Origin of the sequence: Staphylococcus sp. GDY8P54P (assembly GCF_017892645.1) — a bacterium.
Taxonomy (GTDB): domain Bacteria; phylum Bacillota; class Bacilli; order Staphylococcales; family Staphylococcaceae; genus Staphylococcus; species Staphylococcus ureilyticus.
This window is the reverse complement of the sequence record NZ_JAESLN010000029.1, coordinates 57,672-155,943: the sequence shown is the minus strand read 5'-3', so window position 1 is coordinate 155,943 and position 98,272 is coordinate 57,672. Positions and strand designations below refer to the sequence as shown.

101 protein-coding genes (1 of these 101 running past the window's edge) are annotated in these 98,272 nt (G+C 32.8%); 72 read left to right on the top strand and 29 right to left on the bottom strand.

Translation table 11 applies throughout. The annotated features are described in order from the left end of the window. The first annotated feature begins 248 nt into the window (after positions 1–248). The 6 genes from KA883_RS10415 to KA883_RS10390 all read left to right on the top strand — a co-directional run bounded on the left by KA883_RS10415 (position 249) and on the right by KA883_RS10390 (position 7,090). A complete protein-coding gene (locus KA883_RS10415; RefSeq protein ID WP_046207217.1) occupies positions 249–944 on the top strand; it encodes a CoA transferase subunit A in 696 nt (231 codons plus the stop codon). 1 nt (position 945) lies between these two features. Further along, a complete protein-coding gene (locus KA883_RS10410) occupies positions 946–1,596 on the top strand; it encodes a 3-oxoacid CoA-transferase subunit B (RefSeq protein ID WP_210139976.1) in 651 nt (216 codons plus the stop codon). A 147-nt stretch (positions 1,597–1,743) separates the two neighbouring features. Continuing rightward, positions 1,744–2,154: a hypothetical protein gene (locus KA883_RS10405; RefSeq protein WP_046207219.1), complete on the top strand. Its 411-nt coding sequence runs from the start codon at positions 1,744–1,746 to the stop codon at positions 2,152–2,154. Positions 2,155–2,163: 9 nt separating this feature from the next. Further along, positions 2,164–3,129 (top strand): ornithine cyclodeaminase family protein, encoded by a 966-nt coding sequence (locus KA883_RS10400; RefSeq protein ID WP_046207220.1) that lies wholly within the window; start codon positions 2,164–2,166, stop codon positions 3,127–3,129. A gap of 491 nt (positions 3,130–3,620) precedes the next feature. Further along, positions 3,621–4,562, top strand: a complete 942-nt coding sequence (locus KA883_RS10395; RefSeq protein WP_046207221.1) for an NAD-dependent epimerase/dehydratase family protein — start codon at positions 3,621–3,623, stop codon at positions 4,560–4,562. 11 nt (positions 4,563–4,573) lie between these two features. After that, entirely contained in the window at positions 4,574–7,090 is a 2,517-nt protein-coding gene (locus KA883_RS10390) for a glycosyltransferase (RefSeq protein WP_210139975.1), read from the top strand. Positions 7,091–7,246: 156 nt separating this feature from the next. On the opposite strand, the gene KA883_RS10385 is transcribed toward KA883_RS10390, so the two are convergent. After that, the gene (locus KA883_RS10385; RefSeq protein WP_046207223.1) at positions 7,247–8,314 is read right to left on the bottom strand and encodes an acyltransferase family protein; all 1,068 of its coding nucleotides are present in this window, start codon (positions 8,312–8,314) and stop codon (positions 7,247–7,249) included. A gap of 229 nt (positions 8,315–8,543) precedes the next feature. Here KA883_RS10385 and KA883_RS10380 point away from each other — a divergent pair, with 229 nt between their 5' ends. Further along, the gene (locus KA883_RS10380; RefSeq protein ID WP_046207224.1) at positions 8,544–9,386 is read left to right on the top strand and encodes a sialate O-acetylesterase; all 843 of its coding nucleotides are present in this window, start codon (positions 8,544–8,546) and stop codon (positions 9,384–9,386) included. Positions 9,387–9,514: 128 nt separating this feature from the next. Here the strand turns inward: KA883_RS10380 and KA883_RS10375 are convergent, their stop codons facing one another. Beyond that, positions 9,515–9,820, bottom strand: a complete 306-nt coding sequence (locus KA883_RS10375; RefSeq protein ID WP_040029905.1) for a monooxygenase — start codon at positions 9,818–9,820, stop codon at positions 9,515–9,517. A 270-nt stretch (positions 9,821–10,090) separates the two neighbouring features. On the opposite strand from KA883_RS10375, the gene isaB (KA883_RS10370) reads away from it, so the two are divergent. The 3 genes from isaB (KA883_RS10370) to cidR all read left to right on the top strand — a co-directional run bounded on the left by isaB (KA883_RS10370) (position 10,091) and on the right by cidR (position 12,821). Beyond that, the gene (gene isaB / locus KA883_RS10370; RefSeq protein ID WP_046207225.1) at positions 10,091–10,678 is read left to right on the top strand and encodes an immunodominant staphylococcal antigen IsaB family protein; all 588 of its coding nucleotides are present in this window, start codon (positions 10,091–10,093) and stop codon (positions 10,676–10,678) included. Positions 10,679–11,054: 376 nt separating this feature from the next. Continuing rightward, positions 11,055–11,903 carry a class A beta-lactamase gene (gene bla / locus KA883_RS10365; protein ID WP_052722088.1) on the top strand — a complete coding sequence of 283 codons (849 nt, stop codon included), beginning with the start codon at positions 11,055–11,057 and terminating at the stop codon, positions 11,901–11,903. 42 nt (positions 11,904–11,945) lie between these two features. After that, positions 11,946–12,821, top strand: a complete 876-nt coding sequence (gene cidR, locus KA883_RS10360; RefSeq protein ID WP_046207226.1) for a cidABC operon transcriptional activator CidR — start codon at positions 11,946–11,948, stop codon at positions 12,819–12,821. Between the two features lie 443 nt (positions 12,822–13,264). Here the strand turns inward: cidR and KA883_RS10355 are convergent, their stop codons facing one another. Then, positions 13,265–14,209: a LacI family DNA-binding transcriptional regulator gene (locus KA883_RS10355; RefSeq protein WP_064209878.1), complete on the bottom strand. Its 945-nt coding sequence runs from the start codon at positions 14,207–14,209 to the stop codon at positions 13,265–13,267. A 145-nt stretch (positions 14,210–14,354) separates the two neighbouring features. On the opposite strand from KA883_RS10355, the gene eda reads away from it, so the two are divergent. From eda to KA883_RS10305, 10 genes are all read left to right on the top strand, one after another. Next, positions 14,355–14,972 (top strand): bifunctional 4-hydroxy-2-oxoglutarate aldolase/2-dehydro-3-deoxy-phosphogluconate aldolase, encoded by a 618-nt coding sequence (gene eda / locus KA883_RS10350; protein ID WP_046207228.1) that lies wholly within the window; start codon positions 14,355–14,357, stop codon positions 14,970–14,972. 2 nt (positions 14,973–14,974) lie between these two features. Continuing rightward, positions 14,975–15,946, top strand: a complete 972-nt coding sequence (locus KA883_RS10345; protein ID WP_046207229.1) for a sugar kinase — start codon at positions 14,975–14,977, stop codon at positions 15,944–15,946. Between the two features lie 28 nt (positions 15,947–15,974). After that, positions 15,975–17,012 carry a TRAP transporter substrate-binding protein gene (locus tag KA883_RS10340; protein ID WP_073343537.1) on the top strand — a complete coding sequence of 346 codons (1,038 nt, stop codon included), beginning with the start codon at positions 15,975–15,977 and terminating at the stop codon, positions 17,010–17,012. Further along, positions 16,987–17,496 (top strand): TRAP transporter small permease, encoded by a 510-nt coding sequence (locus KA883_RS10335; RefSeq protein WP_210139973.1) that lies wholly within the window; start codon positions 16,987–16,989, stop codon positions 17,494–17,496. The genes KA883_RS10340 and KA883_RS10335 overlap by 26 nt, the downstream gene beginning before the upstream one ends. Then, positions 17,493–18,788 carry a TRAP transporter large permease gene (locus tag KA883_RS10330; RefSeq protein WP_046207232.1) on the top strand — a complete coding sequence of 432 codons (1,296 nt, stop codon included), beginning with the start codon at positions 17,493–17,495 and terminating at the stop codon, positions 18,786–18,788. The genes KA883_RS10335 and KA883_RS10330 overlap by 4 nt, the downstream gene beginning before the upstream one ends. Positions 18,789–18,803: 15 nt before the next feature. Continuing rightward, positions 18,804–20,210 carry a glucuronate isomerase gene (gene uxaC / locus KA883_RS10325; protein ID WP_040029914.1) on the top strand — a complete coding sequence of 469 codons (1,407 nt, stop codon included), beginning with the start codon at positions 18,804–18,806 and terminating at the stop codon, positions 20,208–20,210. 2 nt (positions 20,211–20,212) lie between these two features. Then, positions 20,213–21,244 (top strand): mannonate dehydratase, encoded by a 1,032-nt coding sequence (gene uxuA / locus KA883_RS10320; RefSeq protein ID WP_046207233.1) that lies wholly within the window; start codon positions 20,213–20,215, stop codon positions 21,242–21,244. Further along, on the top strand, positions 21,244–22,065 hold the full coding sequence (locus KA883_RS10315) for an SDR family oxidoreductase (protein ID WP_046207234.1): 822 nt from the start codon (positions 21,244–21,246) through the stop codon (positions 22,063–22,065). Before uxuA ends, KA883_RS10315 begins: the two co-directional genes overlap by 1 nt. A 177-nt stretch (positions 22,066–22,242) precedes the next feature. Beyond that, positions 22,243–22,689 carry an MFS transporter gene (locus tag KA883_RS10310; protein WP_046207235.1) on the top strand — a complete coding sequence of 149 codons (447 nt, stop codon included), beginning with the start codon at positions 22,243–22,245 and terminating at the stop codon, positions 22,687–22,689. Between the two features lie 281 nt (positions 22,690–22,970). Continuing rightward, positions 22,971–24,044 carry a YkvI family membrane protein gene (locus KA883_RS10305; RefSeq protein ID WP_046207236.1) on the top strand — a complete coding sequence of 358 codons (1,074 nt, stop codon included), beginning with the start codon at positions 22,971–22,973 and terminating at the stop codon, positions 24,042–24,044. Between the two features lie 71 nt (positions 24,045–24,115). On the opposite strand, the gene KA883_RS10300 is transcribed toward KA883_RS10305, so the two are convergent. The 3 genes from KA883_RS10300 to KA883_RS10290 all read right to left on the bottom strand — a co-directional run bounded on the left by KA883_RS10300 (position 24,116) and on the right by KA883_RS10290 (position 27,766). Further along, complete coding sequence (locus KA883_RS10300; protein ID WP_438873267.1) at positions 24,116–25,291, bottom strand: Nramp family divalent metal transporter; 1,176 nt, start codon at positions 25,289–25,291, stop codon at positions 24,116–24,118. A gap of 61 nt (positions 25,292–25,352) precedes the next feature. Beyond that, complete coding sequence (locus KA883_RS10295) at positions 25,353–26,297, bottom strand: agmatinase family protein (RefSeq protein ID WP_046207238.1); 945 nt, start codon at positions 26,295–26,297, stop codon at positions 25,353–25,355. A gap of 224 nt (positions 26,298–26,521) precedes the next feature. Next, positions 26,522–27,766 (bottom strand): Glu/Leu/Phe/Val family dehydrogenase, encoded by a 1,245-nt coding sequence (locus KA883_RS10290; RefSeq protein ID WP_046207239.1) that lies wholly within the window; start codon positions 27,764–27,766, stop codon positions 26,522–26,524. Positions 27,767–28,600: 834 nt separating this feature from the next. Between KA883_RS10290 and KA883_RS10285 the strand changes: the two genes are divergently transcribed. Further along, the gene (locus tag KA883_RS10285) at positions 28,601–29,983 is read left to right on the top strand and encodes an amino acid permease (protein ID WP_046207240.1); all 1,383 of its coding nucleotides are present in this window, start codon (positions 28,601–28,603) and stop codon (positions 29,981–29,983) included. Positions 29,984–30,058: 75 nt separating this feature from the next. After that, positions 30,059–30,535, top strand: a complete 477-nt coding sequence (locus KA883_RS10280; RefSeq protein WP_046207241.1) for an SRPBCC domain-containing protein — start codon at positions 30,059–30,061, stop codon at positions 30,533–30,535. 151 nt (positions 30,536–30,686) lie between these two features. Here the strand turns inward: KA883_RS10280 and KA883_RS10275 are convergent, their stop codons facing one another. Continuing rightward, complete coding sequence (locus tag KA883_RS10275) at positions 30,687–31,868, bottom strand: MFS transporter (protein ID WP_107525616.1); 1,182 nt, start codon at positions 31,866–31,868, stop codon at positions 30,687–30,689. Positions 31,869–31,991: 123 nt separating this feature from the next. Between KA883_RS10275 and KA883_RS10270 the strand changes: the two genes are divergently transcribed. Then, positions 31,992–32,882, top strand: a complete 891-nt coding sequence (locus KA883_RS10270) for a LysR family transcriptional regulator (protein WP_046207243.1) — start codon at positions 31,992–31,994, stop codon at positions 32,880–32,882. A 120-nt stretch (positions 32,883–33,002) separates the two neighbouring features. Here the strand turns inward: KA883_RS10270 and fusF are convergent, their stop codons facing one another. Beyond that, positions 33,003–33,647 carry a fusidic acid resistance EF-G-binding protein FusF gene (gene fusF, locus KA883_RS10265; RefSeq protein ID WP_046207244.1) on the bottom strand — a complete coding sequence of 215 codons (645 nt, stop codon included), beginning with the start codon at positions 33,645–33,647 and terminating at the stop codon, positions 33,003–33,005. A 408-nt stretch (positions 33,648–34,055) separates the two neighbouring features. Between fusF and KA883_RS10260 the strand changes: the two genes are divergently transcribed. Both KA883_RS10260 and KA883_RS10255 read left to right on the top strand, forming a co-directional pair. Further along, complete coding sequence (locus tag KA883_RS10260) at positions 34,056–35,012, top strand: NAD-dependent epimerase/dehydratase family protein (RefSeq protein WP_046207245.1); 957 nt, start codon at positions 34,056–34,058, stop codon at positions 35,010–35,012. A 529-nt stretch (positions 35,013–35,541) separates the two neighbouring features. Beyond that, a complete protein-coding gene (locus tag KA883_RS10255) occupies positions 35,542–36,618 on the top strand; it encodes a branched-chain amino acid aminotransferase (protein ID WP_040029928.1) in 1,077 nt (358 codons plus the stop codon). 135 nt (positions 36,619–36,753) lie between these two features. Here the strand turns inward: KA883_RS10255 and KA883_RS10250 are convergent, their stop codons facing one another. Further along, the gene (locus KA883_RS10250; protein ID WP_438873268.1) at positions 36,754–37,269 is read right to left on the bottom strand and encodes a cupin domain-containing protein; all 516 of its coding nucleotides are present in this window, start codon (positions 37,267–37,269) and stop codon (positions 36,754–36,756) included. A 165-nt stretch (positions 37,270–37,434) separates the two neighbouring features. On the opposite strand from KA883_RS10250, the gene KA883_RS10245 reads away from it, so the two are divergent. Together KA883_RS10245 and KA883_RS10240 are read left to right on the top strand one after the other, a co-directional pair. Next, positions 37,435–38,121, top strand: a complete 687-nt coding sequence (locus tag KA883_RS10245; RefSeq protein ID WP_046207247.1) for an HAD family hydrolase — start codon at positions 37,435–37,437, stop codon at positions 38,119–38,121. A 217-nt stretch (positions 38,122–38,338) separates the two neighbouring features. Beyond that, a complete protein-coding gene (locus KA883_RS10240; RefSeq protein ID WP_046207248.1) occupies positions 38,339–38,728 on the top strand; it encodes a hypothetical protein in 390 nt (129 codons plus the stop codon). Between the two features lie 395 nt (positions 38,729–39,123). On the opposite strand, the gene KA883_RS10235 is transcribed toward KA883_RS10240, so the two are convergent. Then, positions 39,124–39,786 (bottom strand): deoxynucleoside kinase, encoded by a 663-nt coding sequence (locus tag KA883_RS10235; RefSeq protein ID WP_040029931.1) that lies wholly within the window; start codon positions 39,784–39,786, stop codon positions 39,124–39,126. Further along, entirely contained in the window at positions 39,779–40,396 is a 618-nt protein-coding gene (locus tag KA883_RS10230; RefSeq protein WP_046207250.1) for a deoxynucleoside kinase, read from the bottom strand. The genes KA883_RS10235 and KA883_RS10230 overlap by 8 nt, the downstream gene beginning before the upstream one ends. Positions 40,397–40,460: 64 nt before the next feature. Between KA883_RS10230 and tadA the strand changes: the two genes are divergently transcribed. From tadA to KA883_RS10215, 3 genes are all read left to right on the top strand, one after another. After that, the gene (gene tadA / locus KA883_RS10225; RefSeq protein WP_046207251.1) at positions 40,461–40,970 is read left to right on the top strand and encodes a tRNA adenosine(34) deaminase TadA; all 510 of its coding nucleotides are present in this window, start codon (positions 40,461–40,463) and stop codon (positions 40,968–40,970) included. Positions 40,971–41,049: 79 nt separating this feature from the next. Further along, positions 41,050–41,922 carry a Cof-type HAD-IIB family hydrolase gene (locus KA883_RS10220; protein ID WP_046207252.1) on the top strand — a complete coding sequence of 291 codons (873 nt, stop codon included), beginning with the start codon at positions 41,050–41,052 and terminating at the stop codon, positions 41,920–41,922. An 18-nt stretch (positions 41,923–41,940) separates the two neighbouring features. Beyond that, complete coding sequence (locus KA883_RS10215; RefSeq protein ID WP_046207253.1) at positions 41,941–42,507, top strand: NADPH-dependent FMN reductase; 567 nt, start codon at positions 41,941–41,943, stop codon at positions 42,505–42,507. Positions 42,508–42,642: 135 nt separating this feature from the next. Here the strand turns inward: KA883_RS10215 and KA883_RS10210 are convergent, their stop codons facing one another. From KA883_RS10210 to KA883_RS10190, 5 genes are all read right to left on the bottom strand, one after another. Further along, a complete protein-coding gene (locus tag KA883_RS10210; protein ID WP_046207254.1) occupies positions 42,643–42,981 on the bottom strand; it encodes a transcriptional regulator, SarA/Rot family in 339 nt (112 codons plus the stop codon). Positions 42,982–43,017: 36 nt separating this feature from the next. Beyond that, the gene (locus tag KA883_RS10205; RefSeq protein ID WP_046207255.1) at positions 43,018–43,824 is read right to left on the bottom strand and encodes a helix-turn-helix transcriptional regulator; all 807 of its coding nucleotides are present in this window, start codon (positions 43,822–43,824) and stop codon (positions 43,018–43,020) included. Positions 43,825–44,205: 381 nt separating this feature from the next. Beyond that, positions 44,206–45,084: a GTP cyclohydrolase FolE2 gene (gene folE2, locus KA883_RS10200; RefSeq protein ID WP_046207256.1), complete on the bottom strand. Its 879-nt coding sequence runs from the start codon at positions 45,082–45,084 to the stop codon at positions 44,206–44,208. A 14-nt stretch (positions 45,085–45,098) separates the two neighbouring features. After that, on the bottom strand, positions 45,099–45,764 hold the full coding sequence (bshB2, locus tag KA883_RS10195; RefSeq protein ID WP_019468220.1) for a bacillithiol biosynthesis deacetylase BshB2: 666 nt from the start codon (positions 45,762–45,764) through the stop codon (positions 45,099–45,101). 12 nt (positions 45,765–45,776) lie between these two features. After that, complete coding sequence (locus tag KA883_RS10190; RefSeq protein ID WP_046207258.1) at positions 45,777–46,136, bottom strand: YojF family protein; 360 nt, start codon at positions 46,134–46,136, stop codon at positions 45,777–45,779. Positions 46,137–46,496: 360 nt separating this feature from the next. Between KA883_RS10190 and KA883_RS10185 the strand changes: the two genes are divergently transcribed. The 9 genes from KA883_RS10185 to KA883_RS10145 all read left to right on the top strand — a co-directional run bounded on the left by KA883_RS10185 (position 46,497) and on the right by KA883_RS10145 (position 54,490). Continuing rightward, positions 46,497–47,225 carry a glucosamine-6-phosphate deaminase gene (locus KA883_RS10185; RefSeq protein WP_046207259.1) on the top strand — a complete coding sequence of 243 codons (729 nt, stop codon included), beginning with the start codon at positions 46,497–46,499 and terminating at the stop codon, positions 47,223–47,225. Between the two features lie 115 nt (positions 47,226–47,340). After that, complete coding sequence (gene hxlA, locus KA883_RS10180) at positions 47,341–47,973, top strand: 3-hexulose-6-phosphate synthase (protein ID WP_046207260.1); 633 nt, start codon at positions 47,341–47,343, stop codon at positions 47,971–47,973. 1 nt (position 47,974) lies between these two features. Then, entirely contained in the window at positions 47,975–48,523 is a 549-nt protein-coding gene (gene hxlB / locus KA883_RS10175; RefSeq protein WP_046207261.1) for a 6-phospho-3-hexuloisomerase, read from the top strand. Between the two features lie 508 nt (positions 48,524–49,031). Further along, positions 49,032–50,399, top strand: coding sequence for an AMP-binding protein (locus tag KA883_RS10170; protein ID WP_348634419.1), 1,368 nt, complete (start codon positions 49,032–49,034; stop codon positions 50,397–50,399). Next, the gene (locus KA883_RS10165; RefSeq protein WP_046207263.1) at positions 50,400–51,542 is read left to right on the top strand and encodes a thiolase family protein; all 1,143 of its coding nucleotides are present in this window, start codon (positions 50,400–50,402) and stop codon (positions 51,540–51,542) included. It abuts the gene before it with no gap. Then, on the top strand, positions 51,514–51,897 hold the full coding sequence (locus tag KA883_RS10160; protein ID WP_046207264.1) for a hypothetical protein: 384 nt from the start codon (positions 51,514–51,516) through the stop codon (positions 51,895–51,897). The genes KA883_RS10165 and KA883_RS10160 overlap by 29 nt, the downstream gene beginning before the upstream one ends. After that, a complete protein-coding gene (locus KA883_RS10155; RefSeq protein ID WP_046207265.1) occupies positions 51,878–52,144 on the top strand; it encodes a hypothetical protein in 267 nt (88 codons plus the stop codon). Before KA883_RS10160 ends, KA883_RS10155 begins: the two co-directional genes overlap by 20 nt. A 186-nt stretch (positions 52,145–52,330) precedes the next feature. After that, positions 52,331–53,743, top strand: a complete 1,413-nt coding sequence (locus KA883_RS10150) for an MFS transporter (RefSeq protein WP_046207266.1) — start codon at positions 52,331–52,333, stop codon at positions 53,741–53,743. Positions 53,744–54,049: 306 nt separating this feature from the next. Continuing rightward, entirely contained in the window at positions 54,050–54,490 is a 441-nt protein-coding gene (locus KA883_RS10145; protein WP_046207267.1) for an ASCH domain-containing protein, read from the top strand. Between the two features lie 247 nt (positions 54,491–54,737). On the opposite strand, the gene vraX is transcribed toward KA883_RS10145, so the two are convergent. Next, complete coding sequence (vraX, locus tag KA883_RS10140) at positions 54,738–54,908, bottom strand: C1q-binding complement inhibitor VraX (RefSeq protein WP_019468209.1); 171 nt, start codon at positions 54,906–54,908, stop codon at positions 54,738–54,740. 284 nt (positions 54,909–55,192) lie between these two features. Here vraX and isaB (KA883_RS10135) point away from each other — a divergent pair, with 284 nt between their 5' ends. Next, positions 55,193–55,720: an immunodominant staphylococcal antigen IsaB family protein gene (isaB, locus tag KA883_RS10135; RefSeq protein ID WP_210139971.1), complete on the top strand. Its 528-nt coding sequence runs from the start codon at positions 55,193–55,195 to the stop codon at positions 55,718–55,720. Between the two features lie 81 nt (positions 55,721–55,801). Here the strand turns inward: isaB (KA883_RS10135) and thiD are convergent, their stop codons facing one another. After that, positions 55,802–56,632 (bottom strand): bifunctional hydroxymethylpyrimidine kinase/phosphomethylpyrimidine kinase, encoded by an 831-nt coding sequence (thiD, locus tag KA883_RS10130; protein ID WP_046207268.1) that lies wholly within the window; start codon positions 56,630–56,632, stop codon positions 55,802–55,804. Between the two features lie 244 nt (positions 56,633–56,876). Here thiD and KA883_RS10125 point away from each other — a divergent pair, with 244 nt between their 5' ends. The 4 genes from KA883_RS10125 to KA883_RS10110 all read left to right on the top strand — a co-directional run bounded on the left by KA883_RS10125 (position 56,877) and on the right by KA883_RS10110 (position 59,860). Further along, positions 56,877–57,542 (top strand): uracil-DNA glycosylase, encoded by a 666-nt coding sequence (locus KA883_RS10125; protein ID WP_256277550.1) that lies wholly within the window; start codon positions 56,877–56,879, stop codon positions 57,540–57,542. Between the two features lie 5 nt (positions 57,543–57,547). Further along, positions 57,548–57,919, top strand: coding sequence for a DUF5327 family protein (locus KA883_RS10120; protein ID WP_046207270.1), 372 nt, complete (start codon positions 57,548–57,550; stop codon positions 57,917–57,919). A 24-nt stretch (positions 57,920–57,943) separates the two neighbouring features. Next, complete coding sequence (locus tag KA883_RS10115) at positions 57,944–58,306, top strand: DUF423 domain-containing protein (protein ID WP_046207271.1); 363 nt, start codon at positions 57,944–57,946, stop codon at positions 58,304–58,306. Positions 58,307–58,369: 63 nt separating this feature from the next. Further along, positions 58,370–59,860: an APC family permease gene (locus KA883_RS10110; RefSeq protein WP_046207272.1), complete on the top strand. Its 1,491-nt coding sequence runs from the start codon at positions 58,370–58,372 to the stop codon at positions 59,858–59,860. A gap of 202 nt (positions 59,861–60,062) precedes the next feature. Here KA883_RS10110 and KA883_RS10105 read toward each other — a convergent pair whose 3' ends face one another. From KA883_RS10105 to hemQ, 3 genes are all read right to left on the bottom strand, one after another. Beyond that, positions 60,063–60,515 carry a threonine/serine exporter family protein gene (locus KA883_RS10105; protein ID WP_046207273.1) on the bottom strand — a complete coding sequence of 151 codons (453 nt, stop codon included), beginning with the start codon at positions 60,513–60,515 and terminating at the stop codon, positions 60,063–60,065. A gap of 11 nt (positions 60,516–60,526) precedes the next feature. Beyond that, complete coding sequence (locus KA883_RS10100) at positions 60,527–61,300, bottom strand: threonine/serine exporter family protein (RefSeq protein WP_046207274.1); 774 nt, start codon at positions 61,298–61,300, stop codon at positions 60,527–60,529. Between the two features lie 801 nt (positions 61,301–62,101). Next, a complete protein-coding gene (hemQ, locus tag KA883_RS10095; protein WP_046207275.1) occupies positions 62,102–62,851 on the bottom strand; it encodes a hydrogen peroxide-dependent heme synthase in 750 nt (249 codons plus the stop codon). 171 nt (positions 62,852–63,022) lie between these two features. Between hemQ and pta the strand changes: the two genes are divergently transcribed. The 6 genes from pta to KA883_RS10065 all read left to right on the top strand — a co-directional run bounded on the left by pta (position 63,023) and on the right by KA883_RS10065 (position 69,155). Next, complete coding sequence (pta, locus tag KA883_RS10090) at positions 63,023–64,009, top strand: phosphate acetyltransferase (protein WP_046207276.1); 987 nt, start codon at positions 63,023–63,025, stop codon at positions 64,007–64,009. Beyond that, the gene (locus KA883_RS10085; RefSeq protein WP_046207277.1) at positions 64,009–64,848 is read left to right on the top strand and encodes a lipoate--protein ligase family protein; all 840 of its coding nucleotides are present in this window, start codon (positions 64,009–64,011) and stop codon (positions 64,846–64,848) included. The genes pta and KA883_RS10085 overlap by 1 nt, the downstream gene beginning before the upstream one ends. A 542-nt stretch (positions 64,849–65,390) precedes the next feature. Continuing rightward, on the top strand, positions 65,391–66,314 hold the full coding sequence (gene mvk, locus KA883_RS10080; RefSeq protein ID WP_046207278.1) for a mevalonate kinase: 924 nt from the start codon (positions 65,391–65,393) through the stop codon (positions 66,312–66,314). 4 nt (positions 66,315–66,318) lie between these two features. Next, positions 66,319–67,302 carry a diphosphomevalonate decarboxylase gene (gene mvaD / locus KA883_RS10075; protein WP_046207279.1) on the top strand — a complete coding sequence of 328 codons (984 nt, stop codon included), beginning with the start codon at positions 66,319–66,321 and terminating at the stop codon, positions 67,300–67,302. Positions 67,303–67,314: 12 nt separating this feature from the next. After that, positions 67,315–68,391, top strand: coding sequence for a phosphomevalonate kinase (locus KA883_RS10070; RefSeq protein ID WP_046207280.1), 1,077 nt, complete (start codon positions 67,315–67,317; stop codon positions 68,389–68,391). A gap of 425 nt (positions 68,392–68,816) precedes the next feature. Further along, on the top strand, positions 68,817–69,155 hold the full coding sequence (locus KA883_RS10065) for a YuzB family protein (protein ID WP_046207281.1): 339 nt from the start codon (positions 68,817–68,819) through the stop codon (positions 69,153–69,155). A 179-nt stretch (positions 69,156–69,334) separates the two neighbouring features. Here KA883_RS10065 and KA883_RS10060 read toward each other — a convergent pair whose 3' ends face one another. Genes KA883_RS10060 through KA883_RS10050 form a run of 3 tightly spaced genes read right to left on the bottom strand, consistent with a single transcriptional unit; the run spans position 69,335 to position 73,029 of the window. After that, complete coding sequence (locus KA883_RS10060) at positions 69,335–70,117, bottom strand: SDR family NAD(P)-dependent oxidoreductase (RefSeq protein ID WP_046207282.1); 783 nt, start codon at positions 70,115–70,117, stop codon at positions 69,335–69,337. Positions 70,118–70,136: 19 nt separating this feature from the next. Further along, the gene (locus KA883_RS10055; protein ID WP_046207283.1) at positions 70,137–71,384 is read right to left on the bottom strand and encodes an MFS transporter; all 1,248 of its coding nucleotides are present in this window, start codon (positions 71,382–71,384) and stop codon (positions 70,137–70,139) included. A 49-nt stretch (positions 71,385–71,433) separates the two neighbouring features. Further along, positions 71,434–73,029 carry a xylulokinase gene (locus tag KA883_RS10050; RefSeq protein ID WP_046207284.1) on the bottom strand — a complete coding sequence of 532 codons (1,596 nt, stop codon included), beginning with the start codon at positions 73,027–73,029 and terminating at the stop codon, positions 71,434–71,436. A 279-nt stretch (positions 73,030–73,308) separates the two neighbouring features. On the opposite strand from KA883_RS10050, the gene KA883_RS10045 reads away from it, so the two are divergent. The 16 genes from KA883_RS10045 (at position 73,309) to KA883_RS09970 (ending at position 88,788) form a co-directional block, all read left to right on the top strand. Continuing rightward, entirely contained in the window at positions 73,309–74,289 is a 981-nt protein-coding gene (locus tag KA883_RS10045; protein WP_046207285.1) for a ketoacyl-ACP synthase III, read from the top strand. 691 nt (positions 74,290–74,980) lie between these two features. Beyond that, positions 74,981–75,916, top strand: coding sequence for an aldo/keto reductase (locus KA883_RS10040; protein ID WP_046207286.1), 936 nt, complete (start codon positions 74,981–74,983; stop codon positions 75,914–75,916). Between the two features lie 305 nt (positions 75,917–76,221). Beyond that, complete coding sequence (locus tag KA883_RS10035) at positions 76,222–76,761, top strand: flavodoxin family protein (RefSeq protein WP_046207287.1); 540 nt, start codon at positions 76,222–76,224, stop codon at positions 76,759–76,761. Positions 76,762–76,892: 131 nt separating this feature from the next. Continuing rightward, positions 76,893–77,372 carry a GNAT family N-acetyltransferase gene (locus KA883_RS10030; protein WP_046207288.1) on the top strand — a complete coding sequence of 160 codons (480 nt, stop codon included), beginning with the start codon at positions 76,893–76,895 and terminating at the stop codon, positions 77,370–77,372. A 17-nt stretch (positions 77,373–77,389) separates the two neighbouring features. Further along, a complete protein-coding gene (locus KA883_RS10025) occupies positions 77,390–78,706 on the top strand; it encodes an HD domain-containing protein (RefSeq protein WP_210139970.1) in 1,317 nt (438 codons plus the stop codon). Positions 78,707–78,832: 126 nt separating this feature from the next. Beyond that, a complete protein-coding gene (locus KA883_RS10020) occupies positions 78,833–79,345 on the top strand; it encodes a YwhD family protein (RefSeq protein ID WP_046207290.1) in 513 nt (170 codons plus the stop codon). Between the two features lie 302 nt (positions 79,346–79,647). Further along, positions 79,648–80,061: a YwiB family protein gene (locus KA883_RS10015; protein WP_046207291.1), complete on the top strand. Its 414-nt coding sequence runs from the start codon at positions 79,648–79,650 to the stop codon at positions 80,059–80,061. Next, positions 80,062–81,729 (top strand): arginine--tRNA ligase, encoded by a 1,668-nt coding sequence (gene argS / locus KA883_RS10010; protein ID WP_046207292.1) that lies wholly within the window; start codon positions 80,062–80,064, stop codon positions 81,727–81,729. Positions 81,730–81,882: 153 nt separating this feature from the next. Beyond that, positions 81,883–82,518, top strand: a complete 636-nt coding sequence (locus KA883_RS10005) for an endonuclease III domain-containing protein (protein WP_046207293.1) — start codon at positions 81,883–81,885, stop codon at positions 82,516–82,518. A 76-nt stretch (positions 82,519–82,594) separates the two neighbouring features. Beyond that, positions 82,595–83,476, top strand: a complete 882-nt coding sequence (locus KA883_RS10000; RefSeq protein ID WP_210139969.1) for an ABC transporter substrate-binding protein — start codon at positions 82,595–82,597, stop codon at positions 83,474–83,476. A gap of 228 nt (positions 83,477–83,704) precedes the next feature. Next, entirely contained in the window at positions 83,705–84,655 is a 951-nt protein-coding gene (locus tag KA883_RS09995; protein ID WP_046207295.1) for a FecCD family ABC transporter permease, read from the top strand. Between the two features lie 102 nt (positions 84,656–84,757). Then, the gene (locus KA883_RS09990; protein ID WP_046207296.1) at positions 84,758–85,456 is read left to right on the top strand and encodes an HAD family hydrolase; all 699 of its coding nucleotides are present in this window, start codon (positions 84,758–84,760) and stop codon (positions 85,454–85,456) included. Between the two features lie 3 nt (positions 85,457–85,459). Beyond that, positions 85,460–86,257: an alpha/beta fold hydrolase gene (locus KA883_RS09985; protein WP_046207297.1), complete on the top strand. Its 798-nt coding sequence runs from the start codon at positions 85,460–85,462 to the stop codon at positions 86,255–86,257. 150 nt (positions 86,258–86,407) lie between these two features. Beyond that, a complete protein-coding gene (locus KA883_RS09980) occupies positions 86,408–86,914 on the top strand; it encodes an SA0570 family protein (protein ID WP_046207298.1) in 507 nt (168 codons plus the stop codon). Positions 86,915–87,053: 139 nt separating this feature from the next. Continuing rightward, positions 87,054–87,764 carry a hypothetical protein gene (locus KA883_RS09975; protein ID WP_046207299.1) on the top strand — a complete coding sequence of 237 codons (711 nt, stop codon included), beginning with the start codon at positions 87,054–87,056 and terminating at the stop codon, positions 87,762–87,764. Positions 87,765–87,984: 220 nt separating this feature from the next. Beyond that, entirely contained in the window at positions 87,985–88,788 is an 804-nt protein-coding gene (locus KA883_RS09970) for an alpha/beta fold hydrolase (RefSeq protein ID WP_046207300.1), read from the top strand. A 215-nt stretch (positions 88,789–89,003) separates the two neighbouring features. Here KA883_RS09970 and sarA read toward each other — a convergent pair whose 3' ends face one another. The 3 genes from sarA to KA883_RS09955 all read right to left on the bottom strand — a co-directional run bounded on the left by sarA (position 89,004) and on the right by KA883_RS09955 (position 91,797). Beyond that, on the bottom strand, positions 89,004–89,378 hold the full coding sequence (gene sarA / locus KA883_RS09965) for a global transcriptional regulator SarA (protein WP_019468421.1): 375 nt from the start codon (positions 89,376–89,378) through the stop codon (positions 89,004–89,006). A 362-nt stretch (positions 89,379–89,740) separates the two neighbouring features. Further along, on the bottom strand, positions 89,741–90,664 hold the full coding sequence (locus KA883_RS09960) for an efflux RND transporter periplasmic adaptor subunit (RefSeq protein WP_046207301.1): 924 nt from the start codon (positions 90,662–90,664) through the stop codon (positions 89,741–89,743). Positions 90,665–90,867: 203 nt separating this feature from the next. After that, positions 90,868–91,797 carry a DMT family transporter gene (locus KA883_RS09955; RefSeq protein ID WP_046207302.1) on the bottom strand — a complete coding sequence of 310 codons (930 nt, stop codon included), beginning with the start codon at positions 91,795–91,797 and terminating at the stop codon, positions 90,868–90,870. Positions 91,798–92,049: 252 nt separating this feature from the next. On the opposite strand from KA883_RS09955, the gene KA883_RS09950 reads away from it, so the two are divergent. Beyond that, positions 92,050–92,298, top strand: coding sequence for a hypothetical protein (locus tag KA883_RS09950; RefSeq protein ID WP_046207303.1), 249 nt, complete (start codon positions 92,050–92,052; stop codon positions 92,296–92,298). Between the two features lie 191 nt (positions 92,299–92,489). Here the strand turns inward: KA883_RS09950 and KA883_RS09945 are convergent, their stop codons facing one another. Both KA883_RS09945 and sroA read right to left on the bottom strand, forming a co-directional pair. Continuing rightward, the gene (locus KA883_RS09945) at positions 92,490–92,708 is read right to left on the bottom strand and encodes a DUF2922 domain-containing protein (RefSeq protein WP_046207304.1); all 219 of its coding nucleotides are present in this window, start codon (positions 92,706–92,708) and stop codon (positions 92,490–92,492) included. 14 nt (positions 92,709–92,722) lie between these two features. Continuing rightward, positions 92,723–92,929: a sigS mRNA-stabilizing protein SroA gene (gene sroA / locus KA883_RS09940; protein ID WP_046207305.1), complete on the bottom strand. Its 207-nt coding sequence runs from the start codon at positions 92,927–92,929 to the stop codon at positions 92,723–92,725. Positions 92,930–93,075: 146 nt separating this feature from the next. Between sroA and KA883_RS09935 the strand changes: the two genes are divergently transcribed. The 5 genes in view from KA883_RS09935 to mnhD2 are tightly spaced (at most 23 nt apart) and all read left to right on the top strand, a layout consistent with a single transcriptional unit that may run on beyond the window. Beyond that, positions 93,076–93,627 (top strand): tyrosine-type recombinase/integrase, encoded by a 552-nt coding sequence (locus tag KA883_RS09935; RefSeq protein ID WP_046207306.1) that lies wholly within the window; start codon positions 93,076–93,078, stop codon positions 93,625–93,627. A 23-nt stretch (positions 93,628–93,650) separates the two neighbouring features. Continuing rightward, on the top strand, positions 93,651–96,047 hold the full coding sequence (locus KA883_RS09930) for a DUF4040 family protein (RefSeq protein ID WP_046207307.1): 2,397 nt from the start codon (positions 93,651–93,653) through the stop codon (positions 96,045–96,047). Beyond that, the gene (mnhB2, locus tag KA883_RS09925) at positions 96,034–96,459 is read left to right on the top strand and encodes a Na+/H+ antiporter Mnh2 subunit B (protein WP_019468412.1); all 426 of its coding nucleotides are present in this window, start codon (positions 96,034–96,036) and stop codon (positions 96,457–96,459) included. Before KA883_RS09930 ends, mnhB2 begins: the two co-directional genes overlap by 14 nt. After that, a complete protein-coding gene (gene mnhC2 / locus KA883_RS09920) occupies positions 96,456–96,803 on the top strand; it encodes a Na+/H+ antiporter Mnh2 subunit C (RefSeq protein ID WP_019468411.1) in 348 nt (115 codons plus the stop codon). Before mnhB2 ends, mnhC2 begins: the two co-directional genes overlap by 4 nt. After that, a protein-coding gene (gene mnhD2, locus KA883_RS09915; RefSeq protein ID WP_046207308.1) for a Na+/H+ antiporter Mnh2 subunit D crosses the window boundary here: on the top strand, positions 96,793–98,272 show its 5' portion. It continues 23 nt past the right edge of the window; the window shows 1,480 of its 1,503 coding nt (coding positions 1–1,480); its start codon is at positions 96,793–96,795; the stop codon falls past the right edge of the window. Before mnhC2 ends, mnhD2 begins: the two co-directional genes overlap by 11 nt.

Here is a 98,272-nt window from a genome sequence, read left to right as displayed (position 1 = left end):
GTAGTACATATGGCTGATCTTTTCAGAGCCCTTATCAGGGCTGGTCAGTAACAAAGGCTTATAGCCGAAGAACAAACCACCCGTTATACGCGTGGTTTTGATTTTATTGAAAACAAATTTTAAATATAAAGTAAAAGTTTATAGATATTATGAAAACGGCAACATGAAATAAAAGACTTCGCAAAAAATTTCAAGTATAATTGTTTTAATACTAGGTATTAATTTTAAAAAAGAAGTGAGGTTATAACATGTCTAAAGTCATTCAAGACATACATACAGCGTTTGAGCATTTAGAAAATGGCATGACAGTACTTGCCGGTGGTTTTGGGCTATGCGGGATACCAGAGCATGCCATTGAAGCGATTCGTACAAAAGGTACAAAAGGATTAACCGTAGTGAGTAATAACTGTGGTGTAGATGATTTTGGATTGGGCCGTTTACTTGAGAAAAAACAAATAGATAAAATGGTTAGCTCGTATGTGGGTGAAAATAAAATATTTGAGCAACAACTGATCAATGGTGAGTTAGATGTAACACTAACACCTCAAGGTACGTTGGCTGAAAAACTACGTGCAGGCGGTGCAGGTATTCCAGCATTTTACACAAAAACAGGTGTGGGGACTTTGATCGCTGAAGGTAAAGAATCACGAGAATTTGACGGTGAAACGTACATTATGGAACGTGCCATTACAGGCGATTTTGGTATTGTGAAGGCTCAAAAGGCGGATACATTTGGTAATTTAGTATTTGAAAAAACAGCGCGTAATTTTAATCCTTTATGTGCTATGGCCGCCAAGACTACTGTCGTTGAAGTAGAAGAAATTGTTGAATTAGGTGAAATTGACCCAGATGATGTACATATGTCAGGTGTATATGTGGATTATATCTATCTAGGCAAACATTTTGAAAAACGCATAGAAAAACGTACAGTGAAGGAGGTATAACATGGATAAACAAACACAACGTAAGAAGATTATTCAGCGTGCAGCACAAGAAATTCATAGTGATATGGTAATAAATTTAGGTATTGGTATGCCAACACTTGTAGCAAATGAGATGAATGATCATGTGGAAAATGTCTTTTTCCAATCTGAAAATGGTTTGCTTGGTATTGGCCCATATCCTACTGAAGATGAAGTGGATCCAGATTTGATTAATGCAGGTAAAGAAACGGTTACTGCTGCTAAAGGGGCTTCCTATTTCGATAATGCAGAATCATTTGCGATGATACGCGGCGGGCATATTGATTTAGCAATTCTTGGTGGTATGGAAGTTTCGGAAACAGGTGATTTAGCAAACTACATGATTCCTGGCAAGCTCGTAAAAGGTATGGGTGGTGCGATGGATTTGGTGGTTGGAGCTCAAAAAGTGGTCGTTATCATGGACCATATGAATAAACATGGTGAATCTAAGATAAAATCAAAATGTGAGTTGTCTTTAACAGGCGCAGGTGTTGTTAATACGTTAATCACAGATTTAGCTGTTTTTAAATTTGAAGATAAAGTTATGAAATTGGTTGAACTTCAAGAAGGTGCCACACTTGAACAGGTACAAACCCATACAGATGCTTATTTTATAAATTGCTTGAATCATTAGCTGTTTTTCCACATATTGTACGATGTATTCATAGGTAGATCATTATCTATTTTTAAAAGATTAGCTCTTAGTCAAACTTAAAATTCCGAGTAAGTATGTTATTGTAACAATAGAGGTTGAATTAATGACAAAGGTTCGGAGATTGATATGAAGAAAAATGCAGAACTGAAAAGTATTGTTATCGCTATTATATTTGCAGCGGCTGCAGATGTGGTTCCTAACGTCATATTTCATAAAATCTTGTTGTTAATCGGTATTTTAGCATTTATTTATATGTTGATTACACATTTAAAGTTTACGTTATATCATATTAAAATAGAAGATAATCAGCAACAAACATGGTTTAGTGTGAAAACGGATTATTGGTTGCTGTTTATTAAAAATATGTTGGCCATAACACTATTATTAGCGATATATTGTGTGTCTGTGTATGTCGATAATCATATGGCTTGGATTATCATTCCTTTACTTGTCGTTGGATTTATAGGAATAATCTTATTTGAAAATAAATTTGAAAAGAAGAGTAACATTTTAGAGTCAGAAAATGTAAAAGAATAGAGGTGTCTTATGAAATTTATTGATGCACATGAACAAGCTGAATTATTAAACATGGAAGAAGTCGTTGAAGCGGTAGCCGAATCTTTACAGGCCTATTCTGAAGGGAAGACGGATACCCCTTTACGTTATGTACTTCCTTTTAATGAAGACAATCGTTATCTAGTTATGCCGGCTTTATCTGATGAATTGAAAGTTGTGGGGCTTAAAACAGTAACAATGGCCCCTAATAATACAAAGATAGGTAAAAATACCATTGTTGGTTCTGTCATATTATCAGATTATGAAACTGGTGAAACATTAGCTGTATTAGAAGGTTCTTACTTAACCAAAATTCGTACAGGCGCAATTTCTGGCGTAGCTACAAAATACCTTGCTCGTGAAAATGCAGAAACATTATGTGTCATAGGGACAGGCGATCAAGCACAAGGATTAATTGAAGCTGTACTAGCTGTTAGAGATATCAAACATATTCAACTGTATAATAGAACTCACCGTAAAGCAGTGACATTTGCAGAAACGATCCAACAGCAATATCAATCCATTGATGTGACAGTGATGGAAAATGTTGATGATGCTATAGCTAATGCTGATGTTATTGTCACTGCAACCAACGCCTCACAACCTGTTTTTAATAAACCATTGGATGCTGGGGTGCATGTGAATGCTGTGGGCTCTTTTAAACCAGATATGCAAGAGTTACCTTCACACGCTATAGCCAATGCCGATAAAGTAGTTGTAGAAGCATCGGAAGCGGCGTTAGAAGAAACAGGGGATTTAATTACCCCTATGGATGAAGGTTTATTTGGAGAAAAAGATTTATATGGAGAATTAGGTGAAATCGTCGGTTCTCATTTAGCTGGACGCGAAAGTGATGAAGAAATTACCGTATTTAAATCTGTAGGTGTAGCCATTGTAGATATTATTGTGGCTAACTATTTTTATCAAAAAGCACAGAAAAATAATGACGTGCAGTAATTTATATATAAGATCGATAAAGTAAAATTTTGATAGGCTATAGTAAAATTATTAAGCGTTTCGCTGTATTGCTTTATAGTATAATGTAGGTATTATTTTATACTTTAAAGGATACTTATGGCGGAACGCTTTTTAAGATAGTTTACAAATTTAATATTTATCAAAGCATATTTTTACTAAAGATTAGTAATTTCATAGATTCAGTTATTAGCAATATTTAGGTTTAAGTATGCAGTAAAATGAATTTTTGCAAAGTGCATGGTGTTATAATTCAATTATTATTAAGTTTTTACCTCAATTTCTTTTGATTTGATCGTCAAAATTGTTAAACTTGTATTAATATAAAGAAGATGTTAATTAACTAAAATAATAATTTTAGTTTAATATTGTTGTATTTTTTATGATAAAAGTAGAGTTATATGGATTAATAGATTTTATTAATTGAATTGATGGTCAGTATATTATGACTTGAATATATAGGAGGAGAAATAATGAAAATACTAATTACAGGTGGTGCTGGATTTATCGGCTCGCACTTAGCAGAACACTTTAATAAAGCTAATGAGGTGTTTATATTAGACAATTTAAGCACAGGGCATCGTTCGAATGTCGAATTTATAGATGATGCGCATTTCATTGAAAATGATGTGATTAATACATCATTTGTGACATCCTTAGTAGAGAAAGAACAATTTGATATCGTCATTCATTTAGCAGCCGTAGTTAGTGTTGTAGAAACAATAAATGACCCTATAAAGTCTCAGTCTGTCAATATAAATGGCACATTAAATCTCTTAGAAGCCAATCGTCAATATAATCATAATTTGAAGAAATTTATTTTTGCATCATCAGCAGCCGTTTATGGTAATACCGAAGGATTACCAAAACAAGTCGAAACGTTCATTGATCCTGAATCACCTTACGCTGTGGAAAAATATGCTGGGGAACAATATACAAAAATTTACAGTACGCTATATCAACTGCCAACAACTGCTTTAAGATTCTTTAATATATATGGACCGAGACAAGATCCTCATTCACCATACTCTGGTGTATTATCTATTATAGATAATAAATTTAAAAATAACGAAACATTCACATTTTTTGGGGATGGAGAGCAAACGAGAGATTTTGTATATGTAAAGGATTTGGTGCAAGCGGTTTCAACAGTGCTCGATAATGAAGTGACGAATGGCAAAATATACAATTTAGCTACTGGTAAACAAATATCACTATTAGAAATTTTTGATAAGTTCAAAAAGGTTTATAATAAATCTATAGACTATCAGTTTGCTGAATCAAGAAGTGGGGATATTAAACATTCTTGTGCTGATATCAAAGGTTTGGAAGCGCTAGGATATAAACCACAATATGATATTATGTCAGGTTTAACTGAATATATTAATTACTCGAATACAGATAAGAAAAACTAAGAGGTGGAAGAATGATAGGTAAAACGAAAAAGTTTGTATTAAATCAGACAAAAAGAAAATTAAAATTCATTTCGGAACCATTGAAATTACAATTTAGAAGTAAATACACAAGAAATATTATGCATTATGCAAATCTATATAAAACGATTGAAGTAGATGACAAGCATATTTTGTATCAAGTTAGAGATGGACAAAGTATGACAGATAGTCCTTATGCAATATTTAAATATTTAATGAACCATCCTGATTATCAAAAATATATACATATTTGGGTCGTAGCATCTCAAAAAATGCAAAAAGCATTTTCTAAAAAATATAGTAAATATAAAAATGTAAAATTTATAGTTAAAGAAAGTGAAGACTATTTACATTATTTAACAAAGTGTAAATATCTCATCAATAATGCGACGTTTCCAACGTATTTTACGAAAAAGCCAAATCAAATATATGTTAATACTTGGCATGGTACACCTTTAAAAGCAATGGGGTTAGATATCAAACATAATTTATTAGAATCACAAAATACAATTCGTAACTTTTTAAGTTCTGACTATATTATTTCACCTAACCAACATACGACAGATATTTTTAAAAAAGCATTTAAATTAGACGGTTTAAATGATGAAGCAATTTTAGAAATTGGTTATCCTAGAATAGATGCAACGCTAAATGCACAGTCAAAAGAAGTTATGCAGAAATTAAAGAAACAAGGCATTAAATTAACAGATGCGCCGATTTTACTCTTTTCACCGACATGGCGTGGCCAAACGGTCAGTATACCAGAAGATAATATTGAAGAAATTGAAGCGCTGATTGAGTCATTAAATAAACAAACACATTATCAAGTATTATTAAAAGTGCATCCGTTTATTTATAAAAAAGCAGTAGGTAATAAAAAATTAAAAAAATACTTAGTGGAAGATACATTTGATACGAATGAATTACTCAGTATTGTTGATTTGCTTGTAACTGATTACTCAAGTATCTTTTTTGATTATTTAGTTACAGATAAACCTATTATTTTTTATACACCCGATTATAAAGCCTATGAAGAAGACAGAGGATTTTATCTTCCTGTGGATAGTCTTCCAGGTCCAAGTGTGCACTCAATTGAAGCATTGGTAGCTACTGTCCAAGAATCACAGCGCATGCTAGCACAATATAAGGGGAACTATCAAAAATATAAACAAAAATTTGTGAATTACGATGATGGACAAGTAACGGAAAGAGTTGTCAATCAAGTGTTTCATCATGATGCACCCAAAAATGGCGTTCAAAACAACAGAAAAGAGCGTATTTTAATATATCCAGGTGGTATGAAACCTAATGGCATAACAACATCGATCCTGAATTTATTAGAAAATGTTGATTATGATAGATATGATATTACGGTTTATCTTGGATTCAATAGAAATAAAGATGTGATAGATAATCTATATAGCTTAAATGACAATGTGAGGGTTATTTTAAGAAAAGGACCATTGTTGGCAAACACTTCAGAATACTATCGTAACCTATTGGTACGCAATAGAGGCATCAAATCGAAAATTGAAGAAAAAATTTATCCGGATGCATTGTATCAACGCGAATTTAGAAAAGTGTTTGGTAACTCAGCGTTTGATGTCGTTATGGATTTCAGTGGCTATGCGATGTTTTGGTCTGAAATCTTGTTAGCGAGCAAAGCTAAAAGAAAATTAATCTACTTGCACAGTGATATGAAAATGGATATGGAGCGTAAAGTGAACGGTGTGAGACCGCATTACGCTAATCTAAAAGGTGTGATGTCCTTATATCCTTATTATGATAAGCTCGTAAGTGTGTCTGAAGTGACTAAGCAGGAAAATGTTAAAAAAATAGCGAATAGAAAAACAAAAGATAAATTTAAATCATCGATGAATACCATTAACTTAGATAGAATTTATAATTTGGTGGATGAAGATAATGATATCTTTATGAAAAATGGGGAACGTGTCATTGTAAGAGAACAGGATAAGCAAATTACAAGCGTACCGTTCCATAAATCCGATTATAAAGTGATGACAATGGGAAGATTATCTCCTGAAAAAGGATTTGATAATTTGATTCAAGCGTTTAGCGGCGTGGTGGAAGCAAATCCTAACGCGAAATTATACATTTTAGGTGATGGCCCACTCAAAAATCAACTAAATAAACTAATTACGTCATTAGATTTATCAGAGCATGTATTTTTAATGGGACAAAAAAGAAATCCATTTAATATTATGAGAGATTGTGATTTATTTGTTTTACCGTCTTATTACGAAGGGCAATCAATGGTCTTATTAGAGGCGTTGACTGTTGGTATAGATATTCTGGCATCAGATATACCAGCCAATCAATATGTACTTGATTATGGCAAGTATGGAATGTTGAGTTTTAATGATGCTGAATCATTACAAACAAGCATACAACAGTTTATTAATAAGGAAACACCTGTTTATGCCAAATTTGATCCAGAATTATATAATAAAGAAGCGATTGAACAATTTTATCATTTATTAGATGACTAAAGTATCATATAACTGAGGGATGAGAAATAATGCTCAAGCCCAAAATAAAGGACGCATCCATATGAAATGGATGCGTCCTTTTTATATTTAAAAGCCTTCAATTTATACTGTGCTTGTTTATTTGAAATGCCATGTTTATATAGTAACTTTTACACTTTAGCTATGATGTTTATAATTATTGATAACCATAGGCTGTAGTGTATTTCTTCCTACAACAATTCTTATATATGGAATAAAAGATAGTATTATCGCTAATCCAATACAAAATCCAAGTGTGAAAATAGAACTTAAGATTAAAAATAGTGGTGGGAATGTAACAAATGATGCTAGCGATCTAGAAATAAAATCTACAATGATTTGGTGTGCTAAGTATATGAAAAATGATATTTCGCTTATTAAAAACACAAATACTAAATTAAACCGAGTTAAAAATTTAGATAAATAGACGATAAATACAAAACTGATTGCAGAAAATAAGACTAAATCAAATCGATTAGACTCATTTAGATGTACGTCTAAATAAGAAAAATTAAATGCCATATAGGATAAAGCCAATAGCCAAATCAATAGAAGCCAAACTAAATGACGCTTTAAAAAATGAATAACAGTATCATAATATTTACCGAAGTAGAAACCAACAACAAAGTAAAATAGCCAATATAAAATAATGGTTCTACTGAATAAAGGATAAAAATCCCAGAATTCAAGATAAGCAGTACTGTAATACATTAAATAAGAATGTCCAAAACTAATGATAAAGGTAACAACAAGTACAAAAATAGGATTGGCTTTACTCAATAATTTATAAAATAAGCGATGTAATATATAAAACTGAAAAATAACAAGTACAAACCATCCGAAAAATTTACCTTCCACTACGATATTTAAAAAGATTTCCCAAAATGATTTATCTGAATTATCACCAAGAAATAGTCTAAAAGTGATAAATAAACCAAATATAGCATAAGGAATTAAAATAAATTTCATGCGCTTAAGTAAAAAGTTTTGCGGAATTTTAGTTGAATATCGCATACCTAATAATGTTTCGGACAAAATAATAAAGCAAGGTGTTGCAAATAATAAAATAACTTGTAAAAAACTATAAAATGATTTTTCAAATTGTGAAATGTGATAATCGTTTACTAAACCGGTTAAACAATGGACGATGACTATTGCGATACAAAATATCGCTCTAGCATAGGTGAGTTCCATTTTCCTCTCCAAAATAAAAACTCCTCTCAAAATCCATTCCATAATATGATAATTAGTATTAAAAGTAAAGTTTATATGAATTTATTTTTATAATAATTATATATAAAGCGTAGCACTTTCTAATATGAAATTTGGGTAAGTTTAAGAAAAAAATGATATGCTTACATATATTTAAAATATTCACTGAAAAATAGCTACTAGCAGTTAATTAAAAAACTAAAAAATTGAAAGGAACAACGTTATGAAATCAATCTTACTAATTGGTCAATCAAATATGGCAGGAAGAGGATTTTTAGATAGTGTAAATCCCATCATTGATGAACGTATTTTTATGCTTAGAAATGGTAGATGGCAAATGATGGAAGAACCGATACATAGCGATCGTTCTGTCGCTGGTATTGGACCAGCTGCATCGTTTGCAAAGCAATGGCTCGATGATCATCCAAATGAAACAATAGGGTTCATTCCATGTGCTGATGGAGGTACTTCTATTGAAGAATGGTCAGATGAAAGTATGCTGACGCGGCATGCTGTAAGTGAAGCGAGATTTGCTATGGAAATGTCTGAATTGATTGGTGTTTTATGGCATCAAGGTGAAAGTGATAGTCAAAATAATAAATTTCAAACATATGAAACAAAATTATCACATCTCATTGATTATTTTAGAGAAGCACTTGAATTGCCTAAACTTACTTTTGTCATTGGATTGTTAGGAACGTTTTTAGGAAAAGAAGGGTTTGGCGCTAGTGCTACAGAGTATCAAGAAATTAATAACAGTATCAAGAACGTCGCGCAGAAACAACATGATTGTTACTTTGTTACAGCAGAAGGCTTAACGGCAAATCCAGATGGTATTCATATAGATGGATTCTCACAACGCTTGTTTGGGATTAGGTATTATGATGCATTTTCAAAATCAAAGGACGTCGTCAATCCTTTAGATAATGAGAGCGAAAGAGAACAAGATTTATATAAAACTGAATTTACTAAGCATGAACAAATGTATATGCTTGTGGCTAGGTTATCTAAAAATGAAATCACCTATCAAGCGTTTATCAATGACATGTCACAACTGAATAAATAATGATTTGGAAAATTATTATTTTTAAAAATATTTATTTTTTCGTTCAATCTATGTCTAAAAAGCCTTTCAAAACACACGAGATGTGTGTACATTTGAAAGGCTTGTTGTATTTTATCATCCCAATACGGTTATGTTAATCGTCCATGTGTGATTTTAGTAAGTGCGTCATTTGTAGCAAATATTTTAGCATTTACAGTTGGGACACCCATGGATTGTAGGCGCTCACTATGCATGTTTAAATAATTTTTAGCATTTTTGTAACTATCAAATGCATAAATGCCACCCGCTTCTTTTTCATCAGCATTTTCTGTCCAAATTTTCCATAAAAAACCTGGTTCTCCATTTATAGATTTCGCTAAATCAGCGAATTGTCTGGACATCTCTTGTCCAAAAGGACCATCGATTGGAAAATCAACTTGTAAAATATAGATCATGATAAACCATCCTTTTTAAATTATTTATTATGTTTACTATACCAATTAAAAATACATTGCAGTATGGTTTTAGCTCAAGCACTTTTCTAATATGAACAATCAAATGTTTAACATAACATCAAAGCTATATCGATAAAGTATTTTTATATATAATTTGTACTAATATTTACAAAAGTGTAATATTACTTGAAAATAAAACGGAGAGGTGTATGATGAAAGTAAACAATTACACTTTGCATATGGAAGACTACAAATAAGGAGTGATTTATTATGCGGAAAGTTGGAAAGTTAATTTCAGCAACTGTCGTTGTATCTACACTGGTTGTCGGTTCTTCAGCAGCATATATCTCAACGAGTAGTCCAACAGCGCAAGCAGCAGAGCAAGTCCAAAAGTGGGGACACGGTGAAGGTGGCGCAAGCGGTGCAAATAGTGAAAATGGTGTTCGTTCACAAGCACAAACAACACCTTGGTATAATTACGAAGGTTATACAACATATGATCCAACTTTTACACAAGATTATAACTTCGTACGTGCTTTAAAATATGACAATGTTACGATTGATGGTTATAAAGTTGACACTAATGCCAAGAAAGAATTTGATCATTCTAAGAAAATTTATGATACAAGCGTAGAATTTAATAGTGACAATGAAGTGGTGCAACTTACTTTCTTCACAAAACCTGATTCAGTATCTAAGTCAACATTTAAGAAGGCTCATACTTCAAATGAAATCATAGGAGAAGGTAAATTAGGCAATAAAGATGGCACTTATGTGAAATATGAAACAAATAATGGCTTTTATACTGCTTTCTTTGATCAAAATGATAATTTGGTGGAAATAACAATCGGTCAGTAGTTTAAATAGTATTAATAAAGTTAAGATTCAACTCAGAGATGATTTGAAATCGCACGTTTTTGAGATTATAGCAACAGTTACTTTAATTGAAATTGTATGCTTTGGCTGGGGCAAATTAAATGTCTCAGCCTATTCTGTTGTATAGTCAATAAAATAAAGTATTCATTAAGAGTGAATGTAGCAGATTTTGTTGATGAAATGCTTAATTGCAGTATTTTTAAATTTTATAGTTACTGAAGTATATATTTAGTCCCAATTATTTCTACTCGTTAATGGTTAGGCGTAATAAAGATAATTGTGTTTTGTTATATTTATGATTATAGTTAAACGTAAGTATAGCGTATTGCTTTCAAATCTGAATAGGGGGATTGAAAACTTGAAAAAATTCTATTTAAGTGTTTTGTTTGGGCTTTTTTTACTCACAGTGACAGGAAAGGTCGCTGATGCAAAAAGTTTTGATCAAATAGAACAAGATAATGATACAATTGTAGGGGTTTATGGTGTCAATACAGCTAATGGCAAAGTGGTACAGCACAGATCAGGTGGACGGTTTGCATTTGCATCTACATATAAAGCAATTTCAAGTGGTATATTATTACAAAACACGCCAACGTCAGAACTAAATAAAAAAATAGCGATATCCAAAGATGACATTGTCGCTTATTCACCCGTCACTGAAAAATATATCGGCAAGCAAATGACGTTAAAAGCATTAATAAAAGCTTCTATGTTGCAGAGTGATAATACAGCTAATAATAAAGTCATCGAAGAAATAGGTGGAATTAAAGGATTTCAACAAGCACTCATACATCGTGGAGACCATATATCTAATCCACAAAGACTCGAACCAGATTTAAATTTATATGATCCACAAAGTACAGATGATACAACCACACCTAAAAGAGCTGCAACAACGTTAAATCATCTTCTACAGAGTGAAAATATGAGCAAAGCTAACCTTGAATTACTAAAGCATACAATGATTCATAATGAAACTGGAGATACGTTAATAAAAGCAGCTGTATCTAAGGATGATGTTGTAGGAGATAAAAGTGGTCAAGGTTTAACCTATGGTAGTCGAAACGATTTAGCTTTTATATATCCAAAAAAGCAAAATAAGCCAATTATTCTTGCTATTTACACGAAAAAATCAGATAAAGATGCGAAACCTGATGATAAAGTTATTCAAACAGCGGCAGAAACAGCTATTAAGTCATTAAAATAAATTCAAGTAAGCGAAACTTAGATTGGTGCAGAGGGGTTAAACATGGAAATAAAGCAAATGAAATATTTTGTAGAAGTTGTGAAAAATGGGGGGATGACACAAGCATCCGAGCATTTATATATTGCGCAATCTACAATAAGTAAAAATATTAAAAGTATTGAAGACGAATTTAATATCACTTTATTTGATAGAAGAAAAAAGCATATTATTTTAACGGATATCGGCCAGATTTTTTATGATAAATGCGTGGAAGCTTTAGCGGTGCTAGATGATTTATCATTAGAAATGGGAGATGTAACAAATTTAGAAAAAGGCCATATTAGAGTTGGTATATCAGCAATTATGAACGTGAGACTTTTTACAGAAAGTTTAAATCATTTTCATAGTAAATATCCAAAAGTGACATACGAAGTTATTGAAGGTGGAGGCAAAGCTGTAGAGTCTTATTTAAATAATGATGAAATTGATGTTGGCATTACTACGTTACCTGTAGATAATGATATCTACCATGCTATCCCACTATATAATGAAAAGTTATTGCTAGTCGTAAACAAAGATGCGATGCTTGCGAAACAAGGATCAGTCTATCTAGGTGATTTGAAAAATGAACGTTTTATTATGTTTCATGATGATTACTATTTAAAAGATCAAATTATTGAAAGTTGTAGAAAAGTTGGTTTTCATCCAAAAACGGTCGCTAAAATGTCTCAAATTACTTTTATTGAAAATATGATCCGAGATGGCATCGGTGTGAGTATATTACCAGAAAGTATCGTAAATATTTTAAATGAAGACCTTGTGGGTATAGAAATTTCAGGTGCAGATGTGTCATGGAATTTGGGAGTTATTTGGAAAAAAGATAGCTATATGAATTATGTAACTCATGAATGGATTAAATTTTTAAAAGATACTAGATAATGATGCTTAATAAAGTGATTATAGTTTATGAAATATGTATTCCATAACAGAATGTTATATATTCCAACTATGTATTTTAATCATATTTCAGTGCGTAATATAATAGACATATAGAGGTAGTAAGTACTGATGATTAATAGAAGAATAAAAGTTAAAACATTTATGATAATCCCTAGCGCCAAAATATTAACTATATAAGCGTTTCATAATTTAAAGCTCATAACAAATTTATATAGAATTTAACTAATATAATAACTCTCCCCATTCATTCACTAAAATAAGGACACCCTATTCTTATTCATTATTATATTATTGAGCAATGATATTTAAAAACTAAGCTTATCTTCTAAATCAGTACAGTTTAATAAACGACCCTCTTGTCAAACATCAAACAAACATATAAACATGCCCAAACCTTAGCAATAGGTTTGGGCATGTTTATTTTAAATGTTTTTTTGTATTTTAGGATGAAGATGATAGGCCGACTCAGTTGCTTCATCTTTAATAACTTTATCTAAAGTTGCTACAATCGTTTGAGCAATTTCAGCGGTTGGAACGCCAATCGCGTTGACTGGGTAATCTAATTTTTTAATTTGAGGGATATTGTCATAAGAATACAAGATAGGGTGATCTTGTGGTCCTAGTGCATTTATTGTACCGACTGTTATATCATAGCTGCCACAAATCACGCCTGGTGCAAGTGCGTGTGTTTGTAAAAATTGTTTAACGGCAGATTCCGTTTCAATTGCATTCAAACTTGTAGAATCAATGATACGATAATTTATCTTGTGTTTGTCACAATATTGAGCAATCGCTTCTTTTTTTGCGATTTGACGTGTATCATTTGTATGTATATCACCAATATAATCAATGTGATCAATGTCCTGATCGACCAATGCTTCAATTGCCATGATCATCGCTTCTGAATGGTTTACGTTTATAATCGGATAAGGGATGTCACGATCGACACCATAGGCAACGACTGGGACATTGTTATAAATTTCTGGAGATAAGTTTGTTGCGTCACCTTCATCAAAAATGACGATACCATCACAACCGAATTCAACAAATTTTTTCGAAGCGGCAGCGACATCGTCTATCGACACAAACATGACATAACCTAAATCTTTGATAGCGTGATTGATTTCTGAAATAAGGTGTGTAACCGCTACACGATCTACAGAAGGCCAGATTAATCCAATTGTGCCACTTTTCTTTGAAACAAGTGCTCTAGCAGAATGATTAGGTATATAATTCATTTCTAAAGCTTTTTGTTGAATTAAATTTTTGGTTTTTGGTTTTACGAGATGAGAATTTTTAAGTGCTTTACTAACTGTGGAATAGCTGACACCACAGGCTTCAGCAACATCTTTTAAAGTTACAGCCATAAAATTTCTCCTTGAAATTGATTGATTTAAATGCAAATTAATTATACCATAGAGATAAGCATTACAATATTTTTTTGTACAAAAATAACAACGTTGTTATTTTGAAAGGTATTGTAATTGATATCATTTTTGAGGGGTTGAAGACATGGATTCAATGAATACAATGAAAGAGATTCAACAAGGCAAACACATTGCTGTCATGCGGACTGAAGATGCAAAATCTTTTTTAGATATTGCACATACCATTATTGATAAAGGCCTACACACAATTGAGGTTACTTTAACAACGCCGAACGCTATAGAAATTATAGCTGAATTATCAAAAAGAGACGACGCATTGATTGGTGCAGGAACAGTGTTAGACAGTATTTCTGCACGTACTGCCATTTTAAATGGTGCGAAATTTATCGTTAGCCCATCTTTTGATAAAGAAACAGCGAAAATCGCTAACTTATATGATGTGCCATATATTCCGGGCTGTATGACTGTTAAAGAAATGGTTGAATCATTACGTTATGGTTGCAAAGTCCTTAAATTATTCCCAGCGACGCAATTCACACCTAAGTCAATTAAAGATTTCAAAGGGCCATTACCACAAATTGAAATTGTGCCTACAGGTGGCGTTGGTAAAGAAAACCATAAAGCATGGTTAGATGCTGGAAGTTTTGCAGTTGGCATTGGAAGCGAAATAACAAAAATTTATCAACAAGAAGGAAAAGATGCTTTAGAAAGATATATTTCAGAAATAAAAAGTGAGGTATAACAATGACGGTCTATGGTTTTGGTGAAGTATTATTACGTTACACGCCACCAAATTATGAACAGTTGAAAGATGCCAATACGTTTAAAGTAAATGTTGGTGGTGCAGAATTGAACGCACTTGTGACACTAGCACAATTTGGACATACGACTGAAATGTTAACGGTATTACCCAATCACGCGCTAGGACATTTAGCATTACAAAAAATGTTTCAAACACGTGTAGGTACTGCTTCAGTGAAATATAATAATGGCCGAATTGGTACATATTATATGGAAGAGAGTTTCGGCTTTCGTAGTGGCAAAGTGATTTATGATCGCGAGCATTCAACATTTGCGAATCATGGTGAAGATGTAATGGAAGAAATCAATGCTCAAAGTGGAGATTTCTTTGTATTTACAGGTATTACGTTAGCTGTAAATAAAATGATTCGTCATCAAATTGTCGATGTATTAAAGCAACTAAAGCAACAAGGCGTTAACATAGTGTTCGATATTAATTTTAGAAGTAACTTATGGTCAAAAGAAACAGCAGTACCAATAATAAAGTCAATTTTACCATTTGTCGATGTTCTATTTTTTGGAAAAAAAGATGCTACACATTTGCTTGAAACTAATGATTTAGATGATGATATACAGTCATGTGCAAAAACAATTCAATCCGAATACGACATTGATTTGATGGCTTCAAGTAATAGAAATATAGAACAAAGTACATTACAAGGTATTATGCTGACAAAAGAAAAATATATTGAAGGCCAAGCATATACTTACACTGTTTTAAACAGAATCGGTGCTGGTGATGCATTTATGGCAGGTGTATTACATGGATTGAATAAAGCATGGCAACCAGAAGATACAGTAGATTTTGCAACAAAATGTTCTGTTCTACAACATACGACAAATGAAGATGCACTAAGTGTACAAGAAAGTGATGTATTTAATTTATCAACGCATTTTGGAGAACTGAAACGATAAAAATTGCAATATAAGGGGTATAATCTTTATGAAGAAATTCACACTCCTTCTTGTAAGCGCATTCTTTGCGATGGGGATGGTATCGATGTTGCTTACAAATAAGGAGACAATTGCTAAAACAAAGACAAAAGAGATCATGTTAGCGCATAATCAGCCAACGGAACATCCTGTCCATAAATCTTTAAAAATTTTTAAAGATAGATTAGAAAAAGAATCACATGGTCAAATAAAAGTGAATATTTATCCGAATGGTCAGCTCGGTAGTGAGCGTGAAGCAATAGAAATGACACAGACGAATGCAATTCAAATGACTAAAGTTTCGGCTGGGGCATTGGAAAGTTTTTCGCCAACGTATTCATTATTTAATATGCCGTATTTATTTGAGTCAGAAGAAAATTATCGACACGTAATGAAACGTAAAAACGTACAAGACGCTTTCTTTAAATCGACAGGGGACCAAGGATTTTTAGGTATTACTTATTATGATGCAGGTATGCGTAATATCTACACGAAAGACAAAGAAATCAAAGACAACAAAGATTTGAAAGGCTTGAAGATTCGTGTTCAGCCAGGCAAGACAAGTGTAGATTTAATTAAATCGTTAGGTGGCACGCCAACACCGATGGATTATGGTGAAGTGTATACTGCAATGCAATCAGGTGTTATTGATGCAGCAGAAAATAATGAAACATCTTTAACAACGAATAACCATGGTGAAGTTGCAAAAAATTATTACTACACAGAACATGCAACCGTACCTGATATTTTAATCATGAACAAAGAGACCTATGACAGCTTGACGAAACAACAACAAAAATGGTTAGAAGATGCAGCAGATTATTCCACAAAAAAACATGAAGTAATTTGGGATAAAGCAGTGAGCGATGCTAAAAAAACAGCGACAGAAAAAATGGACGTGAAGTTTCACGATGTAGACAAATCTACATTTAAAGCGACTTCAAAACCTCTTCAAGATGAATTTAAAAATAATCCGGATACGAAAGCGGATTATAAACTAATCGAGAAGGAGGAACAGCGCTATGAAAAGAGCAAAGCAAATCATTGATAAATTGTTGTTAACACTAGCTGGTATAACGCTTTTTGTTATGGTTATTTTATCGGTTTATCAAGTTGCAACACGCTTTATTTTTAACACACCGAGTACGACGAGTGAAGAAATTGTTAGATTCTTGTTGATATGGTTTGGGTTATTGAGTACAAGCTATGTCTTTGGAATCAAACAGCATATTGCCATTGTATTTATCAGAGAAAAATTGCCTGAGAAAGTACAGTTATACTTGGAAAAGATTTCGGACATTATATTAATTATCGTGGCACTCGTGCTCATGATTTGGGGCGGTTTTGAAGTTGTGAAGTTAACTTGGTCTCAAATCGCGCCGTCAACAGGTTTATCAATGGCTGCAATGTATGGTGCATTGCCAGTTTCAGGAATATTTATTATTTTCTATGCATTTTATAATTTATTTAGTAAAGAGACAATGACTACAATTCAAGCGCGTGATGAGCTTGAAGGCGGTGATGGCTTATGACAATGATTGCGGGATTAGTATTATTCATCACTTTCTTCATCTTTCTTATCATTGGCTTACCGATTGCATTAGCGATTATTTTAAGTTCTATTATTACGCTATTATTGATCTTACCATTCGATGTCACTATCGTAACTGCAGCACAGCGTATGGTTACGGGCATTGATGATTTTACGATGTTAGCGATTCCGTTATTTGTGCTAGCAGGTATCATCATGAATAACGGCGGCATTGCATTTAGATTAGTTAACTTTGCGAAGGTACTCGTTGGCAGATTGCCAGGATCATTAGCGCATACCAACATTGTTGGGAATATGCTTTTTGGTTCCATTTCTGGTTCTAGTGTTGCAGCAGCTGCTGCCATGGGTCGTATCATGGGACCAATGGAAAAAGCGCAAGGTTATAAAAAAGAATATTCAGCAGCAGCAAATATCGCTTCAGCACCTTCAGGTTTACTTATCCCACCAAGTTCACTATTGATTGTTTATTCATTAGTCAGCGGCGGGACATCCATTGCAGCGTTATTTATCGCGGGTTATATTCCAGGAATTCTATGGGGTATTGCTTGTATGATTGTTGCTTATGTCATGGCGAAAAAACAAGGTTATAAAGTATCAGAGAAAATTAGTTGGAAAGATAGATTATTCTTAACATTAGATGCATTACCGAGTTTATTTTTAATAGTAGTAGTGATTGGTGGTATTGTCGGAGGAATCTTTACAGCAACAGAAGGTGCAGCGGTCGCAGTTTTATATTCTGTAGTACTTTCGCTAATTTATAAAAGCTTAAAAATCAAACAATTATCCAACGTTATCAAAGAAACAGCTGAAATTAGCGGTATGATTTTATTTCTAATCACCGCTTCGGCGTTATTTTCACTTGTGATGAGTTATACCGGCTTACCGGAAGCAATATCCAATGGCATTATCTCAATGACTGACAATCCAATTGCACTGTTATTATTAATCAACGTTATTTTATTAGTCATTGGTACTTTTATGGATATTACACCAGCAGTACTTATATTTACACCAATCTTTTTACCGATTTCAGAAGTATTAGGTCTTGATCCCATTCATTTTGGTATCATTATCGCTTTTAACTTATGTATTGGTAATATCACACCACCAGTTGGTAGTGCGTTGTTTGTAGGAGCAAGTGTAGGCGGTGTACGTGTTGAATCAGTATTTAAATATTTAATTCCATATTTTGTAGCTTTAATTATTTTAATGCTAATCATTACTTTTATACCACAATTATCATTATTCCTTCCAAAATTATTAGGATTATAGAAAAGGAGCAATTATATGACTTTAATTAATGACAATTTTTTATTAAATAGTAAAACAGCAGTAAAACTATACCAGAAAGTTAAAGATTTACCGATTTATGATTTTCATTGTCACTTAGATCCAAAAGAAATTTACGAAAATAAAAATTATGATAATATTACACAGTTATGGCTAGGTGGAGATCATTATAAATGGCGTTTAATGAGAGCTTATGGCATTGAGGAAGCTTTTATTACAGGCAGTGTTGATGATTTTGATAAATTCCAAGCATTTATGCATATGTTACCGTATGCGATTGTAAATCCGATGTATCATTGGTGTGCATTAGAATTAAAACGGTATTTTAATGAGGATACAGATTTAGATAAAGTGAATATCAGTAAATTATATAAATCATTAAATAAAAAGTTAGCAAAACCTTCACATACACCACAAAATCTAATTAAGCAAAGTAATGTTAAGGTGGTATGTACGACAGATGATCCATGTGATGACTTAAAATATCATAAATTATTAAACGAAGATAGCAACGTTACATTTAAAGTTATACCTACATTTAGACCGGATAGTTATGTTTTCTTAAATCATGAATCTATCAATACAAAAATTGACCAATTGAATCAAGCGACTGATTGCGACATCCAAGATTTAAATACTTATATTGATGCATTAAAAGCACGTGTACATTATTTTGATAGACAAGGTGCGCGCAGTTCAGACCAAAGTTTTGAAAAGACACCTTTAGTAACAGCAACGGTTGACACAGCAACTGAAATTTATAATGCGCTCAAACGCGGCGAACAAGTAACAGAAACTGAACAATATGAATTAGCAGGTTATATATTAACTGAAATTAGTAAAGTTTATGAAGAATTAGGTTGGGTTGTACAATTCCACCTTGGACCAACAAGAAATAATAACTCAAACATGTTTAAAATTACAGGACCAGATAGTGGTTTTGATAGTGTAGGTGAACAGTTGAGTGCTAAAAAATTAAATGCTTTACTAGATCATCTTGAGCAAAATCATGCATTATCAGATACCATTATTTACCCAAATAATGGCAATGATCATTTAATGGTACAAGCAACTGCAGGGAACTTTACAAATAGTCATCACAAAGTCCAACTCGGTGCTGCATGGTGGTTTAACGATACAAAAGAAGGTATGGAACAACATTTAGTAGAGTATGCTAATGTCGGCTTATTATCTAAATTTGTAGGCATGCTCACAGATTCACGTAGCATGATTTCGTATACACGTCATGAGTACTTTAGAAGAATATTATGTAATTTCTTAGGAGATAGAATTGAAAAAGGTGAGATTCAATTATCAGAAGAAACTATCACTCAAATAGTGAAAGATATTTGTTATAACAATGCAGTAAAATTATTCAAAATAGAAGGCGTTGAGGAGGTATAACCATGGAATTATCATTTCGTTGGTATGGGGAAGATGACCCAGTAACATTAAATAATATTAGACAAATTCCAGATATGAAACAAATTGTTACAGCAATTTATGACATTCCAGTTGGAGAAGTTTGGACTAAAGAAAGAATTGCAGCATTAAAACAGTCAATTGAAGATGCAGGTTTGAAATTTGAAGTTGTAGAAAGTTTACCTGTCAGTGAGGAAATAAAGCTTGGTACAGAGAAACGCGATCAACTCATTGAAAACTATAAAACTTCATTGATTAATCTCGCAGAAAATGGTGTTAAAACAGTAACTTATAACTTTATGCCGGTATTTGATTGGACACGTTCACAATTAGACTATGACTTGTCAGATGGTTCCAATACACTGATTTATAACCATGATCAAATTAAAGATATTGATCCACTAACGACGAATTTAAATCTACCAGGTTGGGATGAAAGTTACTCGCGTGAAGAGATGAATCAACTGATTACATCCTATCGTGAAACCTCAGATGAACAATTATGGGACAATCTGAAATACTTCTTAGATGCTGTGTTACCAACTGCTATCGAACATGATGTGGATCTGGCGATACATCCGGACGATCCACCTTGGCCGATATTTGGCATACCACGTATCATTAAAAACAAAGAAAGCTACGAACGCTTATTAGCTATTAGTAATGATACACATAATGGTATTTGTTTCTGTACTGGTTCATTAGGTTCATTAGCAGAAAACGATTTACCGAATATGATTCGTACATTTGGTGATCACATTCATTTTGTACACATGCGCAATGTTAAACGTATTGGTGATAATTCATTTATAGAAACAGGCCACTTATCTAAAGATGGCTCAGTAGATATGAAAGCTGTTACTGAAGCACTGAGAGATATTGATTACAAAGGGACTATCAGACCTGACCATGGACGTATGATCTGGGGAGAAACAGGTAAAGCTGGTTATGGCTTGTTTGATAGAGCTTTAGGTGCAACTTATATTAATGGCTTAATAGAAGGAGTGAGTAAATAATGGCAACACAATTCAAAGATGTTAATGTCGTTATTACAGGTGCGACAGGTGTGATTGGTTCTACTTTTGTCAAAGCACTTGTAGAAAAAGGTGCTAATGTAGGTATATTAGGTCGTTCAGAAGACAAAATTATAGAATTACAAGATGAAATTGATAAAAATAGACAACAAACTGTAGCGCTCGTTGCAGATGTGCTAGATAAATCAGCTTTAGAGCAAGCGAAACAAACATTCAATGATAAATTTGGTGCAATTACAATACTTATCAATGGTGCCGGTGGTAATCATCCTGATGCGACAACGAATGATGAAATGTACGATAAAGCAGGCGACAAAACGTTCTTTGATCTCACAGAAGAAGGTGTAGATAATGTATTTAAATTAAACTATACTGGAACATTTTTACCATCACAAGTATTCGGCAAAGATGTTGTGGCATCTGAAACAGGAACAATTATCAATATTTCATCTATGAACGCCTTTACGCCGTTGACAAAAATTCCAGCCTACAGCGGTGCAAAAGCTTCAGTAAGTAACTTTACTCAATGGTTGAGCACTTATTTTGCAGGGCAAATTCGTGTTAATGCAATTGCACCAGGATTTTTCGAAACAAATCAAAATAAGGCATTGCTAAGAAATGAAGACGGTTCTTATTCAGAACGTGCTCAAAAAATTCTTTCACAAACGCCAATGGATCGTTTTGGTGTACCTGAAGATATTTTAGGTACATTGTATTGGTTAATGGACCATGATATGAGCGGTTTTGTAACAGGTATTGTGGTTCCAGTAGATGGTGGCTTCTCATCATATTCTGGCGTATAAATTAAATAAAATAAATCAAATAAAAATCAACACTTTCATTGTTATAAGGATGAAAGTGTTGATTTTTTTGTTTGATTGTCTGGTTAACATTGTTGTTATTCTATGTGTCATGGTAAGTAATATTATTGCGATATAATACATCTTCTAATTAGGACGGAAAAAATATTTGCTATCAATATGTTTTATTTAATAGGTATTTTTCCAGCATTATACTTAGTTGAAAAATATGGAAGAAGACCTACTTTGATATGGCCCTTCTTGATTACTGCGCTAGCTTTGTTATCATTAGGTATAGTATCTGGTGGCAACGCTCCATTTTTAATGATACTTGTACTATTTATTATTTACGGTATTTTCAATACAGCTATGGGCAGTCATCAATGGATTTATCCATATGAACTATTCCCTACATATGTACGTGGTACAGGTGGAGGTTTTACTACTACTGTGAGTCGATTAGCATCTGCTTTAAGTACATTTTTCTTTCCGATGATTTTAGAAAATTATGGATTAAGTGTAACAATGTATATTTCATCGGCACTATTATTTATTGGTTTTATACTGTCGATTTATATGGCACCGGAAACAAAAGGGAAAAATTTAGAAGAGGCAGGAGCTATTTAGGTTGAAATTTAAAGTGTTGTGATGTTTTCTAAGCATCGCTAAATGGCCTTGATATGATTGTTATATGTTGAATGAAGTGAAAAGTTGACTAGATGAACTGTACATTCATCCTAGTTACTTTTGTTGGGCGGGACAAAGGAATCTACTAGAAAAGTATGATGTTTGTCTCGCTCTTGTTTGCTTCGACATATGTATTTTTAATCTTTTAGCACAATGATTGTTTGTTTTGAAAACCTGATAAATAGTACATAGTAACTAACTTCGAAGGGGATGTATGATCAATGAGTAAAGATAATAAGGCAGCAGTTAAGACTGCGCTCGCTTATCTTAGTTTTATTGTTGGCGCAGGATTCACAACGGGCCAAGAACTATTACAATTCTTTGTTAACCATGGAAACTATGCATATATTGCAGTAATTCTTACAGGTATTATTGTAACGTTTGCGACTAGGCAAATTTCAAAAATTGGTTATCGCTTGGATGCGAATACATATGAAATTTCATTGAACCATATTTTCGGAAAATATGTAGGTAAGATTATAGATTATTTAACTATTTTCTTTTTATTTGGTTTAACTGTTGTTATGATTGCGGGCGGCGGCTCTGCACTTTATCAAGGATTTGGTCTTCCAATGTGGACAGGTTCATTGGCAATTGTAATTTTACTTTTTATTGTACTACAACTTAGGTTTAATAAAATCATGACAATATTAAGTGTAGTGACACCATTTTTAGTCATCGCAGTTTTAGTGATTGCCGGCTATAATATTATCAATCCTACAATTCCATTTTCAGAGGTAGAACAATACACTAAACCATCTAAAACGTCTAGTTCCGTATGGTGGTGGGATGCAATTGTTTATGGAGGATTAATCATTGGCAATAGCTTTAGCTTCCTAACCATCGTTGGTAGTGATGCTATGAGTCATAAAACAGCACGTAGGGGAGCATTTTATGGTGGCCTATCTTTTAGTATATTGTTATTAATTATGACGTGTGGATTAATGGCTAATATCCACAACGCCAATAGTGTAGATATTCCTACATTATTATTGGCAAATGATATACATCCTTATATAGGTGTATTTATGTCAGCGGTGATGATTGGTGTTATTTTCAATAGCTGTATCGGTATGTTGTATCCATTTTTAAGCAGATTTACACGACCAAGTAGTAAAGGATATGTTGCACTTTTAACAATTTCTTTAATTGTGGCGTTTATCTTAAGTTTTATTGGCTTTGTCGATCTAGTGAATTTCGTGTTTAAAACATTCGGTTATATCGGTCTGTTTATCAGTGCTGCACTATTAGTTAGATGGGTTTATAATAAATTTAGTGAAAAACGTTTAATGTAATCATTAAAAACATAAATAAAAGACGTATAGTAACCAATTTTGTAAATAATTGGACTATACGTCTTTTTTATTTAAGATAGAAAGCTAGTAATTGCGTCGACCAGGCTATAAAGGCCTAAGAAAGTAACGATTAAAACGACGACAAGACCGATGATATTAAGCCAAACATTATTAACAAAACGGCCCATTAAATTTTTCTTGTTGATGATAATAAAGATTAATATAGCAACAACAGGTAAAATAATACCATTTAAGGCTTGTGCCACTAACAATACTTCTAATGGTTCAAATCCGAGTGAGGATGTTGTAATACCAATAAGGATAATGACGGTAAAGACAATCTTGTACTTTTTGCTTTCCATACCACCTTTCCACCCTAATAAGCTGCTTATTGTAGCTGCCGCTCCGGTAGGGGAAGCAATCGCTGATGAAAGCCCGGCTGCAAACAAACCAATGCTAATGGCAAAGGGAGCAGCATCGCCTAAAACAGGTCTGAGTGGGCCAGAAAGCTGTATAATACTTTTGACTTCGTCACCACGAATTAATGTGGCAGCAGCAATAAGAATAGCCGCTGAAATAATACCACCAACAGTAATCGAAATAATAGTATCCCAACGCGCAAATTTGAGTTCTTTTATGCCATTAAAACGTTCATGTACCGCAGTGGAGTGAATGAAGAAATTATAAGGAACTACAGTCGTTCCAATTAATGCTATAATAGTTATTATAGAACCGTTCGGAATTGTAGGTACAAATACACCTTTTAAAATACCAAAAATATCAGGCTTAATCACAACCATAGTTGTAATAAAGATGATGCCCATGATGACCATCAGGAAAATCATTATTTTTTCTAAAAATTTATAATTACCAAATAACCCAATGAGTAAAATAATAAAGCCGATGATTGGTGCTACTAGGTTTTCTGGTAAATTTAATAGATATGCTGCACCAAGTGAAGTTCCAATTAAATCGCCACTGATGTAAGCGGCACAACCAATGGTTACAGCTATTAATGTAAACCATACAATGATTAGTTTTCCTACTTTATGAGCGAATAATTCTTGTATCGCTTCGCCTAAACCTTCTCTTGTTACAAGAGATAGTCGAATAATCATTTCTTGGAGCACGATGGTTGCAACGATTGAGAACACAACAGCCCATAACAAGCTATAACCAAACCCCGCACCACCTTGTGTCATCGTTGTAACGGTTCCGGGACCTATAAATGAAGCGGTGATAATCATACCAGGACCGAGAGATTTAATAATCTTCCTTACATTTTTGACCAATGTCATCACCCCTCATTTATTTTGTGTTATTTAAATAATTCACATGTCCCGCAAGTACATATAATACAGCTGTTGAAACGAAGTGGGCAGAGTTCTGGTTAGCGTCTTGCATTGGGTAAACTTCAACATAATCCATACCACATAAGCCTAATGCACCAAACTCATATATCATTGTTAATAGCTCATAAGAACTTAGTCCATTGCCATCTACTGGACCACCTGGATTGAAGGCAAAGTCTAGTACATCACTGCAAATGGTTAAATATACGACATCTACATCTTTACTCGCCTGAGCATAAATATCTCTAGCATATTGTTTTAAATCCTTAGCAGCTCTAATATCATTGATCGTAAGTGTTACTGCACCAGCTTCTTGAGCGTAACGGCCTGTTTCTGGTTTGTTTCTAGGACCATGAATACCTGTATGAATGATACTTTCATTACGTATACCATCTGTTTCATATAGTCTCATGAATGGAGTGTTACGTGCGTAGGGTTCTCCTTCATAATCTGGCATGTTATCATAATGCGCATCCAAATGTATAATGCCCACTTTTTTACCCGTTTCCGCCAGTGACTTCAGAATAGGGTAAGTGACACCATGTTCACCACCAAAACCAACTAAAAATTTCTCGCTTTCCCATAGCTTTTTAGTGAATTTTTCAATATTTTCGTAGCTTTGTTGATTATTGTGCGCAACAAAAGGCACATCACCTACATCGCCCATTGTTAAATGTTCAATAATATCAATATGATTTAATTCTGGTAAATATTGACTGTAACGAGCTGAGCAAACTCTAATTTGCTTTGGACCTAACTCAACGCCAGTATAGTCACCCCAAGTACTTTCACCTTCAAAAGGTGCACCATAAATTATGACATCTGTATCTAAATTATCTGTAGATGTAAGATTTTTACTATTTAAAAAGCATGGTACATTACCATAAATATTGTTTTTCATAATGTATAACCTCCCCTTTGTTGTAAATAAGTATATATTGGATAATTTTTTATTTCAAATAAATTCAGAAAATTCTATTTTTAAACCTTTTGAAAATGAAAATATTTCAATAGGAAAGTATTTTTATATAGAAATTTAGTCTGAGTGTGAAAATTAATGTATAAAAAAATAAGCTGATTCAAATTTGAATCAGCTTGTTGCAACATGGAATAGGGAATAAAGTATTATGCCCAACCACGGAAACGCGTTGCTTCAGCCGTACGTTTTAGACCTACAACATAAGCTGCTAAACGCATATCCATTTTTCTATTTTCTGCTAAATCATAAATTTTATTAAATGCTTCAACCATTTTTTCTTCAAGTTTCGTGATAATTTCTTCTTCAGACCAATAATAGCCTTGATTATTTTGCACCCATTCGAAGTAAGATACTGTAACACCACCTGCACTAGCAAGTACATCTGGTATGATTAAAACGTCGCGTTGGGTTAATATTTTAGTCGCTTCTTGTGTCGTAGGACCATTAGCTGCTTCTGCTACAATTTTAGCTTGAATTAAATGGGCATTTGTTTCTGTAATTTGATTAGATAATGCAGCAGGAATCAAAATGTCGCAGTCGAGTTCAAATAATTTTTCATTAGGAATGACGTCTTCAAATAATGGTGTTACACGACCATGTTGCTCTTTTAATGCTAGAAGATGTTCAATATCCAGACCCTCAGGATTATATAAAGCGCCTCGACTTTCTGATATCGCGACAATTTTAGCCCCTTTATCATGCAAAATTTTAGCAATAAAACTTCCGGCATTGCCAAAACCTTGAATCGCTACACGAGAACCTTCGATATTAATATTTCGATGTTTCGCAGCTTCTTCAATTGTGATTACAGCACCTAGCGCTGTGGCTCGATTACGTCCTTGTGAACCACCTAATGAAAGCGGTTTGCCTGTAATAAATGCAAATGCATTTGAGCGGTTGATTTTACTGTATTCGTCCATCATCCAAGACATGATTTGTGGGTTTGTATAAACATCTGGTGCTGGAATATCACTGGCAGGTCCTACAAATTGTGAAATAGCTTTAACATAACCACGTGATAAACGTTCTAGTTCTAAATTACTCATTTCTCTTGGATCACATATGACGCCACCTTTACCACCACCAAAAGGTAAGTTTGTGATGCCGCACTTCATTGTCATCCACATGGATAATGCTTTCACTTCCTCAACATTCACATCAGGATGGAAGCGGATACCACCTTTGGTAGGTCCTACGGCTTGATTGTGTTGTGCACGATAGCCTTTAAAAGTTTTAACAGTGCCATCATCCATACGTACAGGAATTCGTATTTCTAAAAATCTTAAAGGCTCTTTGACAAGTTCATACATACCATCGTCAAACCCTAATTTATGTAAGGCTTCTTTCATAATTTCTTGAGTCGAAGTTACTAAGTTATTGTTTTCTGTCATGTTTATCTCCTCTATCATTACTTCAATACTTATAAGTTACTTATATATAAATGTTATCGATAATAAGATATAAAATCAATACATAATGACTGAATTTTTATAAAAGTTTGAAAATTCAATTAATACAAAATATATAATTTTTTGGAGAGAAATTGTCTAGTTTTATGCTTGGATAGGGGGTGATTATAGCCGAGAACTTTAAGTGATTGCTTATAGTGTTGAAAAACAGCGTCGTATAATTGATTAATTATACTGAAAAATTAATAGATATAGAAAGGTATATGATGTTGTAGATAGTAAAATTTAATGTTACTTAAATATGAGTAATCGTTTATAGTTACAATCGATTTATAGGGATGAGTAAAGGGATAGTAATGATTAAATACATGTATATCTATTAGAAAGGCTATATTTTTTGTTACACATTGTACTGTGACTTGTCTATCTGAGTTAAGAACTATGCCATAATGTAACTACTTTATTATAGCTATGAAGCATTAAGAGACATACTTTTTTAATATGAATTATTTACAATTACCATAGACTTTAACACACAACGAAGATATAGCACGCAAATATCATGATGTACAATGAAAGTAAAAATAAATAAAATAGTAATTCACTAATAAACTTTATAGTATAAATAAAACAATAGTGTAATAACACATTTTTATTTAAAATAATTTTGAAGAATAGTTGTAATTTTCAGAAAAAAATAATATTATACAATCAAACATTTTTGATTTATAGTATTTTGCAATTTGAAATTAAGGGGTATGATTTTAAGTTCTATATGTTGATTATGTTTTAAAACAAAGGAATTGGAGCAAATTTATGACAAATAAATTAAACAGAGAGTTAAGCAATAGACACATTCAACTTATTGCTATTGGTGGCGCCATTGGTACTGGCCTATTTTTAGGGGCGGGTCAGTCTATCAGTTTGACTGGACCATCGATATTACTCACTTACATAATTGTAGGTTTTGTTTTATTTTTATTTATGCGCGCAATGGGGGAAATGTTACTTGCTAATACGAAATACAAAACATTTGCTGATATAGCTCATGATCAAATTGGAGCTTTTGCTGGTTTTATAACAGGATGGACATACTGGTTAACATGGATAACTTCAGGTATGGCAGAAATTACAGCTGTTGCTAAATATGTAGAATATTGGGTTCCAGATTTACCAAATTGGATTACATCATTAGCTTGTATCTTGATACTCATGACTTTCAACTTAACGAGTACAAAAATGTTTGGTGAGTTAGAATTTTGGTTTGCCATTATTAAAGTTGTGACTATACTAGCACTCATAGTTGTAGGTGTAGTGATGATTATATTTGCGATCCAAACGCCATTTGGAAAAACGAGTATATCTAATATTTATAGTAATGGTGGATTATTTACACATGGTGCTTCAGGTTTCTTTATGTCATTTCAAATGGTTGTTTTTTCATTTACAGGTATAGAAATTCTAGGTATTACAGCAGGTGAAACGAGAAATCCACATAAGACGATACCTAAAGCAATCAATAGTGTGCCTATACGTATCTTATTGTTTTATGTAGGGGCCTTAGCAGTTATGATGTCAATTATTCCTTGGCAAGATATAGATCCGAACAACAGTCCATTTGTCAGCTTATTCGCGTTAATAGGCGTACCATTTGCAGCAGGTTTAATCAATTTTGTAGTACTTACTGCAGCATCATCAGCTTGTAATAGTGGTATTTTTGCGAATAGTAGAATACTATTTGGACTATCAGAAAAAGGTCAAACACACCATTTGCTAATGAAGACGAATCATAGAGGTGTCCCTTTTGTTGCAATACTTGTCACTTGTGCATTACTGTCTATAACTGTACTGTTAAATTATTTTATTCCAAATGCGACTCAAGTATTTTTCTATGTAACGGCAATTTCAACTATTTTGTTAGTTGTTGTATGGATGTTCATCATGCATGCGTATGCAAAATATGTGGAATCAAATCCTAACCATCACAAAGAAAGTCAGTTTAAGTTACCAGGTGGTATTCACACTGCAAGATTTGTACAATTATTCTTTGTCTTTGTGTTGTTGATATTATTTATTGTACCTGACACAAGAATGGGTGTTGTATTATCACCAATATGGTTTATCTTACTGGGGCTTATCTATTTTAATTACACGAAAAAAGAAAGAGCGATTCAATCACAAGTTAAAGAAAAAGTATAATAAAAATAATTTTAGGGAATATAACCAAAGTAATGATTACTGATAGGTTATATTCCTATTTTTAGGAGGGAAAAAATGGCAATACAGTATGCTAAAGATAAATCAGGCGTTTATCAAACAATAAATTTGAAAATTAAGAGTGACGTGCATCGTATTTTTGATTATTTAAGTACTACAGAAGGGATACAGCAATGGTTTCCGCAATTGTCATTTCAAGAACGAATAGAAGGCGGGAAAATGTTGTTTCACTTAGACGATAGTGAAGATTTAGAAATGCGTATTACACATTTCGAACCAAATAAAACGATTGGTTTTACATGGGATATTGGAAAAGTGAAATTTGAATTATTTGAACATCAATCATATGTAGAACTCATTTTTTATGAATATTTACCTTTTGAATTTCCACATATTACATTAGATTTTGCTGGTTGGCAATTTCAAACCGAAAGTATCAAAAGGATTGCCGAAACAGGCAAGCCATTATCACAACAGGATTGTGATTTTGATGCGAAAAAAACTGAAATTGAAGCCAGCTTAGCTGTGATTTAAAGTGAAAGGCATTAAAAATGCTTCCAAAACATAAGGCAAGCAAACGACAGTTCATTTTCGTTTGCTTGCCTTATTAATGTGATATAAGTATATGGTAGATGACAAATTTTGTTACATCCACATTTAGATGATTAGATTATAAATGATTATATTAATAATTGTTGTTTTTAGCTGCTTTTTTTCCATGTAATAGGAAATAAAGTACAATTGATAAAATAACGAGCGCAGCCATGGTGATATATAGGTTACGATAACCCATAATTGGAATAATCACACCTAAAATAAATGGTCCTATACCAGCGCCGAAATCTGCAAACATATAGAATGTAGAAGTCGCGAGTCCAATTTTTTTAACTGGAGACTGTTGTATAGCAATGGCTTGTGCGCTTGGAATGATAGTACCATATCCAACGCCAATGAAAATTGCTGAAATAAGCAATAATAAACTTGTGTGTGTTGCGCTTAAAAGTATAAGTCCAAGCATGAAACTAATTAATACTGGATACATCACTTTATTTTCACCGTAATGATCATAAATTTTTCCAGTAAACGGACGTGTAACAAATGTACTCACTGCATATACAATAAAGAAGAAACTAGATGCCGTAGCAAGATTGATTTGTTCTGTATAAACAGTTAAAAATGATAGTACACTAGAATAAGCGATACCAACGAAGATGATTACAACAGATATTGGTAATGCTTCTTTTTGGATATAAGCACTAAGTCCTTTTTCCTTGGAATCATTGTCTGTTGTTGATGGTTCTGCTTTTGGTAACCCTTTGATAAACAATGAGATAACAAAAGCGAAAATAATGACTGCCAAGCTAACGATAAAAATAGATTCAAAACCAAATCTTTGATTTAATATGATACCAGTGAATGGTCCGATTGCTGAAGCGGTCGTTACGCTTAATGCATAATAACCGATACCTTCACCTTTTCGTTTATCTGGAATAATTCTAGATGAAATGGTTCCAGTTGCAGTTGACGATAAACCAAAAGCAATACCATGCAGTAATCTTACGATCATTAATATAAGAAGACTGTTGATTGCAAAATATAAGCCAACTGTAATAATTGAGAAAATAATACCATATATTAATACTTTTTTAGGCTGCAGATTATCGATGATTCTGCCAGAAACTAAGCGTCCAAATAACATACCGATGATAAATATACCAGCTGCTAAACCACCCATACTTTCTGAAGCGTGGTATTTATCAATTGTAAATATAGTGACAGTGACGATTAATGTATAATGGATTAAATACATTAAAAAGTTTGTCATTGTAATGAAGATAAAATCTTTTGACCAGAGTTTATCGTACATATTTAATACCGTCCTTTAATATAAATTTTTTCAACCATCATTTATTATAATAGATAATGTATACTAATGTATAATTAGAATTTTTTAAGTTTACATAAGCTTTACTGATATAAGGAGGATACAATGAATTTTGAACAATTATCGTATGTTAAAAAGATTTATGAGTTAGAATCTATTGTTCACGCTTCGGAAGCAATGCATATTAGCCAATCAGCGATGAGTCAGTCTATTGCTAATTTAGAGTCAGAGTTAGGGTATAAAATTTTTAATCGTTCACGTAAAGGGACATTGCCAACGGAAGTTGGAAAGCGACTTATACCTTTAATTATAGATATTTTAGAAGCTCAGACGAGTTTATTATCGGAAGTAGAGGCATTGCATAGTAATATCAAAGGTTCATTAAAAATAGCGACGATACCAACCTTATTTAATAAAATTGTACCAAAAGCTTTATCAAATTTTAAAAAAGACTATGCGCATATTGACGTAGAAGTATTTGAAAGTGATAGACAAGAAATTATAAAAATGATTGAAAATAATGAGATTGATATCGGACTTATAGGAAAAACTGAAAATGAAACTTTTAGTCATCACATCGTCCCACACTCATTGAATTTATCTACTGACTTTAAATTAATTGTACCTAAAAAATCTAAACTATCATTAAAAAGCATGGTTGAAATGGAATCAATTAAACAATTTCCTTTTGTCTTGTATGATCGCAATTTTTATCATAATAATTTTAAAGCATTTGAAGATGAAAATGGTCCATTAAAAATTGTGTTTAGAACGAATAATCCGAGTGTATTGATTAAAACAGTTTCCGAGGGGTTGGGTGTAAGTATTGTATCGAGTTTGATGCTAGAAGATGACCCGTTCATACTTAATGGTTTGATTGAGATGCTCCCCATTGGCTCACCATTTGATTATTATATTTATTTTACAGCTTTAACAAATCTTGATCGCGTGAACGAACAAACCATTCGTACTTTTATTGAGTATTTGAAAAATTAAAGTCCCACTTCCCAATTTATTGGGTTAGTGGGACTTATGCATGAGCGAAAGCTCAAGTAATTCTTTGTATTTTGAAGTTAAAGTACTAACATAATGATCATACTAGCGGAACTATAAAACTTATGGGTGGATTTTATCGACGAATTGATAAAATTGTGTAATATCCGACAATTGTTGATTACATTTGATACTGTCAAAACAAATATAGTCACCTTTTTTGGTATATTGTCCATCACCAGAAGTACGTGTTTTACGCATAAATAGAGCGACATTAGATTCTTTATTACAAATTGCGCAATAGCCCTTAACGGTTTGGTTAGCAATGTCGCCATAAAAACCTGTTAAAGTTCCTTGCTCGTTATAATAGATGATAAATTTTCTGTTTGAAGCGATATCGTTCCATCCGATATAAGCACTTTCCAATAGAATTTCATCACTAATAAGCGGTGATTTAAGCTTTTTAATTTTACGAAAAGTTTTTTCGACTTGTTTTTTTGAAGGGTGTTCAAAGGGTATAACGTATGTCTGTAAAGTTTCTAATATTTTATCTACTTGTACTTTAGTAATACGTATGTTCATTAATTTTTCAATCGCTTCAGTCAACGTATCATCTGTTTGATGAAACTGCTGATAAATGTCTATTTTAGTTGTTTCTTTTATAGAAGCAATTGTATTTAAGTCATTTACTGATTTATAAGCATTAAGTAAATGTGCGATTCGTTCTTTAATATAGTTAAATTGATATGGATAAATTTGTTTTTCCAATTTTTTTAAATTCCTTTCACATTATAATTCTTAAAAGCAAAAGATGCTTTGTGAAAAGAAATTTTAAACAAAGCATCATACTATAGACAGTAATTGCTTTGTATTAATAATGAAGCATTGTTATGCAACATATCATCATCTCCACATATTGTATTTGTTTGTTTTATATCAAATTACCAAAGAAATGTCAAAATCTATATATTATAAAATTTTCCTATATAGCGAGAAGTCAAAAGCTTAACAATCATTAGCTTACAACGACAGTATCGTAAAATATAATTAGTTGATTCATGTACACGCGTAGTATACAAAAAAGCGCTTTTATAGTATAATATTTGTAAATGATAGATATTTGTACACTACGAAAATACATTACGATTTCTGTAATAAACAAGGGAGTTTTTGATTATGAAAAAGATAATGATTACAGGTGCTTTAGGTCAAATTGGTACTGAGCTCGTAGTAAAATGTAGAGCGTTATATGGCAATGATAATGTACTTGCCACAGATATTAGAGAGCCAGAAACAGGTTCGGCGATTGCTAATGGACCATTTGAAATTTTAGATGTTACAGATAAAAACAGAATGACGGAAATTGTTGAGTCTTTTAAACCAGATACATTTATGCATATGGCGGCATTATTATCTGCAACAGCTGAAAAAAATCCACAATTTGCATGGGATTTAAATATGGGTGGTCTTTTAAATGCTTTAGAAGTAGCTCGAGAATATGACTTACAGTTCTTTACACCAAGTTCAATTGGAGCTTTTGGACCTTCAACACCGAAAGTGAACACACCACAGGTTACGATTCAACGACCAACTTCTATGTATGGCGTTAACAAAGTTGCTGGTGAGCTATTATGCCAATATTACTTTGATAAATTTGGTGTAGATACAAGAAGTGTTAGATTCCCTGGATTAATATCACATATTAAAGAGCCTGGTGGCGGTACAACAGATTATGCAGTAGATATTTATTTTAAAGCAGTTCGTGAAGGTCAGTATACAAGCTATATTGCTAAAGATACATTTATGGATATGATGTATATGGAAGATGCAATTGACGCTATTATCAAGTTAATGGAAGCAGACGGCGTAAAATTAATTAATCGTAACGCCTATAATTTGAGTGCGATGAGCATTGAACCAGAAATGGTCAAAGCGGCAATTCAAGAGCATTACCCAGATTTTAAATTAAATTACGAAGTTGACCCAGACAGACAAGGTATTGCTGACAGTTGGCCAAATAGTATTGATACAAGTTGTGCTAGAGCAGAGTGGGGCTTTAATCCTAAATATGATTTGACTAAAATGACAGAAGTTATGCTTAAAGAAATCTCAAATAAAGATAAAGTAAGATAATTACTTTTGAAATAATCGATGACAAAGCGATTAAGGTATAAACTTTTAAAAAGTAAGAGCGCTAATTCACTTTGGATTAGTGCTTTTTATATTTGAAGTTATATCATCATGTACGTGAATGCTTCTTGTCTGATATATGGTTTAGCCATATAATCTTGCAGTTATGACGTTCCTTGAGTGTCAGTGTTGTACAATACCTTTGCACAGCTTTTAATACTCAAAAAAGCCTTTTTCCTATCGTTCACTACACAATATCAATGAAAATTTTGAACTTAGTTACTAATATTAATAGATTGTGATATATCAATATCGATTTCCGTAGTATCTCAAAAGATGTGAACGTTCATGCTTTAATCAGTGACATCTATGTATTATCTTCTATATGATGTTACACTTGAATCAATTAATTTCATTAGTTTAACCAAAGATGTTGTTATTTTTTAAATTTTTTGAAAATTATTGAATGAAACTATTCTGATTGGTATAATTTAATGTATTAGTTATTAATAGAACATTGGAGGAAACAGTCATGTCAGAAAAAATAAAATTGATACAGCGTGAAAGCCTTAAAGAAAAACCAGATCCAAGTAATTTAGGATTTGGGGAATATTTCACAGATTATATGCTAAGTTTCGATTACGATACTGATCAAGGATGGCATGATTTGAAAATTGTGCCTTATGGACCGATTGAACTTTCTCCAGCGGCCCAAGTATTACATTATGGACAAGCAGTATTCGAAGGATTGAAAGCTTATAAACATGACGGCGAAGTAGATTTATTCCGTCCATCTGAAAATTTTAAACGTATTAACAATTCTTTAGCACGTCTAGATATGCCTCAAGTTGATGAAGATACGTTATTAGAAGGTTTAAAACAATTAGTAGATATCGAACGTGATTGGGTACCAGAAGGAGAAGGCCAATCATTATACATACGACCATATGTATTTGCTACAGAGGGTATTTTAGGTGTACGACCTTCATATTCATATAAATTATTAATTATTTTATCACCTTCAGGTTCTTATTACGGTGGTGACTCTTTAAATCCGACAAAAATTTATGTAGAAGATGAATATGTACGTGCAGTCCGTGGTGGTGTTGGTCATGCAAAAGTAGCTGGTAACTATGCGGCTAGCCTTTTAGCACAAACAAATGCATCAGCACAAGGCTATGACCAAGTACTATGGTTAGATGGTGTAGAGCAGAAATATGTGGAAGAAGTCGGCAGTATGAATATCTTCTTTGTAGAAAATGGAAAAGTGGTAACACCTGCATTAAATGGTAGTATTTTACCAGGTATCACACGAAAAACAGTTATTGAATTAGCGCAAAACTTAGGTTATGAGGTAGAAGAACGTCGTGTATCTATCGATGAATTGATTGAAGCGCATCATAATGGTGAATTGACTGAGGTGTTCGGTACTGGAACAGCAGCGGTGATTTCACCAGTTGGTCAATTAAAATACGGCGATACTGAAATCGTTATTAATAATAATGAAACAGGAGAAGTAACTCAAAATTTATATGATCATTATGTTGGTATTCAAAGTGGTAAGCTTGAGGATCCGAATGGTTGGAGAGTAGTCGTACCAAGATATTAAATTTCTCCCCAAAAGATAACAATAAACAGCACAATAAAAGGAGCAAGTCAGAAATCTCACGTTACTAAAGATTTCAGCGTCTTGCTCCTTCTTTTTTGTTGAAAACTATTAACAGACAGTCTGCGATGGTTTAACTTAATGCCAATATTTAAATAGCGGGCCATCTTTGCCATATATTGGATCTGTGTCAGGTAAACTTGCGTTTTTGATGTTCTCTATATTTTGTGGCCATTCGTCAGGGTTTCCAGTACAAAAATCATAATCTTGACCATTTGGATAAGCACCTATTACTGCAAAATTATGATAACTGTGAACTCGTTTATGACCATAACCAGCTGGTATGATAATGACATCGCCTTGCTGAATATCTACATGAGGCCCCAATTCACCACCTAGTTGTACGATGGCATTTCCTGAAACGACAATTAGGACTTCATGTGTATTGCTATGATAATGATGTACTGGAAATATGCCGCTACGCCAAGCGTTTGACCAATTGTTTTTATTTAAAATATCTAGAGGACTTTCTTCTTGTTTGATTACATTTTTATATAGCAGTACGGCATATTTAGGGTTGTTTGGAATTGAATCATCACTGTCGCAAGAAATGGTTTCGATTTGACCATTAGGGTTAGGTACCAAACTATTCACCTCTTTTATGGTATTACTATAACTCATAACCTAAATATTAGGATTTTAAACGGTGTTCACAGTCAGTATGTTAGTTGAGTTATTTGTTTTAGGAACGATTTTTATATTAAAATTAAGTAGTAAGTTGAGGGATACATATTGTTAAACATAGGAGCTGTTTAAAACATGGAATGGATATTATTTGATAAAGATGGCACAATCATATATTTTGATCGCAGTTGGATGAAAATCGGATTGCAACTCGTTGATGATTTTATGGCAACATATAAGGATGCAATTGACGATATAGATGAAGGTTACGCGTATTTAGGTGTTATAGATGGTGAAATTCAACCAGGTACGATTATGGCTTCAGGCGCATTAGATGAAATGATTGAGGCATTTTGTAAAATTGCAAATCAAGATGTAACAAGTTGGGCTCAACAAAGAAGTCAAGTGCTCGTCGATAATAGGGTGCCAGAAAATGTTTTAGTTGAAGGCATCAGTGAAACATTAGATACGTTAAAGCAAAGAGGTTACAAACTAGGTATTGTGACAAGTGATTCTAAAAGAGGGGTAGAACAATTCTTGGAATACACGCAATTCGACCATTACTTCGATATTGTGATTTCTACTGAAGCGGATGCCGTTGAAAAACCAAATCCTGAAGTGCTAAATCCACTTTTTTATAGATATGATGTAGAACCTGAAAATGTAGCCATTATCGGTGATACTGCGAATGATATCCAAACTGGCATCAATGCTAAATTAGGGTTGAAAGTTGCAGTTTTAACAGGTGTTGGTTTAAAAGAATCATTTACTAAAGCGGATTATATTTTTGAAACTGCAAATAGTGTAGTGGACATATTATAATAATAGGACTAATCCACAAAATATAGGAGCGGGACAGAAATCTAATTTTATTAAATAGATTTCGTCGTTCCACCTTGGCAAGTATGGCTAGAATTGAAAAAACTTGATTTAAAGCGCATTTTCAGTTCAATCACCTACTGTCAATATGGGATTGGGCTGGCACGAATCCATTATGTCTTAGTCTCTATTTGTAAAAAAACGTAAACGAGGTGGTTGAATGATTGATGGAAGATATGCAAATTATCGCGGTGAAACATATAAAGTTGTAGAAATTGTAAGTAATGAAGTATTGTTAGTCACTGAGGATGAACGAGCTACGGAACATGGTTTTGAAGCACAAACGCATCGTCACGCTGCACATACATTATATTATAAACATGTAGCGAGAGATGATGTTGATGAACTTTATGAACTATATCAAGAAGCGAGATATAGTGGTGCTATTTTTGATTTATATCAAGACTTAGAGGGGCAATTATATATAGGTACTGAAGACGAAGATAAAGCAAGTACATTTGGTCTCGACCAAACTGATGAATATTATTATAGTAAGTATGTAGATGAAGACGAGATAGAAAAGATTATTTATCGTAAACATATTGAATAAAGTCCCACTTCCCAACTTGTTGGGTTAGTGGGACTTATGCATGAGCAGAAGCTCAGGTAAACCTTTAAAGCACTTCCCAACTTGTTGGGTTAGTGGGACTTATGCATGAGCGAAAGCTCAAGTAAACCTTTAAAACACTTCCCAACTTGTTGGGGTAGTGGGACTTATGCATGAGCAATGGCTCAGGTAAACCTTTAAAACACTTCCCAACTTGTTGGGTTAGTGGGACTTATGCATGAGCGAAAGCTCAGGTAATGGGTTAACTTGATGGTGCGTGCAGGAAAGAATTGATTTCTTTCAAAAGATATTGTTGTCCTGTGTTTTGTTCTACATTACAAAATCTGTTTTATATGGTACTATTCTTGATTTTGTAAATGTTTTAAGCAACAAACGTATTATCGTTGATCTACATTTCTATAAGTTTCAATAATGTGACGGATTTTATCAATAACAGGATTTAGTGATTCTGGATCTGCATGTAAATCATATTCATTGATGTTCACTCTTACAACTGGACACGCATTGAATTCACTAATCCAATCTTCATATCGTTTGAATAATTTTTTCCAATATTCTGGATCTGTTTCAATTTCCATTTGTCGACCACGTTGTTTGATGCGATCAATCACTTCATCATAATCACATTCTAAATAGATAAGTACATCTGGTTTTGGGAAGTATGGTGTCATGACCATAGCATTAAATAGTTCGGAATATGTGTTGAAGTCTTCTGGACTCATTGTCCCTTGTTCTTCATGCATCTTAGCAAAAATATCAACATCTTCGTATATAGAGCGATCTTGGATAAAGCCGCCGCCATATTCAAACATACGTTTTTGTTCTTTGAAGCGCTCTGCTAAAAAATAAATTTGTAGATGAAAGCTCCAACGTTCAAAATCATGATAAAACTTATCTAGATAAGGGTTATGATCTACATTTTCAAACGATGTTTTAAAATTTAATCTTTGTGCCAATGCTTTCGTTAATGTTGATTTTCCAACGCCGACTGTACCAGCGATTGTTATCACAGCATCTTGAGGGATACCGTATTTATTCATCATCTTTTCCTCCAATCAATGGTTGCACTAAATCTAAAATATAATTATAATCATTTTCTTGCTTCATAAAATCTAAATCAGTCGTATCTATTCGAATGACACTTTCACCATCTGCTTTTAACGAACGATAATAAGCATTGTAATCACGTTTTAAATTAAGTAAGTAGTCGTCTTCAATCTGATGTTCGAAGCTACGATTACGTAACGCGATACGCTTTTTCAATATTTCTAAATCTGCATCTAGAAAGATAATCACATTTGGCATTTCTAAATCTTCAGTTAAAATATCATAAATTCTAGAAAATTTATTGAATTCAGAAGGTGTTAAAGTATTATTTGCAAATATTTTATTTTTATAAATATGGTAATCACTTACAATACCTGTAGAAATTGCTTCAAGATCTTGAAATTGTTTGTAACGATTACATAAAAAGAACATTTCAGTTTGAAAACTCCATTTGGAAATATCTTCATAAAAATCGGATAGAAAAGGATTTTCATTTACGATTTCTTTTTCTTCATAATAATTAAAAGTCTGGCTAAGTTTATGTGCTAATGAAGATTTACCGACGCCAATCGGCCCTTCAACAGCAATAAATTGTTTTTTCATGTTTTTACCGCTCCAATGTTAAAATAGACAATAAATATTGTACCATATGTGAGGTGATAGACACATGTATACTGACCAATTTTATATGAAAATTGCGCTAGAAGAAGCGCGGAAAGCTGGTGCTATTGGAGAAGTACCAATTGGAGCTATTGTCGTGAAAGATAATGAAGTTATTTCACGAGCGCACAATTTACGAGAATCCACTCAAGATCCTACTGCACATGCTGAACATATTGCGATTCAAAAAGCTGCAAAACAGCTTAATAGTTGGAGGTTAGCGTCCTGTAAACTTTATGTTACTTTGGAACCTTGTGTAATGTGTTCAGGTGCAATCGTCATGAGTCGTATTCCTGAAGTAATCTATGGTGCACAAGACTTAAAAGGTGGTTGTGCAGGTAGTTTGATGGATCTGTTGCAAGAATCGCGATTTAACCATCGGGCCAAAGTTACTACAGGTGTATTAGCAGAGGAATGTAGCCATTTATTGAAGACATTTTTTAAAGATATTAGACAAAAAAAGAAAATCATACGAACAGAGGATAATACAAATAGTGAAACATTTGGTAAAATATGAAATGTGTTACAAAATTATGGCAATTTGTAAATGAGTATTCAATCGGTGTTTTGAGATAAAGTAGAAACGAGGTAAATCAATGATAAATTTAATTGCAACAGATATGGATGGTACGTTATTAAACGCTGCACATGAAATATCAGAAGAAAATATCCAAGCTATCAAATATGCACAATCACAAGGCATAACTGTAGTCATTGCTACTGGTCGGGCATTTTATGAAGCAAATGCACCAATCAATCAAACAGACTTAAAAGTGCCATATATTTGTTTGAACGGTGCAGAAGTCAGAGACGAATCATTTAATATTATGAGCACTTCAAATTTAAATAGAGAACTCATAAATCGCATTACGGTAGAATTAAATAAAGAAAACATTTTCTATCAAGTGTATACAAACTTAGGGATCTATACTGAGAATCCATTACGAGACTTAGAGATTTATATTGATATTGCACAACGTGCTGGTCAAGAAGCAGATGTAGAAAAAATTAAAAGTGGCATTCAAAAACGTATAGATAACGGTACATTAAAAGTAGTTGAGAATTATGACAAAATTCAAGATACACCTGGTGAAATTGTGATGAAAATATTAGCTTTTGATAGTGATTTAGAAAAAATTGATCGAGTAAGTGAAACATTAGCAAAATCAGAAAGTTTGGCAATTTCTTCTTCATCACGCGGAAATATAGAAATTACGCATTCAGATGCACAAAAAGGTATTGCTTTAAACACGATTGCAGAGCGTCTAAATATTGATATGGAAAATGTTATGGCAATCGGTGATAATATGAATGATGTTTCAATGTTGGAACGCGTCGGTTATTCAGTTGCAATGGAGAATGCAGCTCCAGAAGTTAAAGCAATCGCAAAATATGAAACTGACTCTAATGAACAAAGTGGTGTTGGTAAAGCGATAATGAAACTACTTAGAGAAAATAACAAATCATAGCATGAGGTGAAAGGATAAATGAAAGGATTAATCATAATAGGGAGTGCTAAAATGGGCTCGCATACAAATGCTTTAGCTCATTATTTAAAAGGTCATTTTGAAGACCAATATTTTGAGGTTGAGATCTTTGATCTAGCGGAACACCCAATTCATCAACTGGATGTCTCTGGCGTTTCTTCACCAAGTGAAGTGTATAAAAATAATTTAACATTATTACAAACGAAAGCGCGAAATGCAGATTTCTTTATATTAGGAACACCAAACTACCATGGGTCATATTCTGGTATTTTAAAAAATGCATTGGATCATTTAACAATGGATGATTTTAAAATGAAACCAGTTGGATTAATCGGTAACAGTGGTGGAATTGTAAGCTCTGAACCATTGTCTCATTTACGTTTGATAGTACGTTCATTACTCGGAATCGCAGTACCAACGCAGATTGCGACGCATGATACAGACTATAATAAATTAGATGATGGCACGTATTACTTGGATAACGAGGAGTTTCAATTACGTTCAAGACTATTTGTGGATCAAATTATTTCATTTGTGAAAAATAGTCCGTATGAACACTTGAAATAATGTGAAGTCATTTTTGAATAGGGGTTACGATGCAAGTTGTATCTCACTATGTACATAATCTAAAGGGTTTTGGAGCGCATATGAAATCAAACATTACTTTGATTTCATATGCGCTCTTATGTTGCTGAGGTTTAATTAGGCAGTACTGTGAAGTATTGAATTAACTATTAAATGATACTGTTCAATCAGCTGTTTAATTTCTTCTAACTTGATATCATGCAAATAAATACATCTTTCATCAGATTGATCTCGAGATTTTTTTAAAAGGTTAAGTTCGATAAAATGGTTGATTTGTGAAGAAACAGGTGAATTTTGGACTTGTAATAACTTTTTTAATTCAATGGCATTTATTTTATTCTTATTAAGATAGAGCAATTTATCCAAAATGATTACCTCAGAAATCGTAAGATTCAAATTTTGTTTCACTACTTTATTAATCAATCCTCTTTTTTCTTCATAAATAATTGTATTCATATTGTCACCACACTTTTAATATTTTGCTTTTATGCGTTAAATTGAAATTGTTGATAGAAATAGAATTTTAAATGTTGAATTACTGACTAGTTTCTTATGGTATTTAAAATCAGAAGGTTGGCAACCAATAATATTATTGAACAGATAACAATATTCATTTTGACTACGAAAATCATAGCGTTGTTGAACAATGTTTAAATGATCACCATTAAGCAAATCACATATGGAAGCATGAATTTTAGATGACGTAATATATTGAGATAACTTACAGTTCATCAATGTTGAAAATTCTCTTGATAAAAAGCTATTATTTACAAAAAAATAATTAGCAATTTCTTTGCAGGTAATTTTAGTCGTTAAATGCGTATTAACATATTGTACGACATCTTTAATTAAAGATGTTTTATAACTGCATTGTAATTCAGAACTTTGAAAATTTTGATGCTCAGAATATTTTATACTTTTAATTAAATCTTTAATGGCATTGTTCGGATTGGTTATAGATTGATGTTGAATCGTATCAATTATATCTAATAATTTGAGGCGTATCTCTTTTTTTAACGATATATGTTTAAACGTGTTAAAATTTAGTTGCTGGAAGTATTGATAATAGTAAAAATTATTTAGTGAAAGACAGATTAAACTACCGTTAAAAGAGATTTGTTTAATGGATTCATAGTCGTGGATATGAAATATGTCACCTACTTTAAAATGATGGAAAGTAGTGTTTTTCAAAGCCACAAATTCTCCTTCTGTTACTAAAAAAATATGTAGAAAATGAGGTCTGCTTAATTGGCTTATAGAGCCATACTGCGCATGTTTTATTTTAAAAGTATCATCCATTTTATTGGTTTCACCACTTACATCAAAATAAAAATTAATTATAAACTACTACTGTAATTATTTTAATATGAAAATTGTATATAGAACATTAATAAAATTTAACAGTTAATATACATTATTTTATAATTAGTTGTAGATGGATATATTTAGTGGTGGTATTTTTAAATGAACCATTAAAATTTTACTATTACAAATTTAACTAATGAATTTGGAGAAAAATAACATTATTTAGTAAGGATGGAAAGTTTAATTGTTGAGAGAATGTTTTGAAATTAAAATAAAAATTGAATAAAAAATAATAGGCTACTAAACTTCTATATCATTTAGAAATTAAGTAGCCTATTTTTGATGATTTGCTGTGTTAATTTATAGTTATAATTACTATTTTCTATATTTTATTTTTGCAAAAGCGTCATGTTGGTGAATAGATTCTTCGTTTCTACACTCAATATCAAAGCCCTCAATCCAATCAAAATCGACTAAATCTGCTGCGATAAGGCGAATTAAATCTTCAACAAATCTCGGATTTTCATAAGCGCGTTCTGTGACACTTTTTTCATCTGGTCGTTTTAATATAGGGTAAAGTATAGAACTTGCGTTGGCTTCCATTGCATCTAAAATTTTTTCTTTGTAGTCATCTGTTAAAATAGTTTCGTTATTCAAAATTGCTTTAACGGTAATGATACCGCGTTGGTTATGCGCCGAGTACTCACTGATTTCTTTTGAACAAGGGCACAATGTTGTAACTGCAGCTTGTAGTGTAATTTCTTTTCTTGTAATATTTTCTTTGTTTATCGCCATACCGTATGTCACATCTGCATGGCCTACAGCTTTGATATTCGTGATTGGACTGTAGCGATCAAAGAACCATTTAGCTGAAACATCAACGCCAGCAGCATTTTGTTCCATGCGTTCTTGTAAGCTACGCAAAAGACGATACAAAGAATCGAAATCTAATTCAATGCCGTTGTCATAGTGTTTTTCAACACTTTCTAGAATACGGCTCATATTTATACCTTTTTCATCTTGATTAAGGCTTGTTGAGAAACTGAAGTTTCCAGCTGTTTGAAAACGGTCAACTAATACAGGATATACAAGATTTTTAATACCTACTTCTTCAATTTCAAATAAGTAGTTTTTGTTCGTACTTTGCAAATCTTTCATTTCTTCTTTAACGGTTGGTTTTGTACCTTCGATTGGATCAACTGAACCAAAATGTTTCCATCGACCTTCTCGAGTTGATAAATCAAATTCTGTCATGATATTGCCTCCACTTAAGATTCAAAGTTATAAGTCCAATAAGGTTCAACTTCTAAAAAGCTTTGCGCTTCTCCAGAAACATCAGGTGTAGCAAGTTGTTTTAAGAATGGTCCTGTTTGAGATGCGTGTGCTTCAAACGCGCGAAGTTTTACCTCTTTATAATCACTGATCTCATTTAGAATGTCAGGTTCACCCAATTTTTCAGGCGCATCATTACTAAATGCAACAAGTTGTAGACGGGGTCTTTCTGATGGCTTCATGCGTCCCACAGTTCTCACGACTGCTTCTGCTGTAGCTTCATGGTCTGGGTGCACTGCAAATTGAGGGTAGAACGATATGATGACGGATGGATTTAATTCATCAATTAATGACTGTACCATCTCATCCATTTCGTCGTGAGGTTCAAATTCTACAGTTTTATCACGTAAGCCCATTTTGCGTAAATCAGTTATACCGATGGCAGCCATCGCAGCTTCTAATTCTTTTTCACGAATGTCAGGTAAAGATTCACGAGTGGCAAATGGTGGGTTACCTAAATTACGTCCCATTTGACCTAATGTTAAACAAGCGTATGTGACTGGTACACCGTTATCTATATAACGTGCCAATGTCCCTGCAGATGAGAATGATTCATCATCTGGATGTGGAAAAATAACTAATACATGGCTTTCCTCTGTCATGATTCATCCTCCTTATGATTTAAATGGTTGAGTGCTTATTTCTAAAGCAGCAGCTAGTTGACCTTCATAGTTAAAGCCAGCTAATAGAAATTCACCTTGCTCATTTATTTCGTAATGTGTTAAACCTTGAACGTAGACCCAACCGCCATCTTTTAGTTTTAAACCTACACGATATGGGTCTTTATTACCACCTTTAAGCTGTGCATGCTCAAAAGTGATTTGAATATTTCTTAAAAAAGTGCCCGCGTTAAATACACGTTGATCAAAATGTGCAGCATATGCACCATTCGTCGTCTCTACATGTAAATACACGGGTTTATCTTCATATGAAGAAAGTAATGTTTGTACTTTTTCATCTATTATTGATTCCAAACTTTTTGCCTCCTTGATTCCAAACCCCTATACTTTTATGCAATAAATTGTACGATACAAGTGTTAATAAAAATAATCAGTCTAATCTTTAGTGTAAACTGACTTTGAAACATTTTCTACCTGAAAAATGAATTTCAACTTAGATTTATACATAAAATTTTGATTATCTATTCATTTTACTAAAAACAGCGATGAAAATGTATTAGTCTGCTCATTATACTTTTAGTCATTTTAAACAATCATTACAACTTATCAAATATCGATTTTCTGTAAAAACGATTAAAAGCACGTATAATAGAAGTGTATTCACATTTTGTTTATAGCTAATGACAAATTCAATATATTTGGGAGGGCAATAACATGAAAATCACAAATTTAGGGTCTAGTGCATATGCTTCATTTTATGTTGCATGTGAATTGTTTAAACAAATGAGTCAACAACCACATAGTAAATTAGGATTAGCTACAGGTGGGACAATGGTAGAAGTTTACGAATTTCTAGTTAGTTTACTGCAAAAGAATCAATTAGATGTATCTGGAATAGAAACATTTAATCTAGATGAATATGTCGGTTTATCTGCGACGCATGAACAAAGTTATCATCGTTATATGAATGATATTTTATTTAATCGTTATCCACATTTTACGAAATCTTTGATACACATTCCTGATGGAGCTGCAGAAAACTTAATGGAAGAAACGAAGCGATATGAAGATTTAATCAATCAAAAAGGACCAATGGATATACAAATATTAGGTATTGGTGAAAATGGTCATATCGGTTTTAATGAACCAGGGACTGATATGAATAGTACCACTCAAGTTGTGGATTTAACTGATAGTACAATCAATGCAAATAGTCGTTATTTTGATAATGAAAGTGAAGTACCTAAACAAGCTGTGTCCATGGGTTTAGCTTCAATTTTAAAAGCGAAAAGAATCATTTTGTTAGCATTTGGAGAGAAAAAAAGAGAAGCAATTGAACAATTAGCTAAGCATGAAGTCAATAAACAGGTTCCAGCTACGATTCTGCTTGCACATCCTGATGTTGAAATTTACGTTGATGACGCTGCAGCACCTCGCTTATAATCTCTCAGTTTAAATTATGACTTTAAGGGTAAAGCATTTATGCGTAAGTTTTTAAATAAAGTAAGTTAGGTCATGATTTCCATGCCTATCATTAAATCAAGAAGGGATGATCATTTTGGAATTACAACTAGCAATTGATTTATTAAATAAAGAGGAAGCGGCAGAACTTGCAAATAAAGTTAAAGATTATGTTGATATTGTAGAAATTGGTACACCTATTGTGATTAATGAAGGTTTACCGGCTGTTCAACATTTAGATAATAATATCGATGGTGTGAAAGTACTTGCAGATTTAAAAATTATGGATGCGGCAGATTATGAGGTAAGCCAAGCTGTTAAGTATGGTGCAGATGTAGTTACAATCCTAGGTGTTGCAGAAGATGCATCTATTAAAGCTGCGGTAGACGAAGCACATAAAAATAATAAAGAATTACTTGTAGATATGATTGCAGTACAAGATTTACAAAAACGTGCGAAAGAATTAGACGAATTAGGTGCGGATTATATCGCTGTGCATACTGGTTATGATTTACAAGCAGAAGGTGAATCACCATTAGAAAGCTTAAGACAAGTTAAATCAGTGATTAATCAATCTAAAGTTGCTGTAATTGGTGGTATTAAACCAGATACAATTAAAGAAGTGGTAGCTGAGGACCCAGATTTAGTTGTAGTTGGTGGCGGCATTGCTAACGCAGATGACCCAGTTGAAGCAGCAAAACAATGTAGAGATGCGATTGAAGGTAGATAAGATGAGTGAAATTACAAATTATCGTTTGATTTTAGACGAGTTAGATCATACGTTATCTCATGTTAGAGATAGTGAAACACAAGCTTTTTTATCGCAAGTGACTAAAGCAAAACATGTATTTGTAGCAGGTAAAGGGCGTTCTGGATTTGTAGCAAATAGTTTTGCTATGCGTTTAAATCAACTTGGGAAATTTGCTTATGTTGTTGGAGAATCAACTACACCTTCAATTACTGAAAATGATTTATTTATTGTCATTTCAGGTTCAGGTTCAACGGAACACTTGAGATTATTAGTTGAAAAAGCAAAATCTGTTGATGCAGAAGTTGTGTTATTATCTACGAATCCAAATTCGGCAATTGGCGCATTGGCCAACACTGTTATAGAACTTCCTGCAGGTACAAAATATGATGCAGAAGGATCTGCACAACCCTTAGGTAGTTTGTTTGAACAAGCAGCGCAAGTCTTTTTAGATAGTTTAGTACTAGATTTAATGAACGAACTTAATGTCGATGAGGAAACGATGCAAAGTAATCATGCTAATTTAGAGTAGTGTATTAGAATAAAACGTTTTTTCTATGAGGACGTGAACGATGAATCTCATCCTCATAGAAAAGAGCTAATCTCAAACGATTAGCTCTTTTTTTATGAGAAATTTTACAAATTAATTTTGGCCTGCGATGTTTTCTTGATAATATGATTCACATAATCCAAGGGCAAAACTATTAAAAATTTTCAATCATTTCCAGGGGAACAACAGTCAACATGGTACAAGATGCTTTGGTTAATCAATATTAATTCCAACGATAGTGTTAATGGAAATAGAAATATTTTTTAATCATTTACTTAATAAAAGATTTAGAAATATAGCTTTATATGCTTAAAATTGGGATAATTCACCACGAATTGTGCCATTTTTTGTATTTTAAGGAAACAAGATTCAAAATGACTCAATTTGAATTAAAAATTTGGGAATTTTATGGCATTGGACACCAAATGTTTTCATTATATTATTCTATGCCCTGAATGTTAATATATTTTGTATAAAAGTTAACAAAGGGGTGTTGCATTTGGAAATTTTAGAAAAAATAGAAAATCACGCTAAGAAACAACCGCATCAAGTTGCTTTGCGCTTTGATGAACAAGCATTAACATATGATGAATTAATTAAAGAATTAAATAACAAAAGTGACTTATTTTCTAATATACCTAAACATAGCATTGTAGGATTGGTCACACGACATCCGCAGAAGGCAATGATTATTTATTTAGCATTGTTAAAAAGTGAGTGTGTACCATGTATTTTTGATGATAGATGGTCGAGCGTGCAAACCTTCAATTTAGTCGAAAAATACGGTGTTCAATATCTTATGGAAGAAGAGGATTTAAGTATACATAATGTGACCCAAAAAGATAATTTCAAGGACGATGACGATTTGTTACATATCGCTTTTACATCTGGAACGACAGGCTTACCTAAAGCATATTATAGGGGAGCGTTATCTTGGATTAAGTCTTTTTCCAAAAATGATCAATTATTTGACAGAATGATAAATACAGTTGTTGCTCCGGGTCCGTTGTCGCATTCTTTATCGTTATATGCATGTATTTATGCATTATATACAGGTAGAACATTTATTGGACAGCGATATTTTGAAGCCAAGCGTTTAATGCAGACAATCCAACACCAAAAAGTAAACACAGCGTGTTTTATGGTGCCAACAATGATACAAGCTTGCGTTGCAACTCAAATTTTAATAGAAGGAAAACATTATATTTTAAGTACTGGGGATAAACTTGGCTTACATATTCGTCAACGTATTCAACAATGTTTCCCTAAAAGTGATCTAATTGAGTTCTTTGGGACATCAGAAGCTAGCTTTATTAGTTATAACTTCAATAATAGTGCACCACCAGAATCTGTTGGCAAATTGTTTCACAACGTGCACGTGAATATTGAACAGCCTGACGTATCAGGTATAGGCCTACTAAAGATAAGAAGTGATATGTCATTTGGTGGTTATGTTGATGAAGATGTCAGCGATGATAGTTGGATTGAAACAGGAGATTTTGCATCATGTGACGCGCATGCACATTTATTTTTACATGGTAGAAAGCATGATCGTATGATTATTGGTGGACGTAATGTTTATCCGTTTGAAATTGAACAGCATGCAAAATCCATTAATTTATTCAAAGAAGTAGTTGTTATCAGTGAAAAACATTCTATATTTGGAGAAATTGCCGTATTACTATATACCGGTGATCATACAGTTCGTTATAACGATTTTAGAAAAATTATGAAACATCATGTAGCGCGTTACCAAATACCATCGAAACTAGTTAAAGTAAAGCGAATGGTCTATACCTCAAGTGGAAAGATTGCGCGCGAACGTATGAAACAATGCTATTTAAAAGGAGAATTATAAATGAATGAAGCGGTAATTATAGCAGCGAAACGTACAGCATTTGGGAAGTATGGTGGGAAATTGAGACATTTAGAACCTGAATTATTATTACAGCCACTATTCAATTATTTGAAAAATAACTTCCCTGCAATTGTTAATAATATAGATGACGTGATTTTAGGTAATGTTATCGGAAATGGAGGTAATATTGCGCGAAAGGCACTTTTAGAAGCTGGATTAAATCAACAAGTGCCAGGTGTGACGGTTGATCGCCAATGTGGTTCGGGATTAGAGGCTGTAAATCAAGCCTGTCGCATGATACAAGCAGGTGCAGGATCAATATACATTGCAGGTGGCGTGGAAAGTACAAGCAGAGCACCCTGGAAGATTAAGCGGCCACAATCTGTATATGACACACATTTACCAGAATTTTATGAAAGAGCATCATTTGCACCTCAAGGCCAAGATCCATCTATGATACAAGCAGCTGAAAATGTTGCAGAAAGATATGGTATATCAAGATTTGAACAAGATGAATTCGCATGGCACAGTCATCAAAAAACGCTTGATGCATATAACCATCGTAAGATTACTCAAGAGATAACGCCACTGATGATTAAAGGAGAAACATTTCAACAAGATGAAAGTATTAAACCTAAATTAACGCAACAAACGCTAAATCGATTAAAGCCATTATTACCAAACGGGAGCATTACTGCTGGCAATTGTTGTATGAAAAATGACGGTGCCGTACTACTACTTGTCATGGAAAAAACACTTGCTAAAGCATATGGCATACACAGTGGATTATCATTCATTGACCAAGTAACTATAGGTGTAGACCCAAATATACTTGGTATTGGTCCTGTGCCTGCTATAGAAAAACTATTAGCAAAACAGCAATTGTCTTTAAATGATATCGATGCTATAGAATTAAATGAAGCTTTTGCATCACAAGTGTTAGCAAGCCAACAAGCTTTAAACGTACCAGCTGAAAAATTAAATATTTATGGTGGCGCGATAGCTACTGGACATCCTTATGGCGCAAGTGGTGCTGCACTTGTTACACGGCTATTCTATATGGAACATAAACATAGGACAATTGCAACTATGGGTATTGGAGGAGGTATGGGCAATGCCACATTATTTGAAAGATGGTCATGAACAACGAGAAATGATATTCCCAAAAAAAGATGTAGAAGCTTATAATCAATTGTTTGCACAAACGAATAGCGTTGATGTTTCACCACTTTATTGTGCAAGCCTGTGGCCCGAATTTGAATTGTTCAAACCGTTTATTTCTAGTAAGTTACTATTAAAATCAACAGAAATTGAACAATATCATCCCTTAGCAATTGATGTCATATATCAAGTGCAATTAACATTAATCGAACAAAAAAGGATTCGTCAATTTATCAAATATAGCTTTGAAATGAAAATAAATAAAAATCTGACTAAATGTATATATATTAAGCAAACGTTTTTAGAGAAGGTGAAAAATGATACAGATATTACCTAACGATGTAGAACGATATTTGAGACTTGTCAAAGATGAGAATCCTTTGCATCAACATATTGTACCAGGACAAATGATTGTGCAAATTGCATTGATATACAATGAATTGAATTGGAAAAATTATAAAATTAATTATGTTGAACCAGTTGATACATATGAATTTCTTCAGTTTGATTTTGAAAGCAATAATAAATTAATTGTGAAAAATAATTGTGATAAAGTTAAAGTTACTATTTTGAAAAATAAATAAGTAATCATTGAAAATTGCCCTTAACTAGATAACAAACTTAAAAATAAAATAAATTTTTCCATATTTAAAAACAACCACAATTTTTGTATAAAAATTAAAAAATAGAATTTAAAAAATTTGAAACAGTTTGACATACACTCCGAACTCAGTATAATAAGTAAACATGTTAAGGGAGTGACTTAAATCGTGGATTATGAACAAGATTTTGATAAAAGTAATATTAATAAGGTGAATCCTAGAACTGCGAAAAAAACTGTATTTGCAACCGGTATTGGTAATGCGATGGAATGGTTCGATTTCGGGTTATATTCTTACCTAGCAGTTATATTGGGGCAAAACTTTTTTAGTTCGGTAGAAAATGACCAGTTAAAAACGATATTTACATTTGCCACATTTGCAATTGCATTTTTATTAAGACCAGTAGGTGGCATTATTTTTGGTATTATTGGTGATAAATTTGGTAGGAAAGTCGTTTTAACGACAACCATTATCATGATGGCATTTTCAACTTTGTTAATTGGTTTATTACCTACATATGATCAAATAGGTGTATGGGCGCCAATTTTACTATTATTAGGTAGAGTGCTTCAAGGGTTTTCAACTGGTGGAGAGTATGCAGGTGCGATGGTTTATGTTGCTGAATCCTCACCAGATAAATCTAGAAATGGTCTAGGTTCAGGTTTGGAAATTGGTACATTATCAGGTTATATCGCCGCATCAGTAATCAGTGGCTTACTATTTTTCTTTTTAAATGAGGAACAAATGGCTACATGGGGATGGAGAATACCATTTATTTTGGGTCTATTTTTAGGTATATTTGGTTTTTATTTAAGAAGAAAATTAGAGGAATCTCCAGTATTTGAAAATGAAATAGCTACACAACCTAAACGAGATAACATCGGATTTTTCACAATTGTTCGATATTACTACAAAGATATTATTGTATGTTTTGTAGCTGTAGCATTCTTTAATTGTACTAATTATATGGTAACTTCATATATGCCATCTTATTTACAACAAATAATTAAATTAGATAGCACAACGGTTTCTGTACTTATCACGGTTGTCATGGCAGTAATGATTCCATTGGCATTAATGTTTGGTAGAGTTGCAGATCGCATCGGAGAGAAAAAAGTCTTTTTAATCGGGCTATGTGGCACAGCTATCTTTAGTACTGTGGCATTTGCGTTATTCCAATCAGGTTCGTTGGTTTTAATAATTGTAGGTATATTTACGTTAGGATTTTTCTTGTCTACTTATGAAGCAACGATGCCAGGTTCATTACCAACGATGTTTTATACGCATATCCGTTATCGAACATTGGCGGTAACATTTAATGTGTCAGTATCATTATTTGGTGGAACAACACCGTTAATTGCATCTTCATTGGTTGCGAAAACAGGAGATCCGCTTTCACCAGCTTATTACTTAGCGGCAATGAGCGTTATAGGGATTATCGTTATTTCATTGTTACATGTCAGCACAGCAGGTAAATCGCTTAAAGGTTCATATCCAAATGTTCAAAGCGATGAAGAATATGATTATTATACGGAAAATCCTGAGAAAGCTTTATGGTGGGCAGACGATAAACGCGTATAAGCCGAATGACATTACAAACGACTATTAATATAATAGTATGCTAGCTATCGATACTAAAACGGAATAGTAGAAATTTAAAAATAGGTTATTCATTTCCTTTTAGAGTTAGGAAGTGAGTACCTATTTTTTTAGTAAATTTCACTATTATTGCAAGAAAGAATAGATTTTTTGCAATAATCTAGATATTTATATTTTAGTGTATTGCCTCATTTTGGTAGTAGAATAACATAGGATAGCAATGGTTATATCATTTATTTATGTTATGTTTAAGAAGGAAAAGGACATACATAGTTTGGAGGAAAAATGATGACAGTAGAACAATATTGGGAGAATTTTGTACAATTATTTCCATCTTATAAGGGCAAAACATATGAAGCATGGTCATTTGGTGTAGATGAGGATAAATTAGCAGAATTAGTAAAACAAGGTGAAAAAACGGCTACGACAAGTGGTTACGAAACTTATCAAGTTGATGGTGAACCACTACCTCAAGTGGGAGATGTGAGCGTGATTTTAAATAAAAAAGGGGAACCACAATGTGTGATTGAAACAACACATGTACATCAAACAACTTTTAATGCTGTCTCTGACCATCACGCTTATTTAGAAGGTGAAGGCGATAAGTCACTAGCTTACTGGCGTAAAGCACATATTGATTTCTTTGAACCTTACTATGCATCTCTAGGATTGGCATTTAACGAATCTACTATCGTAGTGTGTGAGGAATTTAAAGTTTTATATAAATAAGTAAAGTGGTACATAAGTTAGGATCGCTTCGAGTGTGCTCTCCAAGCAAACAAAGGGGACAATCTTTGCCTAACTATGTACCACTTAGGGTGAGTGTTTATAAGGGATGTGTTATACCATGTATATATAATGGGACAGTTACATATACATGGCGCATATTTCTAAAGGGGAATTCTTTGTTCTGTTTCTTCTAATTTTAGTCTTGGAACTTACGCTTCTGTTTTTTCATCGATGTATTGAAGTGTAGCTAATAACTTACATTTAAGTTATCAACATCACTTTCAAGTAGAGAGAGTAACGTATATAATTCATTCTTGCTGAAATTTTCATCGCATTTAACAGAAATCGTTTTGAACGTCTTGGTGATAATTTCATAGATAGGGTTACCATTCTCAAAAGATTGTTCGTAGATAATCATGATGTCATACCTCCTTGTCTCTCTACACTTATTATAATAATAGATATGTATGCGAAATACATGAGTCTACAGTATCAACTTTTTATCAGTCGAACGTCGTATAATCATAAAATACTTTATTTCAATTTTTGTTGTATTAATACTATCACTTAAATGCTTATACTATTAAAAAACAAAAATAATATATTGTTTATTTGGTTTATATTTGCACTTTTTGAAACATTTATGTAACATTGTAATCGAATCGTAATGCGATTCCAAAATTTTAAATGGAGTGATACAGAATGAATAAGATTGCAAAGACTTTTGTAGCTGGAAGCATTGTATTTGGAACTACATTAGGCATAAGCGTTTCTGATGAAGGCGTATCACATAGCGAAGCACAAGCAGCAACAACACCTTATTATCAATATGAAGGAAATGCTGGTAACGACCCTAGCTTTTTATTAAATGAACAATTTAAAAATGGAATCAAATATGGCAAGGTTACTTTTAATGGCGTGAATGTAAGTGCAAGAACAGTAGAGGGTGGCAAGACAACTCAGAAATATGACCAAACTTTCTCAGACTATTCAAAAGATGATAATATAGCAAGTAACGTTAATTTTTCTATAAAAGGGAACTTAACTTATGAGCAAGTCAAAGATGCTTATGGAAAAGATTTAAGTAAGATTAAAACACCAGATAAACAGCCTAAAGGTACAGGTTTATACGCATATCAATCTCAAAATAATGGCCCAACCGTTTTCTTTGAAATGAAAGATGGTCAAGTCAATGAAGTGAATATTGGGTATGGCGGATACGGTGGTTAAATAAAAACATAAATGAGTAAATTAACTTAAAAAGGCGCACGTTCATCATTAGAAATGGACGTGCGCTTAGTTTATATTTGATTAAACTTCTGTAACTTCGACATCGATGTGTTCTATACGATTATAGGCACCGTGGTCAACAGGACCGACGAAGTCGTTCATTTTCCAACCGTTTTTAATTGCAGATGCAACAAATGCTTTAGCAGCGATGACGGCTTCTTTTGGAGATTTGCCTTTTGCTAAATATGCAGTAGTTGCTGCGGCAAATGTACAACCAGCGCCGTGATTATAACTTTGTTGGAACATATCAGTAGTTAGTTGATAGTAGTTTTCCCCATCATAGTATAAGTCATAAGATTTATCTTGATCTAACGCTTTACCACCTTTAATTATAACGTGTTGTGCACCTTGTTGATGAATGATATCAGCAGCTTTTTTCATATCGTCTATTGATTTTAAAGTGCCGAGGTTTGCAAGTTGACCAGCTTCGAATAAATTCGGTGTTACGACTGTAGCTTTTGGTAACAAATATTCAATCATTGCATCAGTATTGCCTGGATTTAAAACTTCATTTTCTCCTTTGCATACCATAACTGGATCTACTACAAAGTAGTTCGCACCAGATTCAACATATGCTTCGCCGGCACGTTTGATAATTTCTTGTGTCCCTAGCATGCCCGTCTTCACTGCATCCGGACCGATTGATATAGCTGTTTCTAATTGTTTTTCAAAAACATCGAATGGAATTGGCGTAACATCATGAGACCAAGATTCTTTATCCATTGTTACAATTGATGTTAATGCAACAATACCGTATGTTCCTAACTCTTGGAATGTTTTTAAATCTGCTTGCATGCCTGCGCCAGCACTTGTATCTGAACCAGCAATGGTTAAAGTTTTTTTCAATGCCATTAATTTTCACTCCTAAATATGCTTTTATATATATCATACCACGTTTGTCGACTATTCTAAATCATGACGTTTACAATGTAATAAGGTTACAATGATGAATAAATTAGTATATCCTTTTGATTCTATTACTGATACATATTAAAATGAAATAAAATATATTCATTTTAATTGTGTTTATGATAAAGTGAGTACTACTAATCTCACGAGCGAGTAAGTAGTGCTTTATGTTACTATATTAATCGAGGTGAGCGATATGGAGTGGTCGGATGTTTTTCATAAAATTACTACAGAACATGATTTTACTGAAATGCATAATTTTTTAGAAAATGAATATACGACAAAGATAGTATATCCAGATAGGGAAAATATTTATCAGGCTTTTGATTTAACGCCTTTTGAAAAAGTGAAAGTTGTTATCTTAGGTCAAGATCCTTATCACGGACCAAATCAAGCACACGGTTTAGCATTTTCTGTGCAACCGAATGCTAAATTTCCGCCTTCATTAAGAAACATGTATAAAGAACTTGAAGACGATATCGGTTGTGTAAGAAAATCACCACATTTACAAGATTGGGCAAGAGAAGGCGTTTTATTATTAAATACTGTTTTGACAGTCCGACAAGGAGAAGCGCATTCTCACAGAGATATAGGGTGGGAAACTTTTACGGATGAAGTCATTAAAACAGTTTCAGAAAATTTGAGTAATGTTGTGTTTATATTGTGGGGTAAGCCTGCACAACAAAAAATAAAACTGATTGACACAGCGAAACATCATATTATTAAATCACCACATCCAAGCCCATTATCTGCATATCGCGGATTTTTCGGTTCAAAACCGTATTCATTAACAAATGCATATTTACAAAAAAATGGTATTGAACCTATAAACTGGTGTGAAAGTGGGTTGTAAAATAAATGGAAAAAGAGAAAATTATTCAACTTATTGAGCAAGAATTAGTTCAAGCAGATGAAGCTAAAAATGATGCAGAATTTGAAAAGCATATCTATGCCATTCATACACTAACGTCACTCGTAAATAGTTCAAATAACACACATCATTTTAAAGATAATACGTATTCAGTATCTGATTCATTCAAATCATCTCGAAATGTAGAACAAACTGCTGCAAGTAAGAAGCAAGGCATCTCAGCAGAAGAAATTCAAGCAATGGGCGGAAAAGTACCTGCCTCATCGACAAAATTTGCAAATGCTAATACTTCACTAAATGCTAATAAATTGGTAACAGATGATGAAATTGGTAATGGAGATTCAATATTTGATTTTTAATTCAAGAAAGAGAGGTTAATTTTTATGAAATTATTTATTATTCTCGGTGCTTTAAATGCTTTAATGGCTGTTGGTACTGGTGCATTTGGCGCGCATGGTTTGGAAGGTAAGTTATCGGATAAATATTTATCCGTATGGGAAAAAGCAACTACTTATCAAATGTATCACGGCCTTGGTTTACTATTAATTGGGATTATAAGTGGTACAACGTCAATTAATGTGAATTGGGCAGGATGGCTATTATTCTTAGGTATTGTATTTTTCAGTGGTTCGCTATATATTTTAGCATTAACTCAAATTCGTATACTTGGAGCAATTACACCAATTGGAGGTATTTTATTTATTATAGGTTGGTTAATGTTAGTGATTGGTACGATTAAATTATAAATTTATAATTGTTATAGAATTCATCTTAGGGGTATAATACATCCCATGAGGTGAATTTTATTTATGGGAAAAAATGATAGGAAAGTAGATAGAGGAGATTTAAAACAAAACTTATCTGAGAAATTTGTTTGGGCAATTGCCTATGGTTCATGTATCGGCTGGGGTGCATTTATTTTACCTGGTGATTGGATTGGTCAATCTGGACCTATTCCAGCAGCTATAGGTATTGTCATTGGCGCATTATTAATGATTTTAATTGCGGTAAGCTACGGCGCACTTGTTGAACGCTTCCCAGTTTCTGGTGGGGCTTTTGCGTTTAGCTTTTTAGGTTTTGGTAGATACGTAAGTTTTTTCTCATCTTGGTTTTTAACTTTTGGTTATATTTGTGTGGTAGCCTTAAACGCAACTGCATTCAGTTTATTAATTAAATTTTTATTACCTGATGTTTTAGAAACAGGTAAATTATATACCATCGCAGGATGGGATGTTTATATTACCGAAATATTAATTGCATCATTGTTATTGATTGTATTTATGTTTATTGCGATTAAGGGCACGAGTGTTTCAGGCTCACTACAATTTTATTTCTGTGTGGCAATGGTCATTACAATCTTACTGCTATTTTTCGGCTCGTTCTTTGGTAATAATTTTTCATTGGAAAATTTACAACCATTAGCGAACAAAGAAAAAGGCTGGCTTACATCAATTGTAATGATAGTTGCAGTAGCACCGTGGGCTTATGTAGGTTTTGATAATATCCCACAAACTGCCGAAGAATTTGATTTTTCTCCAAATAAAACGTTTAAACTGATTGTGTATAGTTTGTTAGCAGCAGCATTCACATATGTGTTAATGATTTTATATACAGGCTGGCTAAGTAGCTCAGAAACGAGTTTGAACGGGCAATTATGGTTAACAGGTGCCGTCACGAGTGGTGCATTCGGCTATATAGGTTTAGCAATTTTAGCGATTGCTATTATCATGGGTATTTTTACTGGTTTAAATGGATTTTTAATGAGTTCAAGTCGTCTATTATTCTCAATGGGACGTTCAGGTATTATGCCTTCAGTATTTAGTAAACTGCATAGTAAATATAAAACACCATATGTGGCAATCATATTCCTTGTAGCTATCACATTGATTGCACCTTGGTTAGGTCGTACAGCATTGACATGGATCGTTGATATGTCATCTACAGGTGTTTCAATCGCTTACTTTATTACATGTTTATCAGCAGCGCGTTTATTTAGCTATGACAAAACAAGTAACACTTATGGTCCGGTATATAAGACATTTGCGATTATAGGTACAGTAGTATCATTTGTTTTCTTATTACTATTATTAATTCCTGTTTCACCAGCTGGACTATCAATGCCATCTTATATTGCATTATTTGGTTGGTTAATTATAGGATTAATCTTTTTCGTAATTCGTTATCCTAAATTAAAACAAATGGATAATGATAAACTAAGTAAATTGATATTAAATCGTTCTGAAGATGAAGTAGTGAATCTGATTAATGAGAATAAAGTGACGAACCAAACACATAAATAGAAGTTAATCATTGATTATTTATGAAATAAACATATAAATCATTGGAAACGGATTTTCTGAAAAATTTTGAATATGAAACGACTCCTATCAATAGCAGTGGACTTTAAGTTCATATTGATAGGAGTTTTTAAAATCAAATAATGATATTTAATACAAAAAATCTGAGGACTTTAAAGATCCTCAGATTTTTTATGTTCAATGCTCATATGTGTTTTTTGCTAAATTTTGTGCCAGAAACGATGAGTTTAGATATTTGATCAGCAAATAATAAGCCTAAAGCGATTGCGCCGGCAATTAGCGTTACTTCTAGCATCGTGTTAATAGCTTTACTAAAGTCTAACAAAATAAGATTTTTAGTAGCGTCAAAGGCTAATCCTCCAGGCACCAATGGTATAATACCTGGTACCATAAATAGAATCACTGGTTCTTTTTTATAGCGAGCCATTACATGACTAAGTAAACCCAATGCTAGACTTCCAAAGAAGCTTGAATAAATTGTATGAAGTTCGAGACCATCATAAAACAATGTATAAACCATCCAACCACATGCACCAACAATTCCAACAGCATTATATAAATATTTTGGAACATCAAATATAATACCGAAGAAGAGTGAAGCGGTATAACTAAATATTAAATTTAAAATCCAAAACATAAGCATTGCTCCTAAGAAATAATAAGTATTGTACCGACACCTGCACCAATACCAAAGGCAGTTACTAGGGCTTCTAATGATTTAGTAGTAAACATTAACATATGCCCGCTAAATAAATCTTGAATTGCATTTGTAATTAAAACACCAGGTACGATTGGCATCACAGCTGATATAATAATTGTTGAAATAGAGCCACCTTGTATGATGGCATTTCCAAACACTGCCACTGCTCCAATAACGAGAGCCCCCATAAATTCTGGAATGAATTTAGTGTGTAAATTTCTATTCAAAAGTTCTACAACTAGATACCCTAAAGCACCTGCAACGAGTGCAGTGAATACATCCACTAAATAACCACCTTGTAAATATAGAAAACTGATTGAGATAATCGCAGCGGCAATAAATTTAAAAAATAAATCATGATTAATGCTTTGTTCATGATATATTTTTTGTAATTCTTGATATGCATCTTCAACGGATAGCGTCCCCTCGGAAAGTTGTCTAGAAACGCGATTGGTTCTTGATATACGATGTAGATTGGTGTCTCTAGTTCGTATTCTATAAATTCTTGGATAAGATTCATTATGTAACATAAAATTAATGACTGTATTTGTAACAAAACTATTACTTTCTGTATAACCTAACGTGAAAGCAATACGCGTCATTGTATCTTCTACACGCGAACCTTCTGCCCCAGACTCAAGTAAGATTCTGCCAGCGAGGATTATGACATCTTTTGCTATTTTTTCTTCATAATTTTCTGAGTATTGAACATTTCTTGTCATTTAATCACCAATTATATTTTATTTAACTAAACTATTCGTAACTGTATTTTCATGGGATATATAAGTAAGTTAATATTTTTTATTGTAACACTTTATTCAAATGATATGTTGGGTAAAAAGACACATATTGTGTTTTAAAAAAATGAGTTTTATACAACTTTAGTAATGCAAATATGTTTCAAATATTTCAAATAGGTTAAAATAGTATTAGTTGACTGTTACAAAATATTGAGTAGCGACAATATTTAACAGTTGACCCTTAAATTAAGTAGTGATTAAAGTTCTCCCAAACACACTACATTCAGACAGGCACACTTGTTTTATTTCAAGTGTGCCTTTTTTTAGTCGCTCTACTTTCTACGAAGTAGAAAGTTAGAGCGACTTATGCATGCGAGGAGCATGCGAACCGCCGAATCAAACGAAGTAGAAAGTTAGAGCGACTTATGCATGCGAGGAGCATGCGAACCGAATCAAACGAAGTAGAAAGTTAGAGCGACTAATGCATGTAACTTATGACAATAGCTATCTTTTGAGATTTAGTAGTCAAATTCAAACATAGGTATTGAATGATTTATTGTGATTGTACCTAAAAGTGCAAAATATAAATGGCAGTGCGTCTAAAATATATACGTTTGAGACGTAATTGTAGTTATATATGAATGCAAAAAATGATATATAAAAAGCCCCTCCATTATTAAATGAAGGGGTTGATCATAGTTTATAAAAAATAAAATTATACTCTAAAACAAGAAAGATTGTAATTTGTATTAAAAACAACATTAGTTAAAATATAGTGATAAATTATATTTCAAAAAGTGTTGGTAAACTATCTTTGGTGATAATGTTACCCACATAGAAACTGCCGAAATCACCGTAACGTGCCGTCGTTTCGTCAAATCTCATTTCAGAAACAATTTTTTTAAATTGAAGTGGGTCATCTGCAAATAGCGTGACACCCCATTCGAAATCATCAAAGCCCATAGAGCCTGTGATAAATTGTTTGATTTTACCAGCATATTGACGACCGATTTTACCGTGATTGTACATTAGTTCTTGTCTTTCTTCTAATGGCAACATATACCAGTTATAAGTTTCATTACGACGTTTGTCCATAGGATAGAAACAAATATATTCGGATTGAGGTAATTCTGGATATAATCTTGGTTTGATATGTGGATTTTCGTATGGATCTTCGTCAGATTTTCCTGCTAAATAATTGCCGAGTTCAATAATCGAAACATATGAGTATGTCGGAATTAAAAAGTCAGTGATTTTCAATTTGTTAAATTCATTTTCAAAAGCATTTAAATCTTTTAATTCAGGACGTAATGCCCATAAAAGAATATCTGCTTTTTGACCAGTAATATTATAAAATGCGTGATCGCCGACATGGTTCGTACGTGCTTCTTTGTGTTTATCTAAAAATGATTGCAACTCTTCAACTAACGTTTGACGTTCATTTTCTGGGACTAGACGTAAACTAGCCCAATCTATAGCATATAATAAATGTAAACTATACCAACCATCTAAAGTTTCTGGCGCTTGTGGCATATTGAATCGCTCCTTTATAAATAATTCTATATCTACACTGAAAATTCTATCATAAAGGTAACTGTAAAACATAAGTAAATGATTACAAATTGGTGACATGGAATTCTATAAAAAAATGACGTATAATAGTAATGGAAAAAATAATAGTATTAAAAATTTGAGGAGGCCCATATGTCTTTATTAGATGTATTACAAGAGAAATTGTCAGGAAAAAATGTGAAAATTGTTTTACCTGAAGGAGAAGATGAACGCGTATTAACTGCGGCAACACAATTACAAAGTACAGATTATGTAACACCAGTTTTATTAGGTAATGAAGCAAATGTTAATGCGTTAGCTAAAGACAAAGGTTTAGATATTTCAAACTTAGAAATTATCGATCCTGAAACGAGTGATTTGAAACAAGAGTTAGTGACAGCTTTTGTTGAACGTCGTAAAGGGAAAGCAACTGAAGCCCAAGCTCAAGAAATGTTAAAAGACGTAAATTACTTTGGTACGATGCTAGTATATACTGGTAAAGCTGAAGGTTTAGTAAGTGGTGCTGCGCACTCTACAGGTGATACCGTTCGTCCAGCCCTACAAATTATAAAAACAAAACCAGGTGTAACTAAAACATCAGGTATATTCTTTATGATCAAAGGTGAAGAACAATATATCTTTGGTGATTGTGCGATTAATCCTACATTAGAAGCACAAGATTTAGCGGAAATTGCAGTAGAAAGTGCAAAATCTGCTCAAAGTTTTGGCATGTCTCCACGTGTAGCAATGTTAAGTTTTTCAACAAAAGGTTCTGCAAAATCGGATGATGTTGAAAAAGTTTCCAATGCGGTAGCGTTAGCACAAGAAAAGGTTGAAACTGATCAACTTAAAGATGTGGTTATTGATGGAGAATTCCAATTTGATGCAGCAATTGTACCTGAAGTTGCTAAGAAAAAGGCACCGGATGCACAAATTCAAGGCGATGCAAATGTATTTATTTTCCCAAGTTTAGAAGCGGGTAATATTGGATATAAAATCGCACAACGCCTTGGTGGTTATGATGCGGTAGGCCCGGTATTACAAGGTCTTAATTCACCAGTAAATGATTTATCTCGTGGTTGTTCAATAGAAGACGTGTATAATTTATCAATCATCACTGCTGCACAAACATTACAATAATGGATTTAGCAAGTAAGTACTTTAATAGTGCCACTTGGCGTTATGTAGATCATTCTTCTGGTTTAGCACCGATGCAGTCATTTGCATTTGATGATACTTTGTCAGAAAGTGTAGGCAAAGATTTATCAAGCAGTGTGGTACGTACTTGGATACATCAACATACAATTATTTTAGGTATCCATGATTCAAGATTACCGCACTTGCAAGATGGTATTCGCTATTTAACTGAAGAACGAGGGTATAATGCGATTGTGAGAAACTCGGGTGGTCTAGGTGTTGTATTAGACCAAGGTGTACTCAATATTTCACTTATTTTTAAAGGCAAGCATGATATTACGATTGATGAAGCATTTTCAGTCATGTACTTATTAGTGTCGAAAATGTTTGAAGACGATGATGTTGAAATTGAGACCTATGAGATTGAACAATCATATTGTCCAGGTAAATTTGATTTAAGTATAAATGGAAAGAAATTTGCCGGTATTTCGCAAAGACGTGTTCGAGGTGGCATAGCTGTCCAAGTATATCTATGCGTTGAAGGCGATGGCAGTGAACGCGCTGCATTGATGAAAGCATTTTATGAACGCGCATTACAAGGCGAGCGTACTAAATTTGAATACCCCGATATTGATCCTCAATGCATGGCATCTTTATCGCAATTATTAGGCAGAACATTAACAGTTCAAGATGTGATGTTCCAGTTACTATATGCGTTAAAAGATTTAGGCGCCAATTTGACGATGGAAGACATTACGGATGATGAGTGGCAACGATATGAAGGTTATTTTGACAAGATGATTGAACGCAATGCTAAAGTTAATCAAAAAATGGACGAATGAGACAAAGACTAGAAACGATACAATATAATGTATTCGTTTTTAGTCTTTTTATTTATAATTGCATAATAGAAAGATGACTATAATTTGTTGAATTATAGTAATTAAATAAGTAATATAGTGAAAGTATACGTTAAAAATCAAAAATAAATTAATAAAATAAAGTGAAGTTTTTGAATAATAGGTCATCGCGTTTTATAATAAATAAGTATTGTTTATAATTAGTAGCAGGTATTAACTTTTTGCTCATTTCGTTCAATTTTGATACAAATTAAAAAACTATGTCTCAAGACGTATGTCAATATATGAAATTTGTGAGATAATATACTTTGATTTGTGTGAAAATCGATTGAGTTGTGTAAAAATGCACGTAATGGTTGCTTGATTAAAAATGAAAAGCATGAATACTATAGCGAAATGCTATTAAACACAAAATTTCCCGGGAAATGTTAATATAACTAGGAATGAAATTGAGATTAATAAAAATCGCGGTGCAAAGCATATATTATTTAAATTTAAAGAAAATACTAAAGGTGATTGAAAATATGGCACAACAAGGTTATGGGGAAGCGAATGGCAAGGTGATTTTAATAGGTGAGCACGCGGTGACATTTGGAGAGCCTGCAATTGCGATTCCATTTACGACAGGGAGAGTGAGTGCATTAATTGAGTCTTTAAATGCATCAGAGTCTTCCTATATTAAAAGTGAAGTGTATGATGGTGAATTGGTTTACGCACCTGAACACTTAAAATCAGTAATAACGAGGTTTATTGATAAATATGATATTGCAACACCCATCAAAGTTTCTATAGATACGAACTTACCACCATCAAGAGGCCTAGGATCAAGTGCTGCAATGGCAGTCGCATTTGTACGTGCGAGTTTCGATTATATAAATAAACCATTAACAGATGCGGTTTTGATAGAAGAAGCGAATTGGGCAGAACGTATTGCGCATGGCAAACCCAGTGGGATAGATACCCAAACCATAGTATCTAACAAGCCAGTTTGGTTTCAAAAAGGAAAGGTTACTACATTAAAGCCTTTAGATTTAAATGGGTATATGGTTGTGATAGACACTGGTATTCGTGGTTCAACAAAACAAGCAGTAGAAGACGTACATAATTTATGTAAAGCAGATAGTGGATACCTTAGCTTTGTCGAACATATCGGCAAATTGGTATATGAGGCGCGAGATTCTATCGAACACCATAACTTTGAACAACTTGCTACGGTATTTAATTTGTGTCAAGAGAATTTAAGAACACTCACTGTTAGTCATGAAAAAATTGAGCAATTGTTAGAGGTTAGTAAAGAGCAAGGTGCTATAGCTGGTAAATTAACTGGAGGAGGTAGAGGCGGAAGTATGATTGTTCTAGCTTCTACTTTAGAAACGGCTGAAAAAATTGTGGAAAGTGCACAATCGTTAGGTGCACATCATACATGGATTGAATATTTAGGAGGTTAGTAAGGTGGTTAGTAGTGGCAAAGCACGTGCACATACAAATATTGCACTGATTAAATATTGGGGGAAAGCTGATGAAGCCTATATTATTCCAATGAATAATAGCTTGTCGGTAACATTAGATCGGTTTTATACAGAGACTAAAGTAACTTTTTCTGAACAATATACTAAAGATTTATTGATTTTAAATGGACAAACAGTAGATGATGCTGAAGCAACTAAAATTCGTCGTTTTATGGATATTGTTAGAGAACTGGGTAAAACATCTATGTATGCGCATATCGAAAGTGATAATTTCGTACCAACAGCTGCAGGTTTAGCCTCATCAGCAAGTGCTTATGCCGCATTAGCAGCAGCATGTAATGAAGCTTTAAAACTTGGATTAACGGGTAAAGCATTATCTAGACTTGCTCGAAGAGGATCAGGATCAGCTTCTAGAAGTATCTATGGCGGTTTTGTAGAGTGGGAAAAAGGTCATGATGATGCATCATCATATAGTTTCCCGATTGATGCAGATCACTGGGAAGATGATTTGTCAATGATATTTGTCGTGATCAATAATCAAACAAAAAAAGTTTCTAGTCGTGCTGGTATGTCACATACGCGTGATACATCTCGTTTTTACCAATACTGGTTAGATCATGTAGATGAAGACATAGCGTCAGTTAAGCATGCGATTAAAGACAAAGATTTTAAGTACTTAGGAGAAGTTATTGAAGAGAATGGCTTGAGGATGCATGCAACAAATTTAGGTTCACAGCCTCCTTTTACATATATGGTAGAAGATAGTTATTTAGCTATGGATATTGTACATCAATGTCGCGAAGCTGGTTACCCTTGTTATTTCACAATGGATGCAGGACCCAACGTTAAAATTTTAGTAGAAAAGAAAAATCAACAGGCAGTCATTGATGCACTGAAAAAATCATTTAATGATGATCAAATTATTGCAAGTGACATTACACGTACAGGTGTTGAAATTATTGAGTAAGGAAGAGATAACATGATTCAAGTAAAAGCGCCAGGTAAGCTCTATATTGCAGGTGAGTATGCTGTTACTGAACCTGGGTATAAATCTGTGTTAATAGCTGTTAATAGATTTGTAACGGCTTCAATTGAAGACTCTAATGCTTCAGAAGGTACAATCCACTCAAAGACATTACATCATGAGCCAGTTACATTTCAAAGAGAAGAAGATAAGATAGTCTTATCTGATTTATATGCAGCAAAGCAATTAAAATACGTCATCACAGCTATAGAAGTTTTTGAGCAATTTGTGAGTAGTAATCACATTGACCTAAAACATTTTAATTTAACGATAGATAGTAATCTAGATGACGCAAATGGTCATAAATACGGTTTAGGTTCAAGTGCAGCAGTACTTGTATCTGTAGTAAAAGCTTTAAATGAATTTTATGAGATGCATTTATCAAATCTTTATATTTATAAACTTGCAGTGATTGCAAATATGAAATTGCAAAGTTTGAGTTCTTGTGGAGATATCGCAGTTAGTGTATACACAGGATGGCTTGCTTATAGTACATTTGATCATGAGTGGGTTTCACAACAAATTGAAGATACCTCTGTCAACGAAGTACTAAATAAAAACTGGCCAGGTTTACATATTGAGCCACTACAACCACCAGAAAATATGGAAGTCTTAATTGGTTGGACAGGATCGCCTGCGTCTTCACATCACTTAGTGAGTGAAGTGAAACGTTTGAAATCTGACCCTACATTTTACGGGAAATTTTTAGAACGTTCACATGCTTGCGTAGAAAAATTAATTCATGCCTTTAAAACGAATCACATCAAAGGTGTACAGCAAATGATCCGGATGAATCGTGAAATTATTCAATCCATGGATAATGAGGCTACGATTGATATTGAAACTGCACATTTGAAAGTGTTATGCTCTGTAGCTGAAAAATATGGTGGTGCTGCTAAAACATCAGGCGCTGGTGGCGGTGACTGTGGTATCACAATCATTAATAATGAAGTTGATAAACAATCAATTTATAAAGAATGGCTAGAAAATGAAGTGAAACCGTTAGAGTTTAGTATCTATCATGGACAATAAGCTTAGGAAAAATAATTTTTAAATGTTGCGTTGTCTAATCCTAGCAAGGATGAGCAGGGATAATGCTTTAGTTGAGTTGAAACTCATATATAAGTTATACTATCGTAATAATAAATTGAGAAGCGACACGGCTGTGACAATTGATTTGTCCAGCCGATTTTTGATTGAATTATAAAAATCAGACAGAAAAGTATATAGAAAAAAGTAGTATCATGAACGTTAAATGCTATGTTTTCATACACAACTTTTAGATCTAATGGGGCATAACTTGAAAAAAATTAAAAATAGAGTAAAATAATTAGAGTTGTAATTTATCGTTATAAATATATTGATGTGGCTTTGATAGGAAATTGAGCGCATATTTCACATAATTTATCAGTAAAATGAGTGAATCATTCACGTTTGGAAAGATGAGGGGATTGATTTTGCAAAATAAATTTTTAATCTGCGATGATTGTCAGGGCGTTAATTGTAAATCTTTACAGAAAAAACTGACAAAATTAGATCCTTATGCAGAAATAGAAATAGGTTGTCAATCGTATTGTGGTCCTGGTCGACGTAAAACTTTTGCATTTGTTAATAATCGCCCATTAGCAGCCTTAACTGAAGATGAGCTTATGGAAAAAATTGAAAAACAGTTGCAAAAACCTAGAGATCCTGAAGAGGAAGAGCGCCTTAGAAAACGCAATGAGGAACGTAAACGACGTAAAGAAGAACAAGATCGCAAACTGAAAGAAAAATTAGCTAAGAAGAAAAGTAAGTGAAAGACACTCAAGGTGACACATATGAAATGATTGAATTGCACAATGCAGTTTAATCATTTTTGTACTAATGAATATAAAAAAACACTTTTGTTCATGCCGACATAATGTATGTGCATTGAGCAAAAGTGTTTTTTAATTTAATATATTATTGAAACTAGACCATTATATGCTATTAATGTTTATAGTGCTGTGTAACCACCATCAATTGTGAAGACACTACCTTGTGCAAATGAAGATGCATCAGATGCAAGATATACAACGATACCACCGAGTTCATTTGGTGTGCCTGGTCTGCCCATAGGTGTGAATCCCATCCAGTCTTCAATCATTGCTCCACCTTGATCAAAGAAAGGTTTCGTAAGTTCTGTTTTCATATAACCCGGGGCAATTGTGTTTACTTTAATATTGTATTTTGACCATTCCATAGCTAAACTTTTCGTCAACATGATGACACCAGCTTTGGAAGCATTGTACGAACATTGTTCTTGAGGTTTATTAGCAATTAGTCCTGACATAGAGGATGTATTAATGATAGAACCATAGCCTTGTTTAATCATTACACGCCCAACGGATTGTGCAACTAAGAAAATGCCGTTCAGATTTAAATTTATAACTTTATTCCAATCTTCAAATGACATTTCTTCAGCTTTTGCATTAATCGTCATGCCAGCATTATTAACTAAAATATCAATTTTATTAAATTGTTTTGTAACTTCTTCGACCATTTGATTTACAGCATCTGGATTTGTAACATCTACTTTTAGAGCAATCGCTTCTACGCTTTCAGTTTCACGAATTTCTTGTGCAGTATCATTAGCTACCGCTTCATTAATGTCAGCGATAACGATGTTAGCACCAGCTTGTGCTAATGCAGTAGCCATGGCTTTGCCTAAGCCCATCGCACCCCCTGTTACAATTGCTACTTTTCCATCTAATTTAAATTGTTCTAATATATTTGTCATGTTAAAACTCCTGTCCTTTTTAATGATTTGGTTGGTTAACTTTCATAAAGAAAGTTAGTATAAATCCTATGAAATAAATAATTGCATATGTCCAAATAGTTAATACAGGACCTCCTATCGGTACGGTTAACGTTGCGATAGCTGGTCCGACAAAGTTGCTTAAGCCAGCAGATAAATTATGAATAGAAACCGCTGCCCCTTTATGATTTGGTTCTAAAATGGGGAAAATGGCTGACATCGGTACAAATGCCGCGACAGCAAAACCAAATACAATCGCTACTGCACCAGCAACCCAAATGTTGGGTCCAGTCGAGATTGGTAAATAGTAAAATGCTAATGTAGAAATCACCATTCCCATACAGCCAAACCACCGCACTTGTCGTACCCATCCGATTTTATCGCCAACCACACCCCAAAATAGGTTAGTAAAAATAGTTACAATATACATTAATCCCCAAATTCGCAACCATTCTGATGTAGTAAATCCTACGGTATCAGTGAATACGATTGGCATGATAACGACAAGACCAAACAAGGCTAATTGGTTAATGATTCTAACTACGCAAGCAATAGCAACTTGAGGATTTTTTAAAATGGTTATTCCTTTAGCGAATTCAAGTAATATCTCTTTGGGCGTTAATCTATCGGATTCTTTCTCAGAGCCTTTTCTATCTTTAACTAAAAACATGGCCATTAAACCACCGATTAAAATGAATATTATGGAAGACCATAATGTTCCCATAAATCCAATCCAAGGTATTGTAAAACTAGGTAGATAGGTTCCTAAAAACCCGATACCCACGGAATACATTGCCCAGAACCAGCCCATAGCTGAAGCTAGACGATGTTTTGGAGCTGAATACGTAATCCAGACGACGAAGCTATAGATAAACATCGGATAGGCAAAGCCTCTAATACCATACATAATTAACATCATTGGATAGCTATGTTGCTCTAACCCTAAAGTTAAAAAACCGATATGAAAAATAATCCAAATGATAAACGCAAATGCCATTATTTTTCTCGGGCTAAAAATTTCAGCCAAAATACCGGAAAGCCAAGATGCAACTGCTACAATAAGACCATAAAGTGTTAAGACTGCGGATGCTTGATGTGCTTCAAACCCAAGACTAACAATATATTTTGATAAAAAAGCTTGTTCAATACCATCACCAGTCATGAAAATAGCTACTGCGATATAACCCCAAATTAAAGTTAACGGTAAGCCTAAAAATTGCTTAGAGCTATCTGTACTTAGTGTATTCACAAAAATCTCTCCTAATCTTTAAATATGATTTCTAAAATGTTAATCGACTTTAAATATACTCATCTATCTGTCGTTGGAGAGGTAATAATGTTTTAAATTTTTGAATATAATTTCTAAAACTTTCAACATCTTGAGATTTAGGGTTTAAAGTGATTTGGTCAGTGTTATCAAAAGCTTTAACGTTTAAGTAATTGGCCAAATTTGTATACTGTTTTTCTAGTAAATAACGGGATAATATTGCGATACCCCATGCGCCACCTTCACTAGCAGTTTTCATAACACTGACTGGTGTTTCTAATGCTGCAGCTAAATAGGATTGTGCAACTTTGTCTGTTTTAAAAATACCACCGTGGCCTAGCATGCTATCAATTTGAATATCTTCATTTTCTTTTAATAAATCAATACCAATTTTCAAAGTACTAAAGGCACTAAAAATATGTGTTTTCATAAAGTTTTCAATATTGAATTCACTATCAACGTGACGTAGGAACATCGGATAACCTTGATTGACATCCGTTATGAATTCTCCGGAGATATAGCCATAAGATAATAATTTTCCTAAGTCTTCATCTCCATTAAAAGCGCTTTCAAATAACTTGGTAAAAAGTTCATTTTTATCATATTTTACATTCATGAGTTGGAAGACTTCTTCAAACAAATGAACCCAAGCATTGATATCAGATGTACAATTATTAGCATGTATCATCGCAACATCATAACCATCAGGTGTAGTTACAATGTCTACTTCAGGATAAACATAAGTAATCGGTTTCTCTAGTACAATCATTGAAAATATACTAGTTCCTGCAGAAACATTTCCGGTTTTTGGTGCTACGCTATTCGTTGCCACCATGCCTGTTGCAGCATCTGATTCTGGTGCACACATTGGACACCCTGGTTCCAGTTCACCATTTGGGTCGATGAGTTTAGCGCCTGTTTTTGTTAAGTAACCAGCAATTTCTCCAGCTACAATGACATTTGGTAACATATCGTTAATGTCTTGCGAGTAACCTAAATTTTGAAATAATGTATTAAAACGTTTTAATAGATCTTGACGGAATTGCTTACGTTCGCTGTCAACTGGGAACATACCAGATGCGTCTCCAATACCTAATACTTTTTTATCTGTTAAATACCAATGAACATAACCAGCTAGGGTAGTTAGATAACTAACTTGTTTGACGTGTGCTTCGTCATCTATTGCTGATTGGAACAGCTGAGCGATGCTCCAGCGTTCTGGTATATTTACTTTAAAATCTTCGCGTAACAATTTTGCTGCTTTATTCGCATTGTTATTGCGCCAAGTTCTGAAAGGTACTAATAAATCATCATTGTCATCAAATGCTAAGTAACCATGCATCATACCACTAATTCCTAGAGAAGCTAAGGATTTAATTTGAACATGATAGTTATCCTTAATTGATTGTGACATTTCAGCATAACTTTTTTGAATGCCTACCCATACATCATTAATGGAATAAGTCCAATAACCATTTTCATATTTGTTCTCCCATTCAAAAGAACCTGTTGCAATTGTTTCGCAATTAGGTGCGATAGCAATGGTCTTTATACGCGTAGAGCCTAATTCAATGCCTACAGATAGTTGACCTGATTCAACCAAGTGCTTGATATCATCACTTTCCATTTTGTTGCTCCTTTACTTAAAAAATAATGTAAACGTTATCAAAAATGAATATTAATTTAAAAATTATGAAAAGTCAATTAAAGATTATTATACATTTAGTTCATGTGATAAATTATAACTATAAATTAATAATATTATTTAAATTTATTTATAGTTATGAATTATTATTTATGTTATAGGTGTTGCATTGATTGTGTTATCATTCATTAGTATGAAGCGTATGATAAATAATAAGAATTTGAAATTTTAAAGTTATAGATTGATAAAAGGAGTTATGATATGAATTCATTTGCTAAAATTACTGCACAAGGTGCTTATGTACCGGAAAAAAGAATGGATAACCATGATTTCGAGAAGATTGTTGATACTTCTGATGAATGGATCCAACAAAGAACTGGGATTGTTGAAAGAAGAATTGTAGCTGAAGATGAATATACGAGTGATATCAGTTATAAAGCAGTGCTGGATTTGCAAGAGAAATATCAAGTGGAATTAAATGATGTTGATATGATTATCAATGCTACATTGACTCCAGATTATAAAACCCCAAGTGTCGCATCTTATGTGCAAGCGAAACTTGGATTGAAAAATGCAGGGGCCATTGATATTAATGCAGCTTGTGCAGGTTTTGCCTATGGTTTGAATATAGCTAATGGTCTGATTACATCTGGTCAAAATAAAAAAGTGCTAGTTATTGGCGCGGAAACACTATCACGAATTACAGATTACACAGACCGCAATACATGTATTTTGTTTGGTGATGGAGCAGGCGTATTTTTAGTAGAATACAGTGAAGATGAAACGAGCTTTATATCTAGTAGTTCTGGCTCAGACGGTGACAAAGGACATCATTTATATTGTTCAGAACTTTCTCATACTATGTTTGGCGAAGATTTACAAAATCCTGGTTATATTGTTCAAAATGGTCGTGGCGTATATAAATGGGCTGTCGGCAATGTTCCGAATATTATTGAGAATACGTTACGTAACACGAATTATAAAAAAGAGGACATAGATTGGTTTGTGCCACATAGTGCTAATGCCAGAATGATAGAATCAATATGTGAAAAGGCTAACCTCTCTAAAGATAAAGCGCTAATGAGTCTTAAATATTATGGTAATACGTCATCGGCTACGATTCCATTATCGATTGACTTAGCTGTCCAAGCGCATCAACTTAAAAAAGGTGACCTCATGCTATTAGTTGGGTTTGGTGGCGGCTTGTCATATGCGTCGACATTAATTAAATGGACACTTTAAAAATATATTACAATAATTAAATAAAAATGATTCGTAAGTAGGGTGTAACACGCATTGCATCCTACTTTTTTATGTGTATATCTCTGTAATTGATTTGTCCCAGTGCATTTATATTGTAGGTAGATGATTGAACTTAGGTAAATCATTTTATGTTTTTTAAATCAAGTCATCTTTGCAAAGGTGGATGACGAAATAATTTTAATAAAATTAGAATTCTGTCCTACGTCCCATTATGTCTAAATTTTTGAAACGTAATTTTTAAGCATTTTACTTCAAGGTCTCATCAAAAACATGCTAAATTTTGAGTAGTGGTAGAAAAGTTATTTAACAACTTAATATCGATATGTTTCAACATCTCGTGTTAAATCATATGTATTCCGAACGAATTATGCTAGCAATAGTTGAAACAATTGAATTACATGGCAATACTTTTTTAGAGAGACAAGATATTTAAAATAGCGATGATTACTAATGAAGTTAAGTAATTTTTGTTATGTGCATAAATACGATATGTATAACATATTATTAAACTGAGTGAAAAAGGGTAGAGATATATTATATAGTATTCAGCAGTTCATGCGTTTGTTGATGGCATTGTCAAAGTAACTTTCGTAATGAAGGGATACAAAAACAATTTGAGCCAGAGATTCTATAAATATATCAAAATTAATATATAAGGAGTTGGATTGTTTTGACGGAAAAAGTTCAATTAGGAAAATCAAATGTAACGGTATCACCGATTGCTTTAGGTACAAATGCTGTTGGTGGACATAATTTTTATAATGATTTAGACGAAGAAAAAGGTAAAGAAACGGTTCGCACTGCTGTTAGAAATGGTATTACATTGTTAGATACAGCCTATATTTATGGTCCAGAACGTTCGGAAGAATTAGTAGGAGAAGCGGTTAAAGAATTTGCTAGAGACGAGTTTGCAATTGCCACAAAGGGTGCGCATTATTTTGATGAAGATGGTAATGTGAAAATGTCTAATGATCCAGCATTTCTTAAAGATCAAGTAGAAAAAAGCTTAAAACGTCTTCAAGTAGATTATATTGATTTGTATTATATTCATTTTCCAGATGATACTACGCCTAAAGATCAAGCAGTTGCTGCATTAAAAGATTTAAAAGATGAAGGTAAGATTAAAGCGATAGGAGTTTCTAATTTTACATTAGATCAACTAAAAGAAGCGAATAAAGACGGCTATGTTGATGTTGTGCAAATGGAATACAATTTATTAAATCGCGAAAATGAAGATGTATTTGAATATACAAAAGAAAATCAAATTACATTTATTCCATATTTCCCTTTAGTTTCAGGTCTTTTAGCTGGCAAATACACTGAAAATACAAAATTTGATGATATTCGTGCTAAGAATCCAGAATTCCAAGGTGAAAAATTCAAAGAAAATTTAGAGAAAATTGATGAGTTGAGAGGTATTGCAGATAATCATAATGTAGATGTTGCACATATTGTGCTTGCATTCTATTTAACTCAACCTTCATTGGATGTCGTGATTCCAGGCGCAAAGCAACCACATCAAGTCGTGGACAATTTAACAACTTTAGAGGTTAATTTAACTCAAGAAGAGATTGAAAAAATAAATCAACTATTTCCTAGAAAATAATAAATAAGTGAGTGGACTTATGTATAAGTTTTAGCTCAGGCATCACTGTGTACTTTTATTCATTCTAGTTATTATTTCCAGGTTGAGATGACGAAATTTTTAAAAGAAAATTAAGTTTCTATCCTATGCCCATTTTATAAAGTTTTTAAATTTTAGTTGAAATATATAAATATATATAAATTTTCCTACAAATCATTTAATGCTATAATATACTATTGTAAACGCATGTTATATTTATGAACTTTTGTGTAAAATTATTAAGATATCTCTAATGGAATATTTTAATATATGAAAAGGAGATTATTATGATTACAGTTTTGTTCGGGGGCAGTCGTCCGGAGGGAAACACTGCTCGATTGACTAAAATGGCCTTATCAGGACATGACTACAAATGGTTTGATTTAACTCAGTACCAATTGAATCCAGTGAGAGATGTGAGACATGATGGGACAACGATTGATACTTATGAAGATGATTATAAAAAAGTGATAGATCAAGTGTTAGCCAGTGATACAATTGTTTTTGCATCACCCGTGTATTGGTATAGTATATCAGCCTCTTTGAAAGCATTCATTGATCATTGGTCTGAAACTTTAATGGATCCTAATTATAAGGATTTTAAGGCAAAAATGGCTGAAAAAGATTTTAGACTCATTATTGTCGGCGGAGATTTTCCAAAAATAAAAGCGAAGCCATGTATCACTCAAATCAAGTATAGCTTAGAGTTTTTAGGTGCTACGCTATCTGGTTATATTATTGGAACTGCTGAAAAACCAGGAGATATTGATAAAGATTCGTATGCATTAAACCGCGCACGAGAATGGCAAGATACATTAAATAAGTAATATTTAGAGATAGTTTGGGCAATGTTATCTATTGTCCAAGCTATTTTCATATGAATAGATTAAGTATTTTGAACACTAAAATTATGTTATAATATGAGTATTATTACCTACTATAAATAGGGGGAACCAACATGCACAAAGTTAGGAAAGCAGCGCCAGAAGATGTTGTAGGCATCAGAGATGTAGCAACAAAAGCTTGGTATAATACTTATTTAAATATCTATGCAGCTAAAACTGTAAATGAATTATTGGCTGCTTCATATAATGAACAACATTTACTTAAAAGGTTAGAAGAACAATTATTTTTAGTCATCGAAGAAGATGATCAAATCATTGGTTTTGCTAACTTTATATATGGCACTGAATTATTCTTATCAGCCCATTACGTGAGACCTTCGTGGCAACATCATGGATATGGTTCTGATTTACTGAAAGAAGGCTTGGCATATTTCCAAAACGAATATGATGAAATATTTTTAGAAGTGGATAATAAGAATGATGAAGCGGTAGCTTTTTATGAACAAAAAGGGTTTGAGCGTGTGCGCTCGTATATGCACGTGATGTATGGGGAAGAAATGGATTTAGCATTGATGCGTAAAACTTTATCATAGATGCACATTAACAAGGTATGAATAGGAGGACGACATTGACTTTTACAACTTATGCTACACAAAAGTTACCTGAAGAAAAAGTATTTAAAGACCCCATTCATAGATATATTCATGTAAGAGACCAAGTGATTTGGGATTTGATTAAAACGAAAGAATTTCAACGTTTACGACGTATAAAGCAATTGGGTACATTATACTTATCATTTCATACCGCTGAACACAGTAGATTTGGACATTCATTAGGTGTATATGAGATTGTTCGAAGATTAATTGATGACTCGTTTGACGGTCGTGAAGCATGGAATAATGATGATCGTCCACTTGCACTATGTGCCGCATTATTACACGACTTAGGTCATGGACCATTTTCACATAGCTTCGAGAAGATTTTTAATACAGATCATGAACAATTTACGCAAAAAATTATTACTGGCCCGACAGAAGTAAATCGTGTATTACGACGTGTTTCTGAAGATTTTTCACAGCAAGTAGCTGATGTTATTAATAAAACACATGAAAATAAATTGGTCATCTCTATGATTTCTTCACAAATAGATGCTGATAGAATGGATTACTTGCAACGTGATGCATATTTTACGGGTGTTACGTATGGGCAATTTGATATGGAACGTATTTTGAGATTGATGCGACCTTCAAAAGATGAAGTACTTATTAAAGAAAGTGGTATGCATGCAGTAGAGAACTTCATTATGAGCCGTTACCAAATGTATTGGCAAGTTTACTTCCATCCAGTTAGTCGAGGTGGAGAAGTGTTGCTTAATAATTGTTTGAAACGAGCAAAGCAACTTTATAATGAAGGGTACACTTTTAAAAAATATCCTGCCGATTTTATACCGTTCTTTGAAGAATCTATGACGATTGAACAGTATGTAGATTTAGATGAAGCGGTTGTAGTTTATTACTTAAAAGCATGGATTAATGAAGATGACGCTATATTAAGTGATTTATCTCGTAGATTTATTAATCGGGATTTGTTTAAATATATGCCATTTGATGGTTCTATTATTACAATTACAGAATTAACAGATTTGTTTATACAGGCAGGTATAGATCCGAATTATTACTTTGTAAGTGAATCCTTTTCTGATTTACCTTATGATTATGACCGTCCAGGATCAGACAGACAGCCGATTCATTTGTTGAGACGTAATGGTAAAATAAGAGAAATTAGTAGTCAATCCTTAGTTATTCATAGTATAACTGGCATTAACAGACAAGATTATAAATTATATTATCCAAAAGAATTTATTTCTGATATAGAAGATGACCAAGTTAGAAATGCAATTAATAGTATATTAGATGAATTAAATTAAGCACTTAAAAATTGATGACTTTTATCACTTTGTTAAATATGGCAAAATTTTAATATAGACAACTTATGTAGGATTGTAATTTAACAATTGCAGCGCTACTTTTTTTAATAATGGAGGTGGAAGCTGATGGCTGAAAATAAGGGATTTAAATTCAATATTATTAAAAATGATCCGTTGGATGGTCACAAAGGTACCAATATTGGTTCTATAAGTTTAGATAACGTAGCACCAGTGTTTATCGATGTTGCAAACGAAGAGGCATTTATTGATATTGCAGGCATGCATGCGCGTTCTAGTGTTGAAAAAGGTGTCAAATGGATTAAAGATAAGGCGACCGTTGAAGGTGAAGAGGCGAAAGAATATTGGTTGTGTTGGGTTACAACAGAACGTGGTGAAAATGGACCCTACTATGCCGGACTAACAGCATGCTATTTATTAGTAAATAGAAGTATTCGTAGAGGTTACAAAAGTATGCCTGAACATGTAAATATGATGGATAAATCAATGAAACATAATATTGAAATCGATCAAATAGGTGACCAAAATAAAAAAATATTAGCAGCGTTTCTTAAATCGCATGATATAGATATGTGGAATAACTCTGATGCTTCATTGCATGAAGCTTTAGAAACAGTATAATATCATTGGTTTTTAAGAGTTCAACGATATTAAACGAAGAACATAAGAACATCGGTATTTAAATGCATGTAACGTATGCATTGGGATATTTGCGTCATTTGAAAAGAGTAGAAATACGAAATCAGATTTTGATTTTGTTTTTTCTACTTTTTTTATGTGTGGTTTTTGAATATTGTGAAGGTGTTGTAAACGAACTTTGAAAATGGAGATTATTGAATTTAAATTAATTTAGCAACTGTTTTGCATATTTCAAGTATGCTATAATGGTTTGTATTATTTTAAAGATTAGGGTGAAACTTACATTGGAGAACAATGTTGAAATCCAAACGAAACAAGTGGTTAAACAATTCGATAATAAGGAAAAATTCTCATTGTCTACTACAGGATCTTGGCAAAAACGTAAAGCCGATTTTATTCGTTATCAAGAAAAGATAGACGGAGCAATCGTTAATGTGACAGTTAAAATTGAAAGTTCAGGAGTAAAGATTATCCGCAATGGTGATATTAAGTTAAACCTTCATTTTGTAGAAGGTGAGGAAACGATTACTTTGTATGAAATTAGTGGCGGTCGCATACCATTGACCGTTTATACACATTCTATTTTACATTTTGTAAATGATAATGGTGGAAAATTGAAAGTGCATTATGATTTAATTCAAGATGAAGAGAAGATGGGATCTTATCAATATGAAATTACTTACAAGGAGATGCCGTAAATGAACATAATCGAACAAGTCAAACAAAAGTTGGTTGAAGAAATTAAGAAAAGTATTCAACAAGCACAACTTGCCGACGTGAATGAAATACCTGAAATTAAAATCGAAATACCAAAAGATAATAAAAATGGTGACTATTCAACAAACATAGCAATGGTCTTAACAAAAATAGCGAAACGTAATCCACGCGAAATCGCAACAGCAATTGTTGAAAATTTGGATACAACGGCTGCACAAGTTGAAAAAGTTGATATCGCAGGACCTGGTTTTATCAATTTTTATTTAGATAGTGCTTATTTGACTGCGATTATTACTGAAGCAATCAATAATGGTGATCAATTTGGTCATAAAAAAGTTAAAAATGGTGAAAATATTTTATTAGAATATGTATCGGCTAATCCTACAGGTGATTTACATATAGGTCATGCCCGTAATGCCGCAGTTGGCGATACGTTGGCCAATATATTAGAAGCGGCTGGTTATAATGTCACAAGAGAATATTATATTAATGATGCTGGTAATCAAATTACCAATTTAGCTCGTTCAATAGAAGCACGTTATTTTGAAGCGCTTGGTGATGATTCTTTTGAAATGCCAGAAGGTGGCTATCACGGAAAAGATATCATCAATATTGGTAAAGATTTGGCAGAGAAACAACCGGAAATAAAGGATTTAGACGAAGAAGCACGTATTAAAACATTCAGACAACTTGGCGTCGATTACGAAATGCAAAAACTAAGAAAAGACTTAGCTGATTTTAATACACATTATGATAATTGGTTTAGCGAAACAACGCTTTATGAATCTGGTGAAATCAAACAAGTACTTAATAAAATGACTGAACTTGGTTATACTTATGAAGAAGATGGTGCAACATGGTTACGTACAACCGATTTCTCGGATGACAAAGATCGTGTATTGATTAAAAAAGATGGTAATTATACTTACTTTTTACCAGATATTGCATACCATTTTGATAAAATTGAACGTGGTAACGATATATTAATAAACTTATTTGGTGCAGATCACCATGGCTATATACAGCGTTTGAAAGCATCAATGGAAACATTTGGTGTTGATAGCGAGCGTCTTGAAATTCAAATTATGCAAATGGTCCGCTTAATGCAGGACGGTCAAGAAGTGAAAATGAGTAAACGTACTGGAAATGCAATTACTTTACGTGAAATTATGGATGAAGTAGGCGTGGATGCCGCGAGATATTTCTTAACGATGCGCAGTCCTGATACGCATTTTGATTTTGATATGGAATTAGCAAAGCAAGAATCACAAGATAATCCGGTATATTATGCACAATATGCACATGCACGTATTTGTTCAATTTTAAAACAAGCTAAAGAAAAAGGTATTGAACCTTCAACTGACGCAGACTATTCGTTTATCACAAACGATAAAGCGACTGAGCTTATGAAAAAAATTGCTGAATTTGAACCAACGATTGAAAGTGCCGCAACACACAGAGCACCACATAGAATTACAAACTATATTCAAGATTTGGCAGCACATTTCCATAAGTTTTACAATGATGAAAAAGTTTTAACAGATGATTTAGAAAAAACAAAAGCGTTGATTGCATTAATTGATGCAGTGAGAATTACATTACATAATGCATTAAACCTTGTTGGCGTAACAGCGCTAGAGTCAATGTAATTATTATGTAATTAAAGTAGTCCTTTATTTAAGAGCAAGTTTAGGTTTGTTAATCATAGTTTGATGCATTTCCGTCAGTACTATCAACAAACCTTACTTGCTCTTTTTTGATATTGGTTACTTCATCGTAATCACTGGGAGGGTAATGCTAACATGTTAGATATTCAGTCGCTATATAAATTATTATCTTCACATATGGGGTCACAACATTGGTGGCCTGCTGAGTCTAAAATCGAAGTGATATTAGGAGCGATTTTAGTACAAAATACCAATTGGAGAAATGCTGCTTATGCGCTTGAACAATTAAAGGTGAAGACTGAATTTGATCCAGAGCAGATGCTAAATTTGAATTTGGAATCTTTGCAAATGCTTATAAAATCAAGCGGATTTTATAAAAATAAAGCTAAAACGATTTTGAATATACTTGCCTGGTTGAAACGTTTTGATTTTGATTATCAAGCTGTAAGATCATATTATCAACTTCAATTGCGTAATGCTTTATTAGAAATCAAAGGTATTGGTAGTGAAACGGCAGATGTGTGTTTAGTTTATATTTTTGAAGAAGTTGTCTTTATTCCAGATAGTTATACTAGAAGAATTTTTAAAAAACTAGGCTATACCAACACAGAAAGTTATGAGAAATTGAAGCGACATATTGAACTTCCTGAAACATTTACTAATGCAGATGCTAATGAATTTCATGCGTTGTTAGATAATTTTGGGAAAAATTACTTTAATGGAAAAAATGAAAACAAGTATACATTTTTAGATCCTTATTTTGAAAATTAAATTTCATAAAATAGACTTAACGATTGAGATGAGAGTTTGGTAATATAGAATAAAATAACTATTAGGAGATTAAGGTATGAAGAAATGGAATAAATTATTATGTTTGTTACTTGTTTTTGTAGTAGTCTTAACTGCTTGTGGTACGAAGTCAGACCAAAAGCATGATGAAGGGCAATCTGAGGGTCACACTTATAAACGTATTATTTCTCTAATGCCTAGTAATACGGAAATTTTATATGAACTCGGTTTGGGTGACGATGTGATAGGCGTATCAACTGTAGATGATTATCCTAAAGAAGTAAAAGATAAGAAACAATTTGATGCGATGAAACTTAATAAAGAATCATTGATGAAAGCCAAACCAGATTTAATATTGGCACATGAATCTCAAAAAGCGACGAATGATAAAGTACTTAAAGGATTAAAAGATAGTGGTGTGAAAGTTGTTTATGTGAAAGATGCACAATCTATTGATGAAATGTATGAATCATTTATGCAAATTGGTAAGGTAACGCATAAAGAAAAAGCAGCCAAAAAACTCGTTAAAGAAACAAAACAAAATATCGAAAACATAAAAAAATCAGTGCCTAATGATGTAAAAGGGCAAAAAGTTTTCATGGAAATTTCATCTGAACCAGAAATATACACTGCAGGTAAAGAAACATTTTTTGATGATATGCTGACACAATTAAAAGCAGAAAACAGTTTTTCTAATTTAAAAGGTTGGCAGAAGGTGAGTAAAGAAGATATTATTAAGCAAAATCCAGATTTGATGATATCAACAATGGGTATTTCATCATCTGAATATCAAAAAATGATTAACAAACGTGGTGGTTTTAATCAAATTAAAGCGGTACAGCACAATAAAGTTAAAGCTGTTAATGGTGATGAAATATCAAGACCAGGTCCACGTATAGATGATGGATTGAAAAAATTGAAAGAAGCTATTTATGAATAGTAATTTACTAAAACACAAAGATAGATTAGCCTAGGAACTAAATAGCTTTCGCTAACAAATAAACGTCAATTGCTATAGAAATGATATAGAATTGACGTTTTCTTTATGAATTTCTTATCATGTGATATTTACTTTTAGCATAAAAATATATACCATTTTAATAACGAACAATAAATATTTTTATCATTCAATATAACTGAACGATTTTATTGAAAGCGTGGCAAAGACATGAAATATAATAAAGCACTTATTATTTGTATCGTCCTACTCATTATCAGTATGCTACTAAGCATGCTTTGGAATATCGGTAATATTAATGAAGCATTGTCACAATCTATATTATTTCAAGTTAGAGTGCCTAGAACACTTCAAGCATTATTAGCAGGTATTGGTTTAACATTAGCAGGTCATATGTTTCAGACGCTATTAAATAACCCATTAGCCGACAGCTTTACATTAGGTTTAGCAAGTGGGGCAACTTTTGGTTCTGGTACAGCTGTAGTATTAGGGTTATCGTTTTTATGGTTACCAGTTTTTTCTGTTATTTTTAGTGTTATCACATTAATTACAGTGATCTCACTTACTACTGCTATGTCTAAAGGCTATCCGATAAGGACACTCATCTTATCCGGTATTATGATAGGTGCATTGTTTAATGCATTTCTTTATGTATTGATTATTTTTAATCAACAGAAGATGAATAATATTGTGAATTATATGTTTGGCGGTTTCTCATCTGCAGAGTATAACGAGGTAATATATATAGGTATTACGTTATTCATCGGTATTATTGTATTATGTAGTTTAATACCAAAAATTAAGATATTACAGCTAGGCCATTTGAAAGGAACATCTTTAGGTTTAAATGTACAATCATTAACATATTGCGTGTTATTAATTGCTTCATTGATTACTGCAGTAATTGTCGCATATGTAGGCATCATTGGTTTTATAGGCATGATTATTCCACAGCTTGTACGACGCCAGGGTCAGCAGTTCAATCTTGGACAACAAATGGTACTAAATATGTTTATAGGTGGTATAGTGATGGTAATGTCGGATTGGTTAGGAAGTATATTGTTAAGCCCATTTGAAATTCCTGCTAGTATTATTTTAGCATTATTAGGCATACCAGTACTATTTTACATCATGATCACTCAACCACGGAGCATAGAATAAACTTAAGGATTACTATCGTCTCGAGATGGTTTATACGATATAATGATATTTATTAATTAAGGTTAAGTAAAAGGTAAACCTAAGATTGAAGAGGTTATGATTATGGATTTAACTCAGGTAAAAGCTATTGTATTTGATTTAGAAGGGACATTATTAGACAGAAAGAAATCTCGAGAAAAATTTATAGAAGAGCAGTTTGAAAGGTTTCATGACTATTTTGTACGCATACAATTGGAAGACTTCAAACGTAAATTTATAGCACTAGATGATGATGAAGATCACGATAAACCTGAATTATATAAGGCGCTCATTAAAGATTTTCATGTAGATCGACTAACTTGGAAAGATTTGTTTAGTGATTTTGAAATGCATTTTTACAGATATGTATTTCCATATTATGATACACAGTATACTTTAGAAAAATTAACAGAGAATGGTTATTTGACTGGTGTGATTGCAAATGGTAAGTCAAAAATCAAACAATTTCGTCTGCACGCTTTAGGTATCGAAGATAGTATCAATTATTTATCTACATCTGAAACTGTAGGTTACCGCAAGCCCCATCCTAAAATTTTTGAAGATATGTTGTCGCAATTAGGTACCAAACCTGAAGAAACAATATATGTTGGTGATGATCCACTCAATGATGTAGCACCTGCAAGGGCCATGGGTATGATTAGTGTTTGGTTTAATGAAGATAATGAAAATGATCTAACACCTTTACCAGAAGAAGTAGATTTTACGATTAAAACTACGGAAGAATTACTTTCCATTTTATCAATTAATAAGAAAGGGAGATAAATGATGAACCTATTTACAACAAGTGATGGTGTTGCTTTAAATTACAAGACGAGTGGTGAAGGTAAAGCAATAGTCATGATTCATACTGCTTTTGATAACTTTTCAGTATTTAATGATTTAGAAACTAAATTTAATAAAGCATATCAGGTAGTGCTCATTGATCTAAGAGGACATGGCTATTCTGACAAACCGAATGACATCAAATTTAGAACATATGCGAAAGATATTAAGGAATTATTAGATTATTTATATATTAATGAATGCTCTATCATAGCTCACGAATTAGGTGGTTCTATTGCCGCATTATTTGCTACACAATACCCAGAATTAGTGTCATCATTAACGATGGTGAATCCTACACTATTGAATGACATCACGCCTGAAGAGCGATTATATAGAAAGTATTCAGATAAAATTAGAAATTGGGATGATGAGACACAACAAAAATTCCTGGATAAACAATTATATTATTCCAAAAGAAAAGCTAAAAAATTCTTAAAGCAAATTGAAAATACGAACAACATGTCTACGAAAGCAGAAATAGAAGCGGTAAAACAATCATTTATTGACAATAATGTCATGCATTATTTAAAAGCTTTAGATTTACCTACATTAATTATTGTTGGACAGCATGGAGAAAGAACTACAGTATTCGAAGCAAAAGAAGTTGCGGATTATATCGGAAATACCCAATTTGAAGTTTTTGAAGAATCAGGATTATATCCATTCGTAGAAGAAAAAGATAAATTTATCAATGAAGTAAGAAAGTTTATAGAACAACATCTTCAATTAGCATCTTAAATTATTCAGCTTTGATAGATGCCTAGAAAAGATTACAGCAATACACTGTTTTGTAATCTTTTTGTAACATTACTGTTATTTTAGTAATATTTATAGTACAATGTGAATAAGCACAATGAAGGTAAGTTAAATATAAAGGAGAGAGTGCTTATGAAAAAATTATGTGCAGCAGTTTTAGTTACAGGTTTGGCATTTTCTGGTATTTCGGCAGGAAATGTTGAAGCAGCATCAGGGAACTCTATCCAAAGTGTTAATGAATTGCAACATGGAGATCGATCATTAGAAGGTGCGAAATTAGGAAGTTCTATTCAATCAGTATTAAAAAATAATAAAAAACCAATTTATTCATATAAACCTGATGGCACAGAACATTATTATGAATTTAAAAAAGATAATGGTGTGCTAGTGGTAACTGCAGATGGTAAGAAAAATAATGGTAAAATCACACGTGTATCAATGAGTTACAACGATACAAATGGACCATCATATAAAGAAGTGAAAAATGCTGTAAGCAACCAAGCAGTTGCACGTGAACATTATAATAAAGTAACAGGCAACTTTGGATATGTTCAAGATAATCAAGTATCTTATCAATTTAGTTCGCCATCACCTAATGATAAAAATATTAAACTTTATCGCATTGATATTAGTAAATAATCTTCACTTGTAATTATTAAAATGAATCAAAACCGACAAGTTTAAAGCTATATACTTGTCGGTTATTTTATTGTTACAATAAGCGAAAGTCTAATTTTATTAATGAATAAAGCACTTATTTAACAAAAAGGAGCCTATCATGAGAGTTAATGACAAAGTATTAATAGAAAATATCAATGATTATTTCACTCATAAAGGTCTTTCTCCCAATCTTATCGATGATATTAAAGGAAAATTAAAAAAAGAGTTAAAGAAATCAGAAGCACAAGATTTGGATTATATCGAATACAGAAAGAAATCACCAGCTGAAATAATTTTAACGATTCAACGCAATTTATTTACTTTACAATTAAACCCAATTGTATTTTTTATTATCAATTTTATTTTATTATCCTATCTATATGATAAACAGTATGTACCGTTCCAAGCAGCGACTGGATTATCAATTTTTTATTGTTTAATTATTTTACCGATTTCAATCTTCATTTATTTGAGAATTGATTGGAAAAATTATCTCTATAGTAATAAATTTGAAAGAGTGATAGGGCTGAGTGTTGCAGCAGCAGCGCTTATCTTAGTATTTGCACACGCTTTTGGATTTAATTTAGGCATTGTCGCTGTATCATTATATGCACATCAATTTATCTTTTTTGTAGGTATCATATTTAGTATTTCTGGCATCTATTTTAAAAGATTAGAGTTTACTGGTATTGGGTTGTTGTTTTGTCAAAAAACAATAGATGCGATGATTAGTAATCCTGTGATTACACAAATTGCGTCTATTGTCATTTGGGTATTGTTATTAATTGTTATCATTTATTACACAATTAGAATATCTTCCAGAAATTAAAGTTACTTTATGGGTTTCTGATATTGTTGTGTAATCAGTTGTATATACTCAACTTGCATTTAATGTGTCAAAAACATTAATTGTGAGTTGAGTATTTTTTAGTTTTAAAAGGCAAGATTGTAGGGTCAGAGTGAAGCTAAAGATTGCCGTTAAATATTTGAAATTGAGCATATGCGTTATAAAACGAGGGTATATAAATCATATAAGGAGGTGGCCCACAATGGAAAAAGTACAGATTAGTTGTAACACTGAATTGGCATACATCCGTGAGGGTCTAGGCTTTCCTGTAATTTTAATTCATGGTTTAGATGGTAATCTAGCTTCCCTATGTACTTTGAAAGATGAATTAAAAGAAAATTATGATGTTATTACTTATGATGTTAGAGGACATGGTAAATCATCAAAATCGAATGCATATCATTTAAAAGACCACGTAGAAGATTTGAAATTATTAATGAAACAGCTAAATATTGAAAAAGCCCATTTAGTAGGTCATGATATGGGTGGACTGATTGCTAAACATTTTGTCGATAAATATGAATCCAAGGTTGAATCATTAACGTTAATTGCATGTAATCTTATTGATAGTGTATTAGAGTTAAATAAATTAATGATTGAACATGAAGATGAAATAGAAGGCTTTGATAAATCTGAATCTTTAATCTTATTATTACCTTATATGTATAAAGATCAAGAAAAAGCTAAAAAATGGTTTCAGTCCCAGTTGATTTATAATAGACAGTCAGCTGAAGAAAGTGCAGTAGCAACAAGAGCATTAATGGAATTCCCTGTATTTAATCAAAATATTGTACTTGAACAAACCAATATTCCCACATTAATTGTAAATGGAATTTATGATCCATTGATCACTCAAGAAATGAAACGCAAATACGATCAAGTGTTTCACAATTTAGAAATGGTTGAATTTAACCAGTCAGGACATGCACCTCATATAGAAGAACCCATTCACTTTCTAGAGGTATTTTTAGCGTTTGTAAAAACAAATGAATATTCAGAACGCTGATATTGATGAAGCAATGCGATGTTTATTTTTTGATTTCAAACGATAAATATTTAGCGTTAAAAAGTCTAATACATTCAATAACATAAAAGTGCACAAATCAGGTAGGATGAAACATTAAAAATTTTTCAAAACATATATAAAACCACTTCACTGAATTCGTTCAGCGAAGTGGTTTTTGGTGTTGATAGGTATGATATGTGGGAAGCTAAAGTTAGTTATACTTCTTTTTCGTCATTTGCTTCTTGAATACGCTTATTAACACGTGATAATAATTCATTGATTTTTTTGCGTTGTTTAGAATCAACTAATATTAAAACTGTTCTTTCATCATGTTCATTACGTTTCTTATCAAAATAATCTTCTTGAGATAAATTTTTAACTGCTTTAACAACTTGAGGTTGTTTATAATTTAAGTGGTTAATAATATCTTTTAGATAATATTCTTCACTTTCGTGTTCACTAATATATGTTAATACAGCGAATTCTTCGAAACTTACTGAAAACTCTTTTTTGATAATACTTTTTAATTTATCAGCGTACGTTACCATTGCTAATAGTTCAAAACAATCGTTAATTTTGGTGATAGCCATTCTTAATTCCTCCCTAATTTATATGCCCAATCTAATATACATATTAAAAATGTTTTTGTATAATAATTTGTCTTAATTCAAAGTTGAATACAAAGTTTTTGTCATAATTTACAGCTCTAATATATTTGGGTAAAATATATTAAAACTAGCATTATTTAGTTTATTATAACTAAATTAAAATAGCAAGTAAACAAAAAACTGATTAAACGGTACGGTAATGTTTAAATTTATTAATTCAATTATTTAAATACCAATCATTTAATTATAATAATTGCTATACATTTACAATTTACCACTATTTGATAAAAACTGTAAAAAACAAATTATATTTTAAAGATTTAATGTATTTATACTGTGTACATCTAATTTTTGGGCCGTACAGTATCAACATTTTTAGCTATGATATCTCCAGGTTTTATACCGTCAATGATAAGCATAGTTTTTTTATTACCCGATTTTTCTGATTTAATAACTCTTTTAATAAATTTTTTATTGCTGAGTAAATAAACAAATTGTCCATTACCTATTGCAGTACTTGGTATTTCTATCTGTGTAGTTGGTTTTTCGATTTTTACATGTTTACCAAAAAAGTGATCAGAATTTGGTGAAATTTCAAGCAAATATTTAGATGGTTTAGATAAATTTGTTTGATTGATTGGAAGTTTAGCAATATGTGTAATCGTACCAAAACTATTATTTGTAAAATCACTCGTTATCTTCACTTTGTCTTTGATATGTAAGACATTTTTTTCTGTCTCAGAAATTTCTGCTCTTATGACAGGCTTAGGATCATAGATTTGAATAAAGGAAAGATTTTGTGAAAACATACGCGATGGATTTATAATAATAGTGCCAGAAATCGGTGAAAAAATTGTAGTGCGCAATTTAGATTGTAGGTGGGAAATTTCAGTTTTTAAGTTAATAAGTTCTGTTGAAGTAGGTTTACTCGTCTTAGTGAGTTGAGCTAATAGTTTTTGTTTTTGTGTGATGAGTTGTTCAATGTGAGGGTTATAATACTCAAAAAGTGGTTGGTTTTGTGTTACTTTTGATTCGGTTTTTACGAACCAGTCGTGGATAGCGCCTTGAGAAGGATTATAATTGATCGATACTAACTGAGAAGGTTCTTGTCTTCCGATAAGAAGTGGTGATTTTTTATAAGTTACTATTATTGTTTCAATTTGTTTTTCAAAGTTATTACTTTGTGATTTTAAATAAAACCATAGGGACAGGGCGATTGTGCTAAAAAGAGTTAATAATGTGGCTAATATGATAAAGATACGTTTCAAAGATTGGTCACCTCTAGATGTATTATTGTACTGATTATACTGCGTTTATAATGATTGCGCCACAGAAAAAAGAGGCTACAACAAATTAATTGTTTTAGCCTCTCATTATTAAGTTCACCGAACCATTGCTATTATTGCAGGTGGCACGACATAATCATTTTAAACTAAATTAACTACTATCCTTCATCTTAAGCTGTTATGACTTAAAATAATCTTAAAAGCACTATGCCAATCATCATGGCGATGATTCCAACGACTTTTCGTTTCGTAATTTTATTCACATATGTGCCTAATAATCCAAAGTGATCAATAATTATGCCCATTAACATTTGACCTAACATCACAATAATTGTTGTTAAGGCAGCACCGAGATGTGGCATCAATATAATATTAGTAGTGACAAAAATCACGCCAAGAACACCACCAATGAAATAAATTGGTTTTAATTTACCTTTGTGCTGATTGTACGCCGTCATTTTAAGCGTTCTATTAAAGAGCAAAGTTAAAATGAATAATGTTATGGTACCAATCGCAAATGAAATTAAAGATGCTAAAATCGATGAATGTAATTGTTGACCTAATGCGCTGTTAATTGCGGTCTGTATTGGTGGACAAAAACCAAATATGAAACCGATAATCAACCAAATGTATACTTGCGTATTCATGTTTTTATCTTTCGGGTTGCTACGCACATAATTCATAAGTATAATTCCGAGCATTAAAAAGAGAATGCCAAGTACTTTAAAAATAGTAAAAGGTTCAACATCTGCGCCAAACCAACCAAAAGTATCAATTGTAACGCCCATAATAATTTGACCAGCAACTGTCATTACGACGGTTAAAGAGGCACCTAATCTTGGCAACAATAATAAATTTCCTGTAAGAAAAATAACGCCTAATATACCTCCGACAAACCATATGTAACTCAATGACTGATTCGTATAAAAGTTAGTAGTAAAGACATGTGGATTGGTAACTAAATTGATTAAGATTAAAAAGATGGTTCCAGTAGCAAACGAAATTGTAGATGCATAGAATGAAGATTTCGTATAAAGACTTAATCTTGAATTAATCGAAGTTTGAAAAGGAACAACCATCCCAGCTACAATTCCCACTAAATATAAAAAAATCATTAAATCACGCTTTCTCCTAAGATAATTATATTATATAGGAAAGGTGTGGATTTTCCTATGCTCATTTCTATTTATCGAAGAGAAGAAAAGTATAAAATAATGTACACAATTAATGAAATATAATAAAATGCTTATGTTGATGTTATAATAAAAAGAAAATTATTAAATTGAAATTAAACATCAAGACCTATAAAAATTAGTAAGATGAATTTTTGATGGTTTAAAAATATATAGAAGTGGTGACAATTTACATTGAAACAACTTTCGATCATACGCTTATTAGATGAAGAGACTTTTTTTATAGGTGCGGGAAGTAATGAAGGTATTCAAAAAGAACAATTTATTGAAGTATTAAATCCTAGAAAATCATATAAGAATCTTGCTCAAGTGACAGAAGTTTTTGGTCAGTACGCAATGTGTAAAAAATTAGGGAAAAGTAAAATTTTTTTCGGTGATACTGTTAGGCTAAGACCGCTTAGAAACAAAAGTAATCATCGATAATATAGTATATGTGGCAAACAGCGAATACAATTTGATTCGTTGTTTTGTCACTTTTTTTATTTAAAACAAACGAGCAGCCTCATGTATAGGTACATAGGGCTGCTGCTATTGCTTGTGTAATTTGCTTACATCAACTTTTTGTGACTATTCTACTTCACTAGAAAATTGTATATGTTTCAAAAATAATTGATTTAGTTTTCAAAAATTAATTTTGTAGATTTATCTATGATTTGTGCAGCTCGTACTGTTGTAGGGATTCCCGACTTAGGGCGTAAGATATCTAAAGCAATTAATTTATTCATTCCATCTTTAACCGTACTTTCATTGATGAAATGCTCTATTTTGGGTAATTGTAATTTAATGTCTTTGTTAACAGCATCATTGAATATAAGTTCTAACGTTTGACTCATAGTGTTTAACCTCCTTAATTAACTGTTTCAGTTTTGATGATTTCTACTGTTTCAAATTTTTCGCCAGTGATTTGTTCGATGATAGATTTAAAACTTTTAATTTGATCCGTTGTTGCTTGCGTATTCAGATTTGCGAAGTGACGTTTAAACTGTGTGGCTTTTCCATCTTTGTCATATGTTAGACGCGACATAGTGACGGCTAAGTGACTGATTTGATTCATTTGTCCAACCTCCTTTCACTATATATATCGTTGTTTAATTTTAAATAGGTTAAAAAAATTTGAAAAAATTAGACAAAATACTTTCATGTGACAAAAACATGATATATCATTAAATATGCAACATTAATTAATTCAGAGGTGAATTTATGAATCAAGTAGATCCTATTAGGAATACTAATGAGATAAAAGCGATGTATGAGGTTTTAAAAGCCAAATCCATGCGTGATTATCTATTGTTTAAGTTTGCGATACATACTGGTGTGAAACTTTCCTCATTATTAAATTTAAATGTAAGTGATGTAAAAATAGAGGATGATGATATCAAACACTATTGGGTAGAGATGCATGCACCTAAAATTCAAATTAGGTTACCAGAAACTTTGAGAAATGAATTAATGACATATATATCAGAACAACAATTGAAGAATGATGAGTTATTATTTCAGTCTAATAGGACATTGAAAGGTCTATCCCGACAGCAAGCTTATCGTATTATTCATCTTGCTGCAGAAGATTTAGGGATGTTACATATTGGTTTGACGACGTTGCGTAAAACATTTGCATATCATGCTTATCAATCGGGTATTTCAATATCGATTATTCAAAAGTACTTAGGACATCAAACAACTTTTGAAACGATGAAGTTTATAGGTATTTCTACAAAAGCTAGCAAAACAACGATTGCTTTAAATTTGTAAATTATAGTTAAAGGGGGTATAGGATGAGTTTAGTTTATTTAATGAGTGCTATTGTTTTAATTATGATGGTACTTTTGCTCACAATGACGAAACGAAGTTTTCATAAATTTGCTGGGCCAATCGCTTTAATAGCTCCGATCATTTCTTCTGTTTACTTTCTATGGCAATTGCCACAAGTAATGAAAGGGCAATTTGTAGCAATTAAAATCCCTTGGCTTACATTATTGGATATTAATATAGATTTTAGATTAGATGGATTAAGTTTATTTTTTAGTTTGTTAATATCACTCATTGGTCTAGCAGTATTTTATTATGCTACACAATACTTATCAAAAGAACATGATCATTTACCACGTTTTTATATATATATCTTGTTATTTATGTTCAGCATGCTGGGTATTGTTACAGCAAATAATACAATTTTGATGTATGTATTTTGGGAATTGACGAGTGTATCATCTTTCTTACTCATTGCCTATTGGTACGGGAAAGGTGCAAGTCAATTTGGCGCTATCCAATCATTTATGATTACAGTTTTTGGTGGTCTTGCACTATTAACAGGTTTTATCATGATTTATATTGTCACGGGTACAAATTCTATTACATCGATAATCGCACAAAGTGATAAAATAGCGGATAGTCAGTTGTTTATACCGATTATTATCTTGTTGCTTTTAGGTGCATTTACGAAATCAGCACAATTCCCTTTCCATATTTGGTTGCCAAAAGCTATGGAAGCACCGACACCCGTGAGTGCTTATCTACACTCTGCCACAATGGTAAAAGCAGGTATATTTTTACTATTTAGATTCACACCTGTTTTAGGGCTAAGTGACTTTTATATTTATTGTGTTACTTTTGTTGGTTTGATAACGATGATTTTTGGGGCAGTTAATGCTACGCGACAATATGATTTAAAAGGTATTTTAGCTTATTCTACAATCAGTCAACTAGGTATGATTGTTTCTATGGTCGGTCTCGGTGGTGGCTTTGCACAACATACGACAGGTGAACTGTCTAAAGTATATAGCCTTATTCTCTTCGCTGGACTTTTCCATTTAATGAATCACGCATTATTCAAAGGTGCCTTGTTTATGGGTGTCGGCATCATTGATCATGAAACTGGTACAAGGGATATACGTCGATTATCTGGATTAAGAAAAGTACTGCCAATTACGCATGTAGTTATGTTACTTTCAGCTTTATCTATGGCTGGTATTCCATTTCTTAATGGCTTTTTAAGTAAAGAAATGTTTTTTGATGGTTTAGTAAGTTCATATCAATTACCACAATTTAATATCATTTTAACAATTATTATTGCAGTAATAGGCGTGGTTGCTAGTATTTTCACGCTCATTTATGCAGTTTACATGATTAAGGAAGTTTTTTGGGGAGACATTAAACATAATGATTCACCAGTACAAAATCCTCATGAACCATTTCTATTTACGCTACCTTCTGCAATTATGATGATTTTGTTGCCGATAGTGTTTTTTGTGCCAAATTTATTTGGACATCATATTATTTTACCGGCATTACGAAGTATCACAATTGGAGAAAAAGTAGATGCTATTGCACCGCATATTTCACAATGGCACGGATTTAATTTACCGCTATTGTTAAGTTTTATTGTTATTGTTGTAGGTTTTATAGCGGCGCTTAAAATTGATTGGAAAAAACAATCTGAAAAAATTAGAGTCAAATCTATAACAGATGTTTATTTAGACTCATATAAGCAATTTGAAAATTATTCAGGGTACAGTATTCGTACATTGATGAATAACCGTTTGAATCATTATATTATATTAACGTTAGCTGTTTTCATTATAGTTGTTGTTTATGGCATCATCCAAGCTGGTTTTCCTGACGTTAAACAGATACATGTCAGTGAATTCGGGCCGTTAGAAATCATCACGTTAATTGTTGTTTTTATTTTAGGTATTGCTTTAACGTTTATTCGTCAACGTTTAACGATGGTAATATTAAACGGTATTATTGGTTATTGTGTAACGATATTCTTCATTTTAATGAAAGCACCAGACTTAGCATTGACACAATTAGTGGTAGAAACAATAACTACAATATTGTTTATTGTTAGTTTTTCACGCTTACCAAACGTACCACGCTCAAAAGTTCATAAGAAACGAGAAGCTGTTAAAATTATCGTTTCATTGATGATGGCAGTTACTGTAGTCACGCTTGTCTTCATTGCACAACAGGGTGAAACGATGCCAACGATTTCAACTTTTTATCATGATGCATATAAACTGGCAGGCGGTAAAAATATTGTAAATGCGATTCTTGGTGATTTTCGTGCTATGGATACTTTATTTGAAGGTATGGTATTAATCATCGCTGGATTGGGTATCTATACATTACTTAACTTTAAAGAACGGAGGGGTCAAGATGAAAGAGAATGATGTAGTCTTACGAACAATTACTAAAATTGTTGTATTTATATTGTTAACGTTCGGGTTCTACTTATTTTTAGCAGGACATAATAATCCTGGTGGTGGATTTATCGGTGGACTTGTATTCAGTTCTGCATTTTTACTTATGTTCTTGGCCTTCGACGTTAAACAAGTATTAGTCGCCTTACCACTTGATTTTAGGATATTAATGATTATTGGTTCATTAGTATCATTTGCTACTGCTGTGATACCAATGTTTTTTGGTAAACCGTTCCTTTACCAAACCGATGCATATGTCCAATTGCCGATATTAGGTGAAGTACATTTAACGACTGTGACACTTTTTGAAGCGGGTATTGTATTAGCGGTCGTAGGCGTTGTTGTAACAGTGATGCTATCCATAAGTGGTGGTCGCTCATGAATTTGATATTGTTAATGGTGATTGGCTTTTTAATATTTATAGGAACGTATATGATATTATCAGTCAATTTAATCCGTATCGTCATAGGTATTTCAATTTATACACACGCAGGAAATTTAATTATCATGAGCATGGGACGCTATGGTAAGAATATGGTAGAACCGCTTATTGGTGAAGGGAGTAAAAACTTCGTAGATCCGTTATTGCAAGCTATTGTATTGACTGCTATTGTGATAGGTTTTGCTATGACTGCATTTTTACTTGTACTCGTATATAGAACGTATCGAGTAACTAAAGAAGATGAAATTGATGTGTTAAGAGGTGATGACGATAATGATGAGTAATTTGTTAATTCTGCCATTACTTCTTCCAGCAATTTGTGCACTTGTACTCGTGTTTATCCGTACACATAGCAGATTATCAAGAATTTTTTCAATCGGCACAATGTCTATTACGACAATCATATCTTTATTGTTGTTGATTTACGTTATGCAACATAAGCCAATTGCTTTAGATTTTGGTGGTTGGAAAGCGCCTTATGGTATTCAATTTGTTGGTGACTCATTGAGTTTACTCATGGTTACGACATCTAGTTTTGTCGTGACGTTAATTATGGCGTATGGTTTTGGTAGCAGAGAAAAAAGAGCAATTCGCTATTACTTACCGAGTTTTATTCTGTTTTTAACAGTAGGCGTTATTGGTTCATTTTTAACTGCAGATTTATTTAATATATATGTTATGTTTGAAGTAATGTTGCTCGCGTCGTTTGTGTTAATTACGTTAGGACAATCAGTAGAACAATTACGTGCAGCGATTATTTACGTTGTACTTAATATTTTAGGTTCTTGGTTATTATTATTAGGTATCGGCTTACTATATAAACTTACTGGCACCTTAAACTTTGCTTTAGTAGCGCAAAGATTAACTGAGATGCAGGGTGAAAGTTCAGTAGTAATTATTTCAATGGTATTTTTAATTGCATTTGGTGCAAAAGCTGCGCTTGTATTATTCATGTGGCTTCCAAAAGCATATGCTGTTTTAAATACTGAATTAGCAGCATTATTTGCGGCATTAATGACAAAAGTCGGCGCTTATGCCTTGATTCGTTTTTTCACATTGTTATTTGATGATTATAGTGGTATTACACATCCACTATTGGTTGTCTTGTCTTGTATCACGATGTTGATTGGCGCATTTGGTGTCTTAGCTTATCGAGATATTAAAAAAATTGCGGCATATCAAGTGATTCTTTCTATCGGTTTTATTATTTTAGGTCTAGGTTCAAATACAATTTCAGGTGTCAATGGTGCTATTTTTTATCTTACAAATGACATTGTTGTGAAAACTTTACTATTCTTTATTATTGGTAGCTTAGTATATATTACTGGTTATCGACAATATAAAAATTTATATGGTTTAGCTAAAAGAGAACCATTCTTCGGTGTGGCATTTGTGGTAATGATTTTGGCCATTGGCGGTGTTCCTCCATTTAGCGGTTTCCCAGGAAAAGTGTTTATTTTTAAAGGTGCTGTTGAAAATGGTAATTATATAGGCTTAACTTTGATGATTTTAACTAGCCTGATTGGTATGTTTAGCTTGTTTAGAATTTTCTTCACAATGTATTTAGGTAATGCTGATAAAGGTGAACATATAGACTTCAAACCAATTCCTAAATATCGTAAAGGTTTGATTGGTATCCTTGTAGCCGCAATTATTGGTATGGGGCTGGCAGCTCCACTGATTTTCAAAGTAACTGACAATGCTACCCATTTAAACATGGATGATGGATTATATGAAAAAATGGTCAATCCTC

Excerpts from the sequence above, each read along its gene's own strand:
- KA883_RS10415 (WP_046207217.1), top strand. The coding sequence starts at position 249 with ATGTCTAAAGTCATTCAAGACATACATACAGCGTTTGAGCATTTAGAA.
- KA883_RS10410 (WP_210139976.1), top strand. The coding sequence starts at position 946 with ATGGATAAACAAACACAACGTAAGAAGATTATTCAGCGTGCAGCACAA.
- KA883_RS10405 (WP_046207219.1), top strand. The coding sequence starts at position 1,744 with ATGAAGAAAAATGCAGAACTGAAAAGTATTGTTATCGCTATTATATTT.
- KA883_RS10400 (WP_046207220.1), top strand. The coding sequence starts at position 2,164 with ATGAAATTTATTGATGCACATGAACAAGCTGAATTATTAAACATGGAA.
- KA883_RS10395 (WP_046207221.1), top strand. The coding sequence starts at position 3,621 with ATGAAAATACTAATTACAGGTGGTGCTGGATTTATCGGCTCGCACTTA.
- KA883_RS10390 (WP_210139975.1), top strand. The coding sequence starts at position 4,574 with ATGATAGGTAAAACGAAAAAGTTTGTATTAAATCAGACAAAAAGAAAA.
- KA883_RS10380 (WP_046207224.1), top strand. The coding sequence starts at position 8,544 with ATGAAATCAATCTTACTAATTGGTCAATCAAATATGGCAGGAAGAGGA.
- KA883_RS10375 (WP_040029905.1), bottom strand. The coding sequence starts at position 9,820 with ATGATCTATATTTTACAAGTTGATTTTCCAATCGATGGTCCTTTTGGA.
- isaB (WP_046207225.1), top strand. The coding sequence starts at position 10,091 with ATGCGGAAAGTTGGAAAGTTAATTTCAGCAACTGTCGTTGTATCTACA.
- cidR (WP_046207226.1), top strand. The coding sequence starts at position 11,946 with ATGGAAATAAAGCAAATGAAATATTTTGTAGAAGTTGTGAAAAATGGG.
- KA883_RS10355 (WP_064209878.1), bottom strand. The coding sequence starts at position 14,209 with ATGGCTGTAACTTTAAAAGATGTTGCTGAAGCCTGTGGTGTCAGCTAT.
- eda (WP_046207228.1), top strand. The coding sequence starts at position 14,355 with ATGGATTCAATGAATACAATGAAAGAGATTCAACAAGGCAAACACATT.
- KA883_RS10345 (WP_046207229.1), top strand. The coding sequence starts at position 14,975 with ATGACGGTCTATGGTTTTGGTGAAGTATTATTACGTTACACGCCACCA.
- KA883_RS10340 (WP_073343537.1), top strand. The coding sequence starts at position 15,975 with ATGAAGAAATTCACACTCCTTCTTGTAAGCGCATTCTTTGCGATGGGG.
- KA883_RS10335 (WP_210139973.1), top strand. The coding sequence starts at position 16,987 with ATGAAAAGAGCAAAGCAAATCATTGATAAATTGTTGTTAACACTAGCT.
- KA883_RS10330 (WP_046207232.1), top strand. The coding sequence starts at position 17,493 with ATGACAATGATTGCGGGATTAGTATTATTCATCACTTTCTTCATCTTT.
- uxaC (WP_040029914.1), top strand. The coding sequence starts at position 18,804 with ATGACTTTAATTAATGACAATTTTTTATTAAATAGTAAAACAGCAGTA.
- uxuA (WP_046207233.1), top strand. The coding sequence starts at position 20,213 with ATGGAATTATCATTTCGTTGGTATGGGGAAGATGACCCAGTAACATTA.
- KA883_RS10315 (WP_046207234.1), top strand. The coding sequence starts at position 21,244 with ATGGCAACACAATTCAAAGATGTTAATGTCGTTATTACAGGTGCGACA.
- KA883_RS10310 (WP_046207235.1), top strand. The coding sequence starts at position 22,243 with ATGTTTTATTTAATAGGTATTTTTCCAGCATTATACTTAGTTGAAAAA.
- KA883_RS10305 (WP_046207236.1), top strand. The coding sequence starts at position 22,971 with ATGAGTAAAGATAATAAGGCAGCAGTTAAGACTGCGCTCGCTTATCTT.
- KA883_RS10300 (WP_438873267.1), bottom strand. The coding sequence starts at position 25,291 with ATGATTATCACCGCTTCATTTATAGGTCCCGGAACCGTTACAACGATG.
- KA883_RS10295 (WP_046207238.1), bottom strand. The coding sequence starts at position 26,297 with ATGAAAAACAATATTTATGGTAATGTACCATGCTTTTTAAATAGTAAA.
- KA883_RS10290 (WP_046207239.1), bottom strand. The coding sequence starts at position 27,766 with ATGACAGAAAACAATAACTTAGTAACTTCGACTCAAGAAATTATGAAA.
- KA883_RS10285 (WP_046207240.1), top strand. The coding sequence starts at position 28,601 with ATGACAAATAAATTAAACAGAGAGTTAAGCAATAGACACATTCAACTT.
- KA883_RS10280 (WP_046207241.1), top strand. The coding sequence starts at position 30,059 with ATGGCAATACAGTATGCTAAAGATAAATCAGGCGTTTATCAAACAATA.
- KA883_RS10275 (WP_107525616.1), bottom strand. The coding sequence starts at position 31,868 with ATGTACGATAAACTCTGGTCAAAAGATTTTATCTTCATTACAATGACA.
- KA883_RS10270 (WP_046207243.1), top strand. The coding sequence starts at position 31,992 with ATGAATTTTGAACAATTATCGTATGTTAAAAAGATTTATGAGTTAGAA.
- KA883_RS10260 (WP_046207245.1), top strand. The coding sequence starts at position 34,056 with ATGAAAAAGATAATGATTACAGGTGCTTTAGGTCAAATTGGTACTGAG.
- KA883_RS10255 (WP_040029928.1), top strand. The coding sequence starts at position 35,542 with ATGTCAGAAAAAATAAAATTGATACAGCGTGAAAGCCTTAAAGAAAAA.
- KA883_RS10245 (WP_046207247.1), top strand. The coding sequence starts at position 37,435 with ATGGAATGGATATTATTTGATAAAGATGGCACAATCATATATTTTGAT.
- KA883_RS10240 (WP_046207248.1), top strand. The coding sequence starts at position 38,339 with ATGATTGATGGAAGATATGCAAATTATCGCGGTGAAACATATAAAGTT.
- KA883_RS10235 (WP_040029931.1), bottom strand. The coding sequence starts at position 39,786 with ATGAATAAATACGGTATCCCTCAAGATGCTGTGATAACAATCGCTGGT.
- KA883_RS10230 (WP_046207250.1), bottom strand. The coding sequence starts at position 40,396 with ATGAAAAAACAATTTATTGCTGTTGAAGGGCCGATTGGCGTCGGTAAA.
- tadA (WP_046207251.1), top strand. The coding sequence starts at position 40,461 with ATGTATACTGACCAATTTTATATGAAAATTGCGCTAGAAGAAGCGCGG.
- KA883_RS10220 (WP_046207252.1), top strand. The coding sequence starts at position 41,050 with ATGATAAATTTAATTGCAACAGATATGGATGGTACGTTATTAAACGCT.
- KA883_RS10215 (WP_046207253.1), top strand. The coding sequence starts at position 41,941 with ATGAAAGGATTAATCATAATAGGGAGTGCTAAAATGGGCTCGCATACA.
- KA883_RS10210 (WP_046207254.1), bottom strand. The coding sequence starts at position 42,981 with ATGAATACAATTATTTATGAAGAAAAAAGAGGATTGATTAATAAAGTA.
- KA883_RS10205 (WP_046207255.1), bottom strand. The coding sequence starts at position 43,824 with ATGGATGATACTTTTAAAATAAAACATGCGCAGTATGGCTCTATAAGC.
- folE2 (WP_046207256.1), bottom strand. The coding sequence starts at position 45,084 with ATGACAGAATTTGATTTATCAACTCGAGAAGGTCGATGGAAACATTTT.
- bshB2 (WP_019468220.1), bottom strand. The coding sequence starts at position 45,764 with ATGACAGAGGAAAGCCATGTATTAGTTATTTTTCCACATCCAGATGAT.
- KA883_RS10185 (WP_046207259.1), top strand. The coding sequence starts at position 46,497 with ATGAAAATCACAAATTTAGGGTCTAGTGCATATGCTTCATTTTATGTT.
- hxlB (WP_046207261.1), top strand. The coding sequence starts at position 47,975 with ATGAGTGAAATTACAAATTATCGTTTGATTTTAGACGAGTTAGATCAT.
- KA883_RS10165 (WP_046207263.1), top strand. The coding sequence starts at position 50,400 with ATGAATGAAGCGGTAATTATAGCAGCGAAACGTACAGCATTTGGGAAG.
- KA883_RS10160 (WP_046207264.1), top strand. The coding sequence starts at position 51,514 with ATGCCACATTATTTGAAAGATGGTCATGAACAACGAGAAATGATATTC.
- KA883_RS10155 (WP_046207265.1), top strand. The coding sequence starts at position 51,878 with ATGATACAGATATTACCTAACGATGTAGAACGATATTTGAGACTTGTC.
- KA883_RS10145 (WP_046207267.1), top strand. The coding sequence starts at position 54,050 with ATGACAGTAGAACAATATTGGGAGAATTTTGTACAATTATTTCCATCT.
- vraX (WP_019468209.1), bottom strand. The coding sequence starts at position 54,908 with ATGATTATCTACGAACAATCTTTTGAGAATGGTAACCCTATCTATGAA.
- isaB (WP_210139971.1), top strand. The coding sequence starts at position 55,193 with ATGAATAAGATTGCAAAGACTTTTGTAGCTGGAAGCATTGTATTTGGA.
- thiD (WP_046207268.1), bottom strand. The coding sequence starts at position 56,632 with ATGGCATTGAAAAAAACTTTAACCATTGCTGGTTCAGATACAAGTGCT.
- KA883_RS10120 (WP_046207270.1), top strand. The coding sequence starts at position 57,548 with ATGGAAAAAGAGAAAATTATTCAACTTATTGAGCAAGAATTAGTTCAA.
- KA883_RS10115 (WP_046207271.1), top strand. The coding sequence starts at position 57,944 with ATGAAATTATTTATTATTCTCGGTGCTTTAAATGCTTTAATGGCTGTT.
- KA883_RS10110 (WP_046207272.1), top strand. The coding sequence starts at position 58,370 with ATGGGAAAAAATGATAGGAAAGTAGATAGAGGAGATTTAAAACAAAAC.
- KA883_RS10105 (WP_046207273.1), bottom strand. The coding sequence starts at position 60,515 with ATGTTTTGGATTTTAAATTTAATATTTAGTTATACCGCTTCACTCTTC.
- KA883_RS10100 (WP_046207274.1), bottom strand. The coding sequence starts at position 61,300 with ATGACAAGAAATGTTCAATACTCAGAAAATTATGAAGAAAAAATAGCA.
- hemQ (WP_046207275.1), bottom strand. The coding sequence starts at position 62,851 with ATGCCACAAGCGCCAGAAACTTTAGATGGTTGGTATAGTTTACATTTA.
- pta (WP_046207276.1), top strand. The coding sequence starts at position 63,023 with ATGTCTTTATTAGATGTATTACAAGAGAAATTGTCAGGAAAAAATGTG.
- KA883_RS10085 (WP_046207277.1), top strand. The coding sequence starts at position 64,009 with ATGGATTTAGCAAGTAAGTACTTTAATAGTGCCACTTGGCGTTATGTA.
- mvk (WP_046207278.1), top strand. The coding sequence starts at position 65,391 with ATGGCACAACAAGGTTATGGGGAAGCGAATGGCAAGGTGATTTTAATA.
- KA883_RS10070 (WP_046207280.1), top strand. The coding sequence starts at position 67,315 with ATGATTCAAGTAAAAGCGCCAGGTAAGCTCTATATTGCAGGTGAGTAT.
- KA883_RS10060 (WP_046207282.1), bottom strand. The coding sequence starts at position 70,117 with ATGACAAATATATTAGAACAATTTAAATTAGATGGAAAAGTAGCAATT.
- KA883_RS10050 (WP_046207284.1), bottom strand. The coding sequence starts at position 73,029 with ATGGAAAGTGATGATATCAAGCACTTGGTTGAATCAGGTCAACTATCT.
- KA883_RS10045 (WP_046207285.1), top strand. The coding sequence starts at position 73,309 with ATGAATTCATTTGCTAAAATTACTGCACAAGGTGCTTATGTACCGGAA.
- KA883_RS10035 (WP_046207287.1), top strand. The coding sequence starts at position 76,222 with ATGATTACAGTTTTGTTCGGGGGCAGTCGTCCGGAGGGAAACACTGCT.
- KA883_RS10030 (WP_046207288.1), top strand. The coding sequence starts at position 76,893 with ATGCACAAAGTTAGGAAAGCAGCGCCAGAAGATGTTGTAGGCATCAGA.
- KA883_RS10025 (WP_210139970.1), top strand. The coding sequence starts at position 77,390 with ATGAATAGGAGGACGACATTGACTTTTACAACTTATGCTACACAAAAG.
- KA883_RS10020 (WP_046207290.1), top strand. The coding sequence starts at position 78,833 with ATGGCTGAAAATAAGGGATTTAAATTCAATATTATTAAAAATGATCCG.
- argS (WP_046207292.1), top strand. The coding sequence starts at position 80,062 with ATGAACATAATCGAACAAGTCAAACAAAAGTTGGTTGAAGAAATTAAG.
- KA883_RS10005 (WP_046207293.1), top strand. The coding sequence starts at position 81,883 with ATGTTAGATATTCAGTCGCTATATAAATTATTATCTTCACATATGGGG.
- KA883_RS10000 (WP_210139969.1), top strand. The coding sequence starts at position 82,595 with ATGAAGAAATGGAATAAATTATTATGTTTGTTACTTGTTTTTGTAGTA.
- KA883_RS09995 (WP_046207295.1), top strand. The coding sequence starts at position 83,705 with ATGAAATATAATAAAGCACTTATTATTTGTATCGTCCTACTCATTATC.
- KA883_RS09990 (WP_046207296.1), top strand. The coding sequence starts at position 84,758 with ATGGATTTAACTCAGGTAAAAGCTATTGTATTTGATTTAGAAGGGACA.
- KA883_RS09985 (WP_046207297.1), top strand. The coding sequence starts at position 85,460 with ATGAACCTATTTACAACAAGTGATGGTGTTGCTTTAAATTACAAGACG.
- KA883_RS09980 (WP_046207298.1), top strand. The coding sequence starts at position 86,408 with ATGAAAAAATTATGTGCAGCAGTTTTAGTTACAGGTTTGGCATTTTCT.
- KA883_RS09975 (WP_046207299.1), top strand. The coding sequence starts at position 87,054 with ATGAGAGTTAATGACAAAGTATTAATAGAAAATATCAATGATTATTTC.
- KA883_RS09970 (WP_046207300.1), top strand. The coding sequence starts at position 87,985 with ATGGAAAAAGTACAGATTAGTTGTAACACTGAATTGGCATACATCCGT.
- sarA (WP_019468421.1), bottom strand. The coding sequence starts at position 89,378 with ATGGCTATCACCAAAATTAACGATTGTTTTGAACTATTAGCAATGGTA.
- KA883_RS09955 (WP_046207302.1), bottom strand. The coding sequence starts at position 91,797 with ATGATTTTTTTATATTTAGTGGGAATTGTAGCTGGGATGGTTGTTCCT.
- KA883_RS09945 (WP_046207304.1), bottom strand. The coding sequence starts at position 92,708 with ATGAGTCAAACGTTAGAACTTATATTCAATGATGCTGTTAACAAAGAC.
- sroA (WP_046207305.1), bottom strand. The coding sequence starts at position 92,929 with ATGAATCAAATCAGTCACTTAGCCGTCACTATGTCGCGTCTAACATAT.
- KA883_RS09935 (WP_046207306.1), top strand. The coding sequence starts at position 93,076 with ATGAATCAAGTAGATCCTATTAGGAATACTAATGAGATAAAAGCGATG.
- KA883_RS09930 (WP_046207307.1), top strand. The coding sequence starts at position 93,651 with ATGAGTTTAGTTTATTTAATGAGTGCTATTGTTTTAATTATGATGGTA.
- mnhB2 (WP_019468412.1), top strand. The coding sequence starts at position 96,034 with ATGAAAGAGAATGATGTAGTCTTACGAACAATTACTAAAATTGTTGTA.
- mnhC2 (WP_019468411.1), top strand. The coding sequence starts at position 96,456 with ATGAATTTGATATTGTTAATGGTGATTGGCTTTTTAATATTTATAGGA.